88 protein-coding genes and 5 pseudogenes (2 of these 93 running past the window's edge) are annotated in these 115343 nt (G+C 69.0%); 36 read left to right on the top strand and 57 right to left on the bottom strand.

The annotated features are described in order from the left end of the window. The 4 genes from Q0Z83_RS19920 to Q0Z83_RS19905 form a co-directional block, all read right to left on the bottom strand. Positions 1–568, bottom strand: partial view of a hypothetical protein gene (locus Q0Z83_RS19920; RefSeq protein WP_317795458.1) — the 5' portion only. It extends 203 nt beyond the left edge of the window; only the first 568 of its 771 coding nucleotides appear in the window; its start codon is at positions 566–568; its stop codon lies beyond the left edge, outside the window. A 91-nt stretch (positions 569–659) separates the two neighbouring features. Then, positions 660–2051: a phenylacetate--CoA ligase family protein gene (locus Q0Z83_RS19915; RefSeq protein WP_317795457.1), complete on the bottom strand. Its 1392-nt coding sequence runs from the start codon at positions 2049–2051 to the stop codon at positions 660–662. After that, a complete protein-coding gene (locus Q0Z83_RS19910) occupies positions 2048–2740 on the bottom strand; it encodes a DUF998 domain-containing protein (RefSeq protein ID WP_317795456.1) in 693 nt (230 codons plus the stop codon). The genes Q0Z83_RS19915 and Q0Z83_RS19910 overlap by 4 nt, the downstream gene beginning before the upstream one ends. A 12-nt stretch (positions 2741–2752) precedes the next feature. Next, positions 2753–4183 (bottom strand): cytochrome P450, encoded by a 1431-nt coding sequence (locus Q0Z83_RS19905; RefSeq protein ID WP_317795455.1) that lies wholly within the window; start codon positions 4181–4183, stop codon positions 2753–2755. A 274-nt stretch (positions 4184–4457) separates the two neighbouring features. Between Q0Z83_RS19905 and Q0Z83_RS19900 the strand changes: the two genes are divergently transcribed. After that, entirely contained in the window at positions 4458–5822 is a 1365-nt protein-coding gene (locus Q0Z83_RS19900) for an ATP-binding protein (protein ID WP_317795454.1), read from the top strand. Here the strand turns inward: Q0Z83_RS19900 and Q0Z83_RS19895 are convergent. Then, the gene (locus Q0Z83_RS19895; protein WP_317795453.1) at positions 5746–6954 is read right to left on the bottom strand and encodes an acyltransferase; all 1209 of its coding nucleotides are present in this window, start codon (positions 6952–6954) and stop codon (positions 5746–5748) included. The two genes, Q0Z83_RS19900 and Q0Z83_RS19895, sit on opposite strands and share 77 nt — an antisense overlap. A gap of 181 nt (positions 6955–7135) precedes the next feature. Here Q0Z83_RS19895 and Q0Z83_RS19890 point away from each other — a divergent pair, with 181 nt between their 5' ends. From Q0Z83_RS19890 to Q0Z83_RS19870, 5 genes are all read left to right on the top strand, one after another. After that, entirely contained in the window at positions 7136–8629 is a 1494-nt protein-coding gene (locus tag Q0Z83_RS19890) for an FAD-binding oxidoreductase (RefSeq protein ID WP_317795452.1), read from the top strand. 70 nt (positions 8630–8699) lie between these two features. Continuing rightward, positions 8700–9698, top strand: coding sequence for a D-alanine--D-alanine ligase family protein (locus tag Q0Z83_RS19885; RefSeq protein ID WP_317795451.1), 999 nt, complete (start codon positions 8700–8702; stop codon positions 9696–9698). Positions 9699–9816: 118 nt separating this feature from the next. Then, positions 9817–11163 carry an amidohydrolase family protein gene (locus tag Q0Z83_RS19880; RefSeq protein ID WP_317795450.1) on the top strand — a complete coding sequence of 449 codons (1347 nt, stop codon included), beginning with the start codon at positions 9817–9819 and terminating at the stop codon, positions 11161–11163. A gap of 98 nt (positions 11164–11261) precedes the next feature. Continuing rightward, a complete protein-coding gene (locus Q0Z83_RS19875) occupies positions 11262–12479 on the top strand; it encodes an MFS transporter (protein ID WP_317795449.1) in 1218 nt (405 codons plus the stop codon). A 33-nt stretch (positions 12480–12512) separates the two neighbouring features. Continuing rightward, positions 12513–13898 carry an FAD-binding oxidoreductase gene (locus Q0Z83_RS19870; RefSeq protein WP_317795448.1) on the top strand — a complete coding sequence of 462 codons (1386 nt, stop codon included), beginning with the start codon at positions 12513–12515 and terminating at the stop codon, positions 13896–13898. A 9-nt stretch (positions 13899–13907) separates the two neighbouring features. On the opposite strand, the gene Q0Z83_RS19865 is transcribed toward Q0Z83_RS19870, so the two are convergent. The 11 genes from Q0Z83_RS19865 to Q0Z83_RS19815 all read right to left on the bottom strand — a co-directional run bounded on the left by Q0Z83_RS19865 (position 13908) and on the right by Q0Z83_RS19815 (position 26618). Beyond that, positions 13908–14834, bottom strand: a complete 927-nt coding sequence (locus Q0Z83_RS19865; RefSeq protein WP_317795447.1) for a LysR family transcriptional regulator — start codon at positions 14832–14834, stop codon at positions 13908–13910. A 79-nt stretch (positions 14835–14913) separates the two neighbouring features. Next, entirely contained in the window at positions 14914–15789 is an 876-nt protein-coding gene (locus tag Q0Z83_RS19860) for an AfsR/SARP family transcriptional regulator (RefSeq protein WP_317795446.1), read from the bottom strand. Between the two features lie 74 nt (positions 15790–15863). After that, positions 15864–18704, bottom strand: a complete 2841-nt coding sequence (locus tag Q0Z83_RS19855; protein ID WP_317795445.1) for an AfsR/SARP family transcriptional regulator — start codon at positions 18702–18704, stop codon at positions 15864–15866. A 69-nt stretch (positions 18705–18773) separates the two neighbouring features. After that, complete coding sequence (locus tag Q0Z83_RS19850; protein WP_317795444.1) at positions 18774–19997, bottom strand: FAD-dependent oxidoreductase; 1224 nt, start codon at positions 19995–19997, stop codon at positions 18774–18776. A 130-nt stretch (positions 19998–20127) separates the two neighbouring features. Next, on the bottom strand, positions 20128–20682 hold the full coding sequence (locus tag Q0Z83_RS19845) for a hypothetical protein (RefSeq protein ID WP_317795443.1): 555 nt from the start codon (positions 20680–20682) through the stop codon (positions 20128–20130). Continuing rightward, on the bottom strand, positions 20669–21991 hold the full coding sequence (locus Q0Z83_RS19840; protein ID WP_317795442.1) for a cytochrome P450: 1323 nt from the start codon (positions 21989–21991) through the stop codon (positions 20669–20671). The genes Q0Z83_RS19845 and Q0Z83_RS19840 overlap by 14 nt, the downstream gene beginning before the upstream one ends. Next, a complete protein-coding gene (locus Q0Z83_RS19835; protein ID WP_317795441.1) occupies positions 21978–22781 on the bottom strand; it encodes a 2-oxo acid dehydrogenase subunit E2 in 804 nt (267 codons plus the stop codon). The genes Q0Z83_RS19840 and Q0Z83_RS19835 overlap by 14 nt, the downstream gene beginning before the upstream one ends. A gap of 325 nt (positions 22782–23106) precedes the next feature. Further along, positions 23107–23763, bottom strand: coding sequence for a 3'-5' exonuclease (locus Q0Z83_RS19830; RefSeq protein WP_317795440.1), 657 nt, complete (start codon positions 23761–23763; stop codon positions 23107–23109). Between the two features lie 390 nt (positions 23764–24153). Beyond that, complete coding sequence (locus tag Q0Z83_RS19825; protein WP_317795439.1) at positions 24154–24552, bottom strand: DUF1707 SHOCT-like domain-containing protein; 399 nt, start codon at positions 24550–24552, stop codon at positions 24154–24156. A 253-nt stretch (positions 24553–24805) separates the two neighbouring features. Next, positions 24806–25468 (bottom strand): response regulator, encoded by a 663-nt coding sequence (locus Q0Z83_RS19820; protein ID WP_317795438.1) that lies wholly within the window; start codon positions 25466–25468, stop codon positions 24806–24808. Continuing rightward, positions 25443–26618 (bottom strand): sensor histidine kinase, encoded by a 1176-nt coding sequence (locus tag Q0Z83_RS19815; protein ID WP_317795437.1) that lies wholly within the window; start codon positions 26616–26618, stop codon positions 25443–25445. The genes Q0Z83_RS19820 and Q0Z83_RS19815 overlap by 26 nt, the downstream gene beginning before the upstream one ends. A gap of 155 nt (positions 26619–26773) precedes the next feature. Here Q0Z83_RS19815 and Q0Z83_RS19810 point away from each other — a divergent pair, with 155 nt between their 5' ends. The 4 genes from Q0Z83_RS19810 to Q0Z83_RS19795 all read left to right on the top strand — a co-directional run bounded on the left by Q0Z83_RS19810 (position 26774) and on the right by Q0Z83_RS19795 (position 33093). Then, a complete protein-coding gene (locus tag Q0Z83_RS19810; protein ID WP_317795436.1) occupies positions 26774–28954 on the top strand; it encodes an MMPL family transporter in 2181 nt (726 codons plus the stop codon). A 733-nt stretch (positions 28955–29687) separates the two neighbouring features. Then, entirely contained in the window at positions 29688–30002 is a 315-nt protein-coding gene (locus Q0Z83_RS19805) for a WXG100 family type VII secretion target (protein ID WP_317795435.1), read from the top strand. Beyond that, a complete protein-coding gene (locus tag Q0Z83_RS19800) occupies positions 29999–32440 on the top strand; it encodes a hypothetical protein (protein WP_317795434.1) in 2442 nt (813 codons plus the stop codon). The genes Q0Z83_RS19805 and Q0Z83_RS19800 overlap by 4 nt, the downstream gene beginning before the upstream one ends. After that, entirely contained in the window at positions 32437–33093 is a 657-nt protein-coding gene (locus Q0Z83_RS19795; RefSeq protein ID WP_317795433.1) for a hypothetical protein, read from the top strand. Before Q0Z83_RS19800 ends, Q0Z83_RS19795 begins: the two co-directional genes overlap by 4 nt. A gap of 59 nt (positions 33094–33152) precedes the next feature. On the opposite strand, the gene Q0Z83_RS19790 is transcribed toward Q0Z83_RS19795, so the two are convergent. From Q0Z83_RS19790 to Q0Z83_RS19775, 4 genes are all read right to left on the bottom strand, one after another. Next, positions 33153–33365, bottom strand: coding sequence for a helix-turn-helix transcriptional regulator (locus Q0Z83_RS19790; RefSeq protein WP_317795432.1), 213 nt, complete (start codon positions 33363–33365; stop codon positions 33153–33155). Further along, the gene (locus Q0Z83_RS19785; RefSeq protein WP_317795431.1) at positions 33362–33799 is read right to left on the bottom strand and encodes a phosphotransferase family protein; all 438 of its coding nucleotides are present in this window, start codon (positions 33797–33799) and stop codon (positions 33362–33364) included. The genes Q0Z83_RS19790 and Q0Z83_RS19785 overlap by 4 nt, the downstream gene beginning before the upstream one ends. 36 nt (positions 33800–33835) lie before the next feature. Continuing rightward, entirely contained in the window at positions 33836–34600 is a 765-nt protein-coding gene (locus Q0Z83_RS19780) for an SGNH/GDSL hydrolase family protein (RefSeq protein ID WP_317795430.1), read from the bottom strand. Between the two features lie 628 nt (positions 34601–35228). Then, positions 35229–38771, bottom strand: a complete 3543-nt coding sequence (locus Q0Z83_RS19775; protein ID WP_317795429.1) for an NB-ARC domain-containing protein — start codon at positions 38769–38771, stop codon at positions 35229–35231. A 449-nt stretch (positions 38772–39220) separates the two neighbouring features. On the opposite strand from Q0Z83_RS19775, the gene Q0Z83_RS19770 reads away from it, so the two are divergent. Beyond that, on the top strand, positions 39221–39556 hold the full coding sequence (locus Q0Z83_RS19770) for a transposase family protein (RefSeq protein WP_317795428.1): 336 nt from the start codon (positions 39221–39223) through the stop codon (positions 39554–39556). A 22-nt stretch (positions 39557–39578) separates the two neighbouring features. Here the strand turns inward: Q0Z83_RS19770 and Q0Z83_RS19765 are convergent, their stop codons facing one another. The 5 genes from Q0Z83_RS19765 to Q0Z83_RS19745 form a co-directional block, all read right to left on the bottom strand. Then, complete coding sequence (locus Q0Z83_RS19765) at positions 39579–39818, bottom strand: hypothetical protein (RefSeq protein WP_317795427.1); 240 nt, start codon at positions 39816–39818, stop codon at positions 39579–39581. A gap of 16 nt (positions 39819–39834) precedes the next feature. Further along, on the bottom strand, positions 39835–41811 hold the full coding sequence (locus tag Q0Z83_RS19760; protein WP_378078433.1) for an ABC transporter ATP-binding protein: 1977 nt from the start codon (positions 41809–41811) through the stop codon (positions 39835–39837). After that, positions 41798–43531, bottom strand: a complete 1734-nt coding sequence (locus Q0Z83_RS19755) for an ABC transporter ATP-binding protein (RefSeq protein WP_317795426.1) — start codon at positions 43529–43531, stop codon at positions 41798–41800. The genes Q0Z83_RS19760 and Q0Z83_RS19755 overlap by 14 nt, the downstream gene beginning before the upstream one ends. 37 nt (positions 43532–43568) lie before the next feature. Continuing rightward, a complete protein-coding gene (locus Q0Z83_RS19750; RefSeq protein ID WP_317795425.1) occupies positions 43569–44036 on the bottom strand; it encodes a MarR family winged helix-turn-helix transcriptional regulator in 468 nt (155 codons plus the stop codon). 78 nt (positions 44037–44114) lie between these two features. Next, a complete protein-coding gene (locus Q0Z83_RS19745) occupies positions 44115–44600 on the bottom strand; it encodes a MarR family winged helix-turn-helix transcriptional regulator (protein WP_317795424.1) in 486 nt (161 codons plus the stop codon). Between the two features lie 170 nt (positions 44601–44770). On the opposite strand from Q0Z83_RS19745, the gene Q0Z83_RS19740 reads away from it, so the two are divergent. Then, positions 44771–45748, top strand: coding sequence for a quinone oxidoreductase family protein (locus tag Q0Z83_RS19740; RefSeq protein WP_317795423.1), 978 nt, complete (start codon positions 44771–44773; stop codon positions 45746–45748). Positions 45749–46337: 589 nt separating this feature from the next. Here the strand turns inward: Q0Z83_RS19740 and Q0Z83_RS56075 are convergent. Next, positions 46338–47099: pseudogene (locus tag Q0Z83_RS56075) on the bottom strand (transposase); the annotation flags it as partial. 96 nt (positions 47100–47195) lie between these two features. Then, positions 47196–49049, bottom strand: a complete 1854-nt coding sequence (locus tag Q0Z83_RS19725) for a ricin-type beta-trefoil lectin domain protein (RefSeq protein ID WP_317795421.1) — start codon at positions 49047–49049, stop codon at positions 47196–47198. Positions 49050–49717: 668 nt separating this feature from the next. Between Q0Z83_RS19725 and Q0Z83_RS19720 the strand changes: the two genes are divergently transcribed. Further along, the gene (locus tag Q0Z83_RS19720; RefSeq protein ID WP_317795420.1) at positions 49718–51313 is read left to right on the top strand and encodes a methyl-accepting chemotaxis protein; all 1596 of its coding nucleotides are present in this window, start codon (positions 49718–49720) and stop codon (positions 51311–51313) included. 578 nt (positions 51314–51891) lie between these two features. On the opposite strand, the gene Q0Z83_RS19715 is transcribed toward Q0Z83_RS19720, so the two are convergent. After that, on the bottom strand, positions 51892–53370 hold the full coding sequence (locus Q0Z83_RS19715; protein ID WP_317795419.1) for a chemotaxis protein CheW: 1479 nt from the start codon (positions 53368–53370) through the stop codon (positions 51892–51894). Next, positions 53367–55475 (bottom strand): methyl-accepting chemotaxis protein, encoded by a 2109-nt coding sequence (locus tag Q0Z83_RS19710; RefSeq protein WP_317795418.1) that lies wholly within the window; start codon positions 55473–55475, stop codon positions 53367–53369. The genes Q0Z83_RS19715 and Q0Z83_RS19710 overlap by 4 nt, the downstream gene beginning before the upstream one ends. Before the next feature lie 207 nt (positions 55476–55682). Here Q0Z83_RS19710 and Q0Z83_RS19705 point away from each other — a divergent pair, with 207 nt between their 5' ends. Then, entirely contained in the window at positions 55683–56306 is a 624-nt protein-coding gene (locus tag Q0Z83_RS19705) for a carbonic anhydrase (RefSeq protein ID WP_317795417.1), read from the top strand. A 219-nt stretch (positions 56307–56525) separates the two neighbouring features. Here Q0Z83_RS19705 and Q0Z83_RS19700 read toward each other — a convergent pair whose 3' ends face one another. Next, on the bottom strand, positions 56526–56747 hold the full coding sequence (locus tag Q0Z83_RS19700; protein ID WP_317795416.1) for a hypothetical protein: 222 nt from the start codon (positions 56745–56747) through the stop codon (positions 56526–56528). Between the two features lie 169 nt (positions 56748–56916). Between Q0Z83_RS19700 and Q0Z83_RS19695 the strand changes: the two genes are divergently transcribed. The 4 genes from Q0Z83_RS19695 (at position 56917) to Q0Z83_RS19680 (ending at position 70054) form a co-directional block, all read left to right on the top strand. Further along, on the top strand, positions 56917–66036 hold the full coding sequence (locus Q0Z83_RS19695) for a SpvB/TcaC N-terminal domain-containing protein (protein ID WP_317795415.1): 9120 nt from the start codon (positions 56917–56919) through the stop codon (positions 66034–66036). Beyond that, entirely contained in the window at positions 66036–66923 is an 888-nt protein-coding gene (locus tag Q0Z83_RS19690) for a hypothetical protein (protein ID WP_317795414.1), read from the top strand. The genes Q0Z83_RS19695 and Q0Z83_RS19690 overlap by 1 nt, the downstream gene beginning before the upstream one ends. Positions 66924–67105: 182 nt before the next feature. Beyond that, a complete protein-coding gene (locus Q0Z83_RS19685) occupies positions 67106–68275 on the top strand; it encodes an AfsR/SARP family transcriptional regulator (RefSeq protein ID WP_317795413.1) in 1170 nt (389 codons plus the stop codon). A gap of 1104 nt (positions 68276–69379) precedes the next feature. Then, complete coding sequence (locus Q0Z83_RS19680; RefSeq protein ID WP_317795412.1) at positions 69380–70054, top strand: hypothetical protein; 675 nt, start codon at positions 69380–69382, stop codon at positions 70052–70054. A 536-nt stretch (positions 70055–70590) separates the two neighbouring features. Here the strand turns inward: Q0Z83_RS19680 and Q0Z83_RS19675 are convergent. After that, entirely contained in the window at positions 70591–70734 is a 144-nt protein-coding gene (locus Q0Z83_RS19675) for a hypothetical protein (RefSeq protein WP_317795411.1), read from the bottom strand. Positions 70735–71126: 392 nt separating this feature from the next. On the opposite strand from Q0Z83_RS19675, the gene Q0Z83_RS19670 reads away from it, so the two are divergent. The 3 genes from Q0Z83_RS19670 to Q0Z83_RS19660 all read left to right on the top strand — a co-directional run bounded on the left by Q0Z83_RS19670 (position 71127) and on the right by Q0Z83_RS19660 (position 75444). Next, positions 71127–72377: a hypothetical protein gene (locus tag Q0Z83_RS19670; RefSeq protein WP_317795410.1), complete on the top strand. Its 1251-nt coding sequence runs from the start codon at positions 71127–71129 to the stop codon at positions 72375–72377. 393 nt (positions 72378–72770) lie between these two features. Then, on the top strand, positions 72771–74663 hold the full coding sequence (locus Q0Z83_RS19665) for a tetratricopeptide repeat protein (protein ID WP_317795409.1): 1893 nt from the start codon (positions 72771–72773) through the stop codon (positions 74661–74663). 118 nt (positions 74664–74781) lie between these two features. After that, the gene (locus tag Q0Z83_RS19660; protein WP_317795408.1) at positions 74782–75444 is read left to right on the top strand and encodes a leucine-rich repeat domain-containing protein; all 663 of its coding nucleotides are present in this window, start codon (positions 74782–74784) and stop codon (positions 75442–75444) included. A 242-nt stretch (positions 75445–75686) separates the two neighbouring features. On the opposite strand, the gene Q0Z83_RS19655 is transcribed toward Q0Z83_RS19660, so the two are convergent. Next, on the bottom strand, positions 75687–77132 hold the full coding sequence (locus tag Q0Z83_RS19655) for a tetratricopeptide repeat protein (RefSeq protein ID WP_317795407.1): 1446 nt from the start codon (positions 77130–77132) through the stop codon (positions 75687–75689). Between the two features lie 575 nt (positions 77133–77707). On the opposite strand from Q0Z83_RS19655, the gene Q0Z83_RS19650 reads away from it, so the two are divergent. After that, on the top strand, positions 77708–79882 hold the full coding sequence (locus Q0Z83_RS19650) for a DUF6745 domain-containing protein (RefSeq protein WP_317795406.1): 2175 nt from the start codon (positions 77708–77710) through the stop codon (positions 79880–79882). 493 nt (positions 79883–80375) lie between these two features. Here Q0Z83_RS19650 and Q0Z83_RS19645 read toward each other — a convergent pair whose 3' ends face one another. The 4 genes from Q0Z83_RS19645 to Q0Z83_RS19630 all read right to left on the bottom strand — a co-directional run bounded on the left by Q0Z83_RS19645 (position 80376) and on the right by Q0Z83_RS19630 (position 82609). Continuing rightward, a complete protein-coding gene (locus Q0Z83_RS19645) occupies positions 80376–80618 on the bottom strand; it encodes a thioredoxin family protein (protein ID WP_317795405.1) in 243 nt (80 codons plus the stop codon). Between the two features lie 13 nt (positions 80619–80631). Further along, positions 80632–81618 (bottom strand): permease, encoded by a 987-nt coding sequence (locus Q0Z83_RS19640; RefSeq protein ID WP_317797102.1) that lies wholly within the window; start codon positions 81616–81618, stop codon positions 80632–80634. 74 nt (positions 81619–81692) lie between these two features. After that, a complete protein-coding gene (locus tag Q0Z83_RS19635; protein WP_317795404.1) occupies positions 81693–81998 on the bottom strand; it encodes an ArsR/SmtB family transcription factor in 306 nt (101 codons plus the stop codon). Positions 81999–82456: 458 nt separating this feature from the next. Further along, positions 82457–82609 (bottom strand): hypothetical protein, encoded by a 153-nt coding sequence (locus Q0Z83_RS19630; RefSeq protein ID WP_317795403.1) that lies wholly within the window; start codon positions 82607–82609, stop codon positions 82457–82459. Positions 82610–82678: 69 nt separating this feature from the next. On the opposite strand from Q0Z83_RS19630, the gene Q0Z83_RS19625 reads away from it, so the two are divergent. Then, positions 82679–82870, top strand: a complete 192-nt coding sequence (locus tag Q0Z83_RS19625) for a hypothetical protein (protein ID WP_317795402.1) — start codon at positions 82679–82681, stop codon at positions 82868–82870. Positions 82871–82880: 10 nt separating this feature from the next. Here Q0Z83_RS19625 and Q0Z83_RS19620 read toward each other — a convergent pair whose 3' ends face one another. Then, the gene (locus tag Q0Z83_RS19620; RefSeq protein WP_317795401.1) at positions 82881–83711 is read right to left on the bottom strand and encodes a hypothetical protein; all 831 of its coding nucleotides are present in this window, start codon (positions 83709–83711) and stop codon (positions 82881–82883) included. Then, entirely contained in the window at positions 83708–84778 is a 1071-nt protein-coding gene (locus Q0Z83_RS19615) for a flavin-containing monooxygenase (RefSeq protein WP_317795400.1), read from the bottom strand. The genes Q0Z83_RS19620 and Q0Z83_RS19615 overlap by 4 nt, the downstream gene beginning before the upstream one ends. A 64-nt stretch (positions 84779–84842) precedes the next feature. Here Q0Z83_RS19615 and Q0Z83_RS19610 point away from each other — a divergent pair, with 64 nt between their 5' ends. The 4 genes and pseudogenes from Q0Z83_RS19610 (at position 84843) to Q0Z83_RS19590 (ending at position 88167) form a co-directional block, all read left to right on the top strand. Next, on the top strand, positions 84843–85169 hold the full coding sequence (locus Q0Z83_RS19610) for an ArsR/SmtB family transcription factor (RefSeq protein ID WP_317795399.1): 327 nt from the start codon (positions 84843–84845) through the stop codon (positions 85167–85169). Then, positions 85166–85671, top strand: a pseudogene (locus tag Q0Z83_RS55815) (Na+/H+ antiporter NhaA). Before Q0Z83_RS19610 ends, Q0Z83_RS55815 begins: the two are co-directional and overlap by 4 nt. A 10-nt stretch (positions 85672–85681) precedes the next feature. Then, positions 85682–87499 carry a serine/threonine-protein kinase gene (locus Q0Z83_RS19595; RefSeq protein WP_317795397.1) on the top strand — a complete coding sequence of 606 codons (1818 nt, stop codon included), beginning with the start codon at positions 85682–85684 and terminating at the stop codon, positions 87497–87499. Positions 87500–87933: 434 nt separating this feature from the next. Then, a complete protein-coding gene (locus tag Q0Z83_RS19590) occupies positions 87934–88167 on the top strand; it encodes a response regulator (RefSeq protein WP_317795396.1) in 234 nt (77 codons plus the stop codon). Positions 88168–88217: 50 nt separating this feature from the next. Here the strand turns inward: Q0Z83_RS19590 and Q0Z83_RS19585 are convergent, their stop codons facing one another. Beyond that, complete coding sequence (locus tag Q0Z83_RS19585) at positions 88218–88553, bottom strand: response regulator (RefSeq protein ID WP_317797100.1); 336 nt, start codon at positions 88551–88553, stop codon at positions 88218–88220. A gap of 172 nt (positions 88554–88725) precedes the next feature. Then, a pseudogene (locus Q0Z83_RS55810) lies at positions 88726–88968 on the bottom strand (ATP-binding protein); the annotation flags it as partial. A 144-nt stretch (positions 88969–89112) separates the two neighbouring features. Between Q0Z83_RS55810 and Q0Z83_RS19575 the strand changes: the two are divergent. Further along, a complete protein-coding gene (locus Q0Z83_RS19575; RefSeq protein WP_317795395.1) occupies positions 89113–89403 on the top strand; it encodes a hypothetical protein in 291 nt (96 codons plus the stop codon). A gap of 338 nt (positions 89404–89741) precedes the next feature. On the opposite strand, the gene Q0Z83_RS19570 is transcribed toward Q0Z83_RS19575, so the two are convergent. Further along, on the bottom strand, positions 89742–90968 hold the full coding sequence (locus Q0Z83_RS19570; RefSeq protein ID WP_317795394.1) for a GAF domain-containing sensor histidine kinase: 1227 nt from the start codon (positions 90966–90968) through the stop codon (positions 89742–89744). A 336-nt stretch (positions 90969–91304) separates the two neighbouring features. Here Q0Z83_RS19570 and Q0Z83_RS19565 point away from each other — a divergent pair, with 336 nt between their 5' ends. After that, positions 91305–91673: a WD40 repeat domain-containing protein gene (locus Q0Z83_RS19565; protein ID WP_317795393.1), complete on the top strand. Its 369-nt coding sequence runs from the start codon at positions 91305–91307 to the stop codon at positions 91671–91673. Between the two features lie 154 nt (positions 91674–91827). On the opposite strand, the pseudogene Q0Z83_RS19560 reads toward Q0Z83_RS19565, so the two are convergent. Both Q0Z83_RS19560 and Q0Z83_RS19555 read right to left on the bottom strand, forming a co-directional pair. After that, positions 91828–92429: pseudogene (locus Q0Z83_RS19560) on the bottom strand (IS256 family transposase); the annotation flags it as partial. Positions 92430–92631: 202 nt separating this feature from the next. Next, positions 92632–94566 (bottom strand): hypothetical protein, encoded by a 1935-nt coding sequence (locus tag Q0Z83_RS19555; protein WP_317795392.1) that lies wholly within the window; start codon positions 94564–94566, stop codon positions 92632–92634. Positions 94567–94746: 180 nt separating this feature from the next. Here Q0Z83_RS19555 and Q0Z83_RS19550 point away from each other — a divergent pair, with 180 nt between their 5' ends. Next, on the top strand, positions 94747–95976 hold the full coding sequence (locus Q0Z83_RS19550; protein ID WP_317795391.1) for a sensor histidine kinase: 1230 nt from the start codon (positions 94747–94749) through the stop codon (positions 95974–95976). Continuing rightward, positions 95973–96608: a response regulator transcription factor gene (locus Q0Z83_RS19545; RefSeq protein WP_317795390.1), complete on the top strand. Its 636-nt coding sequence runs from the start codon at positions 95973–95975 to the stop codon at positions 96606–96608. The genes Q0Z83_RS19550 and Q0Z83_RS19545 overlap by 4 nt, the downstream gene beginning before the upstream one ends. A 406-nt stretch (positions 96609–97014) precedes the next feature. Here Q0Z83_RS19545 and Q0Z83_RS19540 read toward each other — a convergent pair whose 3' ends face one another. Both Q0Z83_RS19540 and Q0Z83_RS19535 read right to left on the bottom strand, forming a co-directional pair. Then, positions 97015–97659 carry a hypothetical protein gene (locus tag Q0Z83_RS19540; RefSeq protein ID WP_317795389.1) on the bottom strand — a complete coding sequence of 215 codons (645 nt, stop codon included), beginning with the start codon at positions 97657–97659 and terminating at the stop codon, positions 97015–97017. Positions 97660–97709: 50 nt separating this feature from the next. Then, a complete protein-coding gene (locus Q0Z83_RS19535) occupies positions 97710–98414 on the bottom strand; it encodes a TetR/AcrR family transcriptional regulator (protein ID WP_317795388.1) in 705 nt (234 codons plus the stop codon). Between the two features lie 15 nt (positions 98415–98429). Here Q0Z83_RS19535 and Q0Z83_RS19530 point away from each other — a divergent pair, with 15 nt between their 5' ends. Further along, positions 98430–98792 (top strand): hypothetical protein, encoded by a 363-nt coding sequence (locus tag Q0Z83_RS19530; RefSeq protein ID WP_317795387.1) that lies wholly within the window; start codon positions 98430–98432, stop codon positions 98790–98792. A gap of 300 nt (positions 98793–99092) precedes the next feature. Here the strand turns inward: Q0Z83_RS19530 and Q0Z83_RS19525 are convergent. The 3 genes and pseudogenes from Q0Z83_RS19525 to Q0Z83_RS19515 all read right to left on the bottom strand — a co-directional run. Then, a pseudogene (locus Q0Z83_RS19525) lies at positions 99093–99538 on the bottom strand (IS5 family transposase); the annotation flags it as partial. A 224-nt stretch (positions 99539–99762) separates the two neighbouring features. Continuing rightward, entirely contained in the window at positions 99763–100290 is a 528-nt protein-coding gene (locus tag Q0Z83_RS19520) for a DUF6998 domain-containing protein (RefSeq protein ID WP_317795386.1), read from the bottom strand. 225 nt (positions 100291–100515) lie between these two features. Next, positions 100516–101898 (bottom strand): helix-turn-helix domain-containing protein, encoded by a 1383-nt coding sequence (locus tag Q0Z83_RS19515; protein ID WP_317795385.1) that lies wholly within the window; start codon positions 101896–101898, stop codon positions 100516–100518. 686 nt (positions 101899–102584) lie between these two features. Between Q0Z83_RS19515 and Q0Z83_RS19510 the strand changes: the two genes are divergently transcribed. Next, a complete protein-coding gene (locus Q0Z83_RS19510; protein WP_317795384.1) occupies positions 102585–103904 on the top strand; it encodes a hypothetical protein in 1320 nt (439 codons plus the stop codon). A 74-nt stretch (positions 103905–103978) separates the two neighbouring features. Here the strand turns inward: Q0Z83_RS19510 and Q0Z83_RS19505 are convergent, their stop codons facing one another. The 9 genes from Q0Z83_RS19505 to Q0Z83_RS19465 form a co-directional block, all read right to left on the bottom strand. Beyond that, positions 103979–104551 carry a nitroreductase family protein gene (locus Q0Z83_RS19505; protein WP_317795383.1) on the bottom strand — a complete coding sequence of 191 codons (573 nt, stop codon included), beginning with the start codon at positions 104549–104551 and terminating at the stop codon, positions 103979–103981. Positions 104552–104553: 2 nt separating this feature from the next. Continuing rightward, on the bottom strand, positions 104554–105939 hold the full coding sequence (locus tag Q0Z83_RS19500; protein ID WP_317795382.1) for a cation:proton antiporter: 1386 nt from the start codon (positions 105937–105939) through the stop codon (positions 104554–104556). Positions 105940–105941: 2 nt separating this feature from the next. Beyond that, positions 105942–106811 (bottom strand): dimethylarginine dimethylaminohydrolase family protein, encoded by an 870-nt coding sequence (locus Q0Z83_RS19495; RefSeq protein ID WP_317795381.1) that lies wholly within the window; start codon positions 106809–106811, stop codon positions 105942–105944. 156 nt (positions 106812–106967) lie between these two features. Beyond that, entirely contained in the window at positions 106968–107393 is a 426-nt protein-coding gene (locus Q0Z83_RS19490; RefSeq protein WP_317795380.1) for a GFA family protein, read from the bottom strand. Then, positions 107393–108238, bottom strand: a complete 846-nt coding sequence (locus tag Q0Z83_RS19485; protein ID WP_317795379.1) for a DUF3865 domain-containing protein — start codon at positions 108236–108238, stop codon at positions 107393–107395. The genes Q0Z83_RS19490 and Q0Z83_RS19485 overlap by 1 nt, the downstream gene beginning before the upstream one ends. Further along, complete coding sequence (locus tag Q0Z83_RS19480; protein WP_317795378.1) at positions 108235–109512, bottom strand: JmjC domain-containing protein; 1278 nt, start codon at positions 109510–109512, stop codon at positions 108235–108237. The genes Q0Z83_RS19485 and Q0Z83_RS19480 overlap by 4 nt, the downstream gene beginning before the upstream one ends. 78 nt (positions 109513–109590) lie before the next feature. Beyond that, on the bottom strand, positions 109591–110712 hold the full coding sequence (locus tag Q0Z83_RS19475; RefSeq protein WP_317795377.1) for a glycine amidinotransferase: 1122 nt from the start codon (positions 110710–110712) through the stop codon (positions 109591–109593). A gap of 108 nt (positions 110713–110820) precedes the next feature. Next, positions 110821–111804 carry a fatty acid desaturase family protein gene (locus tag Q0Z83_RS19470; protein ID WP_317795376.1) on the bottom strand — a complete coding sequence of 328 codons (984 nt, stop codon included), beginning with the start codon at positions 111802–111804 and terminating at the stop codon, positions 110821–110823. A gap of 217 nt (positions 111805–112021) precedes the next feature. After that, positions 112022–112258, bottom strand: a complete 237-nt coding sequence (locus Q0Z83_RS19465; RefSeq protein WP_317795375.1) for a hypothetical protein — start codon at positions 112256–112258, stop codon at positions 112022–112024. Between the two features lie 429 nt (positions 112259–112687). Here Q0Z83_RS19465 and Q0Z83_RS19460 point away from each other — a divergent pair, with 429 nt between their 5' ends. The 3 genes in view from Q0Z83_RS19460 to Q0Z83_RS19450 are tightly spaced (at most 37 nt apart) and all read left to right on the top strand, a layout consistent with a single transcriptional unit that may run on beyond the window. Further along, complete coding sequence (locus Q0Z83_RS19460) at positions 112688–113575, top strand: amino acid--tRNA ligase-related protein (protein WP_317795374.1); 888 nt, start codon at positions 112688–112690, stop codon at positions 113573–113575. A 37-nt stretch (positions 113576–113612) separates the two neighbouring features. Beyond that, entirely contained in the window at positions 113613–114530 is a 918-nt protein-coding gene (locus Q0Z83_RS19455) for a TauD/TfdA dioxygenase family protein (RefSeq protein WP_317795373.1), read from the top strand. After that, positions 114527–115343, top strand: the 5' portion of a protein-coding gene (locus tag Q0Z83_RS19450; RefSeq protein WP_317795372.1) for a hypothetical protein. Its footprint extends 308 nt past the window's final position; only the first 817 of its 1125 coding nucleotides appear in the window; it begins with the start codon at positions 114527–114529; the stop codon falls past the right edge of the window. The genes Q0Z83_RS19455 and Q0Z83_RS19450 overlap by 4 nt, the downstream gene beginning before the upstream one ends.

Here is a 115343-nt window from a genome sequence, read left to right as displayed (position 1 = left end):
GGGCGAACGCGGTCGCCCGGTCCACCGCCTGGTCACCGGCCGACAGCACGACGGCGATCCGTCGCGGGCCGGTGCCCGGCCGTGCCCGGACGTCGGCCGCGAGACGCAGATACTGGGCGAGCGCCGTGTAGGAGTAGCCGTTGCGGTCGACGAGGTCCGGTAGGAGCCTGCATCCGTACGCGAACCGCAGGGCGGCGACCGCCACCGGGCAGGCGTGCCGCCGGTGCGGCCGGAAGAACGGGGCCAGTGCCAGCAGTCGCCGTACCTCGCCCGCCCGCCGTGCCGCCAGCCAGGTGCCCAGCACGGCCCCGCCGGAGATGCCGACGATTCCGGCCTCGTCGCCCAGACGTGTGGTGAGGCGCCAGGCGCCGGTGGAGTACGCCCGCAGCGCCGCGACGGTGAGCCGCCCGGACGGTGGACCGGCCGGCCCGTGCAGCGGAGCCCGCGGCGCAGCACGTTGTATCCACGGGCGAAGAACCGTTCGGCCAGCAGCGCCACCTGCTGCGGGGTGTGGGTGTGGCCGTGCAGCAGCAGCACCGCACGAGGCCGGCTCTCGCCGTGAGTCCACAAGCGCGTACCGGCCGCGGGCCGCACCGCGGGGTTCCGCTCGTCGTCGGCGACCGCACGGCGGGCGGCCGCCTCGGCGTCGGCGAAGCCGGTCACGGCGTCTGCGGGCGGGTCCACCGGTGCTTCACACCGGGCGGGAAGAACTCGGCGTCGTCCGCCGGCCGGAGTTCCACCTGCGGAGTCTGGTAGGCCGCCGGCACGTAGTGGGCGAACTCGCTGTTGATGCGCAGCAACTCGGTACGGATCGACGAGGCGGCGAGCATCCGCCGTTCCTCGCTGGGCTCGGCTCCGGCGGCCAGCTCGACGACGACGGACAGCCGCCGGTCCCGGTCGGTGTCCTCGACCGTGCGCAGCACGAACCTACCGGTGGTCCAGCCGCTGACGGCCGGCCGTTCCAGGCCCGCCGTCACGTTCTCCGGGTAGATGTTGGCCCCGAAATACGAGACGGTGAACAGTGAACGGCCGAAGACGTACACGAACGGCAGTCGCGGGCCGTCACCGGGATCGAAGCCGTGGTCCCGGCACAACGACACCATTTCGTCGTACGGCAGTACGCCGCCCTCGTCGGCGATGTGATAGCGAACCAGTGGCACGGTGCCGGCGCAGCTGAAGGTGAGGGTCCCGTCCGGCATCGGCTCGAACCAGTGGGTGACCGGGTCGTACTGCACCAGTGTCGGCAGTCGGGAGTCGCCGAAGCACCTGGTCGCGACGTCCGGGTGCCGGGCCAGGAAGCGGCGGATGCGAACGCTCAGCGGCGTCTCGTTGCCCAGCACTCCCGCGTCGGCCGTGCCGTACAGCGAGACGATGTCGGTGACCGGGTCGCTGATGCCAGCGCGTTCGCCGACGAGGTCACGCCACTGCTCGCTGAACACCTCGCCGGCCAGTACCAGCTTGATGCCGTAGTACTGCCAGTCGAGGCCGCGGTCGCGGCCGGCGTCGATGACGTTCTTGAGGAACGGCGGGTAGCCGAGCAGTACCGTCTGGTCGTAGTTGCGGCCGAGTTCGCCGACCACGCGCAGGATCTCGGCGAGGTCGTTGCCGGGGGTGGCGACGGTGATCGGGTAGCCGTCGGCGGCGAGGCGTCGGCAGGCGGCGACGGTGTACATGCCGCCGACCCAGTTGCCGAGAGCGAAGCAGACCACGGCGAGCGTGCTGCTCTCGGCGGCATCGAATCCGTCGCGGAAGACCTGCTCGAACCGTGCGACGCCGGTCTGCTCGTCGGATTCGGTGCGCGGCCACACCGTCGGGTGGCCGGAGGACCCTGAGGAGAGGGCGACGACGGTGGCCGCGTCGAGTCGCCCGTGGCGGCACCGGTCCGGCAACGGGTAGCGGCGGTGGTAGCCGGCCTTGGTCATCAACGGGATCGCCGCCGGTTCCAGGACCGCGGCCGGATCGACCCCGTTGTCCTCGAGGAATCGGCGGTAGGCGGGAACCGTCGCGACGGCGTCCTGGAACAACGCCATCACGGGTGAGGGCTCGGTCATCGCCCACGCTCGGGTGCGGTGGCGGCCGGTGTGCGTACGTTCATGGTCGTTCCTGTCTGGAGCGGGAGCGGGAGCGGGAGCGGGAGCGGGATCGGGGGCGGGAGCGGGGCCGGCGGGACACGGGTGCGGGCCTGGGCCCGGACCACCACCGCCAGCCAGACGAATTCGGCGGTCAGCGCCGCCCGTTCGGCGAACCCGCCGAGGGCGCCGCCGACGGCGACCTCGGTCAGGTACCAGCCGAGCAGGGCGAACAACACGAGGGCCACCGCCGGGCCGGCCGGGGCGGCGAACGGGTGGCAGCGTCCCGCCACCGCCGGCCAGGCGGCCAGGGCGACGGCGGCGAGCCCGGCGAAGACAGCGTGCGCGATCGACCAGGCGCCGCCCGCGGGCAGCGGGAATCCGGCGGCGAGCAGCAGGAAGAATCCTGCGGCGGCGAGCAGGACACGGCCGGAGACGGCCGCTGCGGTCAGCCCGAGGGCGGCGATCAGGTGGACGACACCCGATCCGGCCATCGCGGCGGTGGTCAGGTAGCGGTGCTCGGCGTCGAGGGCGGCCATGGCGCTGACCGAGCGTTCGACCCAGTCGAAGCAGGCGGGCTGCACCAGCCCCGCGACGACGACGGCCAGGCACAGCGCCGGCAGCGCCGACAGTGTCAGCGGTACGAGGTAGCGCTCAGCGACTCGGAACACCGTCGTCTCCGGTCAGAGGCGGTGAGGGCGCACCGGCTCGGGGAGCCGTGCACGGACATGCAGATTGGTGGGGAAGACACTGAACGCCGTCCGCTCACCGACGGGACCGGCGCCGGTGTCGGGTTCGAGATCGAAGTCGCGGCACAGCATCGAGGTCACCAGCGTGGTCTCGACCAGGGCGAGGTTGCGGCCGGGGCAGAAACGCGGTCCGCCGCCGAACGGCAGGAACGGGGCGGTGACGCTGTCGGCCGCCGGGCCGGCGCCGAGCCACCGCTCGGGGCGGAACCGATCCGGTTCGGGGAACCGCGCCTCGTCGTGGTGCGCGCCCCGGCTGATCAGTGTGAACACGATGGTTCCGGCATCGATGACCAGACTGTTGTCCCGGCCGGCGAGCAGGACGTCGTGTTTGGCCTGCATCGCCAGGTACGGCGCCACCGGTCGCATCCGGATCGCCTCGCGGACGGCGGCCCCGGCGAGTTCCAGGTTGCGCAGGGTGGCAGGGCTGTCGACGACGTACCGGTCGCCGAGGACGTTGTCCGCCTCGGCACGTACCCGATGCAGCATCTGCGGGTCGTTGGCCAGGTAGTGCAGCGTCCAGGCGGCTGTCGCGGAGGTGGTGTCCTCGCCGGCGAGCAGCATCGTCAGGACGTTGCCGACCAGTTCGGTGTGGGTCAGTTCCGGCTCGCCGTCGGCCGGGACGGCGAGGGCCTCCAGGAAGTTGGACGGGGCGGCCCCGCCGGCGACGCGGGCTTTGGCCTGTTCGAAGTGCCGTCCGATGATGCCGCTGAGCTCGTCCATCGTCCTGGTGAGCCGCCGGCGGCGGGCGCTGGGCACGAACCGCCAGTAGGGGATCGGCGCGTACAGGCGCCGGCCGATCTCCGGGAACAGTTCGGGTAGCCGCTGCGACAGGCCGGCGCCGTGGTTCTCCACCGCGTTCAGGTCGACGCCGGCGGCCAGGCCGACGGTCACGTCCAGGGTGTATCGCATCATCTCGTCGAGCACGTCGATGCGGTCACCGGCCGCCGCGGCGGCGTGCCATTTGCGCCGCAGGCGCTCGGCGCAGCGGGTGAGGGTGCCGAAGTAGGCGCTGAGGTGGGCGGCGTTGAGGCTGCGGGTGGCGATGGCGCGCAGCCGCTGCCATTCGTCGTCCTCGGCGGTGAAGACGCCGTGGACACCGAGTTCACGCAGGGTCGAGGTGACGCGAGGGCTGCGCCGGAACGTCTCGGGTCGTTGCCTGAGTACCGCGTTGACCAGGAAGGGGTCGGAGGTGACCACGGCCGGTGCGGGCAGCCGGAGCCGGTAGGTGGATCCGTAACGGTCGTTCCACTTCTGCAGGGCCCGGTTCGGACCGCCGGCGCCGGCCAGAGCGAGTTTGTTGCCGAAAACCGGCAGGCTCGGTGGGCCCGGTAGGTCACGGATGGTCAGTGCGTCCTGTGCTAACACCGTCCCAGCCAAACCGGCGGGGATCAACTTGCGGTCGACGACAAGTGGACGACTCTCGGGTACCGCGGCGTCCCGGCTCGATCCGCTGCTCAGGTGGACGGTCAATCCCTGTTCATTCGTGGCCCGGTCGATCACGTGCGGGTATGGTCGCGTCCTGACCGGCCCGGATCCAGCGCCCGAGACCCCCTCGGCCCGCGCGGCGGCTGCCGGCGCGGTGGAGTCCTCGACCTGACGGCCGGACTCCCGCGACATCACCCGCTTGCTGGAGGAGACCATGCGCGACATCGAGCCGGCCGACCTGCGGACCGGCGGTGCCGGACTCGTCCGTGCCGGGGACACGCCTGTCGACGAGGTGCCGCGGCTGTCCGAGGTTCTGCGGGCCGGACGGCGCAGGGCCTTCGTCGGACGCGACGCTGAGATGGCGCTGTTCCGGACCGCCTTGGGCGACGTGGCGCGGTGCACGGTGCTGTATCTGCACGGGACCGCCGGCGTCGGGAAGTCGACGGTACTGCGGCGGTGCGCGGCCGAGGCCGAGGCCGAGGGGCGGGTGGTCCTGCGGATGGACCGCTGCGATCCGGCGGGGATCGTCGCCGCGGTGCTGGCCGCCCAGCCGCTGATCCCGGCCGGCGCGAGCGCGCCGGTGCTGTTGTTCGACGACTTCGAGCAGTGGCGGACGGCTGAGGTGTGGTTGCGTGAGGACTTCTTTCCCGGCCTGCCCCTGGGCACCGTCGTGATGCTCGCCGGCCGGGGCGCTCCGGACGTCGCCTGGACCGCCGATCCGGGCTGGCGCGACGTGGTGCGCATTCGTGAGGTCGTCGAGTTCGACACCGCCGAGACCGGGGCCTGGCTCGATCACGAGGCGGTGCCCGCCGCTCGCCGCCTACTGCTGTGCGAGCTGTCAGGTGGTCATCCGCTGCTGCTGAGCACGGCTGCGGCGGCGGTGGCCGCCGGTCACACCGATGACGAGGTACGCCTCACCGGCGCCCGGGCGGTGATCCGGCGGCTGCTGGACGACCTGCCGACGGTGGAGCACCGCCGCGCGGTGGAGCTGTGCGCGTATGCCGACCCGGCCACCGAGCGGATGCTGCATGCCGGTGTGCCGCAGGCCGATCCGGTTGCTCTGCTGCACTGGCTGCTCGACCAGCCGTGGACCGTCGGCGACGACGTCGGTGTGCGCCTGCGGCCCTACCTGCGCCGGGCGATGCGCACCGACCTGCACTGGCGGGATCCGGCCAGGGCGTACGCGGTGCGGGATCTCGTCGGCCGCTGCGGTGCCGCCCGGCCGTTGACCAGGACGGCTTTCGACGCGGCGGTCCGCGACGCTCTGCGCGAGTACCGGCGTCCCGACCTGCTCGCCGGTAACCCGCTGGCGCAGAGCCGGATGGTGCTGGCCGCAGCCGAGCACACCGATCCGGGGCAGGCGTTGCGGGCGGTGCTGCGTGCGGCGGTGGACGCCATGGGAGAGGACCCCAGGGAAGGTAAGGCGCACCGTGCGCTGACGGCCACGTATCTGGGCACCGCACCCACGCAGGACGCGGCGGCCCAGCGGCTGGGGTTGCCGTTCAGTACCTACCGCCGTCATCTGACCCGCGGGGTCCGGGTGCTCGCAGATCTACTGTGGCGTCGTGAGCTGACCTGAGTATCGGCAGTTGCATCGTCGGCAGCGTGTCCTGTCCCGGCCGCAGGACCGGAAGCTCCACGGTCGGCTGCTCGTGGACGGCGACCGGGACCCTGCGCTGCGGCAGGGTGAACAGCCAGGCGCCGCCGACGGCCGGCGCCCACCGGTGCAGCCGCACACAGACCAGTACCAGCAACGCGGTCAACGCCACCGGCAGGACCGCGGCGAGCACGAGCTGCGCCGCCGGGCCGGCACCGGAGAACACGTCGCGCAGCACGGCGTCGATGATCGCCAGCAACGGCATGTGGATGACGTAGATCGGCAGGGTGTTGCGCCCCAGCCCGGCCAGGGCGTTGCTCAGCCGCCGCAGCCGGACCAGCTGTGTGGCGCCGGCGACACCGGCGGCCACGGCCAGGCCGCTGATCAACGGCCAGACGCCCGGCCAGCGTTGCGCGCCCGCCACGCGCATCACCGCCACCGTCACCAGGTACGCGGCGACGCAGACACCGAAGGTGCGCAGGGTTGCCGTCTGTGCCCACCGGTCGATCCACGGCTTGAGCCGTACCCCGGCCAGGAAGAACAGCAGGTTCTGGTAGAGCTGGCCGCGGTTGCCGGGTGCCGCGAGCATCCCGGAGGCGGCGACCGCGGACAACACGAACGCGGGCATCAGCACCACCACCGCGGGCAGCGCCCGGGTCGAACGGGCGATGGTGAAGTAGACGGCCAGCGCCATCAGGTACCACAGGTTCGTCGGCGTGACGGTCAGCTGCTCGGCGATGTCCGCGACACTGCGTGCCGCCAGCGTGTCGAAGCCCGGCAGATTCCACAGCACCGCGGTGTGCACGGCGAACCACAGCGCGTACAGGTAGAGGAACTTCGTGATCCGGCTACGCCGGGTCTGCGCCCAGCTGCGGGTGACCGCACCGGCCGCCAGCATGCCGGAGATGGTGAAGAAGACCGGCATGCGCAGCGGCAGAAGCTGTTCGCCGAACGTTCCCCACACGCCCGGCAGCGGCACCGGCAGCCGCCAGCCGACCTGCAGGTAGTGCTTCATGATGACGTGCCACAGCACCACCAGCAGGATGCACACACCTTTGGCGACGTCGATCCACTGCCGGCGTCCGGCCACTGCCGGTCGGATGCTGCGAGGCACGTCACATCACTCCACGTAATCGGTAGGTGGGAACGAGCCGGGATCATCGGCAAGGCCGTTGTTCATCCGGAAGGCCACTTCGTGTCCACCGCGCGTTTCGCCGCGGCCGTCGATCCGGCGGCGATCGGATGTCGACATCCGGCCGGTGTCCTGGTGCGGACATCCGAGCGAACGGAGCACCATGACCGAGCAAGACTCGATCGGCGTCGACCGGCGTCACGTACTCGGCCTCGGCGCCGCCGCCGGCGCCACCGCCGTGCTGGGTGGCGTCCTGACCACCGGCGAGCCGGCGCAGGCCGGCGGACCCGGCCCGTTGTGCGCCCCGGCCGGCCTCAAGGGCCGGGCGCTGCTGCCCGGCCGGCCCGGCTATGACGCGGCGGTCGCCGGCTTCAACCTGGTCCAGACCCCGGCCCCCGGCCTGGTCATCGCGGCGGAGAACGCCCGCGACGTGCAACTCGCGGTGCGGCTGGCCGCCCAGCGGCGGGCGCCGATCGCGGTGCTCGCCACCGGCCACCAGCCGTCGGTGCCGATCGGCCGCGACGCGATCCTGGTCAGCACGAAGAACATGCGTGAGGTCACCGTCGACGCCCGGCGGCGCACCGCACGCGTCGAGGCGGGCGCACTGTGGACCCACGTTCTCGACCGGTCCCTGCCCCAGGGACTGACCGGGCTCAACGGCTCCACCCCGACCGTCGGCGTGGTGGGCTACACCCTCGGCGGCGGGCTCAGTCCCACTCTCGGCCGCCGGTACGGGTACGCCGCCGACCACGTGCGCAGCATCGACCTGGTGACTGCGGACGGCCGGCTGCGCACCGTCACCGGCGCGAACGACCCCGAGCTGTTCTTCGGTGTCCGCGGTGGAAAGAGCAACTTCGGCCTGGTCACCGGGATCGAGTTCGACCTGTTCCCGGTCTCGACGTTCTACGGCGGCGCGATCATCTTCGACGGCAAGGACGCGCAGCGGCTGTTGCACGCCTACCGGCGCTGGGTGCGGACCGTGCCGGAGGCCATGTCGTCGTCGGTGGCGCTGATGAACATCCCGGACGATCCGTCCTCACCGCCGCCACTGCGCGGCAAGGCGATCGTCAGCCTGCGCATCTGCTGGACCGGCCGGCAGGACACCGGTGAGGCACTGGTCCGGCCGCTGCGGGCGATCGCCACACCGCTGCTGGACATGGTCACGCAGCAGCCGTACTCGGCCTTCCCCGCGATCCACAGCGACCCGGCGGGACCGGTGCCGGCGTACGAGCGGACCGCGCTGCTCTCCGAGCTCACCGGGGACGCGGTGGAGGCACTGGTCGCTGCCGCGGGACCGGGTGCGCCGTACCCGATCACGATGGTCGAGGTCCGCCACCTCGGCGGGGCGCTGGCCCGGCAGCCGCGTCATGCCAGTGCCGTCGCCCACCGCGACGCCGGGTTCACGTTGTTCGGCGCCGGTGTGACCGGCCCGGCCGAGGTGCCCGCGTTGCGTGCGGCGCTGGACCGGGTGGTCCGGCTGATGCGGCCGTGGAGCACCGGTGGCAGTTATCTCAACTTCATGAGCGTCGACGAGGCCTCCACCCGGGCGGTCTCGCACGCCTACCCGGATCACGTCTACCGCCGGCTGCGCAGACTCAAGCGCCGGGTCGACCCGTACAACCTGTTCCGTCTGAACCACAACATCCCGCCCGCCTGACCGGCCACCGTCACGGCCCGGCCGACCTGCCCCACCGGCCGGGCCGTGACGGTTTCTCACGGAGGACCCGATGGCACGCAAGGCGAAGGTGGCCGTGCTGTACGGCGGGTGCGGCCAGGAGCACGACATCTCCCGAGCCTCGGCTGCCGCGGTCCTTCGGCATCTGGACCGCGACCGGTTCGACCCGGTGGGGATCTACGTGACCAGGACCGGGCAGTGGCTGGTCGACGGTCAGCCGCTGCCCGGAACCGTCGACTGCGCGCTCGGCGGGCTGACGCACGCGCAGAACGTGCTGCGCAGCTGCGACGTCGCGTTCCCGGTGATGCACGGCCGCTGCGGCGGGGACGGCACCGTACAGGCTCTGCTGGAGCTGATCGGTGTGCCGTACGTCGGCAGCGGTGTGCTGTCGACCGCCGCCGCCCTGGACAAGGAGGTGACCCGCCGGCTGCTGGCGGCCGCCGGGCTGACCGTCACCGACACCGTCGTGCTCGGCGAGCGCGACCACCTGTCCGAGGCCGACCGCGACCGGCTGGGTCTGCCGTCGTTCGTCAAACCGGCCCGCGGTGGCTGCGGTATCGGTGTCTCGCGTGTGACCTGCTGGCCGGATCTGTCGCCGGCGGTCGCGCTGGCGCGGGCCGGCGACGTCAAGGTGCTGGTGGAACCCGAGGTGACCGGTCGCGAGATCGGCGTCGCCGTTCTCGCCCACCCCGACGGCCGGGTGGTGGCGGGCCCGCCGTTGGAGATCGTCCTGCCGCAGCGCCGTGCGTTCTTCGACCATCTGGCCCGCTACGGCGACCGCGACACCGTCCTGCGGGTACCGGCGCGCCTGGATCCCACCCTGGACGAGCTGCTGCGGGCGCAGGCGGTGCACGCGTACCGGGCGCTGGACTGCCGGGGACAGGCCTGCGTCGACTTCTTCGCCGACGAGGACACGGCGCCGGTACTGCACGGGGTGAGCACCGTACCGGACCTGACCGCCAGGTCACCGGTGCCACGGATCTGGGCAGCCACCGGTCTGTCCTTCACCGGACTGCTGACCGTGCTGCTGGACACCGCGCTGCGCCGGTGACCGCGCCGGGAGTCGTCGCGCCCATCGCCGATCCCGATCGGCCCCAGCGGCAACGGCGTACGGCGTCGCCGCCGCATCCCCCGATCCTGAATACGTTCAAATCTGAAAGGAACCGATGATGTCTCGCAAACTCATCCGTGGCGGTCACGTCCTGTCGATGGACCCCGGCGTCGGTGACCACATCGGCGGTGACGTCCTGATCCAGGACGGACGCATCGCCGCGGTCGGCACCGGCATCAGCGCCCCCGACGCCGAACTCGTCGACGCCACCGGCATGGTCGTCATGCCCGGCCTGATCGACACCCACCGGCACACCTGGCAGGGCGCCTTCAGCCAGGTCGCCGCGGACTGGACGCTCAACCAGTACTTCACCGGCGTGATCGGCCGGCTGTCGCCGATGTTCACGCCGCAGGACGTCCGCGACGGCACACACTTCGGCGCCGTCGAGGCCCTCGACAGCGGGGTGACCACCCTCTTCGACTGGGCACACATCATGAACACCCCCGAGCACGCCGACGCCGCCGTGGACGCGCTGCGCGCCTCCGGCATCCGCGCCGTGTTCGGGCACAGCATCCCCACCCACGATCCGGCCTGGTACGTCGGCAGCGACCTGCGCCACCCCGACGACGCACGCCGGGTGGCGACCCGGTACTTCAACTCCACCGACCAGCTGCTGACTCTGGCCCTGGCGATCCGCGGTCCGGAGATGGCGACCATCGCAGCCACGGCCGACGACCTGGCACTCGCCCGTGACCTCGGCGTCCGCGCGTCGATGCACGTCGGCATCGGCCTGCTCGGCGGCCAGCGGGCGATCACCCAGCTCAACGACCACGGCCTGCTCGGCCCCGACCTGATCTTCCTGCACGCCAACACCTCCACCGACGACGAGCTGAAGATGCTGGCCGCCAGCGGCGCGCACGCCTCCGTGTCGGCGCGGGTCGAGATGATGATGGGTCACGGCTTCCCGGCCACCGGCAGGCTGCTGGAAGCCGGTATCCGCCCGGCCCTGTCGGTGGACGTCGTCGCGGGCGTGCCCAGCAACATGTTCGACGAGATGCGTGCCGTGCTGGAGGCCGAACGCCTGCGCCAGTACGACCGTCAGCTGACCGCCGGCAGCGCGCCGGAGACGGTCCCGCTGACCACGCGGGAGGCCATCGAGTTCGCCACCATCGACGGCGCCCGCACGCTGGGCCTCGACGACCGCATCGGTTCGCTGACTCCCGGCAAGCGCGCCGACGTGATCTGCGTCGACGTGGCGCGATCACCGCTGCGGCTGGCCCAGCCGACCGAGGCCGCCGTGACGTTCGCCGACGCCCGCGACGTGCACACCGTTCTGGTCGAGGGCGAGTTCCGCAAACGCGGCGGGGAGCTGGTCGGTGTCGACGCACGCGGCGTGCGCGACGCGGCCCGCTCGTCGCGGGACCGGCTGCTGGCAGCCGTCACCGGCCTCTCCACCGTCGTGTGACATCGCCGATCGCGATCGGACCGAGAGGAAGTTCCGGCAGCCGACGGCCTGATCCGCCACGAGGCTTGCCTCACCGACTCTCGAACTAGGAGCTTTCCGTGTCCAGTACCACCAAGGTCCGCACCGCATCACCGGTGCGGACCGTCCGCGGCGGCGGATTCTGGCCGATCGCCTACGCCTTCGCGGTGATGATGGCGTTCTCGGCCGCCCCGACCCCGCTCTACGTCCTCTACCAGCGGCGCGACGGGTTCGGCTCGTTCACCGTGACGGTCGTCTTCGCGGCGTACGCCGTCGGTGTCGCGGTGAGTGTCTTCACCGCCGGGCACGTCTCGGACTGGCTCGGCCGGCGCCGGGTCATGCGGTGGGCGTTGCTGATCGCGATGGCCTCCGGTGGGCTGTTCCTGCTGCCCGGGCTGGCGGGCCTGCTGGCCGGCCGGTTCCTCTCCGGCCTCGGCGTCGGGCTGCTGACCGCCACCGCCACCGCGTACCTGATGGAACTGCACCTGGCACAGCGGCCGGACGCGAGCCGGCGCCGGGCGGACGTGGTCGCCACCGCCGCGAACATCGGCGGCATCGGCCTCGGGCCGCTGGTGGCGGGCCTGCTCGCCGAATACGCCCCGCGCCCGCTCGTCGTGCCGTACCTGGTGTTCGAGGTGCTGCTCGCGCTGGCGGTGGCGGGCACCTTCGCCGCCCGCGAGACCGTCCAGCGCCGTGACGTGCGCTGGCGTCCGCAGCGGGTCTCGGTGCCCGCCGCGGACCGCGGCCGGTACGCCGCCGCGTGTCTGACCGCGTTCGCCGCGTTCGCCATCTTCGGCCTGTTCACCTCGCTGGCGCCGGGCTTTCTCGTCGGCGTCCTCGACCAGCGCTCGCACGCCGTCGCCGGACTCGTGGCGTTCTCGGTCTTCGCCGCCGGCGTGGCGGGCAACCTGATGCTGGCCGGGTTCGCCCTGCGGGTCCAGCTGCGTATCGCCGTCCCGGTCCTGATCGTCGGCCTGGCCGTCCTGATCGCCGGCATCTGGGCGCCGAGTTTCGCGGTTTTCCTGGCCGGCGGCCTGCTCACCGGCGCCGGCGCCGGCGCCGCCTTCAAGGCCTCGGTCACCACCGCCGCGATCCTGGCCGAACCCGCCGCCCGCGGTGAGGCTCTCGCCGGGCTGTTCCTGGTCGGCTACCTCGGCCTTGCACTGCCCGTTCTCGGCCTCGGGCTCGCCGCTCAGCACCTGGATACCCGTACCTCGGTGCTGGTCTTCGCCACCAGCCTGGTGGTCCTGCTGGCAGCCGCGGCACGGCCGCTGTTCCGCCCGGCTCGCACCCCCTGATCCACCCTTTTAACCCAACCTGGAGTAGAGCACATGACAATCGATGCCACTGATTTGGCGAAACTCACCGCCGAGGTCGTCGGCCCGGTGCTGATCCCCGGCGACGAGCGGTACGCCGCGGAGGTCGCCACCTGGAACCTCTCGCTGTCCCACCAGCCGGTGGTCGCCGTCGGTGCCACCTGCGTCAGCGACGTCCAGGCCGCGATCCGCTTCGCGTCGGCGCACGCCCTGCCGGTCGCTGTCGTCGCCACCGGCCACGGCGCCTTCGTGTCCGCCGACGGCGCGGTCCTGATCAACGTACGGCGGATGGACGCCGTCACCGTCGACGCGGCCGCCCGCACCGCCACCGTGGGCGCCGCCGTGGAGATGCAGAGCCTGATCCACGCTGCGGCCGAGGAGGGCCTCGCCCCGCTGGCGGGCTCGTCACCGAACGTCGGCGTCGTGGGCTTCGTTCTCGGCGGCGGCTTGAGCCCGATGCTGGGCCGGCTGCACGGCTACGCGGCCGACCACGTCGTCTCCGCCGAGGTCGTCACACCCGACGGCGAACTGCGTACGATCGACGCGGTCACCGAACCCGACCTGTTCTGGGCGATCCGCGGCGGCAAGGGCAACTTCGGCGTCGTGACCGCGTTGACCATCAACCTGTTCCCGGTCACCGAGATCTACGGCGGTGGCCTGTTCTTCACCGGCGAACACGCCGCCGCCGTCCTCGACGCGTACCGGCACCTGGTCGCCGGCGCCCCGGACGAGCTCACCGCCTCGATCGCCTTCCTGCGGCTGCCGCCGCTGCCGTTCGTGCCGGAGCCGCTGCGGGGCCGCTTCACCGTGCACGTGCGGATCGCCTACGCCGGCTCGACGCAGGAGGGGGAGCGCCTGGTAGCGCCCCTGCGCGCGGCCGCTCCGGCGCTCATCGACGCGGTCGGCCCGATGCCGTTCACCACGGTCGCGGCGATCCATGCCGACCCGGTGGACCCGATGCCCGCCTACGAGACGTCGGCCGAACTCGCCGACTTCCCGGCGGAGGCGGCCGCCGCACTGCTCGCCGCCGCCGGACCGGACGTCACGCTGCCGGTCCTGATGGTCGAGATTCGTCAGCTCGGTGGCGCGCTCGCCCGCGAGCCACGGGTCCCCAGCGCCGTCGAACACCGCAACGCCGGGTTCAACCTGTTCGTGGCCACCGTCGCCGAACCGGGCATGAAGGATGCGGTACGGATGCCGCTGCAGACCGTGACGCACGCGCTCGGCCCGTGGACCACCGGACACAAGCTGATCAACTTCCTGACCGGCTACGACGTCACGCCGGAGGCGGTCGCCGCGGCCTACCCGCTGGCCACGTTCGAGCGTCTGCAGCAGGTCAAGGCGGCCTACGACCCGGCGAACATGTTCCGGATCAACCACAACATCGCACCCGGCCACTGAGGCCGATCGTCACACCGTGCCGCCGGCCGATCGGCCGGCGGCACGCAGAATGCTGGCCAGCAGCGCCGCCGTGGCCGCCGACGGCTGCCGGTCGGTGGGCAGCGCCACGGCCACCGGCAGGTCGAGGTCGCGCCGGTCGACGTCGATCACGCGGATGCCGTCCTCCTCGCTGCCGACCCGCGGCAGCAGCGTGACGCCGAGGCCGTTGCGCACCAGTCCCAGCGCGGTGTCCTGGTCGGCGGCCTCGAACGGCACATCGCGCACGATGCCCGCGGCGGCGAACGCCCGGTCGGTCATCGTCCGGTTGCCCCAACCGCGCGGGAAGTCGATGAAGGTCTCGTCGGCGAGGTCCTCCAGGCTCACCGAGGTGGCGTCGGCCAGCCGATGACGCCGGGCGCACACGAAACACAGCGGGATGGACCCGAGCTGGTGCAGGCGGATGCCGTCGGGCCGCTCGACGGTGCACACCAGAGCCAGGTCCAGGTCACCGGCGAGGATGGAACTCAGGTGCCCGGCTGAACCGCGCGGTGTCGTACGCAGCTGGAAGGTCACCAGGGGATGGGTGACGTGGAATCGGCCGAGGACCTGCGGCAGGTCGATCACCATCAGCCCGCGGCCTGCGGGACGGGCGGCGATCGAGGTGAGGGTCCCCATCCGGATCGTTCCCCGCAGACCGCCGCGTACCTGATCGACGGTGTCGCGGGCCCGCCGTTCGGCGCTGAGCAACCCCCGCGCCTCGGGCAACAGGGCCATTCCGGCGTCGGTGAGGGTGATCCCGGCGGCCTCCCGGGAGAAGACCGGCACACCCAGTTCCCGTTCCAGTTTCTGGATCGTGGCGGACACCGCCGACTGGGCGACACGGACACGGCGGGCGCCCTTGGTGAAGCTGCCCTCCTCGGCGACGGCGACGAAATATTCGAGCTGGCGGAGTTCCACCGGCCCACTATCCCGGATCACGATCGACAGCGGGTCGACACCACATCGGTGTCGACCCGCTGTCGATCGTGCAGCCGGTTCAGCGGTCGCGGGCCACCGCGTACCGCGCCCGTGACGCCTGCCGCCGGGCCCGCACCTGATGCAGCCGCGCCGCCCGCGCCGGATGCCGGTGCGGCTGCGCAACCCCGGCGGTCGTCGTGCCCTCCAGGATGCGCCGGTGCAGCTCCCGCAGCCGCGCGCCGGGCTCCACGCCCAGCTCGTCGACCATGCGCCGTCGGGTCTGCTGGTAGTGGGCCAGCGCGTCGGCCTGCCGGCCGCTGTGCTGCAGCGCGGTCATGTACAGCTCGTGCACCCGGTCCCGGAGCGGATGCTCCTTCACCATGGCGGTGAGGTCCGGCAGCACCTCGCGGTGCCGGCCCCGGGACACCTCCACGCTCATCAGGTCCAGGGCGACGGTGCACAGCATCTGCTCGAGACGGATGCGCTGGTTCTCCACGTACGGCCCACCGGCGCCGGCGAGCGGCATGCCGTGGTGCAGCGCCAGAGCGGCTTCCAGGTGCTCGGCCACGGCGGACGGATCCTGCGCCCGGGTGCTCGCCGCCGCCAGCGCGAGGTGGTGGCGCAACTGCGTCAGATCAAGAGCAGACTGTGGTACGGACAGCGCGTATCCGCCGGCGGTGGACCTGATCCTCGCGCCGGATCCCAGCAGCCGTCGCAGCCGCGAGACGTAGGTACGCACGGTGGCGACCGCGGCCGGGGGCTTCTCGGCGCCCCAGAGGGCCGTGGTCAGCTGCTCGATCGTGACCGTCGTACCTTCGTGCAGCAGCAGAATCGCCAGGGTGCTGCGCTGTTGGGGGGAACCCAGCGCGACCTCTGCCGTCCCGCGCCAGGCTCGTACCGGTCCCAGTACCGAGAATCGGAGGGCCTGCGGGTCGGGCATCGCATCGTTGCTCATGGGTGAGGACCGTACGCAAGCCCACCGGTAAGAAGGCTGATCGAAGACTGAACGACAACCCGTCGACCACGAGGTCAACCGGCCTGGCCGGCGGCGAGGCCCGCGAGCATGCGCCGGACCTCGGTGGCCTTCGAGCTGCCCAGGGCTTCCAGGATGGTGATCGCCTTGCCGAGCACCACGCGAGCCGTGCCGGACTGACCGGTCCGGAGCAGAACCGCACCGAGGTCGGCATGGGCCAGGCCCTCCAGGTACTCGTCGCCGAGCTGCCGATAGAGCTCACAGCCCCTGGCGTTCGCGGTGAGCGCCGCCTGCTGGTCGCCGCGGTCGGCGTGAATGCAGGCGAGCGTCTGCCAGGCGGTCGCCTCGGAGTAGCTGCCGCGGCCGGCCAGCCTGTCGACCGCACGCAGGGCGTACGCCAACGCGTCGTCGAGGGCACCCAGCCGCCAGTGGGCGTAGGCGACGAAGTCGGGTCGCACCTGACCCGGATCCTCGGCCTCCACCAGCCGGTACAGGTCGACGACCGCCGACATGGCGGCGCGTTCCTCCTCCGGCCGGTCCTGCCGGAGTCGTTGCTCGCCGACGATCATCCACACCCGAGCCTGTAGTTCGTGCCTGCCGGTGGCCGCGCAGAGCCGCAGGGCCTCCTGCAGGTACTTCTCGCTGGCGTCGGCGTCGGCCAGGTTCTGCGCGCAGTAGATGAAGCCGAGGGTGTAGCAGATGCCCGCCTCGACACCCTGATCACCGAGGCGGCGAGCGGCGTCCAGGGCCTTCAGATAGGTGCTCTCCCAGTCCGGCCAGTGCTCGCGACGCCGCAGGTAGGGGTCCAGGCCCCAGGCCATGTTGACGACGAGGCCGTCGGAGCCGGAGGCCGCGGCCCGGTCGATGACGACCAGCAGGGCAGGTCGTTCGTCGGCCAGCCATGCTTCGGCGTCGCGGCGATCGGTGAATCGTTCGCAACTGACGCCGTCCAGTTCCCGTTCGTGGACCACCGGTGGCGGCGGGAGCGTGTAGAGCAGATGCGCGGCGCCCACCAGGCTGCGCGCGTAGTGCTCGATCAGTCGTCGGCCGGCTGCTCGGCGTGCCGGTTCGGGTTCGTGGTCGCGGAGCAGTTCGGTGCCGTAGGCGCGGACGAGGTCGTGGTGGCGGAAGCGGCCGGGCTGGTGTTCGGTGAGCAGCCCGGCGCGGCACAGTTCACGCAGCAGGACGTCGGTGTGGCCGGGCCGGGTGCCGAGCAGGCTGGCGGCGGCGGCGACGGTGAAGCCGGCGCCGGGGTGCAGGGCGAGCAGCCGGAACAGCCGTGCGGTGTCGGGGCTCAGCAGGTCGTACGACCAGGAGAACACCGCTCGTAGGTCGTGTTCGGCGTCCGCGCGGCTGAACCCGTCCAGGCGTCGCCGTGAGTCGTCCACCTCGTCGGCCAGTCTGCTCAGTCCCTGACCGGGATAGGACGACGCACGTGCGGAGAACAGCGACAGCGCCAGAGGCAGCCCTCCGCACGCGTGGAGAACCCGGGTGACCTCGGTGTAGGCCTGACTCGTTCGTTCCCGGCCGAGCCGGCGGGCGAGCAGTGCCCGGGCCTCGTCCGGTGAGAGCAGGTCCAAGGCGACCGGCAGAGCGTCCTCGCGGACGACGAGTCCGGTCAGCGGGTCACGGCTGGTCACGATGGCGGCGCTGCCGGGCGTGCCGGGCAGCAGCGGGCGGGCGTGGTCGGAGTCGCGGACGTTGTCGAGCACGACGAGCATCCGGCGCCCGGCCAGCATGCTGCGGTAGAGGCCGACCTGCTCGTCGACGCCGGACGGGATGTCGGCGTCGCTGATGCCGAGCGCACCGAGGAATCCCCGCAGCACCTCCTGCGCCGGCACCCGCTTGACCGAGGGATCGAATCCGCGCAGGTTCGCGTAGAGCTGACCGTCGGGAAAAGCGGAAGCAAGCTGATGCGCACTGTGCACGGCGAGGGTGGTCTTGCCGACGCCACCCATCCCACTGATCGCGGCGACCGCGACCGTGGTCGTATCGGCCGAGGCCCTCAAAAACGACGACAGCCGCCGCAACCAGTCCGAACGCCCGGCGAAGGTACGCAGGTCAGCGGGCAGCTGCGCCGGCCGGATCACCGATGCGGACCGGACCGCGACCGCGTCCGGTGGCGGGGCCGGTGCCGGCTCGGCGCGCAGCACCTCGTTGAACGCGGCGATCAGCTCGGCGCCCGGGTCGACACCGAGTTCCTCGGCCAGCAGCCGCCGCACACCGGCGAAGTGGGTCAGCGCCTCGGCCTGACGCCCGGTCGCGGCCAGCACCCGGACCAGCGCCGCCTGCACCGGCTCGTCGAGCGGCGCCGCGGCGGCCACGGTACGCAGCGCGGGCAGGACCCGGTCGCCGGCGAGGACGTGCAACGCCAGCCGGGACGCATGCAACGCGGCCTCGGTACGTTCGTTGCCCACCGCGACGAACATCGGCGCGCTGCGGATCGCCTCGTCGACACCGGCCGCCACGGGTCCCCGCCAGTGGCCGAGAGCATCCACGGTGAGTTCCAGCGCCCGGTGCGGATCCTGTGTGGCCGCGGCCCCGCTCTCGGACCGCAGTCGCCGGAACATCAGCAGGTCGACGTCGGTGTCGGCGACGTCGAGGCGGTAGCCGCCGGCCGACCGTGCCAGCGCCCCGTCGGGAAGCAGTCGCCGCAACTGGCTCACGTACCGCTGCACCACGTTGACCGCGGTCGCCGGCGCTCCGTGCGACCACAGCACGTCGATCATCTCGCTCAGTACCACCGGGCTGCCGGCCCGGACCAGCAGCATCGCCAGCAGCGCACGCTGCTGGGGCGTGCCCAGGTGCAACTCCTCGTCGTCGCGCCAGGCACGCAGCGGACCCAGCACGGCGAAACGTGTAGTGGTGCTGACCGCATCCATCTGTACCCCCGACATCCGACCCATCATCGGGACGTGACTCGGAAAGCACTTGGAGCCGAGGTCGGCGAGGGGACGAAGCTCAGATCACTCGTACCATCGTCGGGTCGGGGCGGTCCGGAACAGATTCGCCGGGTCGTGGGCGGCCTTGATCTCCCTCAGCCGGTCATCGACCGTGTGCGGTCCGATGATCCACGGCGACAGGGTGTCCAGCAGCTCACGCAGGTGTGGCCGGCTCGTTCGACGGTCGAGCCCGGACACCGACAGCCGGAATCGGGCGTCGCGTCCGGCCACCGCGTTCGGCCTGCGGGGACTGCGGCTCAGGGCGCCACCGAGCTGGCGTACCTCGACGGTCTCCGCCGGGAAGTCCCGTCCCGGGCCGGCCGCGGACAGCAGGGCGTCGACGGCCTGATCGGTCAGGTCGCCCAGCAACCGGCTGGTCGCGGCAGCGGGTCCGGGATCACCGTGAACGGAGAAGGCGTCGGTGAACGGCATCTCGGTCAGGTTCTCGAACGTACGGGGAGCAGCGTCGAGCAGTGGCCTCACCAGCTGTTCACCCTGCTGGACGGCGCCGAGCCAGGCGACGCGTACGGCCAGACCGAACCGGCCGCGCAGCGTCGGCGCCACCGACGGCAGGTCCGGCATCCGCAGAAACGCGAAGGAGACGGTGAGGTCCTCGGGCGCCGCGGCGGCGACTTCCCGATACGCGTCGAGCACCGCCCGGCTGTGTTCGGCGGCGTAGCACAGGTCGCCACCGTAGAGATGGGCGTGCGGGTACAACGCGAACTCCAGCGCGGTGATCACACCGAGTTCGCTCCCGCCGCCGCAGAGCGCCCAGAACAGGTCCGGCTCGCCGACCGCGTCGACCCGCCGCAACTCGCCGTCGGCGGACACGAGCTCGACGGCACGCACATGGTCGGCGGCGAACCCGTACCGCCGGCCCAGCACGGGGCTCAGACCACCGCCGGCGGTGTAGCCGACGACGCGAGTCGAGCCCGACGACGCGGCGAGCCCCGTCAGATCGTGGTGCGCCGCGGCCTGCTGCGCCTGTTGCCAGCACACCCCGGCGCCGACGCGGGCGGTCCGGGTCTCCGGGTCGATGTGGATCTCCCGCATCCGACTCGTGTCGATGACCACGCTGCCCGCCGGCGCCCCGGCCCCGGACTCGGCGACGATGACCGGACGACGGTGGTACGCCGCCGACCGGACCGCCGCCTGCACATCGGACGCCGAGGTCACGCCCACCACGGCCACCGTCCGCTGGAGTGCCGCGGTGTCGTCCACGGCGCGAGATCCGTCAACGGTGGTCATGTCAGTCTCCGTCCCACAGGCCAGCGGGGATTTCCTTCCGGTGCGGCCCCAGTGGACCGTCGGAAAACCGACAGCCGATCGACATCACATCAACGACACGCCACCGAGCAGGAGAATCAGGCGCAGCCGGTCATCCGCGGCCGGACCGGGCGGTCAGCTCGCCGATCGGCCAGCGCAACAGGTGACGTTCCTCGCCGTCGATGGTTCGAGCGGCGGCGTGTTGCGCGCCGAGCCGCAGGTACGGAGCGAGCAGCCGGCGGGTGCAGGTGCCGTAGGCGACGTCGAACCCCCGGTCCACGAGGTCACGCATGCCGACGTCGCGAATGAACCCGGCGAACAGCCGTCCCGCGGGCACCGGCGACGCGGTCATCACGTTGAGGAACTCGCAGCACGTCTCACCGGGCTCGGGAGTGAAACCGTAGTGAGCGGACTGGAACGCCCGTTTCACCTCGAGGTTGACCGCGAGATAGCAGCCGGGCTCGGCGTCGGGAGCCGGGCGCCACTGATAGACGACCTGGTCGCGGTAGGGGATCGAGGTCCGTACCCGCTGTCGTTCGTCGTCGAAGATCCAGATCCGGCGGACCAGCCGGTTGTCGGTCAGGCGGGTGTACGCCTGATAGAAGTGCCGTTCGTAGCGTTCGACCGCGGCGATGTCCCCGGTGTCAAGCAGGTCAGCGGGCGGCATCCGGCACCAGCGGGTCGACGAGCATCGGCAGGCCGTTCGCGGGGAACTGGGTGACCTCCGTGGCGGGGACGACCGGACGGCCGTCGCGGGGGCGTAGCCGTACGCGGCGGGCCACGACCGCGAGCACCGTCATCATCGTCGCCATCGCGAAGCTCTCGCCGATGCACCGGCGCGGGCCCGCCCCGAACGGCAGGTAGGCCCGGCGCTGCTCGACGGTGAGTCTTCCGGGCTCGAATCGGTCCGGCCGGCAGTGTTGCGGCGCCTCCCAGATGGTGGGGCAGCTGTGCAGCACATGCGTCGCCACGACGATGTCGTCCCCTCGGCGGACATGGGCATCCCCGATCCGCTCGTCCGCGGTGGCGGTCCGGGGCACCGTGTAGACCGGTGGCCGCAGGCGCATCGATTCCTTGAGGGTGTTGCGGGTGTACGTGAGCAGGCTCAGCTGCGGGTAGGTGGGGTGGCGGTGACCGAGGGTCGCCACGAGTTCGGTCCGCAGCCGGTCCGCCACCCGCGGGTGTTCGCCCAGCATCAGCCAGGTCAAGGTCAGCGCCGCCGCCGTCGTCTCGAAGCCGGCGAAGTAGAGCGTCACCACCTGATCGCGTATCTCCCGGCGCGATGCCTGCGCCTGGTCGCCGTAGCCGCGGATCAGTCGGGTGAGGATGTCGTCGTGCCCGTCCCCGGCCAGCCGTTCGTCGATCCGGGCGTACACGAACCGGTCGACCTCGGCCAGGCACCGACGCCTGCGCCGGTGCAGCCGGGTGGGCGCCCACAGCGGCAACGAGAGCGGCAGGATGTTGCGGCGCGACGCCACCGCCAGCGAGACTCGTGCCGTCTCGATGAACATACCGGCCTGTTCCGGCAGCTCGGCGCCGAAGACGGCCAGGCTGATGACCCGCAGCGACAGCCGGCGCATCTCGTCGAGGACGTCCACCGGCCCGCTGCTCTGCTCGAGCCACCGGTCGACCAGTGCCCCGGTGGCTTCGGCGGCGATGTCCACCACCCGGCCGAGAACCGCACGCTCGAAAACCGGCCGGGTCAGCCGTCGTTGCCGCTCCCAGACGTCGCCGTCGCTGACGAGCAGGCCCTTGCCGATGGTGAGTCCCAGATTGCGGTGCTGAAATCCGCGACGGTACGCCGGGGCGCCGGACACCAGGATCCGGTGCGCCACGTCGGGCCGGGACACCAGCGTGAAGACTCGCCGGAGAACGCGTAGCCGTACGAAGCCGTCGTGGGTCTTCAGCAGCCGCCGTTGCACGCCGAGCAGATCGGCTCGCAGTTCGGCGACGGACCGCCGTTCAACGCCGCCCATGCAGCACCTCGTCGAGTCCGGCACCGCGTTCCAGCAGGCCGGCGAACGTCTCAGCGAACCGGGCGCCCGGCATGCCGTCGATCAGGTCGTGGTCGACGACCACGGTCACGCTCATCACCTGTCGCGGCCGCGCCTGCCCGTCGTGCCAGCCGACCCGCTCGAAGATGCCCCCGATGATCACCGAGCAGGGCAGGATCGACGGCGCGAGTCCCCAGGACGGGCGGGCGCCCAGGGCCGCGCCGATGTTGGAGAGACTGACCGTGCCGTATTGCCGCTTGCGGCGCACCGGGTCGCGGCGCAGCCACCACCAGACCAGCCGCCGGGCGCGCCGGGGCAGTCGCAGGATCTGCCTGCGCCGGCGCACGGCCGGGTGATCGTGGAGGTCGTCGCGGACCGCTTCGCGCATTTCGGCGTTGATCTCGGCGAAGGTCTTGCGGCCCGCGTCGCGCACGACGTGGAGCACCGGTACGGACGTGCCGTCCGGCTTGATCCTCTCCAGCAGCGTGTTGACGTCGACATCGTCGTAGATCGCGAGCCGGCGCCCGCCTGAACGGCAGGCCTGCACGTCCGGATGGGCGGCGACGGCGCGGCCCAGACAATAGGTGAGGTAGGCGGTGAACGAGACACCGCCCGGCACCCGTGACTTGAGCTCGGTGATCCGCGCGAGCGGTGCGGTGACGTCGACCTCGATCAGCCCGTAACCGGTGTGCGTGCGGGCGGCAACGGTGAGCACGTCGACGACCAGTTCCCGGATGCGCGGCCAGGGTGCGTCGCGGAAGGCGTCGCTCACGCCGGTTGTTCCTTCATCCCTGAGATGGTGCAGTGAAGTGATCGACGAAAGATCAACGCGCGGCGACGTACAGCGAGGTGACCGCTGCGCCGCGACCGAGCTTGCCGAGGTCGTCGGTGGCGTCGTAGGTCACCGTCGGATGGCCGGTGCAGGCCCGCCCGGTCCAGAGGGTGAACCAGCCGTCGGCGGTGATGGCCGGGGCCGGTGAGCTGCATCATGCCGTAGCCGAGGCGCCGGACCGGCAGGTCCGCCGATGGTGAAGGTTCGAGTCGGGGTGCTGGTCATCGGGCGCCTGTCAGATGGCGTCCGGCGCCGCGAGGGCCTTTCAATCGAACAGGGTCGGTCGCGGATCCGTACCCGGGGCGGCTGGATGTGCGGGCGTGGCGGGGATCGCGGCGACGGCGGTCAGTTGCTCCAGCGTCGGTGTGGTGGTGAAGTGGCGACGGATCAGGGCGGGGAGCAGTAGTGCGGCGCCCGTGGTGTCCCACAGCGCTCGATGAGGTTGGCTGCCTGGGGCTGCGGCCGTGACGGCGGTCATCAGCTGGAGATGGGTCAGCAGGTCGGTGAGGCCGAGTTTGCCGGGGATGGCGGCGGCTTTTGCCAGGCGCATCGTGTCGATGAGGCCGGCGATGGTCAGGTCGGGCAGGTGCCGGTGCAGCAGGCGCCAGTCGACGGCGATGTTGTGGCCGACGAGCCAGGCGCTGTTGAGACGGGGGAGCAGGGCCGGGCGGATGTCGTCGAGGGTGGGCTGGCCGTGCAGGGCGGTGCCGGCCAGCCCGGAGGAGATCCACGGCCGGGCGGCAATCGTGCGGCCGGGATCGATGCCGGTGGTGTAGGCGGTGGCCATGTCCGGGTGTCCGTCGAGCAGCCGGACCGCGGCGATCTCGAGGATCTGCTCTTGGTCGCGTTCCTGGGCGCCGCTGCCTTCCAGGTCGAGGGCGACCAGGTTGACGGTGTGCCAGGGCGGGTTTTCGGTGGTCACCGCGTTGACCGTACCGGCGTTCAGTCGTCCTCGGTGCGAGCGGCGAGCGCGAAGGTGTTCCTCACGAGGCGGGTGGTCCAGATGTGGTCCTTCATCGAGGTCCCAGGGCGTGTCGAACCCGAAGTGACAACAGCGCCTCGTGGCGCACTGGCCGGGTCCCTATCAGCGGTCCGCCGATGCCACCCGGCCCGGCGACAACATCTCCGGGATCATGCGAACGATAGGGGCGATAAGTCATACCGGACCGAGCGACCGAGCAGTTCCCATCGGGGACGATCAGAAAGGTAACGGGGGCGGGGTCGTCGCCGCTCCGGTTGACGGCGGCTGTGCGACCTTCACCATCTCGTGCATGGCGGCGCGACGCGGTAACGAACACGGAGACCGTGCTTTCTACCTCAGTCGCCGTAGCCACTCCGCCACGAGCTCTGCTGCGAACCCGATCAGTAGGGCGATCGCGACGGCGACCACCACCGACCACCAGGCTCCGTACACGACACCCATGAGGATCGCGGCCGGTACGCCCAGGATGATCACCATGCATCCGGAGGTGATGCCGACCTCGTCGTAGGTCTCGTCGGCAGGTGTCTTGAGGTCGGGTCGAGGGTCCGGCAGATCGGCGAAGACCGCCCTGATCTCGGATCGGGTCCGAGCCGTCTCGCAGGCCAGCAGCCGTTGCTCGAACTCGCCGCCATCGATGCGCCCATCGGTCAGGTGCTGCTCCAGAGCGGTCCGCGCCAGGGCTCGTTCAGGTGCGCCGATCCGTAGGTTCGACCTTTTCACCTCGCTCATGGCCGCCACGGTAGCGAGCCGATCCCAACCATCGACCCGGCGCCGCACAACCCGCTGCTCGACGGGCTCCATCGGCCGATCGGAGCCTCTCGTGGGTCGGCCGGAGTCAGCCGTCGTTACGCACGTCGTCGGTCATAGATACATCCCTGCCCGGGACCGGCCATTCGACCGGAATTCGGCGTGCGGCGATCGACTCGGCACGTAGCGCACTGGTGGCCGTTCCTCGGGCGGGCTGTCGGCTACCGGATCGGGATCAGGTGGCGGGGATGATCCGGCGCGTCTCGTAGGCCCACATCGCGATCTCGACCCGATTGCGGGCGCCGAGCTTGGCCATCAGGCTCGCCAGGTGCGTCTTGACGGTGCTGAGGCTGATGTAGAGGGTGTCGGCGATCTCGGTGTTGGTCAGGCCCCGGGCCACGGCGAGCAGCACCTCGTCCTCGCGGGCGGTGATCGGGCTGATCGGCTGGACGGCGGGCCGGCCGGTCGGCACGTCCGCGAACGTCTGCAGCAGGCGCACGGTGACACTCGGAGCGATGAGCGCGTCTCCGGCGGCGGCCGACCGCACGGCCTGGACCAGCAGGTCCGGCCCGGCGTCCTTGAGGAGGAAACCGCGGGCACCGGCGCGCAGGGCGCCGTAGACGTACTCGTCGAGGTCGAACGTGGTGATCACGACGACGACCATCGGATCGGGTACGCCGGGACCGGCCAACAGCCGGGTGGCCTGCAAACCGTCGAACTCGGGCATCCGGATGTCGAACAGGCAGACGTCGGGCCGCAGGTCGCGGGCCATCCGCACGGCCTCACGCCCGTCGCACGCCTCCCCGACGACCTCGACATCGGGCTGGGCGTCGAGCATGACCCGCAGGCCGGTACGGATGACGGCCTGGTCGTCAGCGACGAGGACGCGAATGGACACGGCCGTCCGTCCTTCCCTTGGGTAACTCGGCCTCGACCTGCCAACCACGGTCGGTGCCCGGACCGGCCCGTAACCGCCCGCCGAGCAGGGCGGCCCGTTCGTGCAGCCCGGTCAGACCGTATCCGGCGCGGCCACGGCCGGTGCGGGCACCGTCGTCGGTGACCGTGACGCGTACCCGCCGGGGTTCTCCGACGACCCGGACCACCACCTCGGTGGCCTCGACCGCGTGCCGCATCGCGTTGGTCACCGACTCCTGCACGATCCGGTAGACCGCGGCGTCCACGGCCGGCGACAGCGAGGCCAACTCGCCGTCGAGATCCAGGTCGACGCGCAGATGACCGGCGTGCGAGCGCAGCAGGCGGCCGAGGTCGGCGACACCGGCCTGCGGGGCGAGGTCGGCGCCGGTCGTGCGGCTGTCGCGCAGCGCGGCGACCATGGCACGCATCTCCTCCAGCGTGCGCGCACCCTCCTCCTCCACCCCTTCGAGGGCCACGACGGCGGCGGCCGGATCCGTGGCGGCGACGACCCGCCCGGCCTGGGCCCGGATCACCATGGCCGAGACGTGGTGGGCGACCGTGTCGTGCAGCTCCCGGGCGATCCGCTCGCGTTCGACGGACCGGGCCCGTTCCACCTGCCGTTCGCGGGCGGCGTCCCAGAACCGTACCGACGCCCCGACGACCGCGGGCATGAGCAGGAACACGAAGCCGCCGATCTGATCGGCGACCGGGATGTCATCGGTGAGCACCGACAGCACGAAGGTCGTCAGGATCAGCGCACCACCCGAGACGATCTCGCGTCCCGACCCCCAGCGCGGCAGCGCGTACACCAGGATGAGCACGACCAGCGCGGAGTACAGCCCGACCGGTTCCGGCGCGGCGAAGACCACCGACAGCACCTGCAGCACGATGATCGAGCCGAAGCCGGCGGCGGCCACCGCCAGCGGGCGGGTCCGCCGCCACAGGGTCAGCACGCACAACCACACCGATTCGGTCACGGCCACCGGCAGCCAGACGACATCGGTACGCAGCACGGCCTCCGACACCACACCGGAGAGGACCGCGACGACAAGGACCCAGTCGCGCCACACCCGGACCGGGGCGTCGGGTGGCCGGGGTTCGGTCCAGAAGGCTCGCAGGTCGTCTCGCAGCACCTTTTCAGCCTAGGGATCGGCCGGGATCGCACATCGGCCGAAAGAACGGTGCGCTGCTCGGTTCCGGGACCGGCGCAACGGCGGCTCACGGGCCGATCCCGTGCGACGGCATCACGACGACTCTCGTCATCGACGCCGACGACTTGGAGAATCCGATGCTTTCCCGAACCCTCTTCCGGCTCGGTGCCGGGGCCGCACGCCGCCCCTGGCGGGTGATCGCGCTGTGGCTGCTGACCGCGATGATCGCCGTCGCCGCCGCGGCCGCCTCCGGCGGCAAGACCGCCGACTCGATGACCGCGCCGGGGCTCGACTCCGGCTACGCCGCGGAGCTGCTCGAACGCGCGGGAACCGGGCAACAGGGGATGACCGCCCAGGTGGTCGTCACCCCGACCGACGCCGGGGCGACCTTCCTGGCCGACGGCACCGCCCGTACCGCTCTGCTGCGTCTGCAGACCGAGGTACGTGCCCTGCCCCACGTGCTGTCGACCAGCGACGTCGAGTCCGGCGGCCTGGTCTCCGCGGACGGGCGGATCGCGGTGATCCGGGTGCAGTACCCCGAGCAGAGCGAGTTGTCCGGCGCCGACCTGGATGCTCTGGTCGGCCTCGGCGACCGGATGCGCGGCGAGTTGCCGCTGCGCATCGAGATGGGCGGGGACCTGTTCTTCGCGTTCTCCGACGCCGGCGCCGGCATCGGGGAACTGGTCGGCCTGCTCGCCGCCGCGACGATCCTGTTCCTGGCGTTCGGTTCGTTGATCGCCGCGGCACTGCCGATCGGCATGGCACTGTTCGGGCTGACCGTCGGCGTCAGCCTCATGACCGTACTCGCGTCGGTGACCGAGATTCCGACCTTCGGACCGGTGCTGGGCAGCATGGTCGGGCTCGGGGTCGGCATCGACTACGCGTTGTTCGTGCTCGCCCGGCACCGCGAGTACCTGGCCCGCGGCGTCGACCCGCACACGGCAGCCGGACGGGCGGTGGCCACCGCCGGGCGGCCGGTGCTGTTCGCCGGAGCGACCGTCGTCGTGTCGATCCTCGGCATGGCGGCCGCGAACGTGCCGTTCATGACCATGGGCGGCATCGCCGTCTCCCTCGTGGTCGCGATCATGGTGGTGGCGTCGGTGACGCTGCTGCCGGCCTTCCTCGGGGTCACCGGGCGCCGCCTGACCCGGGTCCACCGGTTCGCCCGCCGACCCGATGCCGGCGGCGGGGGATGGCAACGCTGGATCAAGCACGTCAACAGGCATCCCGTTGTGTACGCGGTCGGCGCGGCCGGGCTGCTGGTGCTCGCGACCCTGCCGGTGTTCAGCCTGCGGGCCGGCCTACCCGACGACGGGGCGCAGCCGACGAGCCGCACCGAGCGCCGCGCGTACGACCTGGTCGCCGAAGGATTCGGACCGGGGGCGAACGGGCCGATCGTCATCGCGGTCGACGCCGCCGCCGACCCTGGTGTGGTGCAGCGGCTCGCTACGGCCGTCGCCGCGGATCCCGGTGTCGCCTCGGTCATGCCGGCCCAGATCGACCGGGCCACCGGCATCGCGAGCCTGGTGGTCATCCCGGCCACCGGACCTCAGGAGAAGGCCACCACCGACACCGTCGCCCGCCTGCGCGCCGACGTACTGCCCGGCGCGGTCGGTCAGGGACCGGCGAAAGCCCACGTCGGCGGTGCGGCGGCCAGCCTGTCGGACGTGGGGGAGCGGACCAGCCAGCGTCTGCCGCTGTTCATCGGCGCGGTGCTGGCGCTGTCGTTCGTACTGTTGCTGCTGGTCTTCCGATCGGTTCTGGTGCCGCTGAAAGCGGTCCTGCTGAACCTGCTGAGCATCGGCGCGACCTACGGCCTGATGGTCGCGGTGTTCCAGTGGGGGTGGGGCGCGTCGCTGATCGGACTGGAATCCACGGTGCCGATCGTGTCGTTCATCCCGATGTTCCTGTTCGCGATCCTGTTCGGACTGTCGATGGACTACGAGGTCTTCCTGCTGTCCCGGGTCCGCGAGGAGTACCTGCGCACCGGCGACAACGCGACGGCGATCGTACGAGGCATCGCGAGCAGCGCCCGGGTCATCACCTCGGCCGCCCTGATCATGGTCGCGGTGTTCCTGTCGTTCGCCGTCGCGAACGACCCGTCGACCAAGATGTTCGGGTTCGGCCTCGCCACCGCGATCTTCGTCGACGCCACGCTGGTCCGGATGGTGCTGGTCCCGGCGACCATGACCCTGTTGGGCCGGGCCAACTGGTGGCTGCCGTCCTGGCTGGACCGGCTGCTGCCGCGCAGCTCGGACGGCGGCGACACGGACGACCTCGCCCCCGAGGCGAGCCTGGTCGTCGCCGCGCTGCGCTGATCCCGGCGGCGAGCCCGGCCTGGATGCCCAGGCCGGGTGTCGGCCGCGGCCGGCAATGTCTCATCGAGCCGGGTTCCCGGCGCCGGTCAGGCCGACGACCTCGGCGATCAGTGCCGCGGCACCCTGGGCCGGGTGACATGACCCGGCGCGGCGGGAACCGCGGCGAGGGCCATTTCGGCCTGGCGGTCGCGGTTTGGGCCCGAATCGCCATCTGTCGTTCCGCCTGTGCCCAGCCGTTCGAGGATCGCGGAGTCGTCCGCAATGGTGATCGTTACCGTCTGAACCCGGAGATGATGGACACCGACCTGCTCGAATGGCGCACGTTGACCAGCGAAGCAAGGCAGGCGATCAGTGACGTGGCGCGCGCCGACGCCTGCCGCAAGATGCTCGACCTATCGCGGGGGCTTCGCGGAGGGTCAGGCCTGGCCAAGGATAGCGACCCGGCGCACCGGGGGAAGAAGTTTGAACCTGTGACCTGCCGTTGGTGTTCACCACTTCGAGGCTCGTGGCGGCCCCGTACGGTAGATCCATCTTCCGACAGCGGGGTTGCCTGGTTCGTTGAGGTCGGAGACCCTGGCCTCTTCGTGTATCGAAGGTGGTCAGGTGCCAAGGGGATCGTCGAGGTCGCAGCATGGGTGCAGTGCTGGATCGTTCCACTGCTTGGCGCGGACCGTGGTGAGTCGGGCGTGACGGCGCCGGCGGCCGTGAGGTTCCTCGGGGGAGGGGATTACCGGTGCAACCTGGAAACCTAGAGGTCGATGTCGAGGTGCTGCGCGGTGTCGGAAAGAACGTTGCCGACCTCGCCACGACACTGCGGGAGACGGTGAGAGCGGCTGGCCCCGGTTTGTCGCCCGCTGCGCAGCCGGGCTCCGACGCTGCGACCGCCGCCCGGGAAGCCCAACAGGTATGGCTGGTCGCGCTACAGGGGCTCAGTGGCCGCGTCGAGGAGTACGGCACGAGTCTGATCACTGCCGCGCAGGACTACCGGGCCACCGACCAGGCGAACGCTGACGGTTTGCGGCGCAGCGGGGCGGGGACGGGACGATGAGTGGCCTGACGTTGCAGGATCTGCTCGGCTTCGACGCCGGGCCGTGGCATTCCGCGGCCGAATCCTGGTCTCGGCTGGCTCAAGGGATCGACGACGCGTCGGAGGACCTGACCCGGTGCACCCGTGACCTGGACGGGGCGTGGCCGCAGGGCCGCGGCTCCACTACGGCGATGGAGAAGGGCGAGAAGCTGCGGGCCGAGGCGGACAACACCTATCTGCCGGCCAAGCGCCTCGCCGACGCGTTCGATCAGCACGCGTACGCGATGCAGGGTTACCGGACGCAGGCCGAGCAGATCGTCGCGTCGGCGCGGCAGGCCGGCTACACCGTCGACACGGCGACCATGTCGATCACCGCACCCGCGTCGGCGTACACGGGTGGCAACCTGGACCGCACCGGCCGGGAAACGGGCGCGCTGCTCAACGATCTGCGACTGTTAGTGGATTACGCGCGATCACAGGACGATGCGACGGCGGCCACGATCAAGGGCAACGTGCCGTCGCCGCAGAACGGCTTCGGGACGACCCCGCCGAGCAAGATAACGCGGGCGCAGGAGCTGGCTAACAAGATCAAGGACCCCGCGTACGATCCGACGGCTGCGGAACTCGACGAGTTGCGATCGCTGGTGCAGGTGTACGGCAAGGACCCGGCCTTCGCGCACGACGTGCTCAACGGTCTCGGCCCCAAGGGGCTGCTGGAGCTGTCCGGAAGGCTGGCGACCTTGCAGACCGACCAGCTCGGCAAGGACGCCGACGGCATGCTGTTCAGCCGCGACACCGCGTACATGGTGCAGGATCTTCAAAATGGTCTCGGGATGATGCTGAGCACCGCGACCGCCGAGACCGGGACCACGACGGGTCTGCGGGGGGAGACCTACATTCCCGGGCAGTACGAGCTGTCCAGCCAGTGGGTCAGCGACCTGATGGCCGCCGGGCGCAGCAAGATGGACATCGTCGATCCGGACAGCCCGGCCCTGGCCGTGAACGACGTGTACGGATATCAGCTGCTCGGCCCGCTGTTGCGTAACAACAGCTTCGACTCCGGGTTCCTGTCCACGGTCGGCGGGGACATCATCGACTTCGAGATGCAGCAGGGTAAGGACGGCGCGCTGTGGACCGAGGCCCGTGGGGAGAATATCCGCCTCGACTGGACCGTGGACCACGACGACGACAAGGCACCGGCCGGCTACGACCCGGTCAACCCGCTGATGGATGCCCTGTCACGCAACGGTGAGGCCACCCGGGACCTGCTCACCGGCGTCACCCACCTCAGCAGCGACGGCCCCGAGGGCGGTCGGCTGCCGCGGCTGGATTATCTGCTCACCGATCGGGACTGGAACGCCACCGCGGACGTGCCGGGCGGGCCGGGCTGGACCGCCGAACTGATGGCCAACGGCGACGAGTACAAGAACGGTTCGCTGGACAAGTTCGGCATCGCGCTTGAGCGCGCGGCGACCGACACTCCCGGGCCGGACGCGCGGCGCCTCGTGGAGGCGATCATCTACGAGACCAGCGCCGACGAGCAGGCCAAGGGCTACGCCAACGGTGAGAACCCGTCCAAGGACGCCCAGACCGTCGAGTTCCGTAAGAACAATCTGATCCACCCGGAGTTGCGCGACTCGATGGGCAACATCGTCTCGGCGTACATCGCCGACGTGAATCACAACATCGCCGACAGTCGGACGGTGACCGATCAGACCCTCGACGTCAATCGCACTGATCTGACCCGGTTCCTGGCGGACATCGGTAAGGACCAGGGCGCCCACCAGACGGTCGCGAACGCCGAGGCCGTGTACGCCGCTGCCAAGTACGACGAGATCCTCTCCGGCCGGCAGAACCCGAACGACGACATCAACGGCAACCTGCGTTCGATGGAGGTCGTCTCCCGCAACTACGGCAGCGTGCTCGGCGCCATCGACTTCGGGGCCGCCGAGGCGCAGCACGCGACCAGCGCCGACCTCGACAAACAGCACAACGACGGCGTCGAGGACCGGTACAAGGTCATCGGCCCGCTGGTCGAGGGCGTGGTCGGAGCGGCGACCGCGAAGGTCCCCGGCGCCAGTGACGTGATCAACGGCTTCGCCGGCAACATCATGGAAGACCTGGAGAAGGGCGCGAAGATCGACAACACCGGCCGCGTCGCCTACGACGTCGGCACCACGCTCGGCGCCGGCCACACCACCGCCGTCGACCTCACCGAGGTCGCGCTTTACAACAGCGGCAAACTCGAGGGCCTGCCGACCGGGCTGATCCAGGACGGCCACCCGAAACCGATCAGTGAATGGACCGACGAGAACTACCAGGACTGGCAGACCTACAAAGGCGGACTTGGACAGAGCACGCTGGGTAGCGCCGCGGTCGATGCCGGAGACTCGTACCAGGGCGGCTACGAGTGGACCCGGACCACACTGGGCGATTGGAAGAGCGAGGTGTCGAAGTGAAGCGGCGTGCTGCGGTGGTCTTGACCCTGTTGGGGGTCGTGGTGACGGCGGGGTGTACCGACTCCGACGAACCCTCCAACGTAGGCGTGTCCGCATCGAGCGACCCCGGCAGCACCGCGTCCTCGATGACTCTTGAGGAGGCGTACCGGAAACTGCCGATCGACGGGCCCGCGAACGCACCGATCAACTGGGAGAAACCTCAGGAACCGGAATCCGAGGAAGTCCTCGCCGCCCGGCGCAGCCTTGCTCTCTGGTATTGGGAGCGCAGCTCGACCGATTGGACCGAGATCGTGCCCATCGGCCGGTTCCTGTTCACCGACCGGTTCTACCAGCAATCCCTGGCGCCGTTCGCCGACGTCACCAACAATGCAAAGCCGTCAAGCGGCCCACTCTGGGTCAAGACGATGGGCGTGGAGAAGACCGGCACCGACCAGGCCAGGGTGACGTTCTGCACCGATCGTGGCCACTGGCGCGACGCTGGCGTCACCGAGGTTCCCCACAACCGCGCGAACCTCGAATCGTACGTGTTGAATTACGAGCAGACCGGCGACGGCGAACGACGCTGGCTCACCGACCGCCTCATCGACAACGCCGTCGACCGCACGGACCAGTACGGCGCGGAGTGCACAAAGTGGGCCCAGCACCAATCCTGACGTGGCACCGCTGGTCACCGCCAGTGGCTGGCCCTAATAGCGCACATGGCCATCGATCTTTATCGTCCGGGCTCCCTCATGCCGGCTTGTTCGGGTCGGTATATCCTGATCCAGGCCTCGATGTCTCGGGCGAGCCAGACCCGGCCCATAGCCAACGCGTCGCAGGGTGCGGGAAAGTCGGGTTGCTCGGCCAACTGCTGGATGCGCTGACGGGATAGATGTAAACGCTGCTGGATCTCTTTAACGCCCATCAGCCGCTGCTGTTCGGTCATGTCCGGCCAGACATCTGTCCCAGCGTCAGCGCAGTCATGTACGGCCTCGCGATGGCGGTCAACGCGTCGAGGTGGGCGGAGTGCTCGATGATCTGACGATCGAGGTCGCTCAGCGGGCCGTACCCATACAGGAACGCCTCTTCGAGATCTGGGCGAGGCGGCCACGTGCGGGTGGCGAGCCGGACGAGGTCGCGTGTCGCGGGGTCGCGTCGGGAGTGCTCGAAGTCGATGATCGCCAGGTCGCCATTCGGCTGGGCGATCAGGTTTCTGACGGTGAAATCCAGGTGGCAGGGCACCGCGGACAGCGGTCCTAGCTGAGTCAGTTCCAGAACGTGAGCGGTGATCTCGGCTCTGCGTGGCGGGGGGATGATGGGTGTCGAGGTGCCGCCGCAGCCCGGTGACGAGGAATGGCGGCAGCAAGCCGCACTCTTCACGTCTTCTGGCCGGCGGACTCGTGCATCACGGCTCGACTACTCCGCATCGCTGAACTCCTCGCCGGGCGGTACCTCCCCGGCCGTCCGGTCGGCGAACTCTTCAATGAGGTCGGCGATCATGCCCGCGCCTCGGCTGTTCTGGTGGAGCGTGTCGGTGGTCAGGGAGAGGCCCCGGCGAGCGGCGATGGCGTCAAGGCTGCGCCGGAGCAGGAAATGCTGGAGGGAGGCGGTGGACGCGAGAAAGTAGCCGGACCGATAGGCGGTGCCGGGCGGCCCGGGAAGGGAGCGGAGGTGCGCTACCTGACGTTCGTGCAACGGCAGGTAAGCGGCACCGGCCGCGGCAGCGACCTCCTCGACGACGGCGCTGTACTCAGCCGCGCGCCGGTTCGCCGGGGAGTCCGGTTCCTCGCCGAGCGCCGGCAGCGACAGCAGGCCGATCCGGGCTCGGGTGTGCTGCTTCAGCCGCTGGACGATGCCGAGGAGGTCCTCCCGGTAACCGTCGATCGTCAGCCGGGCCGGCCGCTTGGCCATAGTGATGACCCGGCGGTTTTCGTCGCTGAGCGTGGCGTTGGCGTCGTTGGTGCCGATCAGGATGGTGACGATGTCCGGCTCGTCGGCGATCACCCGGTCCAGGCGGGCCAGCACGTTCGCGGCGAGGTCGAAGTTGACGCCACGATTGACGAACTCGAATGGGCGGGAACGAAACCGCCGGCGCAGCAACTCGACATAGTCGACGGCGGCCTGGCCGCGAGTGTTGCTGTCCCCGACACAGACCACCCGCACCGGCCGTCCCGGCGTCACCTGCACTCCTGGTGTCCATGGAGTCCACTCATGAACGCCATTGTCGCCCACCATTGGCCGTTTGCCGGGCCGAGCAGGGACACCGTGTGGTTCGGCCCGGTGAATCCAATTACTGAGGACCAGGTACGGGTGGTTCGCACAGCGTCCGGCGGCGGCTCCAACTGATGGAAGGGCGTGGGGAGCACGGCGCTCACCTGACCAAGTCGCTGGGGTCGGCTGAGATGTCGGCGGTGTAGGGAGCAGCCCGCTCGGCGCCCGCCATGTTGTTTGCACTGTTCATTGGCCATTCTCAACGATGGTGGGGAGCACCGCCGCGATGAAATCGGGCTGTTCGGGTGAGCGGTGCGGCGCTGCTCCCAAAACCTACGATCGGGCGGGGAGCGAACGGGGTTGACATCAGCAGCGGCGAACAACGCCGGACGGCGTTCAGCAGCGTCGGGCGCCCGCGGCTGAGCAGTGCAAATCTATGTTTCTACTGGTCAGCAGCACGATCGGACTACGTTCACACAGAGGAGGTCCACGAACAGCGCCGAAGAGCACGTTTGTACAGCTCAACGGTGTCGGACAACTTCATTATGTCTGCTCCCATGGCCCCACTCCTCTCTCTCCTTGAGAGTCCACGTGGATCTCACGGCTCGTAGGAGAAGAGGTAGATGCCGCGGTCAGCGGCCGCGAACACGCTGCTGCCGTCGGGCAGGCAGCAGACGTCGTTCAGCGATTCGTCGACCCGGAGCGCCGCCACTGCACGCCCATCGGCCGACGCCCAGACGCACAGCAGGCCATCGACGCCCACCGTCACCAGCCACGCTCCGTCAGATGCGACCGCACTGGCGGTAACCGAGCCGTCGTGCCCGCGCAAGGTGTGGCACTCTTTACCTGAATGCGGGTCCCAGATGCGTGCGGTGCCATCCTTGCCCGTGGTCGCCACCCAGCGTCCGTCCGGAGCGACCGCGCAGGACGTCACCTCGCCGACGTGCCCGCGAAACGTCGTCGTGCAACTGCCGGTGGTCGAATCCCATACCCTGGCCGTTCCGTCTCGGGATGCCGTGATGATCAGCGCATTATCAGGGGTGACAGCAGCGCACATGATCCGGTCTTCGTGGCCGACGAGTTCGGCACGGGATTGGCCGAGGTCGAGGTCCCATACCGTGACGGTGCCGTCGGCCGCGCCGATGACGAGTCGCACCCCGTCGGGTGCGACCGTGCAAGCGGACACCGAGGAATGTCCGTGTGCCGGCGTATCGACGACCTCGCCGGTGTGGGTGTCGAAGATGTTGACCGTGCCGTCACGGGTAGCGGTGACGAACCGGGCGCCGTCCGGCGTGAACGTGCAGTCCGTCAACGGTTCGCGGTGCTCATTGGCGACCAGCCGGAGCGTACCTGCACTCGCGTTCCAGATCTTCGCGACCTGATTGTGGTATGCGGCGAGGATCATGCTTCCGTCAGGCGACAGGGCGCAGGCATGGATTGGGTTGACGTCGAACGCAGATTGATACGCGGTCGCGGCCTGCGCAGCGGGGACACCCGTTCCCCATCTCAAAGCATCATCCGCATCCCAGATGCGGATCGTGCCGTACTCGTAGGTCGCCGTGGCGACCAGACGTCCGACTCCGGCAGTGGCGCAATCTGAGACTCCGGTGGCGCGGCGTTCCAGCACCGCCACCAACCGCCAGTCGGTTGTCTCCCACATGCGAGCCGTGCCGTCGTCACCGCTGGTGATCACCGCTGAGCCGTCCGACAGGACGGCGCAGCCAGCTACCCCGCTACTGTGTCCCCTCAGGACGGCCCGGGACTTTCCGGACTCCGCGTCCCAGACCCGTGCCGTACCGTCTGCGCCAGCGGACACCAGCCAACGGCCGTCCGGGGCGATCGCACAGGCGTTGACGGCATCGGCGTGCCCCTCGAGGACGTACCGCGCCTGAGACTCGCCGACTGACCAGATACGGACAGTGTGATCGTCGGAACCCGTCACGAACCAAGTGCCGTCGGCGGCCACGGCACAGGCGAAGACCGGTCCGGTGTGACCACCGAATCGGGTGAGCAAGCGTCCTGACGGGTCCCAGCGCCGCACCGTGGTGTCGTCGCCAGCCGTCAACATCCATCCGCCATCCGGGGCGACCGCGCAGCCGAACACCGGTCCGGTGTGCCCGGTGAGTACCGCCTCGGTGACACCGCTGTCCAGGTCCCAGATGCGTGCGGTGCCGTCGGCGCTTGAGGTGATCAACTTTGAGCCATCTGGGAAGAACGAGCAGTCGGTGACGTTGCCCGTGTGGCCGTCGAGAACAGTGAGCGTGATTCCGGTCCGGACGTCCCAGATGCGGACCGTCGCATCGGTGCCGGCCGAGACCACACGATCCGCGGCCGGCGGGAAGGCGCAGGTGAGCAACGGCGTGCCGTGATGCATCGCCCGTACCAGCGTCGGATCGCGGTCGGGGAGTGGCCATCGGGCCTTCAGAAGTGGCCGGGGTCCGTCGTTGCGGCGGCGTGCATTGACGACCGCGTCGACGTCGGCGACATCTTCGAGCGCGCACAGCAGTGTGTCGGTGAGGGGCACCGGCGCCGGAACGGGTACCAGTAGATGGCTGATCTGGCCGAGCCTGCGCCGTACCGCGGTGGCTTCGGGACTGTCGGCTCGTTCCAGGTCGGCCTCGACACCGGCGACACCGCCGTGCCCGATTCGGGCCTCGACCCATCGCAGATCGGTGACCAGCGCGTTGAGTTCAACTGTCCGTCCAGCCTCGACCATGTGGTAAGACAGGTGCTCCCACAGGTAATCGTCGGATGCGGGTAGGTCCCACCATGCGCTGGGGTCGGTGATCAACGAGCGGGCTTGGTCGAGCAGCCGGGCGGAGGTACTTGTGGTGGGTGCGGCTGAGCGTGTGTAGGCGCGCAGGACGTCGTGCTGCCGGACGGTGCCGCGTGCCGGGTCGTGTGCCTGGACCAGCGAGAGACTCTCGAACTCCGTACAGGTACGAGCCGCCTCCCAGCGGCTCACGTTCCAGAGCAGAGCCAGCACGTCGTACGGGATGTCCACGTCCTCGGCGAAGACTCCGAGATCCAGGTACCGGGCGCGGGCTCGATCCGGGAGTCGCACGAGGCCGGCTTCGATGGTGGCGCCGACGGCTCGGTCGCGAGCGCCGGGATCGGTCGTGTCGAATGTGGCAGGGCCATCGGTGGCCAGCCGGGCGACGAGGTCCTGCCCGAACCGATCCAAGGCCCCGGGTGGCGCTTTCTGGAGAACACCGTTGATGATCGCCAGCAGGAGCGGCCAACGGCCGGTGAGTTCGACGAGCCAGTCCCGGGCGTCATCGGCAAGCCGCAGGTCACCGTAGGTGAGGACCGCTACCGCCTCCACGAGTGCCATCTCGTCCACCACCACGAGAGCCGCGTCGGTCGGCAGAGCGCTGGGCCTGCGCGTGGTCACCAGGCGGGCGCACTCGGCGCCGCCGTAAAGGAACGGTCTGAGCTGATCGCGCCACCAGACGTCGTCGATGACCAGTAGGATCGACTCGCGTTCATCCAGCAGCTCGCCGAGCCGGTAGCCGGCCTGATAGGGATCATCGAAGGCGGCGCGGTCGTCCCCGAGCAGGCGGCACAGGCCGTTGATCTTAACCGCGAGCGCGGGCCCGGTGACGTCCTCGCCCAACTCGGCCCACAACACGCCGCCCGGAAAGCATTCGCTGAGCGACGGCTCGTGACAGATCTGCAGGGCGAGCGTGGTCTTGCCGAAACCTCCTGTGCCGGCCAGGCCGACCACTTTGGCAGTGGTCCCGGCTTGTGTCAGCCGGTCGACCGCCCGGCAGGTCAGATCGACCCGCGGGATCAGTCGCGACTCCAGCGCGCGAACCATCCACACCCGACCGGCCGGACGAGGCTGCCCACGTTGTGCGGATGCTCGGCCCGTTCCCTCCTCGGCAGCGCCGCCGCTGCCGGCGGGTGCATTCGCCTGGCGGACAAACCACAGAATCACCGAGCCTGTGAGAGTCAGATACCCGAATCCAGCCGCAAGTACGCTAGCCACCTTGTCGGCATTGTCGAGCGTCTGACGCATCAGGAATGTCACCAGTAGGTACAGGCCCCACGCGGCGAGTGCCGCTGTTCCTGCGGCTGCGGCCCACCAGAGCCGGATCCCCGACGTCGCATGCGGCCCATCATGGACGGCCCTTGCCATCGGGCGCATCCACCGAGGCGCTGTTGCGTTGAGGGATCGAGTGCTGCCGTGCCGGCTCGGCCGGGTGATCAGACACGGTTGATCGGTGAGGGGCGGCGGCGGGGTGTCCCCACTGGGAACCGCCACTTCCCAGTGCGGTTTCCCACCGGAAACGGTCTGCTCGCACCGGCACTCACACAACACCACATCGTCAATATCGGTGGGCCCAAGACTGGAAGTGCAGCAGCTCCACCGACGACTACCCCTTGAGGGGCTTCAGGTTGTCCACGAACACCCTCTGCGGAACCCAGGCCGGGTGTCCCTATGGTTTTCGTCAAGCGGCGAGGGCGTGGTCGTGTCGTGTGATGCCTGATCGGCAGCCATGCGGGCGCCCGGCAAACACGACAACCACGGCGGCAACGTCCAGGTCGTCACGGTGCCCGAGGGGCTGGCCGATCTGGACCTCCGACGTGCGGCCCGGCCGCGAATACGACACCACCGCCGTCAGCACCCACGCCGATATCCTGCGTACCCTCGGCGACCTGGGCTACGAAGGCGAGTCCACCACCATCACTGTCGCGTTCAAGAAACCGAAGAACGGCAAGCTCAACCCCATCCAGCGGCAGTTCAACAAGGCCCACAACAGTCTGCGAGCGATCGGCGAACGCGGCAACTCGCTCCTCAAGATGACCTTCAAAGCGCTGCGCCACGTCAGCCTCAACCCCTGGCGGATCGGCAAGATCCTTGCCGCCGCGCGGCCATCCTTCACATCGAGCACGACAGCACTGCATGGCTACCGTCAGTAGTCATGACCTTGCGCGAAATGGCTCATTTTTGGAGTTCGAACAGGGTCGTGGACTCCTTGGCGTTGACCTGTGCGCCGTCAGCAGCGGGCGACGGCGGAGCCGACTCCCGCCGCCGCGGCGCGGTGATCAGGGCGGTCCTACCTTGCCGGACGGCGCCCTGACCCAGGCCGTCGAAGTCGACGACACACCCGATGCACGCGCAGGACCGCCGCCGGCAGACCCGGCTACCTTCACGCCCACGCCCGACGGCCTGTTCTGCCACCGCCTGCCCTGACCCCTTACTCCAAAGTGGACATCGACTCCACGAACTGAGCGGCGTAGAGGCGCGCGTGGTGCCCGCCGGCGTCGAGCAGGTCCTGGTGTGAGCCCTGCTCGACGATCCGCCCGGCGTCCATCACCAGGATGGTGTCGGCCTCGCGGATGGTGGATAGCCGGTGCGCGATCACGAAACTGGTCCTGCCCCGGCGCAGCGAGTGCATCGCCTCCTGGATCAGCACCTCGGTCCGGGTGTCGACCGAGCTGGTCGCCTCGTCCAGGATCAGGATCGGCGGGTCGGCCAGGAACGCGCGGGCGATCGTGACCAGCTGCCGCTCCCCGGCGCTCAGGTTGCCGCTGTCCTCACCGAGCACCGTGTCGTAACCCTGCGGCAGTGTGCGTACGAAACGGTCGACGTGGGTGGCCCGGGCCGCGCGGATCACCTGTTCGGTGGTCGGGTCGTCGGCGCCGTACGAGATGTTCTCGGTGATCGTGCCGTCGAACAGCCAGGTGTCCTGCAGGACCATGCCGAACTGGGCGCGCAGGTGCCCGCGGGGCAGACCGGCGATGTCCGCGCCGTCCAGGGTGATCCGCCCCGAGTCGACGTCGTAGAAGCGCATCAGCAGGTTGACCAGGGTGGTCTTGCCGGCGCCGGTCGGGCCGACGATCGCGACGGTCTGGCCGGGTGTCACCGACAGCGACAGGTCCTGGACGACCGGGCTGCCGGGGGAGTAGCCGAAGGACACGTGCTCGAACGCGACCTCTCCCCGTACCCGCGGCGGGGTGTCCGATTGTGATCCTCGGTCCGGGGTCTCCTCGGGCTCGTCGAGGAGCGCGAAGACCCGCTCGGCGGAGGCCACCTCGGACTGGATCACGTTGGCCATGCTGGACATCTGGGCGAGCGGGGCGCTGAACTGACGCGAGTACTGCACGAACGCCTGCACGTCGCCGATCGACAGGCTGCCGGAGAGCACGCGCAGCCCGCCGACCACCGCGACCACTACGCAGTTGAGGTTGCCGATGAACAGCATGATCGGCTGGATCGCCCCGGACACGAACTGCGCCCGGAACCCCGCCGAGGTCAGGGCGTCGTTGTGGGCCCGGAAGGTGGCCGCGGACTCCTGCTCGCGCCCGAAGATCCGCACCAGGTTGTGACCGGTGTACATCTGTTCGATGTGGCCGTTGAGGCGTCCGGTGATCGCCCACTGCCTGCCGAAATGCGCCTGCGCCCGCTTGCCGACCAGCGCGGCCAGATAGACCGAGACCGGCACGGTGATCACCGCGATCATCGCCAGTAGTGGCGACACGATGATCATCGCGGTCAGCACGGCGATCACGGTCAGCACCGAGTTGACGATCTGGCTGAGGGTCTGCTGCAGCGACTGGCTGACGTTGTCGACGTCGTTGGTCACCCGGCTGAGCAGGTCACCGTGCGGTTGACGGTCGAAGTAGCCGAGCGGGAGCCGTGACAGCTTCGCCTCGGCGCGCTCGCGCAGCCGGTGCGTCGAGCGCTGCACCACCACCGCGGAGAACCGGCCCTGCGCGAAGATCAGCAGCGCCGCGATCAGATAGACCGCCAGCGCCAGCAACAGGACCAGGGTCAGACGATGAAAATCGATTCCTTCCCCGGGTACGGCCTGCACGCGCGCGATCGCGTCGGCCTGGGCCTGATGCCCCTGGTCGCGTAGCTGCTGGACGCCTTCGGCGCTGGTGCCGGCCGGCAGGCTCGCGGTGACGATCCCGGCGAAGATCAGGTCGGTGGCGTGCCCGAGGATCTTCGGCCCGACCACCGACAGCACCACGCTGATGAGGCAGACGGCCAGCGAGGCGGCGAGGAACGTGCGGTCGGGGCGGAGCAGGCCGAGCAGGCGGCGGACGGTGCCGGCGAAGTCGTCGGCGGGCCTCGCCTTGCGGCCGCGCCCTCCGTGGTTCTGGGACCGGGGCCGGGTGGCCGCGCGGTTCGCACCTTCGTGTCCGATACGGACATCAGGCGGCCTCACTTTCGGTGACCTGGGAGTGGACGATCTCCCGGTAGACGGGACTGGTGTCCATGAGCTCGTCGTGACTGCCGGCGCCGACGACCCGGCCCTCCTCGAGGACGAAGATGCGGTCGGCGTCCCGGATCGTGTTCACCCGCTGGGCGACGATCACGACAGTGGCGCCGGCGGTCTCCTGGGCCAGGGCGCCGCGCAGGGCGGCGTCGGTGGTGTAGTCGAGCGCCGAGAACGAGTCGTCGAACAGATAGAGACGGGGCTGCTGGACCAGTGTGCGGGCGATGGCGAGACGCTGTCGCTGCCCGCCGGAGAAGTTGGTGCCGCCCTGGGCGACCTCCGCGTCCAGGCCCGCGGGCAGGTTCTCGACGAACCCGCGCGCCTGGGCGACGCCGAGCGCGTGCCACAGCTCGTCGTCGGTGGCGTCCGGCCGGCCGTACCGCAGGTTGGAGGCGATCGTGCCGGAGAACAGGTAGGGCTTCTGCGGCACCAGGCCGACGGCTCGGGACAGCATCGCCTGCGCCATCTGCCGGACGTCGTCGCCGTCGATGCGCACGCTGCCGGCGGTGGTGTCGACCAGGCGCGGGATGAGGTTCAGCAGTGTGGTCTTGCCGCTGCCGGTGCTGCCGATGACCGCGGTGACCTCGCCGGGCCGCGCCTCGAAGTCGATGTCGCTGAGGACCGGCTGTTCGGCGGCCGGATAGCGGAACTCGGCGCCGGCCAGCTGAAGATGCCCGCGGGCGATCGGGAGACGGATCGCGTCGGCGCGGAACTCCACACTGGAGCGGGTGTCCAGGACCTCCAGGATCCGGCCCGCGCAGACCACCCCGCGGGGGACCGACATCAGCATGAACGTGGCGGTCATCACCGCCATCAGGATCTGCACCAGATAGGTCAGGAACGCGGTCAGCGAGCCGACGTTCATGGCTCCGTCGGCGATCCGGTGCGCGCCGATCCACAGCACGGCCACCGAGGACACGTTCATCACGATCAGCACGGTCGGGTACATCAGCGCCATCAGCCGGCCCACCCGCAGGAAGACGTCCGAGATCTCGTCGTTGACCTGGGCGAACCGCTCGTGCTCGCGCTTGTCGCGGACGAACGCGCGGACCACCCGGACGCCGGTGATGTGCTCGCGCAGCAGCCTGTTGATCCGGTCGTTGCGGGTCTGCATCAGCTGGAACTGCGGGTTCAGCCGCCTGAGGATGAACGCGACGCCCGCGCCCAGCAGCGGCAGCGCGACCACCAGGATCAGCGAGCTCGGCACGTCTTGGCGGGCGGCCAGCACGATCCCGCCGAGGCAGGTGATCGGGGCCACCACGATCAGGGTCAGCGCCATCAGCACCAGGGTCTGGACCTGCTGGACGTCGTTGGTGGTGCGGGTGATCAGTGACGGCGCGCCGAACTCGCCCATCTCGCGGGCCGAGAACGTCTGCACCCGGTCGAAGACCGCGGCCCGGATGTCGCGGCCGGCGAACATGGCGACCCGCGCGCCGAGGTAGACGACGATCAGGGCGCAGCCGATCTGCAGGGCGGACACGGCGAGCATCAGTGCGCCGAGGCGCAGGACGGCGCCGGTGTCGCCGCGAACGATGCCGTGGTCGACGATGTCGGCGTTGAGGGTCGGAAGATAGAGGGTCGCCCCTGTCTGGACGAGTTGCAGCGCAAGGATGACGCCGATGATGTTGCGGTACGGGGGCAGGTGGATGCGAAGAAGTCGCATCAACATGTGATGACTCCAAGTGGAAGTGGCTGCCGGCGCCGGGTCAGGCGCCCGGGATGCCCAGTTCCCCGGCGAAGCGGGTGATGGCAGCCAGGAGGAAGCGGCGGATCGCCGGTTCGTCGGCGGGGTCGACGTGGTCGAAGAGAGCGTCGAACTCCGCGTTGAGTTTGTCGGCGGAAACCGCCACGCGCTGACGGCCGGCATCGGTCAGATGCAGGCGGATGACTCTGCGGTCGGTGTCGGAGCGGCGGCGCTCGATGAGGCCGTCTCGCTCCAGGGTGTCCACCACGCCGGTCAGGGTCGACGGGGTGACCGCCGAGGCGGTGGCGATCTCCTTGGCGGTCTGACCGTCGCGGGTCTCGAGGTGGGTGAGGACGGTGTACGCCGTCCATCCGATGCCGAGGCGTTCGTTGAGTAACCGGACCCACATGCTGCCGGACAACCGGGCAGCGGCGGCGAACAGCTGGCTGACCGACTGATCCGCTGTGGGCTCACGGTCAGAATTGTTCATGGCCTGATTGTTAGGCTCCGAAGTAAATTTCGTCAAGCCGGTTCTCCGGTGGCCACTTTCGTGGCGGCTCGCGGGCCCTTACGCCTCGGTCGAGGGCTGCAGCGCGGCGACGCTGTCCACGTACTTGATCAGCAGGCGGGCGAACTCCAGTCGCTCCGACTCGGTCCAGTCGGCGGTGATCCGTTCGAAGGCCGACCGCTGATGCCGTCGGAACAGGGCCAGCGTCTCCTCGCCCTTGGTGGTGAGCTCCAGAATGGTGCGCCGGCCGTCCTCCTGTGACGCCGCCCGGGCCAGGTGGCCTGCGGTGATGCAGTCGGAGACCATCCGGCTGGCCACCGACGGGTCGACCGCCAGGCGCTCGCCCACGACGCCGACGGTGATCTCCCGGCCGTCCGGGCCCGGCCCCTCGGCGACGATGTTGAGCACCAGGGTCCGGGTCAGGTCCTTGCGGGACACCGGCCGCTCGACGTTCAGCGCCGCAGCCCGCCGCAGCCGGGAGAACGCCGGCCCAACGGCGTCGAGCAGATCCGAGGGCCGCATCGGCTGCTCAGCTGAGGTTTCCATGGGGAGCATTATCGCCTTCCTCCGAGCCGGTGATCACACGAGGACCGGCGGACCGGATCCGGGCCTACGGTCCGGACGCTCTTCCGGGTGCATGTAGTGTCACCAACACATGCATGATGTAATGCATACGTTTTTAGCACTCCACCGCACCACCACGAGGGAGAACCACCATGCGCATCGTCCGCTACTACGAGCACGGCGAACCGTCGGTCCTGCGGGTCGAGGAGGCGGAGAACCCGCGTCCCGGACCGGGACAGGTGCTGATCCGCGCCGAGGCGATCGGCGTCACCTTCGCCGAGGTCCAGCGCCGGCAGGGGATCCGGATCGGCGGCCACGCCAACCTGCCCGGCTCACCCGGCGGCGACGTCGCCGGCACCGTCGAGGCCCTCGGCGAGGGCGTCACCGGCGTCAGCGTCGGCGACCGGGTGGTCACCGACGTCCACGAGGGCGCCTACGCCGACTACGTGCTCGCCGACGCCTCCTGGCTCATCGCCATTCCGGCCGGCCTGGACGCCGCCGAGGCCACCCTGCTGCCCAGCCCGGCCCAGACCGCTTACCACGCGATCAAGGAATCCGGACAGCTCAAGCCGGGCGAGACCATCCTGATCGACGCGGCATCCGGCGGCGTCGGCCACCTGGCCGTGCAGATCGCCAAGGCGATGGGCGCCGGCAAGGTCATCGCCACCGCCAGCACCCAGGCGAAACTCGACTTCGCCCGGGAGCTCGGCGCCGACGTCACGATCAACTACACCGACGCGGACTGGGACGAGCAGGTCCGCGCCGCCACCGACGGCCGCGGCGCCGACGTCGTCCTGGAGACCGTCGGCGGCGACATCCTCACCAAGAGCGTGCAGCTCACCGCCCAGTTCGGACGGCTCGTCTTCTACGGCTCCGCCAGCGGCGCCGTCGAGCCGATCCACCCGCTCGCGCTGACCCGGATGAAGACGGTCGCCGGGTTCGCGCTCTACGCCATGATGTACAACCGTCCCGAGGCGATCGCCGCCGGTCAGCGTGACCTGATCGACATGATCACCTCGGGGAAGGTCAAACCGGTGGTGCATGCCCGGCTCCCGCTCGACGAGGCCGTCAAGTCGCACGAGCTGATGGAGGCCCGCACCCAGCTCGGCAAGATCGTCCTCGTTCCCTGACCGGCCGGCCGGCGCGCCGCTGCCCATCTACAGGCCGCTTCGAGCGGCCCTCCAGAACCGGATCGCACAGTGACACGGCATCCGCGAGACAGGAGACGTGACATGAGCCAAGCACCGGAGCGCCGGCCCCTGCAGGACCGGCTGGTCGGCACCTGGACCACCGAGCTGGACAACGACGGCACCCCCGTCACCGGCCTCTCCCAGTTCTCCGCCGACGGCGGAGTCATCCTGACTCAGCTCAACGCCAAGAACATCGGGCTCGGCAACTGGGTCGCCACCGGCCGGCGATCGTTGTGGTCAGCGTGCGGCTGCGTCGAGCAGGATCCGGGCCATGGTGTCGGGGCCTTTCGAGGGCGAAGACGGGGCGGCCCAGCATGGGCACCAGGATGCTGTTGATGATCAGCCGGGCGATCAGGTTTCCCAGTGCGCCGCCTCGGGGGTAGTCGTAGCTGTTGAATGCCACGACGCGGGTGACCCGGTCTTTGAGATCGATGGAGGCGGTGAGGGACAGGGCGCCGCCGAGGGATTCGCCGGACGGGGTGACCTCGTGCAGGTCCAGGCCGCGGACGAAGTCGACCACCGCGGTGCGCAGCTCACCGATCGTACGGTTGCTACGGATCAGCAGACTGTGCCGGCCGTCGTCGTCCGGGTCACCGTCGGCGCCGACGTCGGCCGGCCAGTCCCGAATCGTAGAATCGTGGCCCTTTCGAACCGTCGCAGGCACTGCGCCGGGTCCACGCCGTGGCCGGAAGACCAGCGGCCGGCCGGTCAGCGCGGCAGCGGATCTCACCTCCGTCGACCGGGACGAGATGATCGCAGAAGACCGCCAAGACATAGGCGATGCGGAGTCTGCGTAGCTCACCACGGAGCCGACTGTTGGTGCCGTAAGCCTCGCCCGCAGCCACCCGCCGGTCCGGGACCAGGGTCTTCACCGCAGCGGTGATCATGTCGACGGCCGACGCGGACCGGGTGGCGTACACGACGTCGTCCGGGATCCCGGCCTGCGCCCACCGACCTGGGTGTTCTCGATCCGCCCGGCGGTGCCGGTGTACTGGCATTGCACACCGACCGAATGCAGGCCCTACTTCAGTTCACCCGTCTCGTCGACGACCAGCACACCGTCGGGTCGCCAAGCCGGTCCACGACGACCTGCCGCACGTCGTCACGTACTGCGTCGGCGTCCCACTTCGCTCCGGTAGAGCAACCGTTGCATCGCATCCGGCCGGGCATGTCCAGCCTGTTCAGCGACCTGCCGGCAGGTCTTGACCGCCAAGTCGCTGAGCAGTCCGGTGACGAAGCCGGCCGCCGAACGAGTCGATGACCAGGTCGATGGTTCGTCGTCACTGGGCAGGCACTACGCCGTGGCTCTCGGCCCCCGCAAGGTTGAATGTCGTGTCCACCGGGACCCGAGGCCACCTCACGAACGGCGACTGCCGTACCGGTCTCGTCAGATGGGATAACCCCACGACTGATGTGAACCTCCGACGCAGTCCCACACCTGCAGTCGGCGGCCGTTGGCGGTGTCTCCGTTTGCGAGATCCATGCACCGGCCGGACCACTCGTTGCGATAGCTGCTCCCGACGCGGGTCCAGCGTTGCTGGGGCGAGCCGTTGCAACCCCACACCTGAAGTTGAGCGCCGTTGCCGATGGTCTCGCTCGGCTGATCGAGGCACATTCCACCGATGCTGAGAGCACCATTCACATTGTGTCGCCACTGCTGGTTAGGTCCGTTCCAGCAGTCCCAGATCCGAACAGCAGCGCCGTTGGTGCCCGTCGGGTCCATGTCCATGCATTTGTTCGTCCCGTTCCAGCGCATCTCGCCTGTTCCGCCGGCTGCGGGGGTCCAGGTCTTGTTGAGGCGGTGGAAGGTCAGCGACAGCAATCGGACGTTGCCGCCGGCGGCGTAGGCGGAGATGCCCAGGCTGTCCGGAGCCGAGTTGAAGTCGGTGTTCTCGGTGTAGGACAGTCTGCCGTCGTTGCCGAATGCCTCGACCTGACCACGGTCGACCAGCACTCGCATCTTGATCCGGTTGTTGATCGGTGTGAGCGGTTTCCATTCCATCTGTTGGAGACCGCGGTTGTAGGCGATGGTCCGGTCGCTGGTGCCGTCCGGGCGCTGGTGGAGTCGGAACCCGAACTCCGACGCCGTCGCTCCGGTGAGATCCCATTCCGAGATGAGCTCATAGGTGTCTGCGGTGATGCCGTTCAGCGGGTCTGTGCTGTCACTTGTCGTGATCGTCCGTGGCCCCCAGGTTTGAGCGGGCTGACGGATTGTGGCGATCTCGCTGACCGGCAGCCGGGTGACCCGCAGGCCTTCCGGGAAGGTGCGCAGGTACAACCGCGCGGGAAACGAGGCGTTGCCGGTCCAAGTGGAGCCGTGGTTGCCGGGCTGCCAGAACATCTGCACGACACGGTTTGTGGGAAGGTTCGTGAAGGTGAGACCGGCATAGAATGATCCGTCGAAGCCGCCGCGGCCCTCATCCAGGCGCTGCGGAACCGGGAACGCCGGGTCCGGCACGAACACGCCACTGTCGTTTAGCGTGCCGACCACGTACTCGCCTTGAGCGTCGTTCAGAACCCACTTCTGATTGCCGGTGTCGCCATCCACCGGCAGCAGATAGAGGTCCGGGCATTCGAAGGCCCAGCCGGCGCGGTACTCGCCGCGGTATGTCCACGACAGCAGGTTCGTCGAGCTGAAGAACTTCAGGGTGTTGCCACCCTCATCACCCCAGAAGACCATGCCGAAGCGGTTACGGGCCGCGTCCCAGAAGACCTTCGGGTCACGACTCTCGTACGGCGTGGAGATGACCTTTGCTCCGCTGTCGTACATCTGGAAGCGGTTGCCGCCGTCCGTGCTGTACGCGATGGATACACCATTGGTGTTGGTGAACAGCAGGATCGGGTCGTGGTCGCCGTTCTTCAGGCCGGTCACGTTGCCGGTATCGACCCAGCCGCCGCCGGAGAACAGTGTGGCGTTGTGGACGCCCGGCTCGAGGGCGATCGGCTGCTGGGTCCAGTGCACCAGGTCGGGACTCGTCGCATGGCCCCAGTGCATGGTGTCCCAGTTCAGGCCGTGTGGGTTGTGCTGATAGAACAGGTGGTAGGTGCCGCGGTAGTACAGCGGCGCGTTCACGTCGTTCATCCAGCCGCTTTGGGAGCTGAAGTGGAACTGGCCGCGGAATGGTTCGTTGTAGTCGGTCGGTGAGTACGGGTACTCGGGATAGTCGGCTGGTTCGCCGGCTCGCGCCGTGCCGGCCGGGCCGGCGAGGAGGCCTATTACCGCCATGACGGCGCAGAGCATCGCCGAGAAGGAGCGGCGCGCTCTGGGGGGATTTCCACGCATCCAGCTTCACCTTTGTTCAGCGGCGCAGAGTTCTGCTCGCGAGGGTTCATCAGATCGGGCACTGTGGCCGAATGGCCACACAGGGGGATTGCACCGTGGTCTGAACGAGGCGCTCATGGTCCTGTACCGATCCCGCTCATCAGCGGCACCGGCACGCCTCGAGGTCCCGCGGACTCCGGACGGCGACTCTGACCACTAGATGGAAGACGTTGAACTCGCCGGTTCGGACAACGTTGTCTCGAAGTACACCGCCTTGTGTCCGTCGCGTCAAGAGATAGTTTCGTGACTATGTCCGGACATGCAGAGCGAACGGCGTTGCACTCTTACCGTCGCGAATTCTCCGAACGACGAGGGCGAGACAACGATGTCCGCCGCCCGAGGCCCGAACATCGACCGACCACCGTTTCTGTGCCAGAGCGTTTCTTGACAGTCCCGACACCCTTCGCCCGCGCACCAGCGCCGGACGGGGAAGCCCCCGAGTGGGGGAGCAGTGTCCGTTTGATGCGCTGGCGTCGGCTGCCGTGCAGGCGAGAAAATGTTCGTACTCATCGCCCTCATCGCAGGCTGTTTGTGGCCGATCTGAAGAGAAGAGCCTGGGTCGCAATGGTCTGAGGATTGTGGAGGCGATGGCCGTGGGCGGTGCGGTGAGGTCCTTGAGTCTCCGGGCCAGCATGTTGTTGACCTCGGCGGTTGCCTTGTTGGCGGCGGTGGTGGCTGCCGTGGTCGGCGTCGAACGTATGGATGCGATTGCCGACCGGGCGCAGAGCATCTATGCCGAGTCGCTTGTGCCGGTCAGCACCGTCCAGGACATTCAGCAGCTGATCTGGCATTCACGATGGGCGAGTCTGTCGAACCTGACGGCGACCGATCCGGCGAAGGCAGCCGTGTACGCCGACGAGACCAAGGCCCAGCTTGATCTGGTGTCCGTGCGCCTCGATGAATATCGCGGATTGACCGTCACCGCCGCGGAACGGGCGGCGATGACGACGTTCGAGGACTCGTGGGGCACGTATCTGGAGCTGCGGGACCAGTCGTCGGCTCTGAAGAAGGCGGGAAAACTCGAGGAGTGGCAGGCGTTTCGCAGCAGCACCCTCAACCCCGCCCTTGCTCAGGTGATCGCGGATCTGGATGCGCTGCGGACACTGTCGCAGCAGCAGGCGCAGGCTCAGGCAGTGGCTGCGCGGTCCGCAGCGGGTTCGGCCCGGATCGCCATCCTGGCTGCGTTGGCGGTCGGTGTACTGCTTGCCGGGGTCGTCTCGGTGCTGATGGCGCGGGCGTTGAGCCGCCGGCTCGACGGGCTCGGAGCTGTCCTGGCCGCGATGGCCGATGGTGATCTCACCGAGCGTCAGGCGGATTCGGCCGGGAACGAGATCGGCCGGATGTCGCGGTCCGTGCATCGTGTGGCCACGCAGATGCGGGCGACGATGAGTACCCTCGCCGCGGCGTCGGCGAGCCTGTCCGCGCGGGCCGGTGAGCTGCAGTCGGCCAGCCAGAATCTGAGCGGCAACACCGAGCAGAACTCGTCCAAGATCCAGCTCATCGACGCGGCGGCCGACGAGGTCACGGCAGGGGTGCACGCCGTGGCCGGTGGTGCGGAGCAGATGGGCGCGGCGATCCGGGAGATCGCGATGAGCGCAACCGAGGCCGCCACGGTCGCCAGTGAGGCGGTGCAGAGCGCCGGACGGGCCGAACAGGTGATGGCCAAGCTCGGTGCTTCGTCGGCCGAGATCGACAGCGTGGTCAAGGCGATCACCGCGATCGCCGAGCAGACGAATCTCCTGGCACTGAACGCGACCATCGAGGCGGCCCGGGCGGGTGAGACCGGTAAGGGATTCGCGGTGGTGGCCGGGGAGGTCAAGGACCTTGCCCAGGAGACGGCCAAGGCCACCGAGGAGATCAGCCGCCGGATCGAGGCGATCCAGTCGGACACGCGCATCGCGGTCGACGCCATCTCCGGGATCGGGCAGGTCATCGGGCGGATCAACGACTACCAGAACACGATCGCCTCGGCCGTGGAGCAGCAGAGCGCCACGACGAACAGCATGTCCAGCGATCTCAGCCGGGCCGCGACCGGCACCTCGCAGATCAGCAGCCAGCTCGACGAGGTCGTCAAGTTGTCCGATTCCACGCGCGCGGCCGCCCAGTCGACTCAGACGGCCGCGGATGAGCTGGCGCGGATCTCCCAGGACCTGGACACCACCGTCTCCAGTTTCCGGTACTGAGAGCCGGGTCAGCCGAGCACACCCACCCCGTTACCTAGTGAGTCGTCCCCGCCGGGACTGCTCGGTCGCTGGGTCCGGTATGACTCATCGCCCTGCTCGTACGCATGATCCGGGGGATATTGTCGCCGGGCTGACTGGATCACCTACGCACCGACCGGGACTGGAACGCCACCGCGGACGTGCCAGCGTGCCCGGCTGGACCGCCGAACTGATGGCCGACGGCGACGACTACAAGAACGGCTCGCTGGACAAGGTGGGCATCGCCCTGGAACGCGCCGCGACCGACACCCCGGGCCGGACGCGCGACGCCTCGTGGAGGCGATCATCTACGAGACCAGCGCCGACGAGCAGGCCAAGGGCTTCGCCAACCGCGCGGACCCGACCGGGGACGCTCAGACCGTCGAGTGCGGTAAGAACGATCGGATCCAGCCGCAGCTGCGCGACTTGAACGCGCCCGCGCCGAGCGCGAGCAGCAGCGACTGGACGGCGAGCCGCCCGGCCGGCGGGGCGGCGGGCGCATCTGACGAACGCCGGATGTCGCCCGGTCTTCCCGCCTCACCGGCGACCGGCGGCCACTCTCATCGCCGGCCCGCCCTGATGCCGGCCCCGTCGCCCGAGAAGTGCTCGGCGGCGAGGGCGATCAGGTCGACGTACGGCAGGAGCCGGTGGTCTTCGGGCGTGCCGATGCTGACCAGCCGTTCCCGGACCCCGCCGGCGGCGCTCTCCGGCTCCTGCCAGAGCGACTGCTCGATGGCCCGCAGCTCGGGCACGACGAGTCCGACGGTCGGGCCGCCGGTCAGGGTCACCAGGAGCACCCGGTCGGCCTCCGGCTCCGGCGTGTGCCCGCGCCCGAGCAGGGCCGGGAGGTTGACCAGCGGAATCGTCTTACGGCGGTGGGTGAACATGCCGAGTAGTGACGTCCCGTCCAGGCTGAGACGCACGCTCGGGAAGGGCAGGATCTCGTCGATCTGCTCCAGCGGTGTGGCGGCGTCGATCCCGACGCTGTATGTGAGGAACTTCTGGACGCTCGCGACGACCCGCTGCGCGTCGCGCTCCGTGTCGCCCAGAGTCCGGCCGCTCTCGGCGGGGCCCGAGTCGAGCCGGATGTTCAGCGTGCCGAAGGCGGCCAGGTCGCTGTTCTCGCGCAGCGCCTGCCCGTCCAGCACCAGATACTGCCGCCCGTCCGTGGTGAGCAGCCCGGCCAGCAGGGCGCGCTCCGGGCTGGACACCATCGGCATCGGCAGGATGTCCTCCGCGGGCACGGTGGTGATCTCGGTGACGTCGGTCGCGGTGAGAGCGATGAGCCCCTGCGGCAGGGCCACCACGACGCCGCGGTGAGCGCCGGCCGCCGACCGTTCGGGCAGCCCGAGCAGGGTGACCGGGTCGATGGCCGGTACGGCGTGGCCGGCCAGGTGAGCCACACCCCGGCAGATCGGGCCGTCCAGCGGCGACGAGTGCAACTGCAGGTCGGGCACGACCGAGTGCACGTGGGTGACGTCGATGGACAGGCCGGTGCCGTCGCACTCGAACATCAGCAGGGTCCGGCGTGGGCCCTGCCGCTGTCCCGCGGCGATGTCGGTCGTGCCTTGCTGCTGGGCCGGGTCGGCGATGGCCGGGATGCCCGGCATGTCGACGATGGTGGCGGCGTCCAGCAGCGCGATGACGGCCTGGTCGTCGGCGCGCTCGAAGGTGTGCGAGAACAGGGCCGGCCCGCCGCCGCCCATGTGCACCGCGAGCAGGGACTCGGCCGCGACGTGGGTGGAGCCCTCGATGGCGTCGGCGAGCAGCCCGAACAGCCGGCCCTCGCTGGAGACGATGATGATCACCTCGCCCGTGTCCGCCGCCGAGGCACGCCCGGCGAGCAGGCACGGATCGATCACCGGAATCACGGTGTGCCGCAGGTTGACCGCCCCGAGCAGCCCGGCGCCCGCGGTCGGCAGCGCGCTGAACTCGGACGGTCGGACGATCACCTCCCGCAGCTTCTCCAGGGGTAGGGCCATGCGCAGCTCACCGGTGCGGAAGACCCCATAGAGGGTGGAGACCGCCGTCGTGGTCACGAGTGGTCGCTGTTGCTGTTGACCAGCTCGTTGATGAGCTCGGCGACCTGGTGCGACACCGTCTGCTGCTCCTCGGTCGAAGCCGCGATCCGGCGGATCGTGTCGCTCGTCTCGGCGACGTTGGACAGGATGTGTCCGAAGGAGCTCTGCGCCCGCTGGCTGACCGTCGCGCCCTGGCTCACCCGGCTCGCCGACTCGTGGATCAGCTGGGTGATCTCCCGGGCCGCGGCCGAGGACCGCTCGGCGAGCTTGCGGACCTCACCGGCGACGACGGAGAAGCCGATGCCGTGCTCGCCGGCGCGGGCGGCCTCGATCGAGGCGTTGAAGGCGAGCAGGTTGGTCTGGCCCGCGATCTCCCCGATCACCGTGACGATCGCCGCGATCTGCTCCGACGACTTCTGGATCAGGTCGATCGCGTCGATCGACTTGCGCAGCTCCTCGTACCCCTCCTGCGCGTTGTGGTGGGTGGTGTCGGCCAGCGTGGTCGCCTGCGTGGCGGCCGCGGTGATCTCGTCGATCGCCGCGGTCAGCGCGGTCACCGACGTCTTCATGTCGCGGGTCTTGGTAGCCAGTTGATGCTCCAGCACGACCTGGTCGGTGATGTCGTACGCGTACTTGACGACCTTGTAGACCTTGTCGTGCAGGTCCCGGATCGGGATGTAGCTGGCCCGGATCCACACCTCCCGGCCGTACTTGCCGACCCGGTGGAATCGGCCGCTGTGGATCTCGCCGGCCGCCAGCCGGTGCCAGAAGTCGCGGTACTCGGGCGAGACGATGTAGTCCGGCGGGCACAGCGTCGAGTGATGCTGCCCGATCAGCTCCCGTGCGGTGTAGCCCACGGTCCGCTGGAAGTTGTCGTTGGCGGCGAGGATGTTGCCGTCCAGGTCGAACTCGATGACCGCCTGGGCGAGGCTGATCGCGGTGTCCTTGCCCTCGAACTCGGCGGTGCGCTGCTTGGCGGCCGTGACGTCGATGGCGAACTTGATCACCTTGGCCGGCCGTCCGTCGGCGTCCAGGATCGGGTTGTAGGTGGCCTGCAGCCACACGTCCTCGCCGTTCTTGGTGATGCGCCGGTATTCCCCACCCTGGAACTCACCACGGGCAAGCCGTTCCCAGAGCAGCTGGTACGCCGCTCCGGAGGCCTCGACCGGGTCGACGAACATCCGGTGGTGGTGTCCGACGATCTCGTCGAGGGTGTAACCGGTGGTGTCGAGGAAGTTCTGGTTCGCGGTACGGATCGTGCCGTCCAGGTCGAACTCGATGACCGCCTGCGACCGGCTGATCGCGGCCACCTTGCCCTCGAACTCGGCGGTCCGATGTTGCTCCTCGGTGATGTCCGCGGCGAACTTGAACACCTTGAACGGCTTGCCGTCCGCGCCGAGCACCGGGTTGTACGAGGCCAGCAGCCACACCTCCCGGCCGCCCTTGGCCATCCGCTTGAACTCGCCGGAGGAGAACTCGCCGCGGGTCAGCTTCTTCCAGAACTCGACGTAATCGGGCTGGTCGGTGGTGCCCGGCGGCATGAACATCCGGTGGTGCCGGCCGACGACCTCGTCGAGGGTGTAGCCCATCGTGTCGAGGAAGTTCTGGTTCGCGTCCAGGATCGTGCCGTCCAGGTCGAACTCGATCAGCGCCCGGGACCGGCTCACCGCCGCGATCTTACCCTCGAACTCGGCGGTGCGCTGCCGGTCGGCGGTGATGTCGGTGGCGAACTTGACCACCTTCACCGGCTTGCCGTCGGTGCCGAGGATCGGGTTGTACGTCGCGCGCAGCCACACCTGCCGGCCGTTCTTGGCCAGCCGCGGGTACACCCCGCCCTGGAACTCGCCGGCCCCGAGCGCCCGCCAGAACTCGCGGTACTCGGCGCCGTGCGCCTCCCGCTCCGGCATGAACATCCGGTGGTGCTGCCCGATCACCTCTTCACGGGTGTAGCCCATGGTCGCGAGAAATTTCTCGTTGACGTCCAGGATCGTGCCCGTCAGGTCGAACTCGATCACCGCCTGGGAGCGGTTGAGGGCGGCCACCTTTCCCCGATCGTCTTCCGCCTGCCGCAGGAGGGCCTCCTGGGTATCGGTGTCGGTCGGGTTGACCCTGGAAGTCGCCATGACTCTCCGCTTCTCTCGTCTGGTAGTTGCCAGGTCATTCGGCCGGCACCGACAGCGTTGAAGGAAACCACCCGAGGTGCGGATGAAACGGGCCAAAGTCCGACGTATGACCGATGTCCTCATATCGCCCGGCCCCGTGCCGACTTCTTCCTGCCGAGCACTCTGCCGCGAACCGGCGTCCCTCGCCCTTCTAGTCAGGAGTTCTGCATGCCGACAGACGACACCCGATCGCCGTGGGCGATTCTGCAGGCCGGCAACGCCCGGTACGTGGAGGGACGGAGCACGGCCGACGTGCGCCGGGGCCCGGAGCGCCGGTCCGAGTTGGTGGGCGCTCAGGCGCCGGCGGCGATCGTGCTCGGCTGCGCCGACTCGCGGGTGCCGGTCGAGATCCTCTTCGACCAGGGCCTGGGTGACCTCTTCGTGGTCCGCACCGCCGGGCACGTCGTCGACGGCGCGGTCCTCGGCTCGATCGAGTACGCGGTGCAGTGTCTGGAGGTGCCCTCGATCGTGATCGTCGGCCACGACGGGTGCGGCGCGGTGGCCGCGGCGATCGCCATGGTCGACGAGGGCGCGGTGCCGTCCGGCTGTATCCGGGAGGTGGCCGAGCGCATCGCCCCCGACGTCGTGCGGGCCCGGCTCGACGGCGCCGAGACCTTCGAGGAGACGGTCGAGCAGCACGCGTGCCACACCGGGGAACTGCTGTCCGAGCGCTCTTCACTGATCGACGCCGCGGTCCGCGCCGGCCGGCTGACGGTCACCCCCACCCGGTACTCGCTGCGTACCGGCCGGGTCACCGAGGCGGTCCCGCTGCGACGGCTGCTGCCGGTGTGACGAGAAGCCATCCGCGGCCTGTCCCACCGGACAGGCCGCGCGGCGTACGCCGTAGAAAGACCTCGAAGGATTCAGCTTCTCCTCGTAACGTGGAGACATCGCCCTGAATGATCGGTGACTGGCGATGGCGCAGACACGGCGAAGCAGGCCGCACGTGGGCGGCCCGGTCGAAGGTATCGCGACCCCTCGGTACCCGAAAGGACTCCGCCCGCGGAGACCTCAGGCAGGGGTTGGCGTGACCGCCCGGCTGTCGGCGGACGGCCGCGCCAGCCGGTCGCTGTCATAGTTGGTCTCCTCCGGCCGAGGCGAGTTCGCGCAGCACGTCGTCGCCGGTGAACGGCTTTCAGGGGAGTCGATGTCCTCGTCGAGGACATGGGTTTCGCCGAGCGGCGCTTCGACGAACCGTTGCGGCTCACCACCGTGGGCCGGCGCGCCGCCCATGCAGCTCTGCGAGCCCGGGCTCTGCGCAAGGCGATGAGGTTGTCGGTGACCTCCCGGTCCGTCATCGGTAGCCGGGGAAGCACTTCCACAACGTTTTCGCAACGCCGCATACCATGATGATGGTCGATTCTTACGCCGATTCGTCATCGAGCGTGCGGGGTCGGCCGTGATGCATACGAGAAAACTGTCGCTGGCGCAGTGCCGCATCCTGGCCTGCCTGACCGTCCTGGTGCTCGTGGCAACCGCCCTGCCCGGCGGCGGCGAGCCCGCGCCGACGGTGACCGCCTCGGGACCGCCGGTGAGCCCGGCGAGCGCCCCGCCCGTGGAGACGTGCGTCTCGAACGGCGCCGCCACACGGCCGGCGGTGCACACCGTCACCGGGCCGTCGTTTCGGGCGACGGTCACGCCCGGTGAGGCAACCGCACCGGCCCGCACCGTGGAGCATGACGGAGCACGCCTGACCATCGGGCCGGAGGCGGTGAACAACCCCGTCACGATCGGGGTCACGCCACTGACGGTGGCGGATCTTCCCGGCCTGGCCGCTGAGCTGACCAACGTCACCGGTGGCGTGCGCAAGGGCTGGCGGTTCACTCCGCACCCGTACCGCTTCGCCGAGCCGATCGAGGTCGCGCTGCCGTACGACCCGGCGTCGGTGTCGTCCACCTTCACCCCGCAGGACGTGCACACCTTCTGGTTCGATGACACGGCCGGCTGCTGGAAGGCCCTGGAGCGGGTCACGGTCGACGAGAAGAACCACCTGATCATCTCCCGCACCGACCACTTCACCGACATGGTCAACGCGGTGCTCGCGCTGCCTGAATCGCCGCAGGGCACCCAGTTCAACCCGACGCAGATCAAGGACCTTCAGGCGGCTTCCCCGGCCGAGGGGATCAACCTGGTGGCGCCGCCGGCTGCCGCGAGCACCGGTGAGGCGCGCCTGTCGTACCCGATCGAGGTTCCGCCCGGCCGTGCCGGGCTTCAGCCGCAACTCGCCGTCGGCTACGACTCGTCGTCGGCGAACGGCTGGCTGGGGGTGGGCTGGAACCTGGCGGCCACAGCCGTCACGGTGGACACCAGGTGGGGTGTGCCGCGCTACGACACCGGCCTGGAGACCGAAACCTATCTGATGGGTGGCGAGCAGCTGGGGCCGGTCGCGCATCGGGGCCAGCGCGTGGCCCGTACCGCGGAAAAGGTCTTCCAGCCTCGGGTGCAGACCGCCTTCACGAAGGTCGTCCGGCACGGGACGGGCCCGTCGAACTATTCGTGGGAGACGATCGACAAGACGGGCAGGCGATCGTTCTACGGCGGCACCGCCGAGTCGACGTTGCGCGACGATGCCGGCAACATCTTCCAGTGGGTGCTGCGCGAGGTCCGGGACGCGCGCGGCAACGTGATGCGGTTCCACACGGTCATCGTGGAGGACACCGGTGGCGGCACCGTCACGGGCCGGGAGATCTATCTGCGCGAGATCACCTATACCGGCACGGCCTCGGTCGAGGGCCCGTATGCGGTGCGGTTCATCCGGGACCGGGAGCTGGAGGAGCCCCGCCGCGGGGACGTGACCATCGATGCGCGCGGCGGCTTCAAACGGGTCACCGCCGACCTTTTGCGTCGGATCGAGATCACCCTCAACGACCTGCCGGTGCGTGCCTACGAACTCGAGTACACCACCGGTGCGTTCGGCAAGTCGCTGCTGGCCTCGCTGACCCAGTTCGGCTCGGACAACACCGTCTTCCACAAGCACACGTTCGGCTATCACGACGACATCCGCGACGCTGCCGGCGCCTACCAGGCATTCGAGGCGACCGGCTGGACGTCGCCGGACGACGGTCTGCGCAACGGTAAGGTCGCGGCGATCGACGCGGCCGCCGGGCAGGCGTCGGCGATCAACGCCAACACCAGCGACAGCGCCGGCGGCCACCTCTACGTCGGGTTCGGCGCGACCCGTTCCAAGACCAATTCGGTGGGTGTGAAGACCGGCTTCAACCGTACCGAGGACTCCGGCCTGCTCGCCTTGACCGACGTGGACGGCGACAACCTGCCGGACAAGGTGTTCACCCGCGACGGCAGCGTCGTCTATCGCAAGAACCTGTCCCGGCCGGGCGGGGCGGCCCGGTTCGCCGACGAGGTGACGCCACTGCGGAATCTGCCCGGCATCCACGGCCAGCGCAGTAACTCGTCCACCGTCGGCGTGGAGAGCTACCTCGGCGGGGTGGCCGCGCAACTCGACCACGTCGACACGTTCACCACCACCGAGCGATACCTGGCCGACGTGAACGCCGACGGCATCACCGACGTGGTGAACGGCGGGAATGTGCTGTTCGGCCGGATCGGTGCGGACGGCGCCCCGGTCTACGGCCTGTCGTCGCAGACGCCGGCGCCGATCGGTTCGGCGCCGGTCGACACCGAGGGACTGGTCGGCGACCTGACCGCCGACCGGGAACGGGAAATCGACTCGCATCCGCTGGTCGACACGGTCCGTCGCTGGGTAGCGCCCTACGACGGCACCGTGGCGATCACCGGTGACGTGACTCTCGTTCGAGAGCAGAACCAGACCGCCGACGGGGTACGGGTGGCCGTCCAGCACGAGGACGGCGAACTTTGGTCGGCCGTGCTGAATCCCGGTGACCACGCCGCACCCACGACCGGTGCGGTCGCCGTCCAACGCGGTGACCGCCTCTACTTCCGTGTCCAGTCCCGTTTCGACGGCACCGCCGACCGGGTCACCTGGGACCCGCGGATCGCCTACACCGGCGTGCCCGCCACCACCGACGTCAACGGACTCGACCCGTACACCTACTCGGCCTCCGATGACTTCACCGTCGGCGGCCGGGCCGGCAACGTGCTCGCCCCGGTCACCGGAACCCTGCACCTCTCCGGGAACCTGACCAAGAGCGCGGCCACCACCGACGACGTGACCGCCGAGATCACCCGGGCAGGCCAGGTCGTATTCAGCCGCACCCTTGCCGCGGCCGACTCCGGCGAGATCCCGGTCGACCTGGACATCGCGGTCGAGAAGGGCCAGGAACTCACCTGGCGGATCCGGACCGACTCGCCGATCGACCTCAGCAAGCTCACCTGGGTCCCGCAGGCGGCCTACACCACGCCGGAACTGAAGGTCGACGCGCCGTACAGCATCGACATGTACCCCGACGACGGCCTCGATGCCCCGCAGCAGGCGTGGACCGCCCCGGCCGACGGCACACTGACCGTCGTCCCGGACGTGGAGTCCGACCAGCCGGTGATCTTCACGGTGAAGAAGCGGGGCGCGCTGCTGGCCAAAGAGACCGTCATCGAAGGGCTCACCGTGACCGTGCCGGTGAGCGCCGGCGACGAGCTGTTCTTCGACTTCAGCACCCGCGGCGCCCGCCCGGCCGGCCACTCGGTGCAGGTCGGCTACACGCCGGAGGAACTGTCCGGTGCACCCAGCGCCCTGCACAGCACCGTCGCGGAGGGTGCGTTCGCTCAGCCGTACCGCGGATGGGGTGTGATCGGCTACAACGGCAACCGCAACCGGGCCGCACAACCGATCGTCCAGGCCGACCTGGTGATCGACGAATCGTACCGTGACCAGCTGCCGGAGTCCGTGGACCCGCAGGCGCAGCGCGACGAGTTCGCCGCCGACCCGAGGGTCACCCCGCCGAAGGTGTTCCCCTACACCCCGGATCCGGCCACCAACCGGTGGAGCGCAGACGAGCGGCTCTGGGCCGGCCCCGCGTCTGCCGCGAGCTCCCGGCTCGGCACCGAGTCGATCGTGGTGCCGACCGCCGAGGACCTCGCCACCGCCACCGCTGTGCCGCGGACCGCACGGTCGAAGCAGATCTCGCTGACCGGCGGTGCCGGTCTACCCGTCGGCAGCGTCGGCGGCAGCGTGTCCACCGGCGACAGCAGCGCCATCACCGACTATCTCGACCTCAACGGCGACGGTTTCCCGGACGTGGTCGGCGGCTCCGGAATCCAGTACACCGAACCGAGCGGAGCCCTCGGCGACCGTCGGGCCACCCTGCCGGACTCCGCCGTGCGGCGTACCTCCACGATGGCCGGCAACGCCAGCGCCGGCAGCGCCGCACGCACGATCACCACCGGCCTCGGCGACATGGCACCGCCCGCCTCGGACACCGCCAACACCGCGGTGAGCGGCAACGACATGCCGCCGCTCGGCATTGGTGGCAGCCTCGGCACCGGCACCTCGGACACCGCGTTCGACCTGGCCGACATCAACGGTGACGGCCTGCCCGACCGGGTCTACGCCGACGGGCGGGCTGCACTGAACCTGGGCTACCGGTTCGCCGCGCCGGAGCCGTGGCCCGGTGGCGTTCTCAACGACGGCGCCACCGAGAACAGCGGCGCCAACATCGGCTTCAACACCGACTTCTACGGCTTCGCGGGCGGCGCCTCCTACAGCGTCGGGCACAGTTCCACCAAGGAGAGCCTGCTCGACGTGACCGGAGACGGGCTCGCCGACCGGATCTTCGAGGGCAACCCGATCCGGGTCGCGATCAACACCGGTAGCGGGTTCGCCGAGCCGGTGCCGTTCCACGGCGGCGCGGCCGGCATCAACGACGACGCGAACGCACAGGTCGGCGGGGGCGCCTACGTCACCTTCTCCGCCTGCTTCCTGATCATCGCCGGCTGCGTGATCACCAACCCGGGTGCCAGCGTCTCCAGCGGCATCGGGCGCGCCGAACAGGCGCTCCGCGACATCAACGGCGACGGGTACGCCGACCAGCTGCGCTCCACCCGCGACAACCAGCTCACGGTCGCGCAGAACACCACCGGCCGGACCAACCTGCTCAAGACCGTGAACCGGCCGATGGGGTCGCGGATCGACCTCGACTACACCCGCGACGGCAACACCTACGACCAGCCGCAGTCACGGTTCGTACTGTCGCGGGTGGCGCTCTTCGACGGGCGGCCCGGGGACGGGCAGGACACCCAGGTCAGCACGTTCCGCTACGCCGGCGGCGTCTACGACCGCTTCGAGCGGCTCTTCCGCGGCTACACGAACGTGGTCACCGAGCAGCGGGAGCCGGCCGCCGGGTCGGCCGTGCAGCGGGTCACCACCAGCGAGTACGCCACCGACAGCCACTACACACGCGGCCTGGTGACGCGGACCGCGACCGCGGACGGGCAGGGCCGGCTCTTCGTCGAGTCGGTCAACACCTACCAGCAGCGTGAGGTCGCCACGCTGGTGGTGTTCCCGCAACTGGTCGCGACGACGCAGAACTTCTACGAGGGCCGCGAGACGCCGGGCAAGACCACGTCGTCACAGATGAGCTATGACGACGTCGGCAATCTCATCCGGTCGTTCGAGGCCGGCGAGGCGGGCGCCGACGACGACGTCGAGACGAAGATCCGCTACACGTACGAGGACACCGCCTGCAAGACGTCCGGGATCGTCGGAGCGGTCAAGGCCGTCGACGTCCGCGGCGGCGGGGTGCTGATGCGTCACACCGAGGCCACCGTGGACTGTGCCACCGGCGACATCAAGCAGCACCGGGCCGTTCTGGCCGACGGCGGCGTCGCCAAGACCGACCTGACCTACGACGCGTACGGCAACGTACTGACCGTCGTCGAGCCGGAGAATGAGAAGAAGGAGCGGTTCAAGCTCGTCTACACCTACGACCCGGCGCTCACCACCCACGTCACCTCGGTCACCGACAGCTTCGGGTACCGGTCGGAGACCAGCCACAACCTGAAGTTCGGGCGGCCCGAGACCAGTACCGACACCAACGGGCATCAGCAGCGGACACTGTACGACGAGTACGGCCGGGCCGACTCGATCACCGGCCCGTACGAGACCGCCGCCAACCATCCGACCGTCGACATCGAATACCACCCCGAGGCCGCCGTCCCGTACGCGATCACCCGCAACGTCGACCGCAACGCCGACGGCTCGATCAAGACCAACTCGATCGACACCATCACCTTCACCGACGGGCTCGGCCGGATCGTCCAGACCAAGAAGGACGCCACCCTCGGTGGTGTCGAGGCGATGACCGTCTCCGGCCGCGTCGTCTACGACTTCGCGGGCCGGGTCGTCGCCCAGTCGTACCCGGTGAGTGAGGCCAAGGGCGTCCTCAACACCCGGTTCAGCACCAAGGTCGACCCGGTCACCCCGACCCGGATCAGTTACGACGTGCTGGACCGCGCCGTCCGGACGGTACTGCCGGACGGGGCCGTCACCACGGCCGCCTTCGGGTTCGGCGCGGACCGTGCCGGTGGCACCCAGTTCGAGACCGCGGTCACCGACGCGAAGGGCGTCACCAGCCAGACCTACACCGACGTGCACCTGCGGCCGGTAGCGGTGCGGGAGCCCGGGGCGTGGACGTCATATGCGTACGACGCGCTGGGGCAGATCACCACGGTCACCGACGACAACGGCAATACCACCAAGGCGACCTACGACACGTTCGGGCAGCGCACGTCGATGGTCACGCCGGACACCGGGAAGACACAGTACACCTACGACCTGGCCGGCAATCTGATCGCGACGCAGACCGCGAACCTGGCCGCCCGCAAGAAGCCGATCGAGTACGACTACGACCACAACCGCCTGACCGGAATCCGTCACCCGAGCACCCCGTCCGCGGACGTCACCTACACCTACGGCGACCCCGGCGCCGCGAACAACGGCGCGGGCCGGATCGTCAAACTGGCCGACGCCGCCGGCACCGTGACCCGCGGTTACGGGCCGCTCGGCGAGACCGTCGCCGAGACACGCACCGTGACGGCCGGGCTGGACAAGGCCACCGCCTACACCACGAAGTACGAGTACGACACGTGGAACCGCATCCAGCGGATGACCTACCCGGACGGGGAGGTCCTCACCTACCGCTACAACCACGGCGGGCTCGTCGACGGTGCCACCGGGGTCAAGGGCGGGACCGACTACCCGTACCTCACGAAGATCGACTACGACGTCTTCGAGCAGCGGGTGCTCATGCAGACCGGCAACGGGGTGCGCACCACCTACGCCTACGACGCCACCGACCGGCGGCTCGCGACGCTCGCGGCTTCCCAGTCCGACAACGTCACGTTCCAGAGTCAGACGTATGACTACGACCCGGTCGGCAACATCACCTCGATCACCGGGTCGGCAGCGCCGGTCGGCGGTCTCGGCGGTACCAGCACTCAGACGTTCAGCTACGACGACCTGAACCGTCTCGTCGGCTCGGCCGGAGCCTACCGGCCCGCCTCGGGACTGACCGACCAGTACAGGTTGTCACTGACCTACGACACGGTCGGCAACATCACCGCCAAGAACCAGACCCATGACCTGGTCACCGCCGTCGCCGTCGCCACACCGCAGACCGAGACGAGCTATCAGCAGGCGTACGCCTACACCGGAGACAAGCCGCACGCGCCGAGTACCGCCGGGCCATTCGCCTTCAAGTACGACCTGAACGGCAACATGATCTCGCGCGCTGGGCCGAACAAGGCGAAACTGCAGCTCACCTACAACGACGCCAACCAGATGACGTGCAGCACGAGCTCCGGGGTGGCCACCGACGAGACCGATACCGACAGTGACATCGAACTGGTCGCCGACACAGGCTCGTCCTGTAACCCGTCGAAGGGCAAGTCGGTCGAGTACGTCTACGACGGGGCGGGCGAACGGGTCGTCAAGAACGGCGGGTCGGGCAACGTCTCGGTCTACCCGAGCCAGACGTTCACCCAGCGCAACAAGAGCGCCTACAAGCACATCTTCATCGGCGAGAACCGGCTCGTGTCCAAGCTGGTCCAGTCCAGCGGGACGTCCGAGAACGGGCAGTTCTACTTCCAGACCGACCATCTCGGCTCCACCTCGTACGGCACCGACAACACCGGCAAGGTCGTCGAGCACGCCAAGTACCTGCCGACCGGCGAGTCGTGGGCGGGGGAGCGGACCACCGCGATTCCCAGCCCCTACGGCTTCGCCGGCAAGGAACTGGACGGCGAGACCGGGCTGCACTACTTCGGCGCCCGCTACTACGACTCGCGGACGGCACTCTGGCAGACGCCCGATCCGCAACTCGGCGCGTATCTCGACGGCGCCCCTGCCGAAGGGGTCGGCAACCCGGGCAACCTGGCCGCGTACACGTACGCTTCGAACAACCCGGTCCGGATCACCGATCCCGACGGGCGGTGGGTGCACATCGCCGCCGGCGCCGCCTTCGGCTCCCTGATCAGCGCCGGGTTGGAAGGCGTCCAGCAGTACCGGGCCGGTGAGTTCAGCGCCCGCAAACTGCTCGGAGCCGCCGCCGGCGGGGCGGTGTCCGGCGCGATCGGCAGCGCCACGCTCGGCACCGGGCTGCTGGCTCGGGGCGCCGTCGAGGTCGCCGCCGGAGCGGCCGAGGACATCGTCACCAAGGCCGTCAACGGCGAGTCGCAGAACCTCGGCGAGTCAATCGCGGCTGGGCTGACCAGCGCGGTCGGGCCGCTTCCGGGAGGGGCCCGGGCACCCTCGGCGGCGGGGGCGGCCAAGAAGGTCGATTCACCCACACCGGCGCGGTCCTGTCACTCGTTCACGGCTGACACCCTGGTGCTCACCGGCGACGGGACGGCCGTTGCGATCGGGGAACTTCAAGCCGGCGACACCGTGGTGGCCACCGACCCGCTGACCGGGAAGTCGAGCGTTCGGGAGATCACGCTCAAGCACGTCAACCAGGACCGGGAGATGACCGACCTGACCGTCACCGGCGGCGCGGTCATCCGAACCACCCGGCACCACCCGTTCTGGGACGAGACCCGGCAGGCCTGGGTGGAGGCCGCGGACCTGCGGCCCGGAGAACGGCTACGGACGGCCGACGGCACGGTGGTCACGGTCGAGACGGTTCGCAACCACACGGTCCCCGCTCGCACGATGCACGACCTGACCGTCGCGACCGTTCACACCTATTACGTCCTGGCCGGCGAGACCCCGGTGCTCGTCCACAACAACGGAGACGAGCGGTTCACCTACCTGAACCGCTCGGGATACAGCAACTATGTGCTCGTCGACAAGGACAACCGCGTCTACTACTCCGGGATGTTCGGTCCGAATGAAGACGCGGCCGGAGTGCAATCCCGCCACGCGAAGAACCACGATCGATTCGACTATGCGAAGGGCGACAGGATCAGGGTCATGCCGGGCACCCGGACCTACGGCGAATCCCATCTCATGGAACAGCGCCTGGCCGAGCAGCACGGTACGATCATCGGCCGTGACGGCGACAACTACCGCGGTAACCGCCAGAACCCCCTGGACCCGGCAAAAGTCGCCGAGTACGAGGCCTACGAGCGCCGGATCTCTGGAGGGGTGTGCTGATGGCCGGTGTCTCTCCGACCGATGACAGCCGGCCGGAGGTGCGCCTCCGGTTGAGGAGGGTGATCAGCTCGTACCAGGATGACATCGGCGGTCTTCCGACGCTCGGTGAGTTCCTGGAGATCATCGGCTTGGCGCTGCTCTCGGTCTCCGAGGGCGGCGACCTGCCGGCCGGTGTCGCCGGGTTCAGCGCCGAGGTCGGCCGGAAGCGATACCAGCCGCAGCGGGACTCGCGCGTACCGGAACTGAACGACGCGATATTCGCCGAGACGGCCTCGTTCCTGGTCGCCGTCGGCGCGGTGCGGGGGCGCGCCACCTCGCCGGATGAGTTCGCGGCGGCCGTCCTCGACGTTCTTCAGGACGACGATGTCGCCTTCGAGGACGTGCGCGGCCCCGATGTCAGCCGGCTGGCGGCGGTGGTGTCTCGGTCCACCGTCAGACCGAGAGTCGGAGACATCCTGGCGATACGAGTGCGTGAATCCGGTTACCGGATGGCGGTGGTGACGGCGAGGAACCGTTTCGGCACGGCGATCGGCTTGTTCGGGCGGCCGGCCGCGATTCCTCGCCTCACCGCGGCGTCGATCGATTCGGCTGCCACGAGGTCGGTGTACACCGATGATCAGCTCATCATCAGCGGGAAGTGGAAGGTGGTCGGACACGACGAGCGGTTGCTGAGCTCGTTCCCGTCCGACCCGGATATCTACCACGGCCCCGATCCGATCTTCCCGAACGTGGATCTCGGTGATTTCGGGGCCGCCGAGAGCCCGTCGGGAACCTTGCGCAAGGTCGCGAAGAGCGAGGCCGAGGAGGTCGGTCTCCTCAACGACTCCTATCGGCAGGCCTTCGTCAGCGAGCACCTGCATCAGTTACTGGTGAGCGGGGAGATCTGACGCGCTGTTCCGGGAGATTCCCGGTTACCTGGGCCGGTGGAACGGGCGTGTCGCGGGGGTAACGCGGCAAACCGGACCCGGCCACCGTGTCGTCGGTTGGGTTCAAGCCCCTGTCACTTCCGGTGATTGCATCGGACATCAACCCCATGAAATCGTTAAGTATCGATTTCAGGGAGGCGTGCATGACTGAGTTCCGCGTCCTCGGCCCGATCGAGATTCGAGCCGGTGACCGGCCGATCGGAGCGCTCCAGCCACGACAGCGGCACGTCCTCGCGGCTCTGCTCGTGGATGCCAATCGCCCGGTTGCATGGCCCACCCTGGTCGACCGGATCTGGGGCCAGCAACCGCCCGGCGACGCACGAACGTCGGCACGCGCACATCTCTCCCGGGTCCGGGCCGTCCTCGCCACGGCGGCTCGGCTCTCGGGTGTCGCCGTGCACCTCGTCCGTGGCGACGGTGGGTATGAACTGATCGTCGACACCGAACGGATCGACCTGCACCGGATGCGCCGCCTCACCGGGCAGGCCCGCCATCCGAGCGGTGACTCCGAGCAGCGTGTCACCCTGCTGCGCGAGGCTGTTGGTCTGTGGCGGGGTGAGCCCCTGGCCGGGCTGACCGGCGACTGGTCCGATCGGATGCGGGCCTCCTGGGCGCAGGAGCGCCTCGGCATCGTCGCGGCATGGGCCGACGCCGAGATCGACGTGGGCAACGCGGCCGGCGTGATCGGCCGGCTCGCCGACCTCACCGGCGAGTATCCGCTGGTCGAGTCTCTGGCCGTAGCCTACCTGCGCGCCCTGCAATCAGTCGGCCGCACCGCTGAGGCCGTGGCGAGGTATGCCTGGATCCGTGACCGCCTTTCCATCGCCCTCGGCGTCGAACCCGGTGCCGAGCTCCAGCGCCTTCACCGCGCGATGCTGCGGGGCGAGACCCCTCATCCGTTCCCGGCTGCCCCGGCGGTGGTGCCGGTGTCCTCGTCGATCTCCGCGCGGCCGCGTCGGGTCCACTCCCTGCTCTCCGCCGCCCGCCCGCCCGCCGCCTCAGTGATCACGGTCGTGTCCGGAGCAGCCAAGCACACCTCCGTGCTGTCCCGTGATCGGTTGGAGAAGGTGTGTGCCGACGGACCGCACCGGATCAGCGCCATCAAGGCATCCGCCGACCAGGTCCGGCATCAAGCCGAGGACCTACTCGAACTGATTGAGGACGCGGTCACCGCCCGAACCCTGGCCGACGCGCCGGGGCAGCCCGCCGAGGCGCAGAAGGCCCATGCCGTCGACATCAAATCCGCGCGCGAGGCCGTGCAGAACGCTCTGGGGGTCCTCGCCGAAGCCGTGGTCGCAGTGACCGACCTGTGACCGGGTGTCGCGGGGATCAGGTGATCGGGTGACCGAACTCGGCTGACGGCGGCCCCAGTCCCGGACTCGCCGAAGCGCTACACCAACGACGCGAAGCGTTTGACCTTGTCGTCGCCGAACGCTGAGCCGTACCAAGAACGGCCGGAGTCCCGAAGTTGAGTTCAACTGTCCGGGATGCAAACTTCGCCTCGCATTTCTCGGTGCGGGCAATGCAGATGTTCTGGGCGGCTGGGCTCCGCGCCGGTACAGCACGAGGATGGGAAGGCCTGGGCTACTGCTATCGGGACACGGGTCGTCCGGAAGAAGCTGTCGGCAGTCACCCGTAACGTGGGGAACCCTCCCGCTGCCGCTGCGGCGATCTCCTCACTGATGCTGTCCAACATCAGTTGCGAGGTCGCCGTGGGTTCCTGCGATGAGTTGATCGATCGTGACCGCCTCAGCCATATAAGTCGACAGGCCCCTTCCCTGACCGTGTTCGTCCAGAACCTAAACGACGCGAGGGTTTCCACCATTACGGACCATCGGATTTCGCAGCCGATCGGGTGGCTCGGGCAGCGGTCTGCGTCGATCGTCGCCCTGCTGCAACGAGGCAGGGAGCCGGTGTCTGCTGGCCGCCCGCGGATTCGGGCTGCCGGCGCCCGACAGGAGCAGCACCTCTCCCGGTGGCGCATGCAGCCAGCTCGCGGACACTTCGGGGCGCAGGTAAGCGTAGGGGGTCTCGCGGAGCTGATCTCGTAGTCGCGGGCCAAGCCCGCCGGCTTTCGCCTGGTGCCGCGCGCACGGCTGACACCTGCGCCCGGACGTGACCGCTGCGGTGCTGCCAGCCGTGCAGGCGCCGACGTCGGTGCTGCTGGTCGGCGCGCCCGGGTCCGGCAATCCATGCCGGCTCGGGTGCACTGGCGGCCGGCGCAGGTCGTCAGTCACGGCGCGGTGCGTGCCGTGGTCATGTTTGTAGATCGTCGTTACCCCGTGTCCATTGATGTCCAACATCGTCGGATCAGGGCGGGCGGCCGCGAAACACTGTCTCTCTCATCGGCCCGGTTACGCAGAAGCCGGGGATAGAAGGGATTTGCCGTGGCGTCTGTTCGCCGTTCACTCAAAGGCATGAGCCGCCAGGTCGGTGCGGCCGTCCTGGCCGCCGGGCTCGTGCTTGCCGTTGTAGTCGCGCCGGCAAGCCCTGCTTCCGCCGCTGCCCTGGGGCCTGTCAGCAACACCTTCGTGGGGGTATCTGATCCCTCCGTGAGCCAGCCAGCGTCACTGGACAGCGCAACCCGCACGGCGTTCCAATCGGCAAGCCTTACCTGGAACACTACCGACTGCCGCGTGACCCAGACAGAACTTCTCGCGTTCACGATCCATGGCTACCCTCAGTACCAGCACACCGTATGGGTCACCTGCACCGGCGAACCCTTCTACCTGCCGGACACGATGATGCTCAACCGCTACATCAGCAACGGTGAACATCTCAGCACCACCTGGCGCACCTTCCGCGCCACCTACGAAGGCGACCTCGGCAGGCTGCACAGCACACAGAGGCCGGGCACCGTCGCGCTGTACCAGTGCGCCAGCGGCTCCCGTGACACGTTCACCTCCTCTGACGTCAACTGCGAGGGCCAGCGGTACGGCACCCGCCTGGGCTTCATCCACCAGACGCCACCGGCGAGCGTCGCCGCCAAGCGCCTGTACCGGTGCCTGGCTGGGGCGGAGCATTTCGATTCCAATGACTCCAACTGCGAGGGCCAGCGGGTCGAGGGCCTTCTCGGCTACACACTGGCATAACGCCGCTTACGCCGGGCCCATGGCGCGACCGATGCCGTCCTCCGCCAACTCGGACGGCGGCATCTGCTCGGGACTGTCTGTCGAGCGGTGTGACGAGGCGCGGTCTGGCGCTCGGTGATCACCGCTCTGCCGTTTCCACCGTTCCCGGGCGGTCCTCCACGATGCTCGGCTGACGGCGTCGCAAACCAGGCTCGGCCGTGTATTGGAGAACAGCCTCTGGCCGATGCTGACGGCCGGGATGATCGTCCGTCGGTATGCGGGACACCGTGGCTGGGCAGGGCGGCCGTGCGCTGGGCCCGGTGGTGATGTTCTGGCCGAGAGCCGAGTTCGATGCCGTGGTGCTGCGCTGGCCGGTGTCCCGCTGAGAAAGGGCGCCGGCGCTCATCGCTGTAGCACGTGATGAGGAAGTTCGGAAAGGCGTAGTCGGGAACTGTGGTAGCCGTGCAGCCATCACATGTTCTCGGCAGGTGACCGCCCGGTGGTGGCGGCGTGGTTACCGGCAGCGGTGGCCACCAGGTTGGGGATCGTGGTGTCGGTCAGGAGTTGACGGGGTTGAGTTCGCGGCGGGTCGAGGGCAGCCTGAACAGCACCGGCCACCGCCAGCGGGTCATGTCCGCGAGCCGTACGTCGTTGATGATTTTGTTGGCGAGGACGGTCAGGCTCTCGGTGCCGAGATCCATCTCGAAACTCGCCGTCCGCCGACACCTCTACCAGATCCACAACATGCTCGACTGTGGCCTGTCCGGCGCCGGGTCGAGGCCAACAACACCCCTCCACGACTGCTGACCCGCCAAGGCTGCGGCCACCACTCCGCCACTGGCCTGGTCGCCATGGTCGTGCCCGCCGCCGCGGCTTCCGCCACCAATACCCGGACGATCATGAACACCACCCCACGAAAACGTCCGCAGACCCACAAGCCAAAGATCCACAGACCCTGAAGGTCCGTTGGTGCACAGCGGAGTCATTATCGAGAGGGATACGCATGGCCTGGTGGAAGCGCGGTGATCGGGACCATCCGCTGGCGGAGCCGGCCCCGCCGCCGGATTGGCGGGAGGATCCTCGAGTTGCCCGCATGGTCCAGCTGAAGGAGCGGGCTCTGCAACTGCAGGCCGCCGGGCATGCCGAGCAGTCGCTGGATGGCGTCCTGGAGGGTGTGGCGCTGGGCCGTGAGCTCGTTGCGGCGTACAGCGAACCGGTCCATCTGCAGGAACTTGCGGCGATGTTGTACGGGTTGGCCTCGATCCTGAACCGGTTGGGCCGCGCTCTCGAGGCCGTCGATGCTCTGCAGGAGAGCCGGGCGGCGTACGAGCGGCTTCAGGCGGCCGGCGAGCCGGGCATGGTGCCACTGATCGCCGATGTCCGGGTCCGCCACGCCGCCTCGATGTCGCTGCTGGGCTGGGCGTCCAGTGCGGTGGTGGAGAGCGACTTGGCGCTGGCCTCCTACCGCGACCTGGTCGCCGGCCCGGACGGGTCTCAGCATCTGCCCGACCTGATCAGAGTGCTGGGGATGAACGCGGGGATCCTGTCCCGCTCCGGCGACCCGGACCTGGCGTGCGCATCCGCCGACGAGGCTGTCCGGAGTTTCATGGCCAATCTTGCCGCCTTCGGCACCACCCCGCAGGCAACGGCCTACTTGACCTCGCTGTTGGAGTCGTGCCGGGTGGCCGGTCGGGTCCATGCCGCCCGAGACAGGCTGGGGCTGGCTCTGTCGGCGGACGGCATCGCCGTGCAGCTCGCGCAGGGTCTGGTGGAGCACGGCGGGGACGGGCACCGGTGGTGGCTGGCGGCAGCGGTCGCGCGACACGGGGCGCATCTGGTGGCGGCCGGTCAGCCGGGGACGGGTGCGGCACGGATCCGCCAGGCGCGTGCGATCGACGCAGCCGCCGCGGATGAGGAACTCGCCGTGGTCCAGGACCTGCCGGCAGAGCAGCAGCGCCTCGGCCTCTCCCTCGGGGTCGCGCTGCGGCGTGCCGCGGAGTGCGGCGTCGACGGTGTAGCCGACGTGCTGGACCTGGCCACCGACGAGCCGGGCACCGCGATGGTGTCCCCGTCACAACGCTGCGAACCGGCGCGAGCGGCGGAGCGGGCCGAGGCGCTCGGGCGGGTGGGGCTGGCCACGCTGCCGGCTGCACCCACCGAGGGGGTACGCATCTGTGTGGAGGCCCACGTGATGTTCGCGCTCGTGTCCGAGCGGGGCGGTGCCGTGCCGACGTTCTGGGCGGAGCTGCTGGACGGGTTGGTGGACGCGGTTGGCATCGGTGCCTACGGCGGTGACCTGGTCACGTGGCGGGAGCGGATCAGACAGCGCGGAGGTCCGTCCTGAGCAACCACCGGTAGCTCACCGCGATGAGAAGGGCCCGCCCGTGTGGTCAAAGGGGCCTTGCACCGGGAGCTTGGACACTCGAACCTTGGATCCTGAGGTCGGGGGATCCCTCCGCACTGTCCAGCCGTGTCCAATATTGCTCTGTCCGCGCATGCGCCGCCGCTAGCATGCCCCCCTACACGGCTCAAGTTTCACCTGCGAGTCGGGCACTTGGAGTCCGGACCGCAGCCGATCGCTCAGGCCACCCGTCGACGTCAAGCGATGTAGTGATGCTGAGTCTCCGGTTGTCGCGGCTCGACAAGCATGGCGCCCCGGGCCGGGTCAACCGGTGGCGGTCCGGATGACCACGGTGGGGATCTGGCTACAGATCGTCACCTGTTGCATCGACAGCATATGGAGGCGCTGGTGCGCTGGTGGCAAGGTGAGAATAGGGGTGCAGGCGACGCGGAGGCACCGCCGGTGGCCGATTCGGGTCGGTCCGAGATCGACTCGAACCCGGCAGTCAACACCGGGCCGGACCCTGAGTTCGTGCGGCTTCTCGGGGAAGTGGGCGGCCTGATGGTCGAGACCGAGCTGATCAGCACCGCCGTCGGCATGTGCCAGCTCGCGGTCGAGGAGAGCCGTCGGCTCGCCGCGGTGGACCCGCCGCGATACAGGCCCGCGCTGGCCGGGCAACTGCACGTGATGGCGTGGGCATGGTGCAGAGCAGAACGCATGCCCGACGCCGTGGAAGCGGCTGCGGAGGCGGTGATGCTGTACCGGGCCGTCGACGACACCGACCCGGCCGGGCACCGCGCGGGCCTGGCCGCTGCGCTGAACCGACTCGGCTTCATGCAGCACCTCGACGGCTCGACGGCGCAGGCGATTGCGCCGCTCGAGGAGGCGGTTCGGCTGTACCGTGCCGAAGCCGGCACCTCAGCGATAGTGGTGCCCGACGCCGCTTACGCCGAGGCGCTGTGGAACTACGGCGTCGTCCTCTGGGAGACGGGACATGCCGACGAGGCACTCGAGGTCAGGATCGGGGTGCTGGAGATCTATCGGGCGCTGTTCGCCGCGGACCCGGACTACCGGTCGATGTACCTGCTGGTGGCGGACGGGGTGGCCACATCGCTGGAGAATCAGGGGCGAACGGCCGAGTCTGCGATGGTAAGGCGGGAAGCAGCCACGACGCCGTTGCCGGAACCGCAGGACGACCACACCCGAAACGCTCTGTTAGCGATGCTCGACGCAATGTTGAAGCTGGCCCGGTATCTCGCGGAGGCCGACCGCGCAGACGAGGCCGCCTACCTGGCCCGGCAAGCGGTCGGTGTGTTCCGGCAGATGCGTGCGGCCGACCCGGGCGCCTCGTGGTCCGGGCTGCTCGCAGTCTCGGCGCTGGCAGGTGTTCCGGCTGAGCCCTCCGCGCTGGACTTGCTCGCGTCGGGTGCGGTGGCGGACGCCATCGTGGCCGCCGGGCAGGAGGTCGACCGGAACCGTCGGCTTGCCGCGGAAGACCCTGCCTCCCACCGGCCGGCACTGGCCATCGCCCTGAACAACGTCGGAAACATGCTGCGCGAGAAGCACCGGTACGACGAGGCGGTTGAGCGGATGACGGAGGCCGTCGAGCTCTTCCGGGCGCTGGCCGAGGACCAACCAGAGCAATTCCGGCCGGCACTGGCGATGTCGCTGGCCAACCTGGCGAGCGCGTTGACCAACGCGGGCCGATACGACGAGGCTCTGGTGCCCGCCGAGCAGTCCCTGGCACGTTTCACAGAACTGGCCGCCGGGTCACCGGCGCAGCACGCAGCCGACGTCGATAAGGCGAGGGAACAGGTGGCCCGGCTCGCGGCGCTCGCTCCCGACGCCGGCGTGACGGCCGTCGAGGAGGCGGTCGCCCGATACCGGGGCCTGGCCGCTACCGATCCGGTGACCCACCAGGAGCAGTACGCCACCACCCTGCTCGACCTCGCCACGCAGGTCGTGTCCAAGGATCCGCTGCGGGCATCACAGGCAGCAGAGCAAGCGACTGCCCTCTACCTCGGGCTGGCCACGCCACACCTCGATCGGCTTGAGATACAGCTGGCTCGGGCCAACCACCTGAACTCCGTCGCGCTGCATCAAGCGGGTCGGTACCCGGCGGCGCTCAGCGCGGCGGGCGAGGCGCTGGCCCGCTACCGGCGGCTCGCCGCCGCCCATCCGGGCGGGTTCAACGAGACGATCGAGCTGGTCCGGCACCATCACGCGGTCCTCACCGAACTGTGCGCACAGATGGCGGAGGCCCCTGGCATGGTCGACGCGCATGAATGAGCTTGGTGGGGATCCTCGGCTACCCAGCGGTCCTGCTGCTGGCCCGGCAGGCCAGCCAGGCGCGGATCCGGATCGCTGCCGATGCACCGGCGACGCCGCAGCAGCCCGGCACCGGACGGTGGCCTTCGACGCCATGCCACAGGACACCGACAGCCCGGGATGGCGTCGGCTGCTCACGCTGATCGACGAGGCCGCCGCCGACGGTAGGGAGGTATTTCAGCCGTTCACTGAGATGAGTTTCGATGAACGCCTCAAGGTCGTCACCCTCCCGCCGACCATTGCCAAACTGACCGAGGTCAGAAGGCTGGTCCTTTACAACACTCGTCTGGTGCGGCTGCCGCCGGAGATCGGCGCCATGACGAACCTGGAGGAGTTCTGGCCGTATCAATCACATCGGCTGCGATGGTTTCCGTACGAGGTGACCCGCTGCCTCCGGCTGCGCGACAGTTCGGTGAGTACGCGGGTGCTGTACGGCAATTTCCGGAACGGGTCATCGTTTCCGCATCTGTCGCCGGTCACGACCATCGACCGGCCCGACCGTCTCGACCCTGCTGTCCGGGGCGTGGACGCGGTCCGTACCTGCAGTGTCTGCGACGGTCCCGTCAATCGCGAGCTGCACCAGGTGTGGATCTCCTTGCGCGTCGCCACCGACGTGCTGCCGTTACTGGTCAACGCTTGTTCCGCCACGTGTGTGGCGTCACTGCCGCAACCGGCACCCGGCTATCTCTCGACGCCACACACCGGATGCCCGCGGCTGGAACCGCCAGGATCGTTTTGGTGATCCTCCTGAAAGGAGTGAAACCTCAGTCTTGAGGTCGGCGCCTTTCCCGCTCAACACTGCGCCGTGGTCGGCGGTGGGGTCCCCGATAGCGGTGTAACGCGGTTGGCGTGATCGTCTGCGCCGGACATCCCGTCCGGCATAGAGCGCGGCCATCGCGTGATCTTTCGAGCGAACGTCTCACGGAACTCTCGAAAGGGGCCGTGATCGCCGGTGGCTTGCCCTCGGCCGATCGGTGCCCTCGCTCAAGAAGCGCGGCGGCGGGCTGCCTCGTCGAGCATGGCGACGAGGTTGGCGATCGTCGGCCGGTTGGGATGTCCGGCCGAGGTCGTGGCCAGAGCCTGGTGAGCCAGTGCGCGTGCCTCCTCGAAGGCATCGAGCGTCTGGGTGGCCAGACAATATTGTGTGAGTGCCTGGGCTGCCACCACGGCGACCGTCGGGTATCGGGGGTGGGCCGGAGTGACCAACGCGACCGACCGGCGGGCGTGGAGCACCGCCTCGGTGAGCACGGTGATGTCTCGGTTCTGCTGGTGGAGCAGTACCAGCGCGTTGACGAGATTGCTCAGGGCACCTGCGTGTTCGGTGTCGTCCGGGTAGTGCTGCGAGCCGGCGAAACGGGCGGTCGTGACCGCCTCGCTGAGCGCGTCGGGATCGTGGGTGATCTGGTACAGGTCGATCAGGGTGGTGGCCAGTGCGCCGGCGGCCCTGCCCGGGAGGCTGTTGCTGGACACGGCGGCGGCGAGACCTTTCCGCCCGCTCTGCACCGCCTCGTCCAGTGCGGACCGGTCGCCGGTGCGTGCCGCGGTGGTGCGAAGAAGCACGCACAGGATCCCCTGTGCCATCGCGGTGGCTGCGACATCGTCCCGGCTGGCTTCGACCGCGATACGGGCGGCCTCCACAGCCATGGCCAGCAGGTGGGGGTCGTCGCTGTTCTGAACCTGAATCCGCAGCTTCTCCGCCGTGGTGAGCGGGTCGCTGACGTCGAGAAAGATCGGGTCCCGACGGGGTTCGGGCCGCCTCGCTGATTGGTTCTGCGGTCCCGGTGGGGGCTGCGATGCGGAATCGGGCTCGTCCTCACCACGGTCCGCCGCGCCGGAGACGACCTGGCGGAGAAAGTCTCCCGCCGGATGACCCAGCGATATCAGCGACTCCACCCAGGTGCCGGCACCCTGCCGGTCACCTGCGGCGACCAGCGTCAAGACCATGTTGGCCATCGCGTCGGGTGATCCGGCCTCGGCTCCGAGCCGGTAGTGTCGCAGAGCTCCGGCCGGATCGCCCCGAAGCCGAAGAAGGTTCGCCAGACTGTTGTGGGTCTCGGTGTTGCCGTGCTCGCAGGCGGCCCGCCACCACCGCTCGGCCTCGTCGAGGAGGCCGTCCTGCTTATACAGCACTCCCAGGTTGTGCATGGCCGCAGCCTCGCCTTGGTCGGCACCGCGGCGGAAGGCCGTGTAGGCGTTGTCCCGGCGGCCGCATTCCAACAGCAGGCTGCCGATGTCGCTGAGCAGGGTCGGATCCGTGGTGGCTGCGGCCCGGGTCAGCAACTGGGCCGCCAGTTCCTTCTCCCCGTTCTGGAGGGCCTGTACGCCAAGAGCGATCAATGGGCGTGGGTCGGCCTCGACGGGTTCGGGCTTCGCCTTCCGGAATCGGTCGAACATCGTGATGTCTCCCCATTGCAGACGATGGCCGGTCACCACTGCGGCACCCTGCAGTATGGTCGCCGCTACCGGCCGGGGTAAGAGCCCCTCGGTAGACCACAGACCGTGGTGCGCGCCGACGGGGAGATCTTGATTGTCGGTCCATGGGCCAGCTCCGATCTGCAATGTTGGACACGGCTGGACATGGAAACCGTTCCGCCGTCAGCGAGTTCGCCGAGCAGCCGACGACCACACCCTGATCATCGACGCCCTCATCGCCGCTCGGCGAATCTGCGGCGGCATGGCCGGCGCGACTTCCACTATGACTCCTTGAACCAAGCAGTACACATCGATTGCCTTCGCTGCTGCTTGTGTGGCGGTCGGGGCCGGCGGCCGATGAGCAAGGTCGGCAGCTCGGCCGAGAACGCCTTGGCCGAGTCGTTCAACGCGATCTCCAAACGCGAGACCGGCGCGGATTTCCTCCGATCTGGTTCGGCGCCGGGTGGTGTGGCTGCTCGCTCACGGCATTGCTCTGGTATCGGCTCGGATTCTCTCTGGAGGACGACGGCCACGTCACGTCGATGATCGCGAATTGATGCGTCCGCCGTGGTCACTGCCTCGCCCGCTCCTCGATGCTGTTCTTCGCCTTTGCGCTCGTCGGCCGGGTACAGCGAATGGCGGCGGTCACAATGAGCGATGACTACAGAAATTGGGTGATCGGATCATGTCCTACCGGGGGCTCCTTGAGCGCCGACATGGCGCCCGCCTCGGTGGCGTCATTCCAGGGTGGACGCACGAGTTCGACGCCCTGTTCTCGATCATCACCGGTGTTGTTGAAACGATGCGGCGCCTGCTCGCAGATGCGTGCGACGATGGTTTGGAGGGTGGCGGGAGGGAGTTCCGTGGTGCCTCTGAGCGGTGCCGACGTTCTGGATCCGGGTGATGGACGCGAGAAACCTGCCCTCGACAGGGCGGTACTGGACGACGCCGGTCGTGCGACAGTGGTCGAGGCGATCCGTCGCTGTTACACCCGTGGTGGGTTGCGCTGGCCGGGCCGAGTTTACTGGGTGGCGTCGCCGCTGCAGGGAGCCATTTTGGCCACCGACCTCGCCCGGGGGCATACTCGTATGCTCACCCGGTTCACCGCGATGATCACGTTCCTGACGCGGGCAGTCCGGTCCACGGTGTACGGCGCGGTTGTCTACGCGGCGGCCGTAGCGTTGCCCTGTTGTGTGCTGGTACTAGGCATGGTGGGCGTGCTGAGCCCGAACAGCCTTCCACCATCGGCCGGCCATGAAGCCGGTCATGGTCGCGGCGCCTGGATCGGTGCGGTCGTCGGCGGTCTGCTGATGATCGTGCTGTTCATGGCGGTGTTCGCCAATACCGGCCGCGAGTTCACGCCGCCTTTCGCTGAGGGTATCGCGGTGATCCCGTTTGCTGGTGGGTCTGCTCTTGTCGGCTGTGTTCTCGGGTTCATCGTGAGCGTGATCGTCGGGGGTTCGGCTCCGCTGACGCAGGATTGGATCGCCGCGCTGCTGGCCTGGACTCTGATCCCTGCCGTCGGTTTCGCCGCGATCGTCGGGGCCGTGATGCGGTGGCGGTGGGGTCCGCCCGTTTCCCTGAAGTACGTCGACCGCGCCCACCTGCGGCTGCTGCGAGCCCTGCAGCCCACAGCAGATGGGGGGAACACCGGAACGCCGAAGCGCCAGTGGGTCTCGGAGCCCGTCGACACGATAGCCATCACCATCGAACAGGTGCTCGCCGAGATGACGCCGAATGGTCCCGTCGCCTACCCGGTGAATCACATCGACGGGCGCCTATCGCTTACCGGCGGTACCGACTCCGGTGTGCAGGACTTTGCCGGTGTGTCACAGGCGGGATGGTGGTGGCCCCACACCGAGTTCGTCGTCATCGCCGATCCGCCGACGACGCTGCGCCTCGAGGAAATCGGCTCCACCCGGCAGCCCGGCACACCGGGCGCCCGACGCCTGCACCATCCCGGCGAACCAGCCGCCGAGTGGTCCGACGGATTCCGGCTCTACGCCTGGCGCGGCACCGGCGTCACCGCCGACCTCATTGAACAGAGCACCACCGACGCGATCAGCCGCCAGCACGACCGTGCTGTACGGCGCGCGGCGATCGCCGTCATCGGATGGAGCGCCTACCTTCGTCGTGCCCGATGGGACCTCCTCGCCCGCACCCAAGATCCCGCCGACCCGACACACGTCCTGGGCCTCTACCGGGACCTCGACGATCTGGCCGATGTCAAAGTGCTGATGCTGACCGATGAGGATCCCCGCAGTTGCGCCGAACCCGATCGGCACGCGATACCCGTGCCCGGTTGGGTCAGAGACCCCATGGCGGCGGCAGCCTGGTTGTATGGCTGCTCCGCCGACACCTTCCACCAGCTGCGAGACGCTCGCGGTGCCGACACGGCGAAGACCGGCACCGCCGACGAACCAACGATCCTTACCGGGCCGCTGTCCCGAGGTGGCCTGTTGATCTTTGCGCAGCAGGCCGTTGACCTCCCCGAGACGGCCTGGGACAGGCTGCCGGAGGACGGCATCCCTCTTCAACCGGACGGCGACTGCCATTGGCTTCGCCCCGGCCCGCAGTCACCTGACATCCTCTGTGCCGCCCCCGAACCCGGCGACGGTCGCACTCTGCTGTATCTGAGGATCCCTGTAGGCCAGAACGCCGGCCTGGCCCCTCCCGGCGCCCGGCGGCCCGTCCTCGTCGGGCCTGGCACCTATCGCGTCAACGCGAAGCCCCCATCCCCGTTCGGCCTCGCCGGATGGCCACCATGACATGGCTGTTCACCCGCGACATCGCGACCATCGCCGACCTCTTCCGGCCGGGGCGGAGACTGCCGGCAGCCGGGACCGGGCCCGGGAACGACGCCGTGAGGGGGCTCCGCCCGATCGAGCGGGACCGTCGCCGGAAGGGTCCGTGCCTGCCCGTGGCGGAGATCGATGCCAGGGTCGGCGCTGAGGTCGGCCTTTGTTGGTCGTCGCCGGTGCGCTCTGGTTCAACCGCCGCGACTTCAAGACCTGACCGAACCTCTTGCGCCGCACGTCGGCCACTGATTCCTTGGACGTACCGAGATGACACGAACGCTCGTATGGTGATCTTCATCTGATCGGCCGGTCCTGCCGGGGGCCGGTGAATCCATGATCGTGGTGGTGGCGGGATACGGAAGTCGGCTGCTGTTGTCTCGATTCGTCCGCGGTGGTCCCGACGGTCGACCGATTCACCGGCGGCGTACGGCGATCGGATGGGGAGCCCGTCAATTGGTGGCGGTCAGACAGCTGCGTTGATCAGCAGGTCCCGTAGTTGGTCCGTGGTGGGGATGTGTCCGGCCAGGACGACGTGGTCGTTGACGACGAGGGCGGGTGTGCTCATGACGCCGTAGCCGACGATGGTCGGATAGTCGGTGACGCTGGTGACCTCGGCGGTCAGGTTCAGTTCGGTGAGCGCGTCGCGGGTGAGTCTCTCCAGGGTGTGGCAGTTGGTGCAGCCAGGCCCGAGGATCTTGACGATCATGGTGCCGTTCCTTTCAGAGGATGGCGTTGAACAGGTAGCCGGTGACCACGATGCTGGTGGCGACCACGCCGACGAAGGCGGCGAGTAGCGGTGGTTTGAGGACGCGGCGTAGCAGGATCAGTTCGGGTAGCGAGAGTGCGACGACGCTCATCATGAAGGCGAGGACGGTGCCGATCGCCATGCCTTTGGCGTAGAGGACCTCGACCAGCGGCAGGATGCCTGCGGCGTTGGAGTACAGCGGCGCCCCGATCGCCACGGCGACCAGCGGGCCGAACGGGTTCTCCGGTCCGGCGGCGCGGGTGAAGAAGTCCGCGGGTGCCCAGCCGTGGATCACCGCTCCGAGGCCGATGCCGGCGAGCAGGTAGGGCCACACCTTCCGCAGGATCGTGACGACCTCCTCGCGGCCCATCGTGACGCGGTCCGGCCAGGTCAGCTGTTGCCCCGGCACGACGGGCGTGCCGCGCAGCGTGGTCTGGTAGACGAAGTCCTCCACCCAGCGCGCCGGGCTGATCCGGCCGAGAATGTATCCAGAGATCGTGGCGATCAGCAGTCCGGAGATCACGTAGAGGACGGCGATACGGGCGCCGAACATGCCGTAGAGCAGCACGACGGCGACCTCGTTGATGAGCGGGCTGGCGATCAGGAACGACAGGGTGACGCCGAGGGGGACTCCGGCGGCGACGAAGCCGATGAACGCCGGCACCGCGGAGCAGGAACAGAACGGGGTGGCGACACCGAGTCCCGCTGCGGCGAGGTTGGCGACGCCTTCGCGGCGCCCGCCCAGCAGGGCTCGGGTGCGTTCCAGGCTGAGGTAGGAGCGTCCGATCGTGATCACGAAGATGATGCCGGTGAGCAGCAGCAGGATCTTGACGCTGTCGTAGAGGAAGAAGTGCACGCCCGAACCCAGCCGGGATCCGGCGTCCAGGTCCAGCCATTCGTAGACGACCAGATCCCACCACGGCTGGTTCAGTTGGTACGCGGCCAGCCACACGCAGGCCACGGCCGCCAAGGCTCCACCCTGGGCGGCCGGGCGGTGCCAACCGCCGACGCCCGGTGTGTGTATCGGGCTGCTGGTCATCGCGGCCTGCCGGGGAAGGCGGGCAGCGCGTTGCGGAGCCGGACGGCGGCGTCGCCGGCGATGGTGTAGTCGATCCAGCGCCCGCGTCGCCGGGCGGTCACCAGGCCTGCCTCGCGCAGCACCTTGAGGTGGTACGACAGCAGATTCGGTGCTACCGCGGCGACCGGATGCAGATCGCAGACGCATCGGGTCCGGCCGTCGCCCAGATGGGCGAGCAGCCGCCACCGCACCGGGTCGGCGGCCACGTCCAGCAGCGCCGCCGATTCGATCGGGGTTGCTGCAATCGCCGTTGAAGTGTTCACCCCTGCAGCGTCCACCCGTCGTCGTCGGCCTATGCAGGTCCTGTCGGCCCGTTCGACAAGGACTGATGGGCCGTCGGCCCAACAACGGTTACCAGCAGCGGGGTGCATGACAGGGGTGTGACTCCAGGTCGTGTCGGTGGACGTGGTCGGAGCGGGGGGATGGCGAGCTGGTCGAGCAGTCGGCGGACGCGGCGTTCGAGGTCGTCGCGGATGGGGCGGACCTGCTCGGCCGCGTTCGGTCATCGCCGTGATCACGGCCGGGTCGACCTGAGTGCCGGGTTCCGAGCCGCCGGACCAGGCGATCGCCCGGTCGCCGGCGAGCGCGGTGAAGAAGCCGAGGACCATCTGGGAGCGGCCGGCGTTGTGGGTGCACAGGAACAGCACGACCGGTTTGCCGCCGCGGTCGTGACCTTCGGCGCGGGCCAGGGCCTGTAGGCGCTGGCGGGCGAAGCGTTCGGTCAGCAGCGGCAGGTAGTTCGGGATGGTGTGGGAGGTGCGAACTGGTCGTAGCCGGTGTGCAGGAACCGCTCTATGGTTTCCGAGCTGTAGAGGCCGGTGAACTTGCCGGTCAGCCTGACGGCGGCGGCGTGCAGCGCGAGTTGCTGGTCCACGGAGACGTGGAGGTGGGGTGAGGTCAGCCATGGTCGGCTCCGATGGTGAGGGAGGGCGTGATCCGGTTGATGCGATCGGCGAGGTCGGTGCAGGCGGCCTCGAGCGCTTCGTCGGTGTCGACGGCGGCCGCAGCCTTCCTGCTCACCGCCTCCGGCGACTACCGGACCGTCCTGTCGGTCATCGGTGGCGCGGGCCTGGTCGCTGTCGCTGGGATCCTCGCCCGGGCCGACACCGCACCTCCCCGCGCCCGGGCTAGCTGACGGAGACGCGTCATGCCGCGGCGATCGGTTTCGACCGGGCCAAGGTCAACGCCACCGGAACACAGATCCCGTACATGAGCAGCCCGTACGCCAGGACGGCGAGCACCACTGTCGGTGACGCGGCGGCTGCGAAGAACAGGCCCAGCGTCAGGTTCCGCACCCCCGTCGTCATCGCCACCGCTCGCCGCTGTGCCACCGAACCGCACCACGGCAGCACCACCGGCGCCACGCTCACGATCACCAGGACCGCGATCACCGTGACGCCCGCCCAGCCGACCTGTGGCAGCCGCCCGACGCCCGTGATCAGGAAATACAGCACCAGGACGGCCAGCAGCACGTCCGCCACCCGCCGGGTCACCGGATGAATCCGTGCGGCTGTCTGCGGCCGCGACCGGCGCAGCCACATCCCCACCGCCAGCGGCACCACCTGACCCAGCAACCCACCGCCAACCACCAGCAGGCCCACACCACCGGCCGGAACCGCGCCCTGGCCCACGGCCGCCGCCCACACCGGCACGGACACCAGCCCCAGCGGGCCGAGCAGGACCTGCAGGCCGGTGCTGACCGCCAGATCCCCGCGAGCATGCAACGTCAACAACGCACCGGTGCCACCACCGGGAGCCGCCGCGGCCAGCACCACCCCGAGCGCCACCTCCGGAGCCAGACCCGCAGCCGTCACCAAGGCGACCGCCAACCCCGGCAGCACCACCACGTTGGCAGCGACAGCGACCGCCACCAGCCCGCGCCGCCGCACCAAGGCACGGAAGTCCTCCACGATCGCCGCCGTGCCGACGGCCAGCATCGACGCGACCAGCAGAACCGCGACCGCAGCCGTACTCACCGGGCCACCGCGACATGCCGACCCACACGACGCAGCAGCCGGTCCAGCACGAAAGCGGCATCCCGGCCGGCACCGCGCAGCGTCGCCGAGGCGAAACTACGCTGCCGCTCCAACCCCACGAACCCCAACCCCGGCACCACCGTCGACACCCCGCCATCATGCAAGGCAGCCCCCGACGCATCCACGGCGCCGAGCCCGGCCAGATACGGCAGGTCCGGCCGATAACCGGTAGCCAGCAACACCACATCCACCGGCTCCGCCGCACCGTCGGCCCACACCACCCGGTCACCGTCGAGCCGCTCGAACAACGGCCGCTGATCCGGGCGCCCCGCCCGGATCGCGGCCCGGTACCGGCCGTCGTCGATCACCGGCACCGACCCGGACACCAGCCGCGGACCCAGCACCGAGCTGTCCAAGCCCGTACGGGTCAGCCACCAGTGGAAATCCCGGCCCAGAATCCGCTGCCGCTGAAACCGCAACGGCCCACGCGTCGCCACGGTGACCCTCGCGAGCCCGGCGAGCTCGACCGCGATCTGCACCGCCGAGTTCCCGCCACCGACCACCACCACCCGCGCTCCGGCGAAGCCGTCCGGGTTGCGGTACTGGGCGGCGTGCAGCACCCGGCCGGTGAACGACTCCAAACCCGGCAACGACGGCCGGTACGGCGTGCCGAAACCACCGCTGGCCGCCACCACAGCATGGGCCTGTACCGGCGAGCTGCCGGCCATCGCGACGGTGAAGGTGCCGTCGTCGGCCGTGGTGACCTGTTCGACCCGGGTGCTGAAGCGGATCTCAGCGTCGAGGCCGGCGGTGTAAGCGGCCAGGTACTCGATGACCTCGTCGCGTAGCGGATACCGGTCCGGGTCACCAGGGAAGGCCCGGCCCGGCAATGCGGAGAACCGGGCCGGGGAGAACAGGGTCAGGCTGTCGTAGTACGACGGCCACGACCCGCCCGGCTCGGGTGACGCGTCCAGGACCAGCGGCCGCAGGCCGCGGCGCAGAGCGGCGTGTGCGGTGGCCAGGCCGGACTGGCCACCACCGATGACGACGAGGTCAGCGGAAGTCATACCAGCAATGTATCGTCACATCGGGAAATGACGAAATGATGGTATGAGGGGACACTGGAAGCCGATGACCACACCCATCCCGCTCGACGGGCTCACGCAGGACTTCCTCAAAGCCCTCGCCAGCGAGACCCGCCAGCAGATCATGCTGCTGTTCGCCGACGGCGACGAACGCACCGTCGGCGAGATCGCCACCGGTTGCGGCCTCGGCCAATCCAGCGCCAGCGAACAACTCGCCATCCTGCGCCGCAGCGGCCTGGTCACCTCCCGTCGCGACGGCAAACTCGTCCACTACCGCGCCGACTCAACGGCGATCAGCGCCCGGCTCGCCGACCTGCAGAGCTACCTGAACTGCTGCTGCCCGCCCCCATCCGACGACCAGGTCAGTCGTTGATCGGTCCGGATGCTCGCGGCGACCCAACCCGGGGTTTCGAACTCAAACGCGAGTTCGTTGCCGGGGACCTACGTGATCCCAGGCGGGCGGTGCTGCCGGTCGCCGCGGTGGGTCAGCGGCATGGCCGTGCCCGCGCTGATCCAAGTCGCGGTCAACGCCGGTGTGGCGGGCGGGCCGTTGCGGGGGGTGGGCGGTGGCCGACCGCCGCCGACATCGCGTTCGCCCTTGTGGTGCCGGCGTTGATCTCCACGCATCTGCCGGCCGCGTTGCGTACCTCCTGCTGACACTCGCGGTGGTCGGCGACCTGCTCGCCATTGTGATCATCGCGATGTTCAACACCAGTTTCCTGAACCTGCTGCCGCGGGCCGCCGCCCTCGTTCCGTTGGGGCTGTTCGCGTGCCTGGTGCAGCGGCGGGTTCGTTCCTGGTGGTGGCTGCCGTCGCGGACCCGTTGCGGATGCGGGATGGCCCGATGGTGCCACCTTTGTGGACCGGTTCGATAGATTCACCGTCATGAGCGAGGGCGGCGGCACGGGCTCGGGGCGGACGGTCGGGGGGCGTTACCGGTTGGGCCGGATGCTCGGGCGCGGTGGCATGGGTGCGGTGTGGCAGGCCGAGGACACTCTGCTCGCACGGCGGGTGGCGCTCAAGGAAGTGTGGCTGCCCGCGGCGGGCGACGCTGCGATGGATCCGTCCGATCCGGTGGTGCGCCGGGTCATCCGGGAGGCGCAGGCAGCGGCCCGGCTACGGCATCCCGGCATCATCACGGTCCATGACGTGATCGAGGAGGCCGGCCGGCCGTGGATCGTCATGGAGTTGATCGACGGCCGTTCTCTCGCCGACGTCATCGCAGCGCAGGGGCTGCTCAGTGAACGGCAGGCCGCCGAGGTCGGGCTCCAGGTGCTCGACGCGCTCCGCGCGGCGCACCGCGAAGGGGTGGCGCATCGCGACGTCAAACCGGCCAACATCCTGCTCGCCGAGGACCGGGTGGTGCTCACCGACTTCGGTATCGCCACCATCTACGACCGGACCGCGCTGACGGCCACCGGCCAGATGGTCGGGTCTCCGGCCTATCTGGCGCCGGAGCGTATCAACGGGCTGCCCGCTACCGCCGCGTCCGACCTGTGGGCCCTCGGGGTGACCCTGTACACCGCCGTCATCGGCGTATCCCCGTTCCAGCGCGATAGCACCCCGGCCACGCTGATGGCCGTGCTCGAGCATCGTCCTGCCGTACCGGCCTACGCCGGGCGGTTGTGGCCGCTGATCAAAGGCCTGCTGGAGAAGGATCCGGCCCGACGGCTGAACATCGAACAGGCCCGTACCCTGCTGCAGAACGTCATCGCGAACCTGGACGCCGCCGACCGTGGTGGCGGCACGAGCCCAGGCCCGCGCGCATGGCTGCCGTTCCTACGGCGCAACACCGACAGTGACGACACCGACGGTCTGCCTCCTACGGCGGTCGCGCCGGCCCCGACCGTCGCCGCCCCGACCCGGCCGAACCTCGACGATGCGACCGTGACCACCGATACGGGCGGTGACCCTGCAGGGCCGGACAGGTCCACCATCCTCGCCCATGCCTGGGCGGCCGAAGCCCCGCCGCCTGCCGCCACACCGCTGCCGGCCCATCCCGGGCCCGCGTCTGGTGCTCGCCGGGGCTGGCGGCGCACTGTGGCAGTCACCGTCGCCGCCGTGGTCGTCCTCGCGCTCGCCGGCACCCTGCTGAGGCTCTACCCCGACCTGATCGCTGCGGGTAACGACACGACGACGAGTCTCACGACCGACGCCGGCCTAGCGGGTCAGATGACAACGTCCGGCACCGCGTCGCCGTCCTCCTCCGGGATCGGGCAGACCTCGCGCCCCGGCGGCCTCGGGCCCGGCGACACGGACCTCGACGATTGTCTGGTCGGGACCTGGCAGTCGGTGGCTTTCAGCAAGAGGCTCAAGATCCGGACGGAGGTCTTCTCGGTCACCGGAGCCAAGGACGTCATCAGACGCATCCGGCCGGACGGCAATTCCACCGATGACTACAGCCGAGCCTCTGCGCTGACCGCCACCATCAACGGCAACAAGTACGCCGAGACCATCCGAGGCACTCGCGACCAGCGGGCGAGGACCGACAACGGTGTGCTCACCCTCGACGGAATCGTCAGCCGGCAGACCCTCGAGATCACCGAGAACGGCGACCAGCTACCGGTCACCGTCTACCCGAAACAGGACGAGACGTACCCGTACACCTGCTCCGCCAATGATCTCGCCCTCAATGACGGCACCAGCTACGAAACGTATAAACGCCTCAGTACCGATCCCGACCTGAAGCTTCCCGACCCCTGAACCGGGAGACCATGAAACCGAAACGGTCTGCTCAGGTGCCACTGGCCGTTGCGCGTGTTCCGACCGTCCTGCCTCGCGACGTCGCCACCGAGGACGTGACTACCGAACAGGGATGCCGTCGCCGCCGACCTGCAAGCCGGCGGTCGTCCGCGCCGCGAACCTGTGGGGCGCCGCGACGAGTACACCATCAACCCGGCCAGCCGGTTCCGGCCGGCCGTCGAGGCCGGTCACCACATAGGTGAGCTGGTCGTGCTGTTCACCACCTCGCCCTATGTCTGCACCGTGCGGCCCGGCTTTCCGATCTGCGGACACCGGCGTTGCAACAGGCCCGTGGGGATTTCATGAACGGGATCGCCGGTTGTAGGCCTCTCGGGGACGCAGACTGGAGGTCGATGACCGCACCGGAGGTCACCCGCGTCGCCGGGAGTCATGTCATGTCCGTGATACTCCTCGCCGAGGACGACGCCGGCATCACGCAACTGCTGCAGCGGTTGCTACGTCGGGCCGATTTCGAGGTGATCGCCGCCGGCGACGGTGCCACCGCGCTGGAGGCGGCCCGCTCGCGGCGACCCGATCTCGTGGTCACCGACCTTGACATGCCGGTCCTCGACGGCTGGGGTTGTGCCGCGCACTGCGCGACGATCCGCTGCCGTGTGACATCCCCGTAGTGATCATCAGTGGTGGTCTGACGGAGGGGATGGCTGGCTGATCGTGACGATTACCGCCGCGATGTCGCTTCCGGTGAATCACCGTGCATAGCCTCATGTACTGCGGCGATCAGGTGGGTGCGGGTGAAGGGCCTCTCCAGCAGGGTGACGTCCGGGCCGATGGTCCCGTGCGCGGCCAGCACCGGGGTGGCGTAGCCGGAAATGAACAGCACTTTCGTCTCGGGGTACATTGCGGTGACCTGCCCGGCGAGGGCGGTGCCGAGCAGGTGCGGCATGACGACATCGGTCAGCAGCAGGTCGATGCGCTCGTCGTGGTGGCGGGCGGTGTCGAGGGCGGCGGTGCTGTCGTCGGGGGCCGGCACCTGATAGCCGCCGGCGGTGAGCAGGCGCTGACACCTGCCGAAGGGCGGGCTCGTCCTCGACCAGCAGGACGGTCTCGCCGTGCCCGCGTATCGTGCGCGACGAGCGGTCGCGCGTAGGGGTGGCGGGATGCTGGGCGGTGACGGGCAGCATGATGGTGATGGTGGTGCCCAGGCCTTCTTCGGAGTAGATGCGCCCGGTGCCGCCGGCGGCGGTGACCAGCCCGTACACCATGGCCAGGCCGAGGCCTGTGCCCTGGCCGAGGGCCTTGGTGGTGAAGAACGGCTCGAAGACCCGGTCGATGACGGATTGGGGCATGCCGGTGTCGCTGACGCATAGCCGGGTGTACTCGCCGACGGCGAGTTCAGGGCGCTGGGTGAGGTAGCCGGCGTCGACGAGCACGCTGGCGGTGTCGACGGTGAGCGCACCGCCACCGGGCATGGCGTCGCAGGCGTTGACGGCGAGGTTGACCAGGACCTGCTCCAGCTGACCCGGGTCGAACAGTACGGGCCCGCAGTCGCCGGGGCAGTGGGTGGTGAGCAGGATGTGTCCGCACAGCGAGCGGCGCAGCATGGTTTCGACGTTGTGGATGACGTCAGCGACCTTGATGACTTCGGGGCGGGTGACGTCCTGGCGAGCGAAGGCGAGCAGTTGGCGGGTCAGATCGGCGCCTCGGCGGGTGGCCCGCAGGATCTGAGGGGCATCGCGGTTTACCTCACCGATCCAGCGCTGCCCGTCGGCTTCGTCGAGGTGCTCGGCGTTGGTGTCGGTGACGAATTCGGTGTAGTTGATGATGACGGCGAGCAGGTTGTTGAAGTCGCGGGCGATCCCGGCGGCGAGCTGGCCGAGGTTTTTGATGCGCTGCGTGTGCTGTAGCTTCGCCCGTTCGGCCTCTTCACGGAGCCGGGCGCGTTCGGTTCGGCGCGCAGCCGGTCGCTGATGTCGCGTACCGCGGCGGAGACCAGCAGTCCCGTGTCGGTGTGCAGGCCGGACAGGCTGATCTCGGCGGGCAACACGCTGCCGTCCTCGCGTTTGGCGTACAGCGGTTCCCCCAGTGCCCATCGCCCGATGGCTGACCGCGGCGAAGTAACGGCTGCCGGACTCGCGGGTTCGCTGGGCGGGGCCCGGGAGGGACATCCCCGGAGGAGTGGCACAGTCAGCCGATACCTTGTGAGGAGTCCCTCAAGTGTGTGCCGTCCTTCACGAGGCGGTGTTCAACAGAAGGCGTCACCTTCACCGGGCGGTAGATGGACGGTGAAGCGGGTTCCCTGGTGGGGGTCGCTGTGCACGGTGATGGTGCCATGGTGGGCATGGACGATGGCCTGGGTGATGGCCAGTCCGAGGCCGGCGCCGTGAGCGATGCGGCTGTCGGTGTCCGGGGTGACCTGGGCCTGCCATTCGAAGATCCGCTCGAGTTGGCCCCCGGGGATGCCGCGGCCGTGGTCGGCGACGGTGAAGGAGGTTCCGGCCTGGTCGCTGTGCCCGGTGAAGGTGACGGTGCCGCCGGGCGGGGAGAATTTGATCGCGTTGGTGACCAGGTTGATCAGGGCCTGGCAGATGCGGTGCGGGTCGACGGTGATTCGATGGTCGGCGACGTCGATGACCAGGTGGATGCCGGCGGTATGGGCGACGGGGCCGGCGGTGTCGGCGACCTGGCGGGCGATGGCGCCGGTGGTGGTGGGCTCGGGCCGTACGGTGAAGGTGCCGGATCGTTGCCGGTCGAGGTCGATCAGGTCGTTGGCGATGTGCAGCATGCGGTCGGCGTTGCGTTGCATCAGGCGTATCGACGGCTCGACGTCGGCGGGCAGTCGCTGGTCGCCGAGGATTTCCAGGGTGCCGAGCACGGCCAGCAGGGGATTGCGGAGTTCGTGGCTGACGATGCTGAGCAGTCGCTCCAGTTGCGCGGTGCGGGCCCGGACCCGGGTCTCGAGGTCGTTGATGAGGCGCACGTTCTCGATGGCGACGCAGGTGGTGTCGGCGAGGGCTTGCACGAGGGCGACCTCGTCGGGGCCGGCGGCATGCTGGTCGGCCCAGTAGACGCCGATGGCGCCGATCGGGTCACGGGCTCGGATGGGCACCATGATCAGGCTGCGGACGAAGGTGGGCCGGTAGGCGTCGTGCGGGATTCTCGGGTCGGCGTAGATGTCGGGGATGACGACGCTCTGCCGGTTGAGCATTGCCCAGCCGCTGATGCAGGCGCTCAGGGGGAATCGTTGACCTTTCCACAGCGGTGCGATGGCGTCCTCGTCGACGTAGTGGCACTGGTCGCCGTCGCGCAGGACGAAGGTGGCGCCGTCGGCGTCGAGCAGGTGGCGGGCGGCGTGCCGGGTGATGTCACGAACCGCCTGATCGGTATGAGCGGCAGATAACTGCTGGACCACGCCCAGCAGCCGCTGGGCGCGGGCATCGAGGCCCGCGGCGGTCTCCGGTGCGATGGCCATGCCCACCTCCACGGTCGCACACCATTGATGCGGCTGTCTTTTCAACCGCTGGCCGCGAAACGCGTGTCCAGGTTAGTGACGGCCTTCAGGACGTATCCATAGCCGCGGGGAATCTGCTCCTGATCTGCACCCGACCGGTCCTCGACGTGCCAAAGACCCCACTGGCGGACATCTCTGCGACCTCGCGTCTCCTTGGGGCCGGGTTCAGGCGCAGAGCAGCCCCGCCCGGCCGGTGACGTCGAGAACCTGCCGGACGATGCCGTGGGCGTTGACGACCGTGAACCCACGCTCTGCCGTCAGGGCCGCCTGGTATCCGGCGACGAGACTGGCGACCAGGTGCGAGTCGATGAAACGGGTGTGCTCCAGATCGACGATGAGCTCGCCGTCGTGGGCGTGGACCTCCGCATCGAGCTCTACATCGACGACGGTGCGTGCCAGGTGCGGCAGTTCGGTATACGCCCAGACAACATTGACAGCGTCGGCTTCTCCTCGGACGGCCGCACGATCGCGGCCTTCGCCGGTGACGACAACACCGTCAGGCTCCGGGTCACCGCCACCGGAGCGCTCACCGCACAGGTCACCGGCCACCTCAACGCCAGCAGCGACCCGGCATTCGCCGCCGATGACACGCTGGTCACCCGGCTCTCGGACAACGCGGCGGCGCTCTGGCCACCCGACCCCGGCGAGGTGGCCCGGGAGGTATGAGGCATCGGCACGGAGGCCGCCGCCAAGCGTTTCGGGCCGGTGCGGATGGTGTGAGTTCGTGGCGGCATGGCAGACGAGGTAGGCCGTAGATCGCAGCCAGCGCGGCGGCGGGGCGCGCTCAAGAGCGTTCGTCTATACGGGCTCTGTGGTTGTCGAGGCCTAGCACCTCACGGCCGCCGTCAGCGTTGACGCCCACCGCGACCAGCGCATGGACGTTGACCGTGCGGCCGTGCTCGCGGACCTTGATGACCAGCGCGTCGGTCCACACGAACGTGTACGGACCTTGGTCCAGCGGCCGGTTACGGAACGCCTCGACCTGGACGTCGAGGTGCCGGGCCATCTCCGATACCTGACTCTTGGACAGCGACTTGACGCCGAGTTGCTCCACCAGACGTTGCATCCGCCGCGTCGACACCCCGAGCAGATACAGGTCGCCACGACGCTGACCAGGGCCTGCTCAGCGCGGCGACGGTGTTCCAGCAGCCAGTCCGGAAAGTACGAGCCCGTACGCAGTTTCGGGATGGCCAGCTCGATGGTGCCGGCCCTGGTGTCCCACTCCCGCTGACGGTAACCGTTGCGCGAGTTGGTCCGCTCGACGGTGCGCTCGCCGTGACCGGCACCGCAGAGGGCGTCGGCCTCAGCGGACATCAACGCGTCGGCGAACGTCTTGACCAGGGACTGCAGCACATCAGGGCTCGCCGATTCCAAATGCGCGCCCAGCAAACCGGCAAGGTCCAAACTCGGTTCTGCGGCCATCGCAGGTCTCTCCTTCGTGATCTTCGAACAATCCGAAGGATCTGCGGTGGCCGCCTCGTTCGTCCCGGAAAGTCCAGGTCATACACCACTTCGGTGGACGTGACCCGACGGTGTCGACCATTGCGGTCTACGGATTCGGTGGGGCACCACCGCATCTCGGCTTCGTCGGCCGCCCGCTTGCGACGTTGCGTCAAGGCATGCTTCAGCCGAAGGTGCGGCTGGCGTAGTAGCAGTTGTCGTAGCGGGCGCCGCCCGACAGCTTCCACGACCCGGAGTACGGCCTCGGGCCGCCGCTCGCGGAGGTCTGGACGACGACCTGATAGCTGCCGGGCTTGAGCCGTACGGTCCTGGCGGGCACACCGGTGCCGCCGCACGTCGTGCCGAAGTATCCACCGAGCAGGGGCGTCGTCGTGCGCACCTGGCAGGAAGCGCAGGCCGGGATCGTGAGCCGGTCGGCGACCGGTCCGCTGTACAGGATCTCCAGTGCGTACGGCGAGTCGTTGACCACCTCCACGATGGCAGTGCCGGACGGGCCGGAGCCGGTGCGTTCCAGCGGGGCGATGTCTCCGGTCTCGCCGGCCGTGATCTTGGCGACCTCGGCGGCGATCCGCTTCTGCCGGGCCTGCCCGACCCGGGCGTCACGCGGGTAGTCGGTGATGAACGAGTCCAGATGCCCGATGGCCGCGTCGTACTCGCCGGCGGCGATCTCTTTCAGCCCGCAGTCGTACAGCGCATCGGGATGGGCGGCGCGGGCCCGTGCGGCTCCCGCCTTCGCCTCCGGCAGCGACACCGTGCCCAGGTAGGTCAGCTCATCGAGTACGCGGCACGGCTGGCCCTGAGCTTTCGCGATCACCGAGGCGTAGGCCGTCTCGAGATCGGACGGGACCGCGGCGGCCTGGGCGGTGCCCGGATGGTCGGTGAGGACCTCTTGGAGGTCGGCGACGGCTTTGCGTCGCAGTTCCGCCGCCCGGGCTCCGTCTGTCTGGTCGTCCGCCATCGTGTGGAAAGTCCTGCCGCGCTGCAGATACGCCTCCGCGCGACCGGCTCGAGCCCGCGCGAGCAGCAACCCGTTCGGATATCTGCTCAGCTGCGCATCGAAGTCCTCGGGCTCCGAGTAGGCCTCGGCGGCCAACAGGTCCCGGCACTCACGCTGGTCCGCGCGAGCGTCGGCGGTGACGGAGGTGAGGGTGAGCTCATAGCGGGCCTGGACGCTCGCGTACTCGGCCAACGCCGCCGGACAGTCACCCGCCGCGTGGGCGGCGCGCGCGTCGGCCAGGGCCGACCGGCCGGCCGCCTGGTAGCCGACAAACCCGGCGACGATCAGCAGCGCCAGCGTCGCCGCGGTCGCCAGCGGCCGGCGTGGCAGCCGGCCGCGGACCGCCGCGGCGTGCGGCGGCCGGGCCAACCGCCAGGCGTCGAAGGTCGTGGCGCCGACGCCGAGCACAGCGACCGTGACCCAGAAACCGGGACTCTGCGAGGCGCTGTGCGCGGCCGCGAACCAGAGCACCAGGGTGGTCGCCACCAGCGCCACCACTGCCCTCTTCCACCGGCCCAGGTACAGATAGCCGGCGGCGACCCCGCTCCCGTTCAGCAGCGCCGCGATCCGGGGATCGCGGCCGCGAACGGACAGGTCGACCATCGGGCGCCGTCGGACGGAGACTGCTACGGCCAGCGGGTGTCCGTTCTCGTGCGCCAGCCGCTGCCACGCGAGTTCCTGGTCGCCGTCCCCCCGGCGCTGGGCGGCGGCCATCTGCCGGAACGCCGCCTCACCGAGTGCCTCCCGGCGTGCCGCATCTGCTTCGGGTCCCGGGTCCGGTGCGGCCGGCAGAGCGTCGAGCCGCGCCGGAACGGGATGTCCGGCGAGCAGCACCGGGTAGATCAGTTCGATCCAATCCAGGATGGATCGGATGCGATCGGCGTGACCACGGCCCGGCCGGGTGAGCCGGTCTCGGGTGGCAATCAAGATCTCATCGAGTACGCCGAGATCAGCGCCGTGCCGGACGAACGCGATCACTTGCACGACAAACGCGCCGTCGGTGCTGGTGCCGCCCTCACCGCGCTCGATCGCCAGGACCGTCCGATGGGCGATCGTGGCGGCCAGCGAGAGCAGACGGGGTCCTTCACTCGGCGACGGCACAGCCGTACTCCTCTCGCTGGTGTGGTCGAATGCCGTTGCTGCACCGGGCCCGGCGTGGACCTTCGCCGGCGCAGCGGGTAAGTCAGTCCCTACCGACAAGCCTGGACGGTCCATGTAGGGACGTCTATGCCGCATCGGTGCGGCATGGACCACGCCGTGAGCGCGTGGCATGCTGCGGTCGTGAACGCCGATCCGGGCGACGACGCCGTGCTTCCCCGGGTGGTCGACCTGCATCAGCGGATCCGGGCGATCACCACAGGGGTGATCTTGCTGTCCCGCGTCGGCACCCTGGGGATGGTCGTCCTGAGTATCGTGTCGTTGGCCCGGGCCAGCGGATTCACCGACCCCACCCTGGCCGCGGCCACCTACAGCGTCGTGGCACTGTGGAACGTCGTGTTCCTGCCCACGGTGGCGGTGCGCGCCCCGATCCCGCGCTCGGTGCTGGCCGGGGACATCGCGGTCACCGCGGTGGCGGTGGCCGTTCTGCCGTGGGGCCTGAGCGACGCGGCGTTCGCGACGGTGGCGGTGCCCGACTTCGAACCGGTCGCCGTCTCGGCGGCGGTGGCAGTGGCCCTGGCCACTGCGTCGTGGACCGGGACGGTCGCCGGCTGCCTGACCCTGGCGATCGGGTTCGCCGTGGCCGAACGCGCCGCCCCCGACGACATCGATGTGACCTCGGTGCTCAACGTGATCGGCTGGCAGGTCGTCACGGCCGCCTGCTGCTGCCTGTTCATGCGCCGGCTGCGCGCCCTGGCGGCGGCCGTGGACGTGGCCACCGAGCAGGTGATCGTCGCCCGGGAGCGGCTCGCGGCCCGGCGTAGTCAGGCCGAGGAGCGGGTGCGTCAGTTCCACGAACAGGTGCGCCGCCACCGGGCCCTGCACGACGGTCCGTTGCGGCTGCTGACCGCGGTCGCCGGGCCCGGACCGGCCGGACATCCCGACCCACGGGTCCGTCAGCAGGCCGCGATCAGCGCGAACGTGCTGCGCGGCGCCACCCCGGACCACCCCGACGGCACCCTGACCGAGCTGTCGCTGGCCCTGATCGAGGCCGGCAACGACATCGCCACCGCCGGCCTGCGGGTGGAGTACCACTTCGCCAACCTGCCGGACACGCTGCCGCCGGAGGTGCTGCACGCCTTCCGGCACGCGGCCGGTGAGGCATTGGCCAACGTCGCCCACCATGCCGGCACCAACCGGGTCCGGCTGACCGCCCTGACCGACCGGCAACACAGCGGGACGGTCACGGTGGCGGTGGTCGACCAGGGCAACGGCTTCGACCCGGAGCAGACCCCACCGGGGTACGGCATCCGGCACTCGATCACCGCCCGGATGACCGAGGTCGGCGGGAGCGCCGGTGTGGACAGCCATCCCGGCCAGGGCACCCGGGTCGACCTGTGGTGGCCGGCATGATCCGGGTGGCGGTCGTCGACAACGACAAGCTGGTGGCCGCCGGGCTGCGGGCGCTGCTGGCGGAAAGCGACGACATCGAACTGGTGCACAGCGCCACCAGCATGAGCGAGCACCTCGCCGCAGCCCCTCCGACCGATGTCGTCCTGCTGGACCTACGACTCGAGGACGGCACCGATCCGGCGGCCAACGTCTCGGTGCTGCGGCGCACCGGCGTGCGGGTGATCGTCTTCTCGGTGCACGGGGATCGGCACCATGTACGGTCCACGATCCGGGCGGGGGCCAGCGGATATCTCATCAAGGACGACGACGCGGCCAAGCTGGCCGAGGCCGTGCGCGGCGGTCACGACGGCCAACTGGCACTGACCGCCGAGCTGATGAGCATCATCAATGACGACCCGCCCGAACTGTCGCCCCAGGAGGCGCGGGCACTCTACCTGTACGGCACGGGCAGCACCCTCGCGGCCACCGCACGGCGGATGGGCGTGACCATCCCCACCGTACGGTCGTACCTGACCCGGATCCGAGCCAAGTGGGCGGCCATCGACGAGCCGGTCGACGACGTACGCAGACTGGTGCACGAGTACGACCCCCACGGCCGACCCGCGGGCTCGCCCCGAGACGGGGCATCGTGAGTGCCGCGCCGGCTCCCTGTTCGCCCCACCTTGACGGAGCCGCTGGTGCCAGAGTCGCAGCCAGATGCCGGATCCGGTGGCAGGCCGCTGCCAATTGCGTCGGCTGCTGGGTCGTCGCCGTGGCGGCCGGTGAGAAGGTCGGCGAACTGCTGCACGCGCTCGGCAAGGACGGTCAGGTGAGCGCAGGAGGCCAGGAGATCGTCCAATTGCTGCGGGTTTGATCATCAGCCACGACACCAGCCGGCGCGGTGAGTCTGATGTGTGGATCGCATCGGCGCGACCTTTGGTTGAGGTAGCGGACCAGCTCCCCGTGGTCGTTGATGCGTGTGCCACCGCCGGGCGCGCTCTGATGCTTGCGATGACCCGCCGGCTGAGGAGTACACGCCACCCGCCGGGCTAGGCGGATTCAGAAGAGAGAGGACTGGCCGGGGAGCTGCTCGTCCGCGCGGGCGGGCACCGCTGCGGTGGCGGTGATCGGGCGGTCCGGGCCGTGCCAGGGCTCGTCCAGCCAGCTCAGCATCGAACGGTAGGGCAGTCCTTCCTCGTTGAAGGGGCGGTATCGCAGATCGGCGGCGGCCTCGTGCAGGGATCGCAGCAGAGTGTCGTCGACCTGTCGCAAGTCGAGGGCGGCCCGCAACCGGGTGCGGTCCGCATTCAGCTCAGGCCAGTCCTCGCGGATCTCCGCGTCGGCTGTCGCGAGCCAGTCCCGCAGCTTGCGTCCCTCGTCCTCGTCGACCGGGAAAGCCGTGGCGTCGTGGAGGCTCGATACTCCGATGATCAGGGCCAGTCCGTCCCGCAGCCCGGTGGCGACAAGACCACCTTCGCCTTCCGAGCCGACGTACAACATCGGCCGTTGTGGACCGCTTCCGGCCAGAAGAAACGCTCCGCCCGAGCCATCCCCGGCGATCATCTCCAGCGGCTCACCACCGGCCAGCGCCACCGGCTCGACGGGTCCGTAGTCGCGGCGATAGAGCTCGAAATCGAAGCGTCCCAGCAGGTCCTCGATCCACGGCGTGCCCTCGATGCGGTCGAGTAGTTCCCGGTCGTTCATTCGCACTGCCTATCAGTCTCGGGGTGTCAGCACACGCGCGGGCGTTTGTATCAGACGCTGTTTCGCTGTCCTTCGACCCGGATCCCATTGACCAGGAGCCGTAGCCCGAACGCGAACTGCTCTGCCGACCCGACAATCGGCAGGTGTGCGCTATCTACCTCGCGGTCAGGAGCCCCGCTGTCCGTCTTGTGCCCGAGCGCCTCGCTCACCTGGTGCCAGCGCTCGTCCCGCTCGCCGGCCCGCACCGCCATTGCGAGCGCTGCGGCCAGATAGGCGATCAGCGCCTGCGTAGCCTTCACCACGTCGGCTCGGCTGAGCCCGGCGGCCACCAGCGCTTCGTCGAGCACCCCATGAAGCCGGAGCCCGTTGACCCCGAGCGGCGGCCGGGACGCGATATGCCCGGCGATCCCCGGATGCCGCAATGCCGCCTCGCGGACATCACTGAGCAGAGTGGTGAGTCGCCCTTCCCACCCGAATCCCGAGCCCTCGCCCGGCCCCGCGCCTGCGCTCTGGTCGGTGACGACGCCGGCCAGGGCCAGGTCGGCGACCGCGTCGAGCAGCGCCTCACGATTCGGGAAGTGCCGGTAGATCGCCATCGGATCGCACCCGAGCTCAGCCGCGATCCGCCGCATGGACATCGCCGCCTGCCCATCCCGGTCCCCGAGCGCAAGCGCGGCAGCGGCGATGGCATCAGGGCTCAGCGAACGTTTCGGCACGGCGCGAAGTCTACGCCGTAGACAGGCGTCGCCAGTCATGTCTACAGTGTAGACATGCGAGTTCTCCTGGTAGGCCGCCTGGCCGCGGCCACACTCAGCATCAGCACGTTCGTCTTCCTCTTCGCGCACGACTCCTGGCGATCGGACAACATGTTCCTGATCCCCGACCTGATCCTCTGCGCGGCGCTCGCGCTGGCCGCGTCGCTCCCGGCAAGAGCGGCTGCCGCCGCTTTGCCGATTACATTCGCTTACGCGGCGGGGGTGCTCATCGTCTCCACCTTCTCCTACGCGGTGGACGGCACTCTGGGAGCCCCGAGCCTGCTGGGCGCCGCCGTTTCCGCAGTGCTAGCCGCGTTGTTGGCACGCCCAGTCCCGGCCTATCCAACAGCGGCCGAAGCCCAAGCCCACCTGGCCTGATTTCTCGCGGGAAAGCGGCAGGCGCACACCGAGTGAGCAGGCAGCCGCCCCGCCGGGGCGGCTGCCCCGGGACTGCGCGGGTCGAGTTCAACCGCGACAGGCCTCTTCAGCTATCGATTACAGCCGTACCGCAACATCGACGCCGCTATGAAACACGGCCTACCTGTGACGTGGGGACTGAGTCGAAACAAGCCGGCCGCCTCGTAAACCAGCTCCAACAACTTGGCTACCAAGCTGTCCTGGCCCCCGTCGACAGACGACTATTTTCGACTCAGTCCCTCGGTCGCGCCGAGCCGGCGGGTGTGTCTTGGTCGTCAAACCGCCGCGGGAGCGGCCGAGCGTGCATGGTCGGCGGGTTCGTCGTGGACGCCGCCGGGTAGCTCTTTCTGCAGGTGGCCGTTGGTGCGGGCGCCGGCGGCGTGCTGGTGGGCGCGGCTGATCGTCGAATCGACGCTGACCGTCCAGACGATCCGGCCGTTGGCATCGGCGGCGGCCTTCAGTGCCGCGAGGATCCGGTCCCAGGTGCCGTCGCGTTGCCAACGGCGGAACAGGCCGTAGACCGTCTGCCAGGACGGGTACACGGCAGGGACGTCATGCCACGGCGTGCCCATCCGGATCCGCCACCGAATCGCGTCGATAAGCTGTCGTTTGTCCCACTTCGGCGGACGACCAGTCATGGACGCGGCAGGCAGGAGCGTGGCTGGCACGGCCCACTGCCGGTCGGTCAGGTCATGCCGCCTCCTCACCGCTACGCTGAGATCACGCTCAGGTGCTGGCGGGATCGAGTCGTAGGCAAATGGATAGATCTGGATGAGCTGAGATGCCCAACGGCGACTGCCCGATACGGTGGCATCAATCGCGTTATCCGGACGGGGCGGATGCGACAGGTCGTTGTGCAGCGGGGTTGTCTGGTTCGTTTAGGTCGGAGGGGCACGACCCGAGGGCATCGTGTCCATGATGGCGTTGTTCCTCACGCGAATCGTGCTAGCCCTTCCCGCTGTTCCGCGGTCAGGTTCAGTAGGGCGTGCGCGCCATGCACGGGATAGAGCTGGGCTGCCGCCAGGTCCCCGGCCCGCAGACTGGTCGCGACTCCGATCCTGACGCCACGGCTGATGAACTCAGCGAGCAGCCGCTGCGTTTCGAACAGATAGATCGCCGAAATCGACCAGCGGTGGTGCTGCACGGGGCCGGTCGGCTTCGGTGGGCCGGTCAGGACGAGGTAGTAGTCGCAAGCGTGCGAGCTGATGTCGATACCAGCGGCCGCGCTGCCGTACGTCTTGACGTTCACTGTGCGGCCCTCGAGCGGGCCGGAACGGAACCATCCGTCGTAGCCGGCCTCGACCGTCGTCGACGTGAGCTCGATGTCGAACACATGCGCCGCGATGAACTCTCCGATATCGCCCTGCCGAGCGGACCGCCCGGTGATCCCGGCGATCCGCCGCTCGATCTCATCGCGGTCCCGAAGCAGACTCGCCAAGTCCGCCAACCTGCCGTTCATCGGCCGACGGTACCGCTCGACGCCGCCACCCGGCAGGTAGCCCTTCGCTCCCCGTTCGCGTTTGGCGCCCTCGGCCGCGCCTTGTCTACGGCAGTTGAGTGAATTGATCTTGTCCCCGAATAACCCCGCTTCTATGTCGCTGGTGGTCGGCCGGGGCTGGGATGGGCCCCCTACATGTCGTTAGCGTCGCGGTCGTGCGTCGCGGTGCGGACCGGCAGCGTGCGGTCAGCCGAGCGCGACGACCGCGTCATGAAGCTCACGTCGGCCCGGTGTTGTTGGGAAACGGGCGGCCAGCAGGTTGTTCAGCGTGTGTAGCTCTTTGGTGATGCGTGCTGAGCCGGTGAGCTGTGCGGCCATGGCGCTGCGGATGCCCAGTGCGACAGCTCGGTCTGGTTCCGGGTCTTTCGTGGCGAGCACGGTGTTGGCGAGTTTGGCCAGCAGGTGTCCTTGGTCGCGGCGTAGGTGCTCGCCGGTCGCCGTGATCTTGTTTTCGAGGATGCGGACGGCTGTTGCTGCCTGCCCGCAGTCGCGGTAGCCGCCAGCGGATTGTTCCTGCAGCACGTCGAGGTTGTATTGGTGCAGGTAGACCGGTGCGTTTGGGTCGTGGTCGGCGGGGTGGTGACCTAATAGGGTGGCGGCGCCCTCGATGTGTTGCTGGAAGCGGGTGGCGTCGCCGTAGAGTGCCCAGCCGCGGGCTTGCTGTTGGGCGGCGAGGGCGTGGAGACGAGGGTTGGTCGCGCCGGGTACCTTGCGGGCGCCGGCCGCTAGTTCGATCACCTCGCGTGCGTCGTTGTCCAGCAGCGCGATGTTGGATTTGCGGATCATCAGGTACGCGACCATGGTGTAGTCGCCTGCGGCTTGTGCCCATCCGCTCGCACGGTCCGACCAGTGCCGGGCGGCCGTGGTATCGCCGAGATCTTGCTGGAGCCAGCCGGCGAACTCGCCGTACTGCGCGAGTAGCCGCAGAAGAGGCTCGGTGGTGTCGGGTGATGCGGTGCGCCGGAGTTGATCGAGGACCCGGACCTGCGCGAGCGTTGTGCCTAGCAACTGCCGGGGGCCGATCATCTTGTCCGCGGTGAAGTGCTCGGTCAGCAGCCGGTCGAAGTAGGAGAGAACCTCCGGATCGACCGGGTGTTCTTCGGCGATCACCTTGGCGACGCGGTCGGCCTGGTCCGGGTCGGTGACGCCTGCGGGCAGCATCGTGTGCAGCAGACCACCGGCCATGAGTTCGCCGAGCTGGCGCCGGGACAGCTTCACCTGCACCGTCCTTCCGTCCGGTGTGTGCATCTGTAAGGTCACGCTATCGCTGGGGCCATCATCTACCCGAAGGTCAGCTAGAGGTAGGGCCGTAGGTCCTTTCGGAGTCGACAGTGAAGCGGGGGCGAGGGAGCGCAGCAGCGTCAGCAGACCGCCGGCGTGCAGGGCGGTGTCGATGTCCTTGACCCAGTCGGCGGCTGGCAGGTGCTCGCCGTGTTCGGCGCGGCTCAGCCGGGTGTGGTCGTAGCGGGCTTGCACGGCTAGAGCGCGCAGGCTCAGCCCTGCCTCGGTACGCAGGTGGTGTAGGGCCACGCCGAAGACGTGGCGTACGGCGTCGCTGTCGGCGTCCATCCGGCCACCCCCTTCGATCTGATGTCGTCGATGTTGCCGCAACACCGGAGGGCTTCTCAACTCACCGTCGTGCGATGACGCTGGATACATCAACCGGGACGCACCACATGCCGTCTCGACCAGAACCTCTCTCTCATTCCTGGATGGAGCGTCCCATGACCACCGACGTCGATATCGAACTCGTGCAGGACGTCAACAACGATCTGGTCGACGCGTTCGCGCGGCTGCTGCCGCCCTTCCACTAGACCCCAAAACGGGTCATCGTGGCCCTTGTACCAGGTTGCCGGCTCATTGACCGACAGTTGCCTCCGCCTCCTGTAGCCAAGAGATCAGCGATGAAGTGCAGCGCGTCTCTACGTGATCTCTGACGAGGGCCGAATCGTCGACCAGTACGACAAGAGGTACTGCTCGCACACCGAACTCCTCAGCGCAGACCGGAAGTAGAGCCAGCGTGTACCACCTATCGCGACGTCTCCGGCTGCCCGCGACCATCACGGCGAGCGAAGCGTGTACGAAATGGACTTATGGGAGCTGCTCAGGTCGACGGCTGCCAGTTGAAGTAGGTTCTCGCCGATCTGAAGGGGCGGCAGCATGAGCTACGCGCACAACTGGCCGCCCGGACGGCAGCGCGCGGCAGGCAGAAGGTATGGCGGTCAACTGCCATAGACACAGACGGGAGTGATGTGATGCAACGCGCCCGGCAATCGAGCGGGAACAGTCGCAACGACGCCCTGTGCGCCCTGCTGGTCGAGCTCAACTGGTCGGTCTCAGGGTTCGCTCAAAGGATTCGGGAGCGCTGCCTGGTAAACGGCACGCCGCGAGCGGTGAGTACCAGCACAGTTTCGCGATGGTGCGACAACGCGGTCCCCGGCCCCGACCTGGCGGACCCGGCGTGCTTCGTGTTGTCAGCCGCAATGCGCCGGCGGATTAGCCCGGAGAGCTTGGGATGGCCGAGCGAAGAAATGGACGTCGCCGCTGACGCTCTGAGGTACGAAGACCTTCGCCATGCCGTCAGGGTTCTTCCGAAGCTGTGGCAACTCGACTCCGTGTCCGGGCGGATGGCTGTTCGGAAGATGTCTTTCGGTGACACGCACGCGCCGGTTCTTCATCAGGCTCTCGTCATGGGTCCCGACGCCAGCACACAAGGACACGGGCATCGCCGGGTGCTGGAGGCTGATATCGAGCTGCTGGAGGCTCACACCGATCTGTACGGGCGACAGGATGCGCGCCATGGCGGGGGCCGGTTCCGGGGGGTTTTCGCGGCGTTTCTGGACACGCATGCGACACCGCTCCTGCATGGAGCGTTCTCGGCTCGGCGAGGTCAATGGCTCTACGGCAGCGTCGCCGACGCTGTTCTGGCTTTAGCGAGCATGGCCTACGACGATCAGCTTCCCGGCCTGGCTATGCGTTACGACTTGCAAGCGATCCGGATGGCGCAGGCGATAGGTGACCGGGGCCGGCTGGCTCGCGGTTATATCCATCAAGCCCGACTTGCTGCCGCACAGGATGCCCGGTCGGATGTCCTCACTCATGCCCGCAGCGCGGTCTTCGCGGCCGCGAGCGCCCCCGCCTTGGTGCGGGCGTATGCGGCTGTCACAGAGGCCAGGGCGTGGGCGCTGAACGACGATCCCGAGCAGACCCTGGTCGCCGTGGCACGGGCACGAGAGGCATTTGAGCGTGCCAGCATCGGGGCTGGTCCTCGGTGGCTTAGCTGGCTCGATCGGCCCGAACTGGAAAGTCAGGCCGCCTGGGCGCTGGCCATGGCAGGTCTGGCAGCACCGGGAACCCACGCCCTGCACGCCGCCCTCAACATGCCGGCGGAGCGTACTCGCGACAACGTCGAGTTGTTGATTACCGGCGCGGAGCTCGCTCGGCTACGCGGCGACGACAGTGAGCGCATGGTGCTGATGAAGCGCGCGGTCGAAGCGTCACGGCACCTGAAAAGCCGGCGCCTGGCGGACCGGCTCTCCCGCGCTGCCGAAGGCCAGCAACTACACGACTTCTGAGTCTCGGGCTTCTCGCCGAGTGATCCCTAGTCCTCACATCACGGCTTGCAGCATGTCACCGATCTCACCTTGCGTCATACCCGCGCGGCGTGGCGGGGCCGGCTGATTCGAGAAACGACATCGACGGGCTTGCGCACGGGGATGGGCGCACCCGTTGGCGAGGTACCGATGTACAGCCAGCCGAGAAGCTGTTCAGTCGCGGTGAGTTCGAGGTATTCGCGGACCTGGGGTGCCTCGACGATGGATCCGGTGCGCCATATGGTGCCCCACCCTCGGCTGTGTAGGAGGATTTGGAGGGTCTGCGCCATCCCTGCCACCGCCGCCAACTGTTCCCACTCTCGTACGGTCGGGTGGTCGCGTTCGGGGCAGAAGACGATCGACAGCAACAGGGGAGCTCGCAGCGGCCTGGTGGCGGCACGGTCGCCTTGTTCGGGGTCTGCTGCAGCGTCACGCATCGCCTTACCCAGGACCTGTCGGTCGTCGCCTTCCAGGATGATCAGGCGCCATGGACGGATCAGGCCGTGATCTGGTGCGGTGGCTGAGGCCTGGATGAGGTCGATCAGATCGTCGCGGTCCGGGGCCGGGCCGGTGAGCCGTACACAACTGCGGCGGGTGAGGATCGCTTCGAGGACCGGGTCAGCCGTCATCGTTACCCCTTCCGGGTGTTGCGGGCCATAGAGCGGATTCCGCGATGGGGTTGCGGTCGGTGTGGTGCTGCGATCTCGTCGCCGAGGCGGCTGAGAACGGGGCTGGTGGCGGCGGTGGTCACGACGGTCATGAGGACCAGGAGGCTGAACAGGTCGGGGGTGATGATGCCGATCTGGCGTCCGATGCCGAGTACGACGAGTTCGGTCACGCCGCGGCAATTCATGAGGGTGCCGATGGCTGCGGCGCGTCGCCAGTCGGCTCCGGTGAGTCGGGCGGCGGCGGCCGCACCGCCCCACTTGCCGAGGACGGCGACGCAGACGATGGCCAGAGCCCAGCCCCATTGTCCGGACGGCACGTCAACGAGGTTGGTATGCAGGCCGATGTCGGCGAAATAGAGGGGCAGCAGCACGGGAACGAACACGGCGCGGAGACGAGCGGTGCTGCGCTCGATGGACGGAAGTCCGCGCGGGATGTTCGCGCCGAACAGGAACGCGCCGAGCGCCGGGTGTACGCCGATGCGGTCGGTGGCGTAGGCAGTGAGCAACAGTCCGGCGCACATCATGACCAGGACAAGGTCGTCGGAGGTGCGGGCCGCACGGTTGAGCAGCTTGTGCAGCAGCGGGCGAAGCAGGATGAGCGTGGTTGCTAGGGCCGCGGTCAAGCCAGCCGCGGTGAGGGCCGCCAGCGGGGTGGCGGTGACGACCAGGGCGATGACGGCGGTGAGCAGGCACCAGGCGATCGCGTCGTTGGCTGCGGCGCAGGCCATGACGAAGGCGCCGAGGTGGGTGTTCTCTAGGCCTCGGTCTGCCAGGATGCGGGCGAGCACGGGGAACGCGGTGATGCTCAATGCCACGGCGATGAACAGAATGAATGGCAGCCGGCCGACACTGTCCGGGGCCAGGTGCGGGTACATCGCCCAGGCGAGTCCGGCGCCGAGGGCCAGTGGTGCCAGGACGCTGGTGAGGCTGACGCTGATGACGGCGGATTTGGCGTCGCGTAGAGCGCTCAGGTCGAGTTCGGCGCCGATCAGAAAGAGGAAGGTCAGCAGCGCGAGGGTGCCCAGCGCCGAGAGGATCGGCAGTGCGGTGGGCGGCAGCAGGTGGTGTTGCAGGTCGGGGGCGAGCCAGCCGAGCAGGGTGGGGCCGAGCATGATGCCGGCGAGGATTTCGCCGATGACGGCTGGTTGGCCGAGTCGGCGGAGGGCCCAGCCCCCGGCGTGGCAGGCCAGCATCACGGCCGGCACGGCAAGCAGTACGGACAGCATCGGATGTGTGGGCAGCACGAGACCTCCCAGAGGCACGGGTGGTTGCGTCGTCGAGCAGCGGCAGGCCGCGGTGTCGGGCGATCGGTCGGCGGCTGCGACGCCTGCGGTGATGTCGGCGCGCACTCTCAGGTGCGCAGCAGCGGCAGGGTGGTGCAGCGCAGTGAGCCGGGGATGCGGGTCACTTCGGAGTAGTCGACGTGGATCACCTCGATGCCGCGGGCGGTCAGTTCCGCGGTGATGCGGTCGTTGCCGTCCGTGGCCACAATGAGGCCGGGGGCGATCGGCAGGACGTTGACCTGTACGGCGAGTGCTTCTTCGTCGGTGACGTCGATCAGGTCGAAGCGGCTGGCGAACCAGCTGATCTGCTGGGCGGGGAACACGCTGCGGTGGATCAGGGCGGTGCCCGGGGCGACGATGTTGAAGTGGTCGTCGAGGTGGACGATGCCGCCGGTGGCGAATTGGACCGGTACCACCTCGCGGTCGATGTGGTGCTCACCGAGGGCGGTCTGCAGCGCGGTGATGCCGTCGCGGGAGGTTTCCTCGCTCAAGCCGACCAGCACGCATCGGTCGTGCAGCATGACGTCGCCGCCCTCGATGGTGCCCGTGCTAAGCATGGCGGGGGTCGGGATTGCTGTTGCGGGGTCGTTGAGGGCTGTGGTTTCGGGTAGGCGGTGGGTGGAGTTCAGGCGGGCGGCGAACAGGACGTTGTCGATGACGAAGCCGATGTCGCGAGGGTAGTGCTGGGTCGTGCAGCCGGAAGCGTCGGCGAGCAGGACGACGTCGGTGCCGCGTTCGCGCAGCACCGTGATCAACGCGTGCTGCTGTTCGCGGACCTTCGCCGGCGTGTACGGCGCCCACCGGCTGGTGGTTTTCTGCCGGGCGAGGACGGGGTGGATGTCGGGGCTGTCCACGTCGGGGGTGAGGTCGCCGGCGTAGCGCATCGCAACACGGTGCAGGGTTCCGTATTCGGTGGTGGCGTGCACGGTGAGGGACATGGTGGGTGCCTCCAGGTGGTGCCGGTTCGGGGCCGGGTTCCCCTGTTAAAGGTGGGCTGGTGGTACGGCGGAGGCAGCTCGGCACGGTGTCTTCACCAGCGGTTCCCGGGGGATGGCAGGCCAGCGTCGGCTGTGGCCTACCATCCCCCGGGTGGTTCAGCTGGTGGTGCTGTGCTGGGTGTCGGGCACCTGGGCGAGCCACGGCACCGCGTCGCCGCGGAACGACTGGTTGACCGGAACCAAGCGCGGGTCGTCTTGCTGGTCGAGGGCGGTGAGGTTGATGCCGATCGTGCTGTCGCCGTAGTCGAAGGCGGCGATGTGGCTGCCGCATGTGGGGCAGAAGCCTCGTTTGGTTTCGCCGGGGAACGTGTCGTACCAGGTCGGCTCGCCGCCGTCACCGATCCAGCGCAGGCCCTCCAGCGGGTAGCCGACCCAGGACTGCATGGGACCGCCGCCACGTTTCTGGCAGTGCTGGCAGGAGCACACGTGGGGGTAGTCCGGTTCGCCGGTGACCTGGAAGCGGATGTTCTGGCAGAGGCAGCCGCCGGTCCAGACGTCGACGTCGGCGCGGGTATCGGACATCAGTTGAGATCCTTCGCACGGTAGGCCAATTGGGTCCACCAGTGTGTCATCGCGGTGAGGATCTGTAGGAAACCTTCGACGGCTTGCGGCAGGTCGAAGCCGTAGAGGTCGCTCTTGCGGATGAACTGGGCGAGGCCTTCGATGTGGGCGGCCTCCACGCTCAGACCGCCGACCTGGGCGGCCTCGTGGTCGTCGTCGAGGTGCAGCCGGTAGTAGTAGTCCAGGGCCGGCAGGTCGGCGCCGCTGGACTGGCGGGTCAGCTGGCCGTAGCGGTTGGTGATGTCGCGCAGGATCTCGGTCTCGGCGATCGCGACGCCTTCGGTGGCGTAGTAGCCGCCGGCGATCACGCTGGGCATGTGCGAGTTGACCAGTACCTGGTGCAGCAGCACGAGAGTGGCGGTCTCCGCTGCGGGGACGTGGCCGTTCACCATCAGGTCGAGGTCTTTGAGCAGGGCGTTGGTGTAGAGGATGTAGTGGGCGGGGACCTTGCCGCGTTCGCCACCTTCCTCCAGGTAGTTGCGGCGCAGTTCGTGGGCCAGTTCCGGGGAGAAGCCGGCCACGGTGTCGGCGGCCAGCCGGAGGAATTGGGCGTTGTAGCGGGCGAAGACGGCCAGCTCGGCGATGTACATCCGCGCCTGGGCTGCGGTGAGCGTGTCCGGGTCGACCAGGTCGCGGATCTGCCGATACACGGCATCGATCATCGGGGCGAGGTGCTGGTCGACCAGATCGTTGCCGGAGGTCTGCTCGCCGAGAAGGGTGGCGTGCAGGTAGCGACGGGTGTCGGGATGGTCGTCGAGGTAGCCGTCGACCAGCGAGAAGGTGGCGGGCGTGGTGAGCGTGATCATGCTGAGGTCTCCTTCGGTGCAGGGGTCGCGGTCAGGCCGCCGGTGGCGCCGAGCGCACGGACGGCGGTCAGGACGTTGTCGTCGGCGGGCAGGGTGAGCGGCGCGGTGTTGACGGCTGTGACCAGCTCGGGGGTGAGCACGTCGGGGTCCGTGGTGATCTCGCATCCGCGTAGGAACGCCTGGTCGCCGTCGACGATCAGCCGGTAGGGGGCGGTCACGGCGACGGTGGCGCCGGCCGTGACCTGGTTGGGGTCGAACGCGGTGGCTGCCTCGGCGCGGGCCAGGTCGTCTTGCACCATCTCCCAGCCGCCGTTGCTGAGCAGGGTGTTCCACCGCTGCCGCAGGTGCCGTTCGACGGCCCGTTCAGCGTGCCGGCCGGCGCTGTTGAGCGTCCGGGTGGCCAGAGCGGTTAGTCGCCGGGTGACCGGCGTGGTCCCCGCGGTGAACTCAGTCATCGGTGAGGGCTGGCCCAGCTCGGTGTCTGGTCCGCCGGTCAGGTGGGCCTCCAGCAGGTCGGGCAGGACGGCTGCGCGCAGGATCGCCGCGTCCGGGTAGGTGTAGAGCGGCATGGCGATGGACACCGAGAATTCGTCCTGGCGTCCGACGTGGAAGACCCGCCGGGGTAGGAACAGGGCGTCGCCAGGCTCGAGGACGAAGTGCTTGGCGTGATCGAGCAACCACAGGTAGTCGCCGTAAAGAGGGTCCTGGCCGCCGGTGAGCTTCTGGTACTCCTCGTTCGACCAGGTGTAGAAGTGCTTGACGCCCGGACCGTAGTGGGTCAGGAAGGCGTCCTCGTAGCCTTCGTGGACCCCGAAAGCGGTGCCGCTGTAGTTGCCGGCGAACGCCACCAGTTCCGCGCCGCCCAGTGGCACGCCCCACCCGTCGAACAGCGAGGCGAGCAGGTGGCCCAGGCCGGCGGCCAGGGCCGGGCTGATGGTTTCCAGGTTGTTGATGACCACGCTGAACCGCTCGGCGGCGACTAACTCCTGCATCCAGGTGACGAAACCGCCGTCGGTCCAGGCGGGGGCGGCGAGTACCCGGTCCAGCAGGTCGTCGCGCCGCTCCTCACCGACGTAGACGCGGGCGTGCGCCGAAATGCCGGTGTCGGCGGTGTGTGCGTGGCGGATCACGGCGAATCCGTCGAGTACGTCGTCGGCGATCGCCGCTGCGGGCGGCACGATGCCTTTGAACAGGAACGGCGTGGTGCGGTCGTTGGTGCGTTCGGGGAACTCGGTCGTCCAGAACGTGCGGCCCGGGGGCCAGGCGTTGGTCACGGGGGTCTCCTTACGGTCGGGCTGCGCGAATCCATGGGGCCGGCGGTCTGACCGGCGGCCGGGGCGGGCCTGCCCAGATCAGGTCAGGTAGTCCTCGCAGCCGCCGTCGCGGACGGTGTCGAGGGTGAAGCAGTGGAAGCCGCCGCCGAACAGCCGGCGATGCCGGTGACGCACCGGCGCCACGGTGAAGCCGCGCTGCTCCAGCACCCGGATCAACTCGGGGTAGTGGGAATTGACGACGACGGTGGTCTCGTCGATCGACAACACGTTGATGTCGATGTAGCGGCTGGCGGTCGGGATGACGAACCCGAAGTCGCCGTAGTCGGGTTCGGGCCCGGACATCGGCGGCGGATAGATGACATCCCACGAGCGCAGTGCTTGCGGCAGGTAGGGCAGGTACTGCGGTGAACGCAGCATCATCAGACCTGGCCGCAACGGCACGATGATGCTGTCGATGTGGTTGTCGGCCATCGCGTCGAGCCGGTGGAAGCACAGCTGTGGGAAGTTGTCGCGCAGCCACCGCAACGCCAGGTCGTGATTGGTGTTGGCGACGTTGACCAGCACATCGCGGCCCAGCCGGATGCACTGCGCGCCGTCGAAGACCATCTCCAGGCCGAGACCGTCGATAGGCTGGGCGGTCTCGGCGCTGGTGGCGGTGGATACATCGACGCCGCGGCGCCGGAAATAGGCGTCGTCGAGGGAGCCTGCGGCCAGGGCGGGCCGGGGCATGCTCAGCCAGTTGCCGCCCTGCTCGTAGTAGCGGTAGAAAATCGGTTTGAGCAGGTCATTCTCGAACAGGCGGGCGCGGATGTGCGGGGCGGTCTCGACGATCGTCTTGCCCAGGACGATGCTCTGATCACGGACGTTGAGCGGCGGCGTAGCGCGGGCATCCCAGTACGGGCTGCGGATGTCGACGTCCTTGCCGGGAGCTGCCGGCCGCAGGACGGTTACCCCGCATCCGGTGAGGGTGTCCACCAGACCGGCGATGTCCTCGTTGAGCTCGTCGACCAGTTGCGCCGGGATGGACAGCAGATCACGCTCTGCGGCGGTGTCGCCGAGAACCGGGGCCACATTCTCGAAGTAGAACAGCATCCAGGAGGAATCGGTGTGGTGCTCGGTGTAGTGGTCCGCGCGACCGACGACGACTTCACGCAGGCGTGACCATTCGTCGTAGCTGTTCGCGGGCGGGTTCTGCTTCATAGGCGATTGCCTCCTCGACGGCGGGCCGGCATCGTTGCTCGTCCGGTGCCTGAGCAGCAGGTGCCGACCGAACGGCGTGCTTACCGGTCGGGCGATGGGTGGGTGAGTTCAGCCGGCGATGCGGCAGGAGCGCGGCGTCACGGCGGGTTCAGCGAGGCGGTTGATGATGTCCTCGATCACGCACGGCTGGTCAGGGGTGGACCGGCGCCGGAAGAAGTAGCCCGAGCACCATGGCACCTCACTCCACCGATCCAGGTGGCGTGCAGCCAGATCCGCGGCTTCGGGAAGCCGGCGCCAGGGAATCTGCGGACACCAGTGGTGCACCGGGTGGTACATGTCGTCGAGGTGACCGCCGAGCAGGTGCCGCGTGAGCGGATGCGACGACCAGCCCCGGGTCTGTAGCAGCGGGTCGCTGTTTTCGATCAGCCCGGCGTGGTTGCCCAGATCCGTGATCCACGTGACCACGGGCCGAACGAAGATCAACGGGATCAGCCAGTAGAGCAGGAAATCGACCGCCACGCCGAAAGACCAGGACACCGTCGCGGCGCTGACCCACAGCGCGCCACGTGCCGCGGGGGCACGCCACGTCTCCTCCGAGTCCTTGCTGACCAGCGTCAGTGCCGCCGTCTTCGGCAACCGCCAGATCGCGTTACGCACGATGACCCGCCAGATGAACGACCACCGGCTCGGCGACGGTGCCGCGGCGTGGATGTTGCCGGCCCGGTACGACTGGAACATCGGATCACCGTCGGAACCCAGCTTGGCGTGGTGCACGTAATGGCTGCTGCGGTAGGGCAGGAAACCCTCGCCGAGCAGTCCTGTCAGCAGGTAGCCCACGACACGGTTGCTGCGACGGGTGGCCATGAGTTTGGAATGAACGCACTCGTGGGCCAGGTTCGACAGGTGCCGCTGCCGTACTCCGATGTAACAGACCGCCAGCATCGGACCGACCACATGACCGAGGACGCTGCCTGCCACCGCGGTCACCGCCACCGCGACGATGTCCTGAGCGACGTCGAACAGCCCGACCGTCGGCCGTCCGCACAACCGCTCCAGACGACCGATGAGATCGGCGCCGAGCGCCTTGCGCACCGGCCCCGATGCACCCGTTCCGTTGCGCGTTCTGCCTCGTGACGGCGTTCCCTTAGCCGATGAGGTGACGCTGACCATCAAGATTCTCCCCAGCAGATAGCACGAACTCTCCGGTGCGAGCTGCGCCGCGTCCCATCCCGGCTGTGCCTGGCCACCGCGGACTGCTGCAACAGCACCGGGCATGCCTGGGATAGGACGGGCGATCATCGAGGGTGGATCAGGCGGCCTTCAGCCCGGCATCGGGCCGCATCCCGGCCTTCAGCCCGGCATCGGGCCGCATCCCGGCCTTCAGCCCGGCATCGGGCCGCATCCCGGCCTTCAGCCCGGCATCGGGCCGCATCCCGGCCTTCAGCCCGGCATCGGGCCGCATCCCGGCCTTCAGCCCGGCATCGGGCCGCATCCCGGCCTTCAGCCCGGCATCGGGCCGCATCCCGGCCTTGGGCATGGTGGTCATGTGGTGCTCCCTCGTTCGTGCGGCACGGTGGGCCGCAGTGACTGGATGGGAGGTGCTGCCGAGTCGCGGCAGAACGCCGGGCTCGGGGGCCACCCGGCATCGCTGAGCAGCCTCATTGAGGCGGGACATCGATCGCATCGGGTGGCTGGAGCATCACGCTAGGGCGCTGCCAGATGGGGCCGCAACGGCTTGAAGCGTTGCGCCAAACGCGCCGCAGTGTTGCGTACCGTTGCGCGCCGCCATGCACTGACCTGCGGGAATGCGATCCAGTCTGGTCGGTAGCAGCCCCCAACGGCCGCGCGGCGGCCATGCCCGGGCCTACTGCCGGGCTCGGTCCCGCGGCTAGCGTGTGGACATCCGGCGGCACCCAGCTGCTCGCCGGCCCGAACGCGTCTTCCTGCGGGCCCAACCCCAACCAAGGAGAGCCGCATGTCCAGGCCGCATGACCCGATCCGTGTCAAATCCGAGGTGCTGCTCCACCTTCACCAGACCCTGCACAGCAGCGGCTTCGTGCAGGTTGTTACCCCCGTGGCTCGGCGTGCCGACCTAGGCACCGGGCGTCGGGCGCCGGTCACACTGCACGGCGATCGCTTCCTGCGCGCCATGATCGGGCCCGCACTGCGCGTGAACCTCGAACACCACACCCGCGTGTACGAGATCGGACCATGCTTCCGGCTCGACAAACCCGACGACCTGCACGCGAGCGAGTTCAGCATGCTCGACCTGTACGCCGCCGGCGAGAGTTTCGAGTACCTGATCACGTTGGCCGAGCAGCTGATCGGCCAACACCTGCGCTACCCGCTGCAGAGGGTTTCCGTCGCTCAACACGTGCAGGACGTGTTCGGCGTCGACCTACGCAGGTCACCGCTCGGAGACCTCCCGCAGCGGATGGCCACACATCTGCACGCCGACGCTGCCACCCCGTTCAAAGACGTCCTAGGTCAATTCGTCGAACTGGAACTGGAGACACGCAGCCGCGGTGCCGCGGTGCTGCTCACTGACTACCCCCTCGGGGGTGACGAGCCCTGCGCACGACTCACACCCGGCACCACCGCCGTCCTCAACCGGTTCGAGATCCTCATCGACGGCATCGAGGTCGTGCACGGCTACGAGGACGAACCCGACGGCGCAGCATTCATCGAGCGGGCGCAAGCCGTCCGCCTGTATGACGACGAACAACGTCTGGCTTGGAAAGCAATCGACGCCGGCCGAGTCCCGGCCAACAGCGTCGGCCTAGGGATCGGCATCGAGCGGCTCTGTGCGGCGGCGTCAGGCACTCGCGACATCAGCCCCTTCCTGCAATCCACCCAGTTCTAGTCCGCCGCCCCACCTGACCGTTCAGGAGCAGCGCCACATGGAACTTTCGATCAGCCCGCTGGCCGGCAGCTTCGGAGCCCAGGTCAACCACGACCTCAGTCGCACCGAAGCCTTCGCAATGGCCAGCGCCCTCACTGCCGCTCTGCACCGATTCCGGGTTCTCATCTTCCCTGAACAGCACCTCAATCACGCTGACCTACTGGCTGCAGCCAGCCTGTTCGGCACGGTCGATACCGATGTCGACCGCCGCTACGCGGTCAGCGGCTTTCCCGGGATCACCACGATCTCCAACATCGTCGAGGACGGCACCCGCATCGGCATCTACGACGGCGACCAGGAAGAGGAGTGGCACGCGGACAACTCCTTCAAGCCGCGCCTGACCCTGGCGACCCTGCTGTACTCGGTGATCACACCTACCCACGGCGGCGAAACTCGCTTCACCGACGCCACTCAAGCCCATGCCGACCTCCCCGCAGACTTAAGAGACCGAATCGGGAGCCTGCGGGCCGTCCACTCCATTCAGCAACTCAGCGCACAGCAAGCGGCGGCTACGGGAGGCCGGTCATCGTCGGCAGCCGGAACGCTCGCAGGCCGGCCCGAGGTCACACATCCACTCGCCCCAGTGCACCCGGTCACCGGCGCCCGGTCCTTGCTGCTCGGCTCGATGGTGGTCAAGAGCATCGTCGGCCTTAACCAGCACGAGAGCGACGACCTGCTGGACAGGCTACTGAAACACACGACCAGCGACCGCTACCTCTATGGCCATCAGTGGGCGCCTGGAGACGTGGTCGTCTGGGACAACCACGCTGTCCTGCATACCGCCTCACCCTGCGACAGCACCCGTCACCGTCGGCTGCTGTTTCGCGCTGCCGTCCACGGCCCCTCGGCGGTTATACCGAAAAGGCTGACAACGGGCACTGTCGACTCCGCGAGAACCACTACCGTTTCTGCATGAGTACGCAAGTACCGGCTAAGGAGCGAGCGCTCAACGCCCAGCGCATCGCTCGCATCGGCCAGGAAGTGAACGCCGTTCTACCGGCGTTCGACGCGCAAGCCTTCACCGCAGATGTGATGGCAGATCTGCCGCACCTGGAGCTCAAAGCGCGAATCGCACGAGCTGCCAAGGGCCTACACGATCACTTGCCAGTGGCAGGCCGGGAGGCCCTCGACGTACTCCTGCGCTCTCTACCGCCAACACCGGATGCGGCCGGGATCACCAACGACTTCGGACTGCACCTCTACTCCCCACACTCCGAATACACTGCCCGCTACTGCCGCACCACGGACCTACTCACACACTCACTCGACGCGCTACGCCGCTTCACCTGCTACTTCTCCGCCGAAGACGCCGTCCGGTACTTCCTCAACGACTTCCCCGAACAAACGATGACTGCCGTACGAAGCTGGGCCCGCGACGACGACTACCGGGTACGCCGACTCGCCAGCGAGTCCACCCGGCCCAGGCTCCCGTGGTCACCCCGGATCGACCTTCCCGCCACCGTGGCCACCGACGTCCTGACTCAGCTGCACACTGACCCCAGCCGATACGTGACTCAATCCGTCGCCAACCACCTACGCGATATCAGCGTCACTGACCCCGACATCGCCCTTGCACTCTTAACCAAGTGGCGGACGAGCGGTCGCAGCAGCCCCCAAGAATTCACCTTCATCGCTCGCGAGGCCCTGAAGACGAAGCTGAAGGAGGGCTGGTCACCGGCGTACGAGTTCCTCGGCTTCGCCACCGAGGCACCGATAGGCGTCCGCACGG

The sequence above is a fragment of the Actinoplanes sichuanensis genome, assembly GCF_033097365.1.
Taxonomy (GTDB): Bacteria; Actinomycetota; Actinomycetes; order Mycobacteriales; family Micromonosporaceae; genus Actinoplanes; species Actinoplanes sichuanensis.
This window is presented reverse-complemented; position numbering and strand designations above follow the sequence as displayed.

What these genes read in the sequence shown, in the direction of transcription:
- Q0Z83_RS19460 (WP_317795374.1), top strand. Translation starts at nt 112,688, where the DNA reads ATGTCCAGGCCGCATGACCCGATCCGTGTCAAATCCGAGGTGCTGCTC.
- Q0Z83_RS19725 (WP_317795421.1), bottom strand. Translation starts at nt 49,049, where the DNA reads ATGCTCTGCGCCGTCATGGCGGTAATAGGCCTCCTCGCCGGCCCGGCC.
- Q0Z83_RS19700 (WP_317795416.1), bottom strand. Translation starts at nt 56,747, where the DNA reads ATGGGCGGCGCGCCGGCCCACGGTGGTGAGCCGCAACGGTTCGTCGAA.
- Q0Z83_RS19890 (WP_317795452.1), top strand. Translation starts at nt 7,136, where the DNA reads ATGACCGAGCAAGACTCGATCGGCGTCGACCGGCGTCACGTACTCGGC.
- Q0Z83_RS19495 (WP_317795381.1), bottom strand. Translation starts at nt 106,811, where the DNA reads ATGTCCCTCACCGTGCACGCCACCACCGAATACGGAACCCTGCACCGT.
- Q0Z83_RS19860 (WP_317795446.1), bottom strand. Translation starts at nt 15,789, where the DNA reads ATGAGCAACGATGCGATGCCCGACCCGCAGGCCCTCCGATTCTCGGTA.
- Q0Z83_RS19825 (WP_317795439.1), bottom strand. Translation starts at nt 24,552, where the DNA reads ATGAGCGAGGTGAAAAGGTCGAACCTACGGATCGGCGCACCTGAACGA.
- Q0Z83_RS19615 (WP_317795400.1), bottom strand. Translation starts at nt 84,778, where the DNA reads ATGACTTCCGCTGACCTCGTCGTCATCGGTGGTGGCCAGTCCGGCCTG.
- Q0Z83_RS19590 (WP_317795396.1), top strand. Translation starts at nt 87,934, where the DNA reads ATGTCCGTGATACTCCTCGCCGAGGACGACGCCGGCATCACGCAACTG.
- Q0Z83_RS19595 (WP_317795397.1), top strand. Translation starts at nt 85,682, where the DNA reads ATGAGCGAGGGCGGCGGCACGGGCTCGGGGCGGACGGTCGGGGGGCGT.
- Q0Z83_RS19740 (WP_317795423.1), top strand. Translation starts at nt 44,771, where the DNA reads ATGCGCATCGTCCGCTACTACGAGCACGGCGAACCGTCGGTCCTGCGG.
- Q0Z83_RS19885 (WP_317795451.1), top strand. Translation starts at nt 8,700, where the DNA reads ATGGCACGCAAGGCGAAGGTGGCCGTGCTGTACGGCGGGTGCGGCCAG.
- Q0Z83_RS19520 (WP_317795386.1), bottom strand. Translation starts at nt 100,290, where the DNA reads ATGAACGGCAGGTTGGCGGACTTGGCGAGTCTGCTTCGGGACCGCGAT.
- Q0Z83_RS19465 (WP_317795375.1), bottom strand. Translation starts at nt 112,258, where the DNA reads ATGACCACCATGCCCAAGGCCGGGATGCGGCCCGATGCCGGGCTGAAG.
- Q0Z83_RS19880 (WP_317795450.1), top strand. Translation starts at nt 9,817, where the DNA reads ATGTCTCGCAAACTCATCCGTGGCGGTCACGTCCTGTCGATGGACCCC.
- Q0Z83_RS19710 (WP_317795418.1), bottom strand. Translation starts at nt 55,475, where the DNA reads ATGGCGACTTCCAGGGTCAACCCGACCGACACCGATACCCAGGAGGCC.
- Q0Z83_RS19540 (WP_317795389.1), bottom strand. Translation starts at nt 97,659, where the DNA reads ATGAACGACCGGGAACTACTCGACCGCATCGAGGGCACGCCGTGGATC.
- Q0Z83_RS19915 (WP_317795457.1), bottom strand. Translation starts at nt 2,051, where the DNA reads ATGACCGAGCCCTCACCCGTGATGGCGTTGTTCCAGGACGCCGTCGCG.
- Q0Z83_RS19900 (WP_317795454.1), top strand. Translation starts at nt 4,458, where the DNA reads ATGCGCGACATCGAGCCGGCCGACCTGCGGACCGGCGGTGCCGGACTC.
- Q0Z83_RS19705 (WP_317795417.1), top strand. Translation starts at nt 55,683, where the DNA reads ATGCCGACAGACGACACCCGATCGCCGTGGGCGATTCTGCAGGCCGGC.
- Q0Z83_RS19750 (WP_317795425.1), bottom strand. Translation starts at nt 44,036, where the DNA reads ATGAACAATTCTGACCGTGAGCCCACAGCGGATCAGTCGGTCAGCCAG.
- Q0Z83_RS19545 (WP_317795390.1), top strand. Translation starts at nt 95,973, where the DNA reads ATGATCCGGGTGGCGGTCGTCGACAACGACAAGCTGGTGGCCGCCGGG.
- Q0Z83_RS19680 (WP_317795412.1), top strand. Translation starts at nt 69,380, where the DNA reads ATGAGCCGCCAGGTCGGTGCGGCCGTCCTGGCCGCCGGGCTCGTGCTT.
- Q0Z83_RS19485 (WP_317795379.1), bottom strand. Translation starts at nt 108,238, where the DNA reads ATGATCACGCTCACCACGCCCGCCACCTTCTCGCTGGTCGACGGCTAC.
- Q0Z83_RS19810 (WP_317795436.1), top strand. Translation starts at nt 26,774, where the DNA reads ATGCTTTCCCGAACCCTCTTCCGGCTCGGTGCCGGGGCCGCACGCCGC.
- Q0Z83_RS19530 (WP_317795387.1), top strand. Translation starts at nt 98,430, where the DNA reads ATGCGAGTTCTCCTGGTAGGCCGCCTGGCCGCGGCCACACTCAGCATC.
- Q0Z83_RS19650 (WP_317795406.1), top strand. Translation starts at nt 77,708, where the DNA reads ATGCTGTTCTTCGCCTTTGCGCTCGTCGGCCGGGTACAGCGAATGGCG.
- Q0Z83_RS19855 (WP_317795445.1), bottom strand. Translation starts at nt 18,704, where the DNA reads ATGTCGGGGGTACAGATGGATGCGGTCAGCACCACTACACGTTTCGCC.
- Q0Z83_RS19720 (WP_317795420.1), top strand. Translation starts at nt 49,718, where the DNA reads ATGGCCGTGGGCGGTGCGGTGAGGTCCTTGAGTCTCCGGGCCAGCATG.
- Q0Z83_RS19515 (WP_317795385.1), bottom strand. Translation starts at nt 101,898, where the DNA reads ATGGACGCCGACAGCGACGCCGTACGCCACGTCTTCGGCGTGGCCCTA.
- Q0Z83_RS19455 (WP_317795373.1), top strand. Translation starts at nt 113,613, where the DNA reads ATGGAACTTTCGATCAGCCCGCTGGCCGGCAGCTTCGGAGCCCAGGTC.
- Q0Z83_RS19800 (WP_317795434.1), top strand. Translation starts at nt 29,999, where the DNA reads ATGAGTGGCCTGACGTTGCAGGATCTGCTCGGCTTCGACGCCGGGCCG.
- Q0Z83_RS19790 (WP_317795432.1), bottom strand. Translation starts at nt 33,365, where the DNA reads ATGACCGAACAGCAGCGGCTGATGGGCGTTAAAGAGATCCAGCAGCGT.
- Q0Z83_RS19535 (WP_317795388.1), bottom strand. Translation starts at nt 98,414, where the DNA reads ATGACTGGCGACGCCTGTCTACGGCGTAGACTTCGCGCCGTGCCGAAA.
- Q0Z83_RS19665 (WP_317795409.1), top strand. Translation starts at nt 72,771, where the DNA reads ATGGAGGCGCTGGTGCGCTGGTGGCAAGGTGAGAATAGGGGTGCAGGC.
- Q0Z83_RS19690 (WP_317795414.1), top strand. Translation starts at nt 66,036, where the DNA reads ATGGCCGGTGTCTCTCCGACCGATGACAGCCGGCCGGAGGTGCGCCTC.
- Q0Z83_RS19685 (WP_317795413.1), top strand. Translation starts at nt 67,106, where the DNA reads ATGACTGAGTTCCGCGTCCTCGGCCCGATCGAGATTCGAGCCGGTGAC.
- Q0Z83_RS19505 (WP_317795383.1), bottom strand. Translation starts at nt 104,551, where the DNA reads ATGACGGCTGACCCGGTCCTCGAAGCGATCCTCACCCGCCGCAGTTGT.
- Q0Z83_RS19755 (WP_317795426.1), bottom strand. Translation starts at nt 43,531, where the DNA reads ATGTTGATGCGACTTCTTCGCATCCACCTGCCCCCGTACCGCAACATC.
- Q0Z83_RS19670 (WP_317795410.1), top strand. Translation starts at nt 71,127, where the DNA reads ATGGTCCAGCTGAAGGAGCGGGCTCTGCAACTGCAGGCCGCCGGGCAT.
- Q0Z83_RS19610 (WP_317795399.1), top strand. Translation starts at nt 84,843, where the DNA reads ATGACCACACCCATCCCGCTCGACGGGCTCACGCAGGACTTCCTCAAA.
- Q0Z83_RS19645 (WP_317795405.1), bottom strand. Translation starts at nt 80,618, where the DNA reads ATGATCGTCAAGATCCTCGGGCCTGGCTGCACCAACTGCCACACCCTG.
- Q0Z83_RS19570 (WP_317795394.1), bottom strand. Translation starts at nt 90,968, where the DNA reads ATGGCCATCGCACCGGAGACCGCCGCGGGCCTCGATGCCCGCGCCCAG.
- Q0Z83_RS19490 (WP_317795380.1), bottom strand. Translation starts at nt 107,393, where the DNA reads ATGTCCGATACCCGCGCCGACGTCGACGTCTGGACCGGCGGCTGCCTC.
- Q0Z83_RS19675 (WP_317795411.1), bottom strand. Translation starts at nt 70,734, where the DNA reads ATGGATCTCGGCACCGAGAGCCTGACCGTCCTCGCCAACAAAATCATC.
- Q0Z83_RS19775 (WP_317795429.1), bottom strand. Translation starts at nt 38,771, where the DNA reads ATGGCAAGGGCCGTCCATGATGGGCCGCATGCGACGTCGGGGATCCGG.
- Q0Z83_RS19840 (WP_317795442.1), bottom strand. Translation starts at nt 21,991, where the DNA reads ATGGGCGGCGTTGAACGGCGGTCCGTCGCCGAACTGCGAGCCGATCTG.
- Q0Z83_RS19745 (WP_317795424.1), bottom strand. Translation starts at nt 44,600, where the DNA reads ATGGAAACCTCAGCTGAGCAGCCGATGCGGCCCTCGGATCTGCTCGAC.
- Q0Z83_RS19625 (WP_317795402.1), top strand. Translation starts at nt 82,679, where the DNA reads ATGCGATCGGCGAGGTCGGTGCAGGCGGCCTCGAGCGCTTCGTCGGTG.
- Q0Z83_RS19510 (WP_317795384.1), top strand. Translation starts at nt 102,585, where the DNA reads ATGCAACGCGCCCGGCAATCGAGCGGGAACAGTCGCAACGACGCCCTG.
- Q0Z83_RS19870 (WP_317795448.1), top strand. Translation starts at nt 12,513, where the DNA reads ATGACAATCGATGCCACTGATTTGGCGAAACTCACCGCCGAGGTCGTC.
- Q0Z83_RS19475 (WP_317795377.1), bottom strand. Translation starts at nt 110,712, where the DNA reads ATGAAGCAGAACCCGCCCGCGAACAGCTACGACGAATGGTCACGCCTG.
- Q0Z83_RS19850 (WP_317795444.1), bottom strand. Translation starts at nt 19,997, where the DNA reads ATGACCACCGTTGACGGATCTCGCGCCGTGGACGACACCGCGGCACTC.
- Q0Z83_RS19845 (WP_317795443.1), bottom strand. Translation starts at nt 20,682, where the DNA reads ATGCCGCCCGCTGACCTGCTTGACACCGGGGACATCGCCGCGGTCGAA.
- Q0Z83_RS19695 (WP_317795415.1), top strand. Translation starts at nt 56,917, where the DNA reads ATGCATACGAGAAAACTGTCGCTGGCGCAGTGCCGCATCCTGGCCTGC.